This window comes from Paenibacillus sp. R-74696, assembly GCF_055814915.1.
In genome coordinates this window covers 1-115,343 of the sequence record NZ_JBPULM010000027.1, presented here as the reverse complement: position 1 = coordinate 115,343, position 115,343 = coordinate 1, and the positions used below count along the sequence as shown (strand labels likewise).

The following is a 115,343-nucleotide window of genomic DNA, read 5'->3' as shown; positions in this document are numbered from 1 at the left end:
TACTCTTGGAATCATTCTTTTTCGGAAAAGTTATAACATTTTTTGTTATAATAAATAATTATAACTAGACAATATTCTGTTTTTTTCGACAGTCATTTGCGAAGAATTTCTATTGACTCAAACATAGTAATATATAATCTGGGTATTAGGATTTAGACATTAAAAATATTGAATTAAAATTGGAAAAATGGTTGACAGTTCCTTAAATTTGTAATAATCTTATTTATGAAGTTAATGGAAAAAATACTAAAAATGTATGGAGATGACTGATATTTCATTGTTGGTATGGCTCAAGTGGAGGCTGAAAATTCGTTGGAGAAACGAATGGAGTAAAATAACAATTAAATTTGTACTCATTCTATTTTTAGAATTATTAAAAATTTGTTTCAATCTTACTATTTACCTTGCTGTGATATTTATTTTTATTCTTCATAGCGACAATTTAAAAGAAGTCGTTACTTTTTTGAACAATGAAGAAATTGAAAATCTCATTAATGGAATTAGTGCATTAACTGTTCAAGAAAAAACGAAAGTAATTTGGACAATCTTTTTCGTTCAATTTTGTATTTTTTCGATTTTCTCAGGTATTCAGGCTTCGAAATGGGAACTCAATAACGGTGATGATTATCTTTTTCAGAATGTCTTCTGGAATAATCAAGATAAGAAATTCATTTTGTTTTATGAACAGATGGTTTGGAATATTAAACGCTTATTTACAAGTCTGATCCCCTTTTTAATCGCAATAATCCTTGTGACAAGGCCTTCATTTTTACAAGGTTTAGTTACATTTTTGATCATTATAGTTACATATATTATCCAAACACAGCTAATAGCTATCATTCATAATTACTTGACTATCAGGAAAACAAGAAATGAAAGATACTTTAACTATTTAATTATACAATCCTTAATATTGAAAATAGCCATTTTGACAGTTGGTTATTTTTTTGGGAAGGTAGTATCGCCTTGGATAAATACTTTTCCTATTTTAGGAAGAGTAATAAATCAAAAAGCATATGAGGAATGGCTATTCGAAGGGAGACGGATTTTACAACAAGGATTAAATTATATTTTCGACATATTCCTTTGGAAATATTGGCCGCACAATTTCATGTCTCAAATAGCTGTTGCTAGCAGTGAATTAATCAGCTGGATATATTGGAGCGCATGGATTATAACGTCTATATTTGTTTTATTTCTATTAGCTAGGTTGGCTGAAAGGCAAATTTCTACGAGAGTAATTGAAAAACCTACTTGGCTGGAAAAAATGTTTTTGGTTCTTGCAAAGGGACTAGTTCGGTTGAATAAACAAATCATTATTGCACGAGTTAAAGTTTTTTGCCGGGATTCCTATACGCTGCAGCGTGCTTCCGGATTGTTTGGGGGAATGTTAATTTGGGGGTTAATTGGGGTATGTAGTTCCTTAATCAGATATACGGAATCGGATAAAGTCTATTATTTAGTAACAACTATGGTTTCATACATAATCATATTCCAGTTGTCTGCGCTATTGTTCGATTCGTTTCTGGGGCATTTTTCTTTGGACAGTGATGGAAAAAAACTTTCGTTGTACTTATCATCAGGCCAAACAATATGGAACTTGTTTATACAGAAACTCCAATTATTTTTAATTATTTCTTTTCCACAATTTATTTTGTGCGAGCTTGTGTTTATTATCCTTGGAGGTCATGCAGGATATTTAATGATGATTTTTGTTCATATCGTTAATTACTTATGCTTCGCGGTCGTCCATCAAATAGCAGGCTTTATCAGTCCGCATTACAATTTCATCAATAAAGAGCAGCTAGATGAGTATACGGACAGGACAACAGTGAACACGATAGTTAGAATGTGCATGCTTAGTTTTGTTATTCCTTGTCTATTGCTGCCGTTGGCATTTTATATTGCAGATTATATGGATAAAACGTCTTTTCTCATTATCCAGTTTGTCATTTCTCCAATCACGATACTAGCAGTATTGATAGGAAGCTTGTTTTATGTCAAAAGAAAGCACGACCGTCGGCTTTATATTGATGATTTTAATTTATAAAAAAACGGGTGAGTATCATGAGCTTGCAATTGTCTAATGTTAATAAAGTAATGAATGAGAAGACGATCGTGTCTGATTTGTCTTTAATCGTTCCTAAAGGGAAAATAATCGGGTTTCTTGGGCCAAATGGCGCTGGGAAGACGACAACCTTGCATATGGCAGCGGGGCTAATGAAGCCAACGTCAGGAGAAATCTTAATTAATGGAATTTCTATACATGAAAATTGGAAAAAAGCAAAGAGTCAAGTATCAATAATTGCAGATTACCCGTTATTGTATGATGAATTGAGCGGGATGGAATATATTAAATTTTCAATGGAATTATTCGAGTTGAAAATGACAGATAGTCAGTTAGCTGCGGAAATTGAGAGATTTCGGTTTGCAGAAGAAATTCCCAAGAGAATCAAACACTATTCGCTTGGCAATAGGAAGAAGCTAGCGTTACTTGTCGCATTATTGAAGCAACCTAAAATATTATTATTGGATGAGTACATATCGGGGTTAGATCCGCATAATTCAATATTGGCCCGTGAAATATTTATTGATTACGCTGCTAAAGGAGGAGCTGTTTTGCTATCAACGCATCAACTTGAGATTGCCGAGAAATTTTGTGACGAAGTAATCTTAATTAAAGAGGGGCGTTTATTAGATAAAAGCAGCTTATCCGAGGTGTTGGAACAAAGTAATTCCTTGGAACAATACTATGTCTCTCAAATCAAGACATAAAGGAGAATTCATATGAGTAAAGCTAAATCGAAAAATACAAAAATATTGATATATATCATGATCTTATTGTTGGGATTACCGCCTCTGGGGCTGCAAATTTATCAAGGCCATTGGTTATATGCATTATTTTTGATTGTTTGTATCGTAGTATTGATGGGTTTGTCCGGAAGGACATTTAAAGACAAATAAGGATCAGACAGCTAATGGCTATGAAGGGAGGTGAGAAATATGTTGGAATTATTGGTTGCTAACCTGGCTGCTTATGCAGGTATATCTACTGCATGGGCTACAGTTATCGTTACCGCGATAAATGCTGGAGCCACTGTTGTCGCACTAGTTTCGATTTTTGCTTCTGCTGGGATCAGCGCAGGCCTTATTGTTGCTATTAGAACAGCTACGATGAAAATGACGACTAAAGCTGCAGTTGCATGGTAATTAGGGTTACCATGCACGGCTAACAACCTTTTTCGAGTTGGGGTAAGATAAATGGTTTTTTAATTTATCTTACCCCATATTTTTTAGTATGTAAAGTATGGTGAAAAATCTTGAAAATAGAAAATTTGAAATTTCAATATTTTTTTTGGGGTGCTTTTTTCTTTTTTTTAATGGGAGCATTGAGCGGGATCATCGTTGTTTATTCTATGCATGATCAAGACTGGTTAGAATCCTCTGAAATTTTAGTGAACCATAAAGAAGGCTTTGAAGCTTCTCTTGGTATCTTTATGCGTAATATCGGTGTTGCTGTGATTTTGGCATCCGGTTTATTTTTATTTGGATTGCCTACTCTAATCGTTTTATTCATTAATGGGCTTTGGATAGGGACTGTTATTGCTAGCAGGCTAGAAGAAGGCGTCTCTTTAGCAACCCTTCTATTAAAGCTGCTTCCGCATGGTGTGCTTGAACTGCCAGCATTATTGCTTGCGGGTGCTATTGGTTTAAAAGGATTTATTTTTTATTATGAATCAAAGAAAGATTGGCGTTTTTACTTTAGGATGACGGGATGGATCATATTGATGTTATCAGTCGCTGCATTAATAGAGGGTTTTGTGACCTCGGCAGTTAGATAAAGGCTGAAAGAGAGAACGATCAATAAAGGCAGCTATCTGCCTGGGAATTTGTATTCTGATTGCTTTGTAATAAGAAAGCATAAATTAGGAGTGAGCGTGGTGAGCGTTAATCAAGCTTCAATTACACCGGAAAACGCAACAAAAAAACAAAGCTTATTTGATCTAATTAAAGTTGTATATTCTCCAGCTGAAGTATTAGGTACAATACAGCCTACATATCGCATGAAAGGTATTATATTTGTTTTTTTTATTTTGTATTATGCCTTCAATTATTTTGTGTCCAATAAGCTCATAATGACGGACGAAGTACAGAAAATTCTTGGCGAAAGTGGCTTGGAAATTCCAGCCTCTGTTATGCAATTGATGCAAATCATTACAACCTTTTTTTCGACCATTATTGCATTCGTGATTCTGTTGGTCACATTTGTTTTATTGCGTATTAGTACGAAACTATTTAAATTATCATTTAGTAAGAAGCAGCTTTTTTTGGTTTTATTATATGCACAGGTACCTATTTTAATTGGCAAGGGATTGAAATTGGCATTTATGAATTGGGGAGATTTAAGTCTGTCTAGTCCTGTTTCTACGGGGACGATTACCAATTTGGGATTGCTTGCGAGTCAGATCACCACTAATGAATTTCTAATCAATTTCTTATCAAGCATAGACTTGTTAGAGGTATGGAGCTATTTTTTAATTGGATTAGGAATTTCATTTATTGGTCATACGACGATGAAAAAAGGTGTGTTATCATCCTTTGCAATATGGGGATTTTTATTCGTTATTAATGTTGTTGTTGCACTGATTTAGAGGAGGGGATTCGCTACGGCATCATGAAACGAAACAGGATTCTTATAGTCGTAAGCCTTATTATAGCTGGGATTATTGCAGGGAATATCTTTATACTTAATAGAACCGGAACTTCTCATTCTGAAATGATCCATGTGGATACGATAAAGGCGGCCGCGCAACCCATATCAGAGACATTAATGGCTTCGGGTATTGTTATCGCTAATGAAAAAGCGGAAATCTACAAGGACACTACCAAGGGAGAAATTAAAAAATGGCATGTAGAGGAAGGTGCCCAGGTTGAAAAAGGGGATCCTTTATTTGAATATTCCAATGATGAATGGCTCCTAAACCTTGCGCAGCTAGAGAATCTCCAAAGCAGTCTGCGGCTCACTCTGCAAGAGAAGCAAGAAAATTTAAATGAAATCGAAAGCGAGTTTAGGCAGGAGCTAGCAGAAGGAATTGATGTGGAATTAGCTAAAAAAAATGCTGAAAAAAAGATTTCAGCGCGCAAACGTGAAATCCAATTTACAGAGCTGGAAATAGAGAGTAACACGATGAAAATGGCTGCTTTGAAAAAAAGGGAAGCTGTTTTTAAAGTTGCAAGCCCAGTGGCAGGCATGGTTAAAATAAATAATCCAAAGAATATTCTTGAATATCATTCTGAAGGACCGCTGATGAAAATTATAACTTCTCAACCGCCGGCAATAAAAGGGATATTAACTGAGTTTGATGCAACCAGTGTTAAAGTTGGCCAAGCGGTTAAAATCCATGCTAAAGCAATGCCTGAAGAAGAATGGTTGGGGGTTGTCGAAACGCTCAGTTTTACTCCAATTCAATCTATGGATGGCCGATCCAGTGCGGTAACATCTTATCCTTTTCTAGTCTTAATAAAAGACAATGACAAGGATTTGCCAGAGGGTTTTCATGTATCTTTGGAAATTGAGTTAAACACGAAACAAAATGTTGTTGCTATACCTTTTGATGCAGTGCTTGTTGAGAATGATAAGAATTATGTGTATGTTGTCGAACAGAATAGAATCCGTAAGCGAGAAGTAAAACTTGGCCTAATAGATGACAGCTGGGAAGAAGTTGTATCTGGCATTCAAGTAGGGGAAGCAGTGGTTAGAAACCCTCAGGCGGATTGGATCGAAGGAATGGAAGTGAAATGGAATGCTGTCCCTTAACAATGTCCATAAATCCTATTTGTTAAGTTCAAATGAAGTTCCTGTATTAATGGATATTAATCTTTCCATTGAGTCTGGTGAATTTGTAGCGATCATGGGAGCCTCCGGGTCTGGAAAATCAACATTAATGCACTTATGCGGGCTTTTGGATTTGAAATTGATGTCAGGGGACTATCATTTTTTTGGCCATAATGTATTTTCTCTTAGTGAAAATGAACGAGCACGGCTGCGCAATCAGTACATTGGATTTGTATTTCAACAATTCCATCTGCTTTCTAAACTAAGCGCGATTCTTAACGCTGAGCTTCCATTGGTATATTCAGGAGTGAGCAAACGTGTGCGGAAAGAAAAAGCACGGGCAGCTCTGCATAAAGTGGGTTTAGGAAATCGGGAGGATTATTATCCCAACCAGTTATCAGGTGGACAGAAACAAAGAGTAGCTATCGCAAGGGCGATTATCAATGACCCGAAAATTATTTTTGCTGATGAGCCGACAGGAGCATTGGATTCTAAAACGAGTGAGCAAATAATGGAGCTGTTTGCGATGCTGAATAAAGAGGGAAGAACGATAGTGATGGTAACCCACGATAATCATGTAGCAGCATATGCGGATAGAAAGATTGTACTGAAGGACGGGGTAATTATTGATGATAGAAGAATAAAATCATGTTAATAAAGGAAAGTATAATAATGGCTTTCTCTGCCCTATACGCACATAAGTCAAGGTCAGTGCTTACAATGCTTGGAATCATTATAGGTGTAGCTTCCGTTATAGCTATTGTGGCGATTGGTGAGGGAGGAAGTGCATCCCTTAAAACTTTTTTTGTAGGAAACGGAAATAATACATTAGAAATCGTATATCAATCTGTAGATGAAGAAGGAAATATTATTTCTGAAGAACCGGCTGAACCGGCTTTTAAAGAAAATGACGTGCTAGCTTTGGAAAAAATCCCTGAAATCGAAAGGGTTATCGCTAATAATAGGACCTCTTCTACTTTAAATTACCTTGATAAGACATTAATGGTTCAGTTGAATGGTACATCTGAATCTTATTTTAGTTTAAATCAAACGGAGTTATTATCAGGCCGTAACATTGCAGCCAGAGAGTTTGAAAAGGCCCGCAAGGTAGCGCTTATTGGCGAGGAAACGGTGAAACGCTTAGATCCGAATAACGCTATGGTTGGAAAAATTATTGAACTGGAAGGTACAGCATTTAAAGTGATTGGCACGTTTAAGGAGCAAAAAAGTATTTTTAATATTGGAGCGTATCAGATCCTGATTCCTAATGCCGTTTGGCCATCTTTATTTGGCGAAAGTAAAATAGATTCGCTGACCATTCAGGCTCAAAGTGCAGAGGTTCTGCAATTGGCAGGAGAAGCCTCAATAGAAGTGCTGAACTCTCTGAATCAGGAAAAGCATGGTCAAGGGGAATATATTGTTTTAGATATGCAGGAAATTCAAGATTCAGTTGCATCCATTACGAGAATTATGACAGCGATTATAGGTTCAGTAGCCAGCATTTCCTTGTTTGTCGGGGGCGTTGGTGTCATGAATATTATGCTCGTTTCGGTAACGGAACGGACAAGGGAAATTGGAATTCGCAAAGCGTTGGGTGCAACTAGAGGGAACATTCTGCTGCAGTTTTTAATTGAATCGGCGGTTTTGACTACCTTTGGTGGAATTATAGGGATAGGATTGGGAGTTGGCGGAGCAAAGCTAATCTCGATAGTTACGCAATTACCATTATTAGTCCCGATGTATGTTATTGTGGGTGGTGTTCTATTCTCAATGCTGATTGGCATCGTTTTTGGAATGCTTCCGGCTAATAAGGCGTCGAAGTGGGAGCCTATGGACTCTTTACTGTTTGAATCCTGAAGCAATAATTTTAATCTCTAAACGAAGACCGTACGTTTAAATGATTCCTGAAGCCCATGCGATTGCGCACGGGCTTATTTGATTTAGTGTTTTACTTTTTTTATAAAATCAACTGCTTGACGCTTTCGGGTGGTTTTTGATATAGTTCTGACAGTGAACTATTTCATTGTAGAACCTTTTAAAGAGAGAGCATAAATGGAAAGGAGGAAGCGGGATGGTAGATCAAAAGCTGTTGCTGGACATTATTGCGCGGTATGAGGCGACCTATTTTGCCGTCAATCGTCAAATAAACAGCTTGTTCCGGGAAGCGATGCCGGAGGGGCTAACGGTCGAGCAATATTCGGTGCTTCGTTATTTGCGGACGCAGGGAAAGACGAACTCGTCCGAGCTTGCGGATACATTTTGCGTAGGACGTAGCTCCATTACGGCACTAACGACACGTTTATTCGATAAACAGCTCATTGAACGGCAGCAGGACCCGAAGGACAGGCGAGTTACCTATTTGAAGCTTTTGCCGGCGGGTGAGCAGCTGACCGATCAATCTGAATTGAAAATTCAAGAAATGCTGGCCTTGCATATCCAGCATTTTGATGAGCAGGAAGCACTGCAGTTTATTACTACCTATGAGAAGCTGGCTAAAGTTATGTCAGGCACGCACGGGATAGAAGGAGGAGAAACAAAGCAATGAAGACGGTAATAAAGCTAAGATGGGTACTCATGCTTGTATGGCTGCTTGTCACAGTCGGTTTAATGGTGAGCGCGCCGAATATGGAAGGGCTCGTTCGTGAGAAGGGGCAAGTGTCTGTTCCGCAAGGGTATTCTTCTACGATTGCCGAGAAAATGATCGAGGAGATTGGCGGCAAGGATGCGGGTAATGGCTCTTCGACCGTACTTGTGTTCCATGATCCTGAGGGCTTATCCGATGCGGACTTGGCAGCCGCGAAGCAAGGTGTGGAGAAGCTGAAGGCTGGGAAGGAACAGTATCATATTACCTCGATTACGACGCATTTTGATACGGAAGAGCTTAAAAAGCAAATGCTGTCGGAGGATGGAAAGACGCTGCTTGTGCTTGTGAAGGTAGACACCTCCAGTGGTGATTTGTCTGGAATACGAGAGGGGCTGTACAGTGCCGTTTCGGATGTCCCAATGACGCACTACTACACGGGCGGTTGGATTATCGGTGACGATGTTGCGTCAAGCGCACAAGAGGGCTTAAAGAAGACAGAGTTCATAACCGTGGGCTTTATCTTAATTATATTATTTCTAGTGTTCCGTTCGGCCGTGGCGCCGATAGTACCATTGCTGACGGTGGGCTTTACTTATTTGTTGTCCCAATCCATCGTCGCGTTTCTTGTGGAATATTTTGATTTTCCACTTTCGAACTTTACGCAAATTTTCCTAGTTGCTGTTTTATTCGGAATTGGTACGGATTATTGCATTCTGCTGATCAGCCGCTTTAAGGAAGAGCTGGCGCATCGGGGCGGAGACATTCAGGAATCGATTTTGGCAACCTACAAAACAGCGGGCAAGACGGTATTGTTTTCTGGTCTTGCGGTATTTGTTGGTTTTGCCTCTATCGGCTTTTCAACCTTCGTGCTGTATCGTTCGGCGGTTGCAGTAGCGATTGGCATCGCGATTTTGCTGATTGCCTTGTTTACGATTGTGCCGTTCTTCATGTCGGTGCTAGGCGCCAAGCTGTTCTGGCCGTCGAAGGGAGCGCTTGAGCATAAGGAGAGCGGGCTGTGGGGAGCTGTTGGAAGCTTCTCGCTGCGCAAGCCCATTTGGGCGCTGGTTGTCGTTATGGTGCTGACGGTTCCTTTTCTAGTGGCGTACAAAGGCAATGTTTCCTTTAACTCGCTTGATGAAATTGGCGATAAATATGATTCGGTCAAAGCATTTAACCTCATCTCGGAAAGCTTCGGGCCTGGTGAATCGCTGCCTTCGACGGTTGTAGTGAAAACAGCGGTACCGATGGATACAACGGATGGACTGGCGACCATTGAGCAAATTACCCGCGAGCTTTCGAAGGTTGAAGGTGTGGCGCTTGTTCGCAGTGCTACCCGCCCAACAGGCGAAGAGCTTGATGATTTAATGGTATCTGATCAAGTGGGGACGCTGAAGGATGGCCTCGACAAAGGCGAGGAAGGCCTTGGGAAAATAAGCAGCGGTCTTGCTGAAGCCAGCACCAAGCTGAGTGAAAACGAGCCAAAGCTTAATGAAGCGGCGGAAGGCGCAGGCAAGCTTGCTGCGGGAACGAAGGATTTGAAAAGCGGCATTGTGCAGCTTGGAGATGGCTTGAAACGCATTCAGCAAGGGCTGAATGATGGCTCCGCTGGAGCAGGTGAGCTTGCTGAAGGCTTGAAGAAGGCGAAAGCTAGCGCTGATCAATTGGCAGCGGCCAGCAAAGAGCTATTGACGAACTATGAGAAGATGGAAGCGGGCGTCGGTCAGCTGTCGCAAGCCTACGGCGGCATTGCGGCTGGGCAGCAGCAGTTGGCAGGCGGACTTGCGGATCTTCACAAAGGCATTAGCGGCTTAGGCGAGAAGTACCCTGAGCTGGCAGGCGATGCTGATTATGCGCAGGTATTAGGCGCAGCTTCCCAAATGGAGCAGTCAGCGACCATGCTCAGCGAGCAGCTGACGCAAATTAATGGACAGCTGGGCGGCATTAATGAAGGGCTGAAGCAGGCGAATGCGGGACTTTCCCAAGCGTCAGCTGGCCAAGGCGAGCTTGCGAAAGGTTTGGAGAAGCTGGCACAAGGCATTTCCCAGCTTCAGCAGGGCATCGCGCAGGCCGCGGCTGGCCAAGGCCAAATTGTAACGAAGGTTCCTGACATAACGAAGGGGGCTGACCAACTGGCAAGCGGACAATCCGAATTGCAAGCAGGCTTTGCCGATTTGAACGGCCAGCTCAGCCAGCTGACGGACGGACTTGATCAAAGCGTGGATGGCATTACGCAGGTTAGCGACGGGCTTGGGTCAGCGAAAAACTATTTGAGCGAGCTTGGTTCCTCGCCAAACAAACAAATGACGGGCTGGTTTATTCCAGAGGAAGCAATCGTGAAGCCCGAATTCCAGCAGGCTCTGGATGTGTATATGTCCGAAGATCGGATGAGTGCTAAATTCGATGTCATTTTCAGCGGTAACCCGTATGATATGGCGATTATGGCGAAAATCGACGATTTAAATGCTGCGGTTGGCCGTGCTCTTCAAGGTACAGCCTACGCGCAGGCTGATTATGCAGTGGGCGGGGTGACCAGCTCCAACCATGATTTGAACAATATCTCGAACGAGGACTACACTCGCACAATGATGCTGATGCTGATCGGCATTACGATTATTCTGATCATCTTGTTCCGCTCTATTGTTATGCCGCTTTATTTGATGGCATCACTTTTGTTGACCTTCTATACCTCTATGGCGATAACAGAAGTGATTTTCGTCCGCTTGCTCGGCAACTCGGGCATCAGCTGGGCGGTTCCGTTCTTCGGATTCGTTATGCTGGTTGCGCTGGGCATCGACTATAGCATTTTCCTAATGGATCGTTTCCGGGAATATCGCGATCTTTCGCCGACCCAGGCGATTTTGAAGGCAATGAAGAGCATGGGCGGCGTTATTATGTCGGCAGCCATTATTCTTGGCGGTACTTTTGCAGCGATGCTGCCTTCTGGGGTTATGTCCCTGCTGCAAATCGCGACACTCGTATTGTGCGGATTGTTCATGTACGCGCTCATTATGCTGCCGCTGTTCATTCCAGTCATGGTGCGCATGTTCGGCAAAGCCAACTATTGGCCGTTTATGAATGAGAGCGAGCATGAGGTTCGTTATTCACCGACTAAGGATATTTCGCATCATTCTTAAGATTAAGATATGAACCATTCACTAAGCCTTCTTATCCATTGGATAAGGAGGTTTTTTGTGTATTGGCGGCAGAGAAATTGCTATTTTGGCAGATACAGCGGGTGGCTCCTCGTTCAGAATGCGTTCAGAGGCAATTGGTATAATTAGGGCGATAATAATTGGATTTGGATAGGGAAAAGCATAAGGATAAGGAGAGGAAAGCGTGAAGAAGAAGGGATTCATAGGTTTATTGACTGCTATCGTAGCCATCCATTTTATATTTGGTGGACTATATGGAACTGGAACGGTGCATGCAAGCTCCTTGGCCGGACCGCCGCTGGCGTCTATAGCCGGGCATGATTTTACGTATGGCGCTTATGTAGGAGCTCCTTATTATATTGGTATTCAACATAGCGGAACCAAGGAATATCACGCCTATTTGAGGTTCAACAAAACCGCAAACGTACCTGCAGGGTATAAGGCGTATTTGAAAATCAAAGTAGGCAACGACTATGGCGCAGGTCTGGAGGATCGGGCAATTCGCGGTACTCCGATTGCCAAGGTGTGGGCGTACAAGTCAGCTTCTATTCCAACCAGTAACGATCAAATGCATACGGGCTGGCCGACCATGAATCAGGTGCTAAACACGCCAAGCACCTATGAGCTGCTGGATAGCCATCTGGGATCGATTGCTGCCGGTGATCTGCTCTCCCTTGATATTACTGACTATTTCAATCAGGCTTCAAACGGCATGCTTACCTTTTTTCTTACAGGTGCGGAAAGCTTGATTGGTGATATACCGGATGAAGTTCACCGGTACCGGTTTGATACCAATCCATATATTGTCTATGAACAGGCTGTTACGAATGAAGTGCCAACGGTACCTGACTATACAGAATGGGTTAATGAGGATGAATTCGTGACTGGTAACATTGTTGGCTCCGACAATGATGGCGACATGCTGACCTATTCGGTGACGCAGCAGGCAGCGAACGGAATGGCAACGGTCGATGCGTCAACGGGGGCATGGGAGTATACTCCGAATGCGAATTATTACGGTCAGGACGTATTTAAGGTCTTGGTAAGTGACGGCAAAGGGGGCACGGCAACCAGCACGGTTACAATCACCGTCGATCCGGTGAATGATCCACCTGTCACGAGCGACGACACCACGACAACCAATAAAAATGAGAAGACGACGGGTCAAGTGACGGCAAGCGATGTGGACGGCGATACGCTGACCTATTCCATTTGGCAGCAGGGGGCTTATGGTTCGGCAGCCGTTGATCCGGTGACAGGAGCATGGGAATATACCCCGATGGATGGTTATTATGGTCATGACGTATTCAAGATCGAGGTTAGTGATGGCAACGGCGGCATAGCAACGAGCACAATAAGTGTAACGATTGTGAACATAAATGTAGCTCCGACAACGTCGGACGATACGGCAACGACCGATGAGGATACAAGTACGACTGGTCAGGTAACGGCAATGGATATGGATGGCGACATGTTGGAATATTCGGTGTCGCAGCAGGCAACGAACGGGACGGCTACGGTCGATGCGTCAACGGGTGAATGGGAATATACTCCGAATACGAATTATCACGGACAGGACGTATTCAAGATTGAGGTTAGCGATGGCAATGGAGGTACGGCAACCAGCACCATTACCGTAACTGTGACGCCGGTGAACGATCCGCCTGTCACGAGCGACGACACCGCGACAACCAATAAAAACGAGAAAACGACGGGCCAGGTGACGGCAAGCGATGTGGACGGCGGTACGCTGACCTACTCTGTTTCGCAGCTGGCAGCTCATGGTTTGGCAACGGTCGATCCGACAACCGGAGCATGGGAATATGACCCGGATGAGGGCTATCATGGTCAAGATGTTTTCAAAATTGAGGTTAGCGACGGCAATGGAGGCACAGCAACGAGTACGATAAGTGTAACGGTTGTGAATATAAATGTAGCTCCGACAACGTCGGACGATACGGCAACGACCGATGAGGATACAAGCACGACCGGCCAGGTGACGGCATCGGACGCGGATGGCGACACGCTGACGTATTCGGTATCGCAGCAGGCAGCCAGCGGAACAGCAACGGTCAATCCGTCGACCGGAGCTTGGGAGTATGCTCCTAATGCGGATTATCACGGACAGGACGTATTCAAGATTGAGGTTAGCGACGGCAATGGAGGCATGGCGACCAGTACCATTACCGTGACTGTGACGCCGGTGAATGATCCGCCAACAGCTGTGGATGATTCCGTAACGACTGATGAGGACACAGCGGTTACCGGACAAGTATCGGCAAACGATGTGGAGGGTGACACGCTGACTTATTCCCTTTTGCAGCAGGCTACCCATGGAATTGCAACTGTTAATGCGACGACCGGAGCGTGGGAATACACTCCGGACGCTAATTATTACGGTCAGGATGTATTTAAAGTTGAAGTAAGCGACGGTAACGGAGGCACAGTGGTCAGCACGATATCGGTCACCATCACTTCGGTAAACGATGCTCCTGTAATGACGGGAATTGCCGCCGCTCCATATGAGCTGTTGGATACGGAGACGGAACAGCCCTTTACTGGTGTATCCATAGAGGATGCGGACCCTGGACAGACGCTGACGGTCAGCATTTCACTCGATACTGCGGCAAAAGGCGGATTTACAGCCGTCTCCCTTCAAGCAGCCGGCTTCGGTCTGGTCGGCAGTCAATATAAGGCGAGCGGAACAGCTGATGATTTGACGACAGCCATTCGCCAATTGGTATTTACTCCGGAGGCGAACCGGGTTGCTCCGGGAACGACGGAGACTGTTGTTTTAACGGTGACGGTAGATGATGGGATAGCTGCACCAGTAGTAGACAGTCAGACGTCCCTGATTGTGACATCGGTGAATGACACCCCTACGGTAAGTACGATTTCCAATCAAAGCATAGGTAAAAATACAGCTACGCAGGCTCTAAGCTTTACCATTATTGATCCTGACGCAGAGCCGAGCGATTTTGCAGTAACTGCCGAATCGAGCAATACCGCTCTTGTTCCGCTCAGCGGAATTACACTAGCAGGCAGTGGCAAGCAGCGCACGGTTACAGTGGAGCCGGCTCAAGGAATGCAAGGCTCAGCTGCCATTACAATTCATGTATTGGACAGCAGTCTGGCGGAAGGCACATCCAGCTTTACGGTGACTGTGGGGAACAGCAAGCCCGTTGTAACGGCGATTGCTCCTCAGCAAATGGATGAGGACGATGTATTGAGCCTGACGCTGTCGGGTACGGATGAGGATCTGGATACGCTATCCTTTCTGGTCGATGCTCAGGCGGAGCACGGTCAAGCGGTTATTGCCAATGGCAATCAGCTGACATACACGCCTAATCAGGATTTTAACGGAGACGACAGCTTTGCAATAAAGGCCTTTGACGGGGTAGATGAATCCGATCCGATTACGGTCCAAGTGACGGTCACGCCGGTGAATGACCGGCCGATAGCTGAGAATGCAAGCTACGATGTAGAAAGTCTGACATCTTTGACCCAAAAGCTGCATGCAACTGACGTGGACGGAGATTCATTGACCTTCCGTATACTCACAACCGGTACGAAGTCCTCCAGCGTGACGATTATTAACGGCGATGAGTTTGTTTATGTGCCGAGCCCGGGTCAGCTAGGGACAGACAGCTTCACCTATGCAGCTTCGGATGGACAGGAGGATTCCGATCCAGCCGTTGTTACAGTAAATATTACACCTTATGGAATTAGCGTATTAGGGGCGCTTTCGACCAGCACGGGCAGCCTGTCGCCTGCTTTCAACAAGGAGACGCTGAGCTACGAGCAAAATGTAGCTTACGCAGTTGAAGCAACGACAATTACAGCTGAAGCCTTTGATCCGCTTGCCACGGTGACGATAAACGACCAATCGGCAGACAATCCGGTTACCGTGCAATTAAATGTCGGGCTAAATGAAATTCCGGTCACAGTTGCAGCGGCCGACACCTCCAAGCCGAGTCGTACTTATCTGGTGAAGGTGACCCGCGCCCAGCAAAGCTCAGGTTCAACTCCTTCAACAGGCACTTCCGTTCAAACGGGGACAGTTGCAGCGGGAACCGGAATTTCAGTATATGTAGACGGAGTGAAGCAGGAGCAGACGGCTACGGTGCAGACGTTCACCAGCAATCAGCTGCGTTATGCGACGGTGACGCTTGAGAACAACAAAATCATTAAAAAGCTGGAGTCCGAATCCAATCGCGAAGTCACGATTCCGTATACAGAAGCGGCAGACAGCGTGAACAGCTTGCTAAATGGTCAACTGCTCAAGGTAATGACAGATAAAACGGCGACGCTTGAAATACAAACGGCCTCGGCCTCCTATGCATTCCCGGCATCGCTTATCCCTGTTGATGCGATTGCCAAGGAGCTAGGAGCGCAGAACAGCTTAAAGGATATTATTTTCAGCATCACGATAGCAAAATCGGCAAAAGCGGAATCCGATAAAGTATACGCCGCGGCATCTGGCCAAGACATGGAGATTGCTGCCGCGCCGCTGGAATTCCATATTACAGCTTCGTACGGCGGAAAGAAGACGGATGTTTCCGCCTTTAGCGGCTATGTGCAAATGATGATTCCAATGCCGGAGGGCGCTGATGCGAGTCGTATTACGACAGGAGTCGTGCTGCATTCCGATGGACAGCTCTATCATGTGCCTACCAATATTAAGATGCTGAACGGGAAGTATTATGCAGTAATTAACAGTCTGACGAACAGTACGTATTCGGTCATCTGGCATCCACGGGAGATGCAGGACCTGGCGCAGCATTGGAGCCGCGATGAGGTGAACGACCTGGCTTCCCGTATGGTTGTACAAGGGACAAGCGAGACGGCCTTCTCTCCGGATGCTTCGATTACCCGCGCTGAGTTTGCGGCGATTATCGTACGTGGTTTAGGCTTGCGTCCAGTGACTGGACAAGGCCAAAGCAAGTTTGCAGATGTGCAAGCCGAGAGCTGGTATGCCGGTTATACGGAAACAGCGGCGGCTTATGGCCTTATTACCGGTTATGCTGATGGTACATTTGGCGCCTTGAAGACAATTACCCGCGAGGAAGCAATTGCGATTATCGCAAGAGCTGTAGCTTATACGAAGCTGAGTGCTTCGGGATCTATGGATAAGCTGTCCGCTTTCGCGGACCAGAATGAAATCAGCAGTTGGGCAAAAGACGCTATGGCCGCTGCGGTTGAGCTTCAAATTGTGACGGGTAATTCCGGACAGCTGCATCCGCAGGACAACATTACCCGTGCGGAGGCTGTTGCACTCATTCGCAGACTGCTGCTGCAGGCTGATTTAATCAACGGGTAGTCTGCTAAACAATCAGCATAGAACAAAAGATCCGAGGAGGAGATTAAAATGGCAGATTCATATTTAGGCGAAATCAGGCTGTTTGTCGGCAAGTATGCGCCAGTGGGCTGGGAGATGTGCAATGGGCAAGTGCTGAAGGTTCAGGATCATCAGGCGTTATTCACCCTTATCGGCGCAACCTACGGTGGGGACGGGCAAACAACGTTTGCCCTACCTGATTATCGAGGGCGCGTTCCCATTCATATGGGTACCAACTCAACAGGCAGTACATTTTCCCTAAAAGATAAAGGCGGGATGGAGACGGTCCAGCTGACGCAGGCACAGCTGCCAGCCCATACGCATATAGCGGCAGCCCAGCAGTCTGCGGGCGATGAGGCGTCGCCGATCGGCCATTTTTGGGCTGCGAGCACGGTCAAGCAATATTATGAAGGAACAGCAGCGCCGAACGCTGCAATGGAACAAGCGGCTTTGTCCTCAGAAGGTGGCAATCAGGCACATAACAATATGATGCCTTTCATGGCGCTAACTTATATTATTTGCATACAAGGCACCTACCCTATGATGGATCATTAAGCAATTCTAAGATCATCGATAATTAAGAGGAGGAAGGAATTATATGGAAGAATGGTTTCTTGGCGAAATACGTTTGTTTGCAATCGGCTACGCTCCCGCAGGCTGGGCTCAATGCAATGGACAAATGCTTAATGTGAGTGAGTACCAAGCTTTATTCTCGATTATTGGCAATAAATTCGGTGGGGATGGCAAAACCACTTTCCAACTGCCAAATCTGCAGGGAAGGGCTGCCATCAATCCAACAACAGACGAAGTATTCCCTGTATATTCGACCGGCGGAACAGAAACGCATGCCTTGACGATAAATGAAATTCCCCAACACACGCATTCGCTGTCTGCCAGCTCGGCCACCAGTACAAAAGGAGCGGCTGCCTCCAATGTATGGAGTGAAAGCAGCGCAAAGCCCTACAGCAACACGGCGGACGGTTACATGTCGCCTAAGGCAATCGGGATGACAGGCGCGGCACAGGCCCATTCCAATATGCAGCCCTACGCGGTCGCAAATTTTTGCATTGCAATTTCAGGTACTTATCCGCCGAAAAATTAATTAGAATCAGAAAGCGAGGCTTGACATGGACGCTTTTATTGGAGAAATTCGTTTATTTACAGGAAACTACGCTCCGGAGGGCTGGGCCTTTTGTCATGGACAGCAGGTTTCTCTCCCGCACAATCAAGTATTATACTCGGTATTAGGAGGTGCTTTTGGCACGGACAATAAAACGTATTTTACACTGCCTGATTTGCGGGGCCTCGTACCGATACATCAAGGCAGCGGAGCAGGTCTGACTCCGAGGCAGTGCTATGAAAAGGGCGGCAGCATGACAGAAACGATTACCACCTCTGAAATGCCAAATCATACACATCAGCTGAATGCTCATACAACGGGCAATACGATGGATGCATCCAATAATATATGGGCGACTACACCGCGCGGTACTACAGTTAGTGTGTATAATGAGGAACAACCGGATGCGAGCATGCATCCGAACGCTATAACTGCAAGCGGAGGGTCTCAAGCGCACAATAATATGCAGCCATACTTGGCGATCAATTACATTATCTGTATGACGGATGGCATTTATCCGGTTAAAAACCAGTAGTAGCGGAGAATAGAATGGAAAAAGAAGCGGCCCCACACAAACGCGCTGGCGAATGTGCGGACCGCTTCTTTTCATGATAAATGCCAGAAGGAGTCATGCTGCTTCCCTTAAGCCATTGTCTGCGAAAGCACAATGCCGCCGTAAGCGAAGGCTACGCAGATGACAATCGCTGGATGGATCTTCTTGCGCTCCATCGCCCAGTAGGCGACGGCAGCGATGGCGAGTGTCTGCCAGAGGCCAGCGGATTGCACAGCTGTGCTTGCCATTTGCCATGTGAGCAGCAGCATCATGATGGCGACAACGGGCTGAACGAGCAGCGTCATGCCTTTGACGATGGGAGACTGGCGATGCTTTTGCAGCAGCTTGAGCAGAAAAATCAGCGCCACAGCCGAAGGGATAATCGTTGCTGCAAGCGCGATTGCCATGCCCGGAATGCCGAATACATCGTATCCGACAAATGCGGCAATTTTGGTAGCAATCGGCCCGGGAAGGGCATTGCCAAGCGCAAGTATGTTTGAAAATTCAGCATCGGTTGACCACTGGTAACGATCCACAATCTCATGATACATAAGCGGAATGGAAGCAGGGCCGCCGCCATAGCCTAAAATATTTGCCAGAAAAAAACCAATAATTAAATCCAACCAATCCATAGTGTCTGCTCCTTATGCGCTCGCGCTCGTATTATTGCCTTTATCGCGCCGATTGTTTTTCCACTTCTTCACCCATGAGGCAGCTTTGAAATGCATCGCTCCATAGAGGAGGAAGGCGGCAATAACGACCGCGTCCTGAATATTCACAACCTGCAGGAGAAGAAAAGCGAGCGCACAGCTGATTAGTCCAGCTACCCAGCCCAGTCCCTTTACCGCACGGTTGCCGAACTCATAAGCCATCACGCCAAGCATGACCGCAATAACGGGTATGACCGCAGCGATCATGCCCTGCACAACAGCGGAGCCGCTTAGAATTTGTACAGCGGACAGCAAGGCGATCATCGCGATAGCCGAAGGCAAAATATGAGCAAGTACAGCGGCGAGCGCGCCCAGCCAGCCTTGCAGCCGATAGCCGAGATAAGCAGCCATTTTGGTCGCAATCGGTCCGGGCAAAGCATTGGCCAGCGCCAAAATTTCGCCAAACTCCTCATCGTTAATCCAATCATAGCGAGTCACAGCCTCATGTCGAATTAATGGAATAACGGAAGGGCCGCCGCCAAAGCCGAAAATGCCGGTTTTAAACATCGCCCAGGAAAGCTGTCCATATGCCTTGGTGCTTGTTGTCGTCTCCATTTTTACAGCCTCATTCCCATTCTACTTTTATAGCGATTGATTAAAACCTGGCAATCGACGCTCATGATGCCGGGCAGCGGATACAGTTTTTCCTTCAAAAATAATTCCATTTCCTGATTGCTGGTGAACAGGCCATGCATATGCAGCTTGCTGGGGCCTGTCATGTGATACAGACTGGTGACGACAGGCTCCTCGGATAAGCGATCTGCTACTTCATGCAGAAATTTAGGCTCCACCTCGACATTGAAAAAAGCCGATACCGTCACGCCAATCTTCTCCGGATTAATGACAGCTGTGAAGCGTTCAATGACGCCATGCTCCAGCAGGGTATTGATTCTGGCTTGCACCGCTACGCGTGATAGGCCGATATCCTTGGCTAAATCGGTGTAAGATATTCTCCCGTTAATATGCAGGGCGGCGATAATTTTACGATCAATATCGTCAATGGCGTGCTCCGCTTGGGCGGGCGGCATTTTGGATTGCATGTGAAAAGCTCCTTTTGCTCTATTGAGCTAAAATGTCAAAACGTATGTTATAAGTTTGATTAGATTACGATACGAATAAATATATAACCAAATTCGTTCCTTATCAATATAAATTTTGCTGATATTGGGCAAAAAGAATTTTCTAGTTGCCACTAGCCGAGCCGCCATGTTACTTTAATACTCAATAGAGTATGTCAGATAACTTGACTCAAAAGGATGAGATCGCATGAACAAGCCGATAACCGGCACGAAGGCCATGGTTGTAAGCCCGCATCATCTTGCTTCGGCAGCAGGGGCGCGAATACTAGAACAGGGTGGCAATGCCTTTGATGCAGCCGTTGCGGTCAGCGCTTGTCTGGCTGTTGTCTACCCGCATATGACAGGACTGGGCGGCGACTCGTTTTGGCTCACTTACGCACATAAGGAGCAGCAGGTGAGAGCCTATAATGCCAGCGGACGATCAGGCAGCCTCGCGACGCGCGAAGCTTATGCTGGCGAAGCTGCGATTCCGGTACGCGGTCCGCGCAGCGCCATTACGGTTCCGGGTATGGTTGACGGCTGGCATGCCGTGCACAGCCAATATGGGCGTCTGCCTTTTGCGCAGGTGCTCGGCATTGCCATTGGTTATGCAGAGGACGGCTTTCCGATGTCGCCGGACCAATATGAAAATACGGTGCAGCATGCGGAGATGCTGGCACAAGTTCCAGCAACTGCGGCGGTATATTTGCCGCAAGGGCGCGCAGTGCAGGCGGGGGAGCGGTTTGTGCAGCGCGACCTCGCGGCGAGTCTTCGCGCCATTGCGGAGCATGGGCGCGATGCTTTCTATAAAGGCGATATTGCGGAGCGGATCGCGTCTTATTTACAAGGCAGCGGCGGGCTGCTAACCAAGGAGGATTTTGCCGAGCATTCGGGTGAGTGGGTAACACCGCTTATGGGCTCCTATCGGGGACATGAGGTGTATCAGGTGCCGCCAAACTCACAAGGCTTTGTGGCGCTAATGGCGCTGCAAATGTTGGAAAACTATGATCTGAAAAGCTACGGGCATGGCTCATACACGTATTACCACCTCATGATTGAGGCGCTTAAGCTGGGCTTCCGCGACCGCAATTCATATTTGACGGACCCTGCTTTTGCGGAAATTCCGCTTGAGCGCCTGCTGAGCTCTACCTATGCAAAGGAGCTTGCAGCTTCTATTAAGCTGGATGAGGCCTGCTCTATCGATACGAAGCCTGTCGGCAATGATACGGCCTATGCGGCGGTAGTGGACGAAGAGGGCAACACGGTTTCCTTCATTCAGAGCTTGTATTTTGAGTTTGGCTCGGGTGTTGTAGCGGGGGATACGGGCATTTTGCTGCAAAATAGAGGGTCCTTCTTCTCGCTGGAGCCCCAGCACGTGAACCGTTTGGAGCCGCACAAGCGGACTTTCCATACGCTGATGCCGGCTATGGCATGCCTGAACGGCAAGCCAAGCCATCTGTTCGGCACACAGGGTGGCGAAGGTCAGCCCCAGACGCAGGTGGCAATACTTACGCGGATGATTGATTTTGGCATGAATCCGCAGCAGGCGGTGGATGAGCCCCGCTGGGTATGGGGCCGCACATGGGGGGCGCAAACGCAGGAACTGAAAGTAGAAAGTCGCATGGCAGGCGAGGTTATTGCACAGCTTGAGAAAGCTGGACATGATGTTCGCCGCATGAAGGCGTTCGATGGCATTATGGGCCATGCCCATGCCATTACGATTAGTCCGGATGGGGTCATTAACGGCGGAGCCGATCCACGCAGTGATGGCGCGGCTATCGGCTGGTAGGCAGGTAGTTAATGATACAGAATTAATGATACAGAAATGGGCCGTATCGCTAGAACAGCGGCAGAATCGCGGCAGAACAGGAGAGGCAGCAAGCATGCAGCATAAAATAAACGATACGTTTCACGCCTTTATAAAGCCGGAGCTCACGCTTCCAGCAACTCATAAGGGCATTCTAGACGGCCTTCGCTTTGCGGTTAAGGATGTGTTCGCGATAAAAGGGCATGCCAGCAGCGCTGGCAACCCTGACTGGCTGCGCACGCACGAAGCAGCGGATTATACCGCCTCATCGATTGAAAGACTGCTTGCTGCCGGAGCGACACTGACCGGAGCAGCCCATACCGATGAGCTGATGTACAGCATCAATGGGCAGAACGCCCATTACGGCACGCCGATTAATCCAGCTTCGCCAGACCGCATACCAGGCGGCTCGTCCAGTGGTTCCGCCGTGGCCGTAGCAGCGGGGGCGGTGGATTTTGCGCTCGGAACGGATACGGGCGGTTCGGTTCGCGTGCCCTCTGCCTACTGCGGCGTATATGGCTTTAGGCCGACGCATGGCGCAGTTGCGATGGATGGCGTCATTCCCCTGGCTCCGAGCTTTGATACGGTAGGCTGGATGGCGCAAGGCAGTGCGCTGCTGCTGAAGGTTGGCGAGCTGCTGCTCGCTGCGGACACAACGGAAACAATCGATGCAGCGGACGTATTGCCGTTCAGCCGCTTGCTGATCGGAGAAGACGCATGGAGCAAGGCGGAATCTGCCAGTGCAGTTCAGCTGAGACAGCTCGTTGCTGAACTGGAGCCAGCTATGGCAAGTGCCGAGCGGCTGACGCTAGCCCCTGAAGGACTGGAGCAGTGGCTGGAAGTATTCCGCACCATTCAAGGGCTGGAAATTTGGCAGTCGCATGGCGAGTGGATTACGCGCGAGCAGCCTGCTTTTGGCCCGGGTATAGCGCAGCGATTTCGCTGGGCGAGCACCTTGCAGAGCGAAGATAGCGAGGAAAAGGTAGAGGAGCGGAGCAGTATTCGTACCAAGCTGCATGAACTGCTCGGTACGGATAGCCTGCTCTTCATCCCAACCATTCCCGGAACGGCGCCAGACCGCGACATTAGCGGAGATGCGGCAGACAAGCAGCGTGCCTTAACGATGCAGCTTTGCTGTATAGCCGGCTTGTCGGGCTTGCCGCAGGTGACGATTCCGGTTGGCGAGGTGGATGGTGCGCCCATTGGCTTATCCATTATTGCAGGGGCAGGGCAGGATTTGAAGCTGCTCCGATGGATAGACAAGCATGCGAATTTATGGGAACGAAGCTGGAGACCTAGCAGCGGAAATGAAGGGGAGGTAGCAACATAGATGAAGCTGGTAACGATCCATTACGAGGGTATCGAGCAAGCGTGCATCAACCTTGACGATCGCTATGTGCTGCTCCATACGATTAATCAGTTGGAGCAGACAGAATGGGCCATCAATGTGTTTGATTTGCTGAAGGATGGTCAACTGGACGAGTTGACGGCATGGTATAGCGGGGTCGGTCGAGAAAAGCTCGGAGCGATGGAGTCTGTGCCCAAAGAAGCGATAATGCCTGCGCCATTATATCGCCATCCCCGCAAAATTTGGGGTATTGGCATGAATTATGTAAAAGAAACGGTTGAGCGCGAGAAATTATTCGCTGAAGCCGATCCCGTCAGTTTTATGAAGCCGGATACGTCGCTTATCGGTCCGAATATGGCGATCGAGCTGCCTGCCCAGCAGACGGAGCATGTAACGGCGGAGGCTGAGCTGGCGCTCATTATTGGACGTACTTGCAAAAACATAACCGAAGCCGAGGCGCTGGACTTCGTAGCAGGTTTTGCCGTATCCGTCGATGTAACGGCTGCGGATATTCATGCCAAGCATCAGCGTTTTCTGACGCGGGCCAAAAGCTTCGATACCTTTTTTGGCTTAGGCTCGGAGCTGATTACGCGTGATGAATTCGCGGATTTGCCTCAGCTGGCAGTGGAAACCTGGCACAATGGCGAGCTTGCCCATCGCAATGTGCTGGCTAATATGATTTACCAGCCAGCCTACCTCATAGCCTTTCATTCGCAGGTGATGACGCTGCTTCCCGGGGATGTCATTTTGACCGGGACGCCTGGCGCAGTCGTCCTTCGCGATGGCGACGTCATCGAGGCGCGAATTCCCGGCTTTGAGCCCCTGCTGCATCCGGTTAAGGCGGGCGTGCCGTTTTTTCACCCAGCCCAGCCTAGCTCGGTTCGACCCGATCTGGACTGAAGAGGCTGCCTTTTTCGACAACCTCTGAAACTTTCAGCAAACCTTCCATTTCATCTAAGATTTACTTTACCTTCGTAATTTAGCCTTAAGGTGGGAGTGGAAATCCGGTTTGAAGGAGGATGAATTGAAATGGGATGCGGCAACAGCGACGGTCAGGATTAGCAGTAAGGCATAAGTTAAGAAATAAATGAGCACATCATTCAATAGAAAACAAAGAAGCCGATACCTCTTTTTCAAAAAGAGATATCGGTTTCTTTGCTAAGTAGCTATTTTTAAACACATGGTCTGGTGTTGCGTATTAAGGAGAAGTTTATGCCATCTCATCCCGAATCGACTCAATCAAGCCTTTCAGCTTATTCGCCGACTTCTGGAACAGCGCCGTTTCTTCGTCGGACAGCGTTAGCTCCAGAACGTTGCGGATACCGGTGCGGTCAACGACACATGGAACGCCGATGTACACATCGGATACGCCGAGGTAGTTGTCGAGCAGGGTTGATACGTTCAGCACAGCGCCTTCATCCTGCAGAATAGCGGTGCAGATGCGGTCAAGCGCCAAAGCGATGGCGTAATACGTTGCGCCTTTTGCTTCGATAATTTGGTAAGCGGCATCGCGTGTGCCGGTGAAGATCCGGTCCTTCTGCTCGTCGTTCAGTCCAAGCTCCGTACCCGCAACGTTCGACAGGCTCCATACCGGCAGCTCGGAATCGCCATGCTCCCCGATAATCGGCGCGTGGACGCTGCGCGGATCAATGTTCAGCTCTTCGCCAATCAGATAGCGGAAGCGCGCACTGTCGAGCAGGGTACCCGAACCGATGACGCGGTTAACGGGCCAGCGTGATTTTCGCAGGGAGAAGTAGCTCATGACGTCTACAGGGTTCGAAGCAATCAGCAGAATGCCATCGTCATTATATTTCAAGACTTCATCAATAATTTGGTCGAAAATCGCAACATTGCGCTTCAGCAGCTGAATGCGCTCTTCGCCCGGACGCTGCGCTACACCCGCCGTAATAATAATGATGTCCGCGCCTTTGCAGTCCTCGTAAGTGCCCGCCCATACCTTCGTGCCGCCAAGGAACGGCATGCCGTGGTTCATGTCGAGCGCATCGCCGATCGCTTTTTTCTCATTGGCATCAATGAGCACCAGCTCATCCATGCGGTTGCGAAGCAGAAGCGTATAGGCGGTTGTCGAGCCTACAGCCCCAGCGCCAATGACAACAATTCTTGATTTTTTCATATCCGATCTCTCCCCGTCTAATGGTGTACTTACTCTTGCGTGTGATCCTCTTTGTCGAAATAAGGCTTGTTCACGAAATAATACATATATGCCATTAAAACGCCGCCGCCAATCAGATTGCCGAGTGTGACAGGCACAAGATTGTGAATGACGCCGCCGTAAGTAATCGTGTCTGGATGGTCGACGACTAGTGCGATGGCGAAGGTGCACATGTTGGCAATGCTATGCTCGTAGCCCGAAATAAAGAAGCAGAAGACGAACAGCATCATCGAAAACATTTTTGCCCCGTCATGCTTCATGCCCATCGGAATGAAAAAGGCGAGACAGACAAGCCAGTTACATAAAATCGCCCGGAAAAACAGCTCCATTGACGACGTATGCATTTTTGCTTCGACCACGCTGAGCAGGAACGTATTGACCTTCTCGCTGTCGAACAGTCCGGTTGTCATAATGAGCAGCGCGAACACGGCTGCGCCTAGCAGGTTGCCACCGTAGCTTGTCAGCCACATTTTGATAGCGTCGGTCCATTTGAGCTTGCGCCGGAGCGCGGTAAACGAATAATAAAACGTATTGCCGGTAAACAAGTCGCCGCCACCGTATGCGATGAGAATAATAGCAGCTCCGAACGTAAGCGCGGCCATCGGATAAGCGAGTGGAGAATGCTCGGCGTAAAAAAAGTTACCCGTCTTGAAGGCGACGATAACGCCAAAGCCGATGAACATGCTGGCGAGCATGGACCTGGAAATATAGCGAATGCGGCTTTGCTTAAAAATCATATGCTTCTTCTGTGCGAGCTGCTCGACTTTGCGTAGCGCTTCTGTTTCCATGAGCCATCACTCCTCTTGCTGCTTACTGAGGTTAGAATAACACAGAGAGGCGCAATCGATTGTGACATTCATCACAGGTTACTGCGCAAATTGTTACAGAATAAGGGATTTTGGGCCATTTGGACAACTACTGAGCTAATGATTATTCCTGTAATGGCAAAAATTAGGTAGTCTTTTGGTAGATGCAAACGGAGGTGCACATCTATTTGCATAAAAGTAGAGGCATATAAGGATGAGGCTTCACCACAACCAAATTAAATGGAATAAAGGAGAGTTTATTCGATGAAAAAATGGATCGGTGCTCTATTGTCTTTGGCCCTTATTATTGCAATTGCTGGTGTGCAGCCTGCCCCTGTAGCGGCGGCTGAAGTTGTAAACGCTACCATTATTGTACCTAAAAATACAACCTACAATGGTCAAGGCAAAGTTTTTGTAGCGAACCCGAGCACGCTCGGTGATGGCAGCCAAGCGGAAAATCAAAAGCCAGTATTTCGTCTGGAGGCAGGCGCAACGCTGAAAAATGTTATTATCGGCGCCCCAGCTGCAGACGGCGTTCACTGCTATGGCAGCTGTAATATTGAGAATGTGACTTGGCAGGATGTAGGCGAGGACGCTTTGACGCTAAAATCTTCCGGTACGGTTAATATTACAGGCGGCGGCGCATATAAAGCCTATGACAAGGTGTTTCAAATGAATGCATCCGGCACAATTAATATTAAAAATTTCAAGGCCAATGACATCGGCAAGCTCGTTCGTCAAAATGGCGGCACATCCTATGCGGTTTCCATGAATGTTTCAAATAGCGATATTTCCAAGGTAAAGGATTCAATTTTGCGCACCGACAGCAGCTCGACAACGGGCAAAATCACTAACACGCGTTATTCCAACGTACCAACGCTGTTCAAAGGCTTTGCTTCCGGCAAAACCAGCCAATCTGGAAACACGGCTTATTAGGAACTCCTTTCAGCTGGAGCGTTGTGGCAGCCCGCTTAAGGCTGCTGCAACACTCCATCAGCTCGAAAAGATGACCGCCCCCCGTAAGTAAGCCTGTTTATACATCTTTAACAGGGTCTGTGCCGAGATTAGGCGGCATGGGCTCTGTTTCCCATTTTGCAACAATTAACATATCTATATGCCGGGCGGAGCGCAGCATATCATGCACAATCGTTTGGCGGAAGAGCATCTGCCACGGCTTCCTGCGCGACTGCCCAATAATGAGCTGAGTTGCTTGCAGGGCGTTCATTTTTTGCAGCAAAATCCCGCTAATCTCTTGGCGTTTGTTCGCAACACTTACGGCTAGTTGACCTCCAAGCCGCTCGCATAGCTGCCGTAGTGTTTGGAGCCGCTTTTGCTGCGTCTCGGTTTGCTGGATCTTCCTGCTGTGCACATAGTGGACATGCCATTCTGCCTTCAAGCGGTGAGCGATGCGAAAGCCGCGGCGAATAAGCCTTTCCGCCTGATCACCCAAATCGATGCATACAAAAATCACCTCGCGCTTGCGCCAAGGTCCCCGAAGCGAAGGTCCGCGTTTCCATGACTCCAGCCGTTCATCAACATCATCTGCAATTTCGCGCAGTGCCAGCTCCCGCAAGGCAATCAAATTTCCGATTTTGAAAAAAGAGCCCAGCGCCTGCTCAACCTTTTCCAGCTTGTAAATTTTACCTTCACGCATGCGCTGCGCCAGCATTTGGGGCGTAACGTCAATGAGCTCAATTTCAGTAGCCATTTGTAAAATCGCATCCGGCACCGTTTCTCTCACCCGTACACCAGTCAGCTGCTCAACCGCATCATTCAAGCTTTCAACATGCTGCACGTTGACGGTGGAAATAACGGAAATCCCGTTTTCCAGCAGCAGCAAAATATCTTCGTACCTTTTCTTAAGCTTACTCCCCGGCACATTCGTATGGGCAAGCTCATCGACAAGCACAACCTCGGGGCGGCGAGCGATAAGAGCCGCTGTGTCCATTTCCTCAAGCCTGACTGCCCCGTAGGGAATAGCTGCTCGGGGCAAAATCGACAAGCCGCCGACCTGCTCCGCCGTTTCCTTGCGTCCATGCGTTTCCAGCCAGCCGATGACGACATCCACGCCTTTGCGCTTAAGAATGTTGCCTTCCTGGAGCATTTTGTACGTTTTCCCGACGCCGGGAGCGGCACCGATATAAATTTTGAACGTGCCCTGGCGCATGAGCTGCGCTTGTTCCTCTATTTCGCGGGTATTCAGCCGGTGAAAAAGCGCCTCCTGCCCGCCCCAGCGGGTTTTAACGGGCAAAATTCGTTCTCCCTCATGCTCCGCCTGATCCGTCATCACAAACACGTCGATGTTCCGTATTTTTCGGAGCACGCGGTTGACGATGGAGCCTTGCAAACGCTCCTGCCGTGCTTTTTTCTTGGAATGGCCCATCACAATGCGCGTTGCATGCTGCCGCGTTGCATATTCTACAAGTGCGGAGGGTAGCTTGCGCGCATGCGTTAGAGGGAGCTCCTCGAACGTGCCGCCGACTTTCGCCACCAGTTTTTGCATCGAGCGTTTGATCGTTTGCTGCTCCCTCAGCAGGCTGCGGCCCGGCAGCCGAAAGGTGACGACGGCGAGCTCGCCGTGCAGCCGCTTGGCAATTTGCTGGCCTCGGCGCACATATAGGGAGCCATTGAAGTGATATTGCGCCGAAACGACAATCCGCTCGGCAACTCCTGACGGGCCGCTTAAGCCCAGCGCTTCGCGATGTTTTTCCAGCGTTTCGTGAACACCCTCCGCCATGAGGCAGAGCGCGACTTCGCGCAGGACAGCCAGATTGCCGCGCAGCCGCATAGCCGGATGGAGAGGGCTGCCGAGCAGCCCCTCTTCCATCCGGCTCAGCATCGTCTCAGGAGATACATCAATGAGGCGAACCTCATCGGCCCATTCCAGCGTATCCGCCGGGACCGTCTCCTCCGCGCGAATGCCCGTCATTTTGAAAATAACCCCGTCCTCGCCCTCAAGCTCGTACACGTTAATCGTCGTAATGATGCTGATGCCATGCTCCAGCAAATATTGAATGTCCTCCAGTCGCGTCTGGAAGCGGGCGCACATACGGTTGCGATGGGCGAGGCCATCGACGAGCACGACCTCCGGGTTGCGGGCAAGCAGCGCCTCCAGCGGCAAATCCTGCTGCTCCTTGCCATCGCGCTGCCACTTAATGCTGGGGACCTGCTCCAGCTCGGACTCAAGCAACGTTTGATTCCTATCCGTAGGCGGATTCGGCGTTAATACGCAAAGGACGACATCAATGCCCTGCTGCTTCAGAAGCCTGCTTTCCTGCAGCAGATGATACGTTTTTCCGGAGCCCGCGACCGAGCCGATGATGATTTTCAGGCGTCCTTTATGCAGCCGGGAGATAGAAGCCAATATCTCCTCCGGCGTCTTGCGTTGATACGGTGGCATCCTGCTCCCGCCTTCTCTTTTATTTGCCGATTCGTGTGGATAAAGCCAGATTCAACTCCAACACATTGATGCGTTGGTCACCGAAGAGGCCGAGCGCGCGGCCTTTCGTATGCTTTTTAACAAGTGCTTCCAGCTTGGAAGTGGGCAGGCCTGTCAGCCTGCTGATCCTTGGCACCTGCACGAGCGCCGACTGCGGGGTAATATCCGGGTCAAGCCCAGAGCCGGAGTTGCTGATTAACGCTACGGGCAGCTGCTCCAGCGGAACGCCCGGATTATCCTGCTGCCACTGGGCGATAGATGCTTTCATGCGCTCTAGCAGCTCCGGATTGGAGGGGGCATAGTTATTAGAGCCGGAGGCCTCCGCCTTATAATCTATGCTCGATACCCGCCCCTGAAAATAGCGCTGATCGCTGAAAGGCTGACCGATCAGCGACGAACCAACGACGCTGCCTGTGCTATCCTTGAGCAGGCTGCCATTTGCCTGAGCTGGGAACAGCAGCTGCGCGGCTCCCGTGCTCACAAGCGGATACACGACACCGCAAAGAAGCAGGAACAGCAGGCTGGCGCGCAGCGATACCCCGATTACGGAGAAGGAAGAGGGCCCCGCTGATAAAGAAGAAGCAGATGACATAGATGGCAATGGACGTTTTCTTTTTAAAATAGCATGCATAGCACAATTCCCTTCTTTCTAATTAGCAGTTCGTTTCATTAAAATGCCGCAGCCCATTTGGGCACCATTAAATCCAAATATGAACCATCATGTCGATGAGCTTGATGCCGATGAACGGCGCGATCATGCCGCCGAGTCCGTAAATGAGCAGATTGCGGCTGAGTAGGCGGGCGGCGCTGAGCGGACGGTAGGTGACGCCCTTCAACGCTAGCGGAATGAGCAGCGGAATAATGATCGCATTAAAGATGAGCGCGGACAAAATCGCCGACAGCGGCGAGCCGAGCTGCATCACATTCAGCGCCTGCATTTGCGGAATCGCCAGCATAAACATCGCTGGAATGATGGCGAAATATTTGGCAACGTCATTGGCAATGCTGAAGGTCGTGAGCGCGCCGCGCGTCATAAGCAGCTGCTTGCCGATCGATACGACCTCAATAATTTTAGATGGATCGGAATCCAAATCAACCATATTGGCAGCTTCCTTGGCGGCCGTCGTGCCGCTGTTCATCGCCAGGCCGACATCGGCCTGCGCGAGTGCGGGCGCATCATTCGTTCCGTCTCCCGTCATGGCGACCAGCTTGCCTTCCGCCTGCTCGCGGCGGATGACAGCGATTTTATCCTCCGGCTTGCTTTCGGCAATAAAATCGTCAACGCCTGCTTCTCTAGCGATAGTTGCCGCTGTAAACGGATTGTCGCCCGTACACATAATGGTTTTGATGCCCATCGCTCGCAGTTGGTCGAACCGTTCCTTCATGCCCGGCTTGACCGTATCCTTCAAATAAATCAAGCCGAATATGTGCTGATCGACGGCGATGGCAAGTGGAGTGCCGCCTTCCTTGGCAATCCGTTCGGTCTCCTGAGCCAGATCAGCGGGTATTTCTCCTCCTTGGGCAAGCACCCACCCGCGAATCGCTTCAACGGCTCCTTTGCGCACGAGCCGTCCATCGGCCAAATCGATGCCGCTCATGCGCGTCTCGGCCTGAAAAGGAACGAATTGTCCGTTTTCGCCAAGCGCGGCATCATAGGTTTTGTTGTGCTTTTTCATCCATTCCAGCACCGAGCGTCCTTCTGGCGTTTCATCTTGCAGGGAAGAAATAGCGGCCCATGCCGCTGTTTCATCTGCTCCAGCGGCGCCCACCGGATTAATTTCGCTAGCCATCCGATTGCCGAAGGTGATCGTCCCGGTTTTATCCAAAATCATCGTATTGATGTCGCCAGCTGCTTCGACCGCCTTTCCGGACATCGCCAGCACATTGAACTGGGTGACGCGGTCCATGCCCGCAATGCCGATGGCGGACAGCAGGCCGCCAATCGTCGTCGGAATGAGGCAGACGAGCAGGGCGATAAGAACGGGAATTTCTAGATTGATTCCCACATAAGCGACAATTGGGCCAAGCGTGACGACGACGATGAGGAAAATAATTGTCAGGCTGATGAGCAGCGTGTTCAGGGCGATTTCATTCGGCGTTTTTTGCCGCTTTGCCCCTTCGACGAGAGCGATCATCCGATCGATAAACGTTTCGCCAGGCTCACTCGTGATTCGCATTTTGATGCGATCGCTGATCACCCGCGTCCCGCCCGTCACGGAGTCGAAATCGCCGCCGGCCTCCTTGATGACGGGTGCTGATTCGCCGGTAATAGCCGATTCATCGACGGAAGCGAGGCCTTCAATGACCTCGCCGTCTCCGGGAATCATTTCTCCTTGCGAGACGATGACGATATCCCCTTTGCGCAGCTCCGTGGAAGGGACAATTTGAATGCTGTCGCCTAGCAGCTTATTCGCCATCATTTCCTGCTTTGATTTTTTCAACGAGCCGGCCTGCGCTTTGCCGCGGCCTTCTGCTAACGCCTCGGCAAAATTGGCGAACAGCACCGTAAACAGCAAAATAATGAAGACAGTCAAATTGAAGCCGATGCGTTCCTGCGAGTCGAAGTAGCCTGGAAATACGGTCATGAGCAGAACGATCAGCGTTCCAATCTCCACAACGAACATGACCGGATTTTTTATCATATGAACCGGATTCAGCTTGAGGAGGCTCATCTTCAGCGCCTCGGTCAGAAGCGACCTTGGGAATCGTTTTTTAGCACGGTGGTCATTCATAACGCTTACCCCTCATTTCCCTTTAACGGATCGTTAAAAACTCGGCAATTGGCCCTGTGACAATAACGGGCAGAAACGTGAGCGCACCGATCAAAATAACGACGCCCATTAGCATAACCGCAAATAGCGAATTGTCCGTGCGGAACGTGCCAATCGTTTCTGGTACCCACTGCTTGCGGCTAAGTGAGCCGGCTACAGCCAGCAGCGCAATCATCGACATATATCTGCCGAAAAACATCACGAGTCCGGTCGTTATATTCCAGAAAGGCGTATTGTCGGCAAGCCCCTCAAACCCGGAGCCATTGTTGGCGGCCGAGGACGTAAATTCATACAGCACCTGCGTAATGCCATGAAATCCCGAATTGGATATAGCGCCTTGCCCCAGATCGGTTAGAAAAGCTGCCGCCGTTGGCGCGAGTATAATAAACGGATGCACGAGAATGGCGATGGCAATGAGCTTCATTTCGCGCGGCTCTATTTTTCGCCCCAGAAACTCTGGTGTCCGTCCGACCATGAGCCCGCAAATGAACACCGTCAGCATCGCATACATCAGCATATTGACGAGCCCGACACCTTTGCCGCCGAAGACGACGTTCAGCATCATTTGAGCAAGGGGAACGAGTCCGCCAAGCGGAGTGAGCGTATCGTGCATTGAATTGACCGAGCCGGTCGTGGCTGCCGTCGTCACCGTCGTGAACAGCGCGGACTGGGCAATGCCGAAGCGAACCTCCTTGCCCTCCATGCTGCCTTGCGAAGCGTCGATGCCGAGTGTGGCGATCAGCGGGTTGCCGCTTTTTTCAGCCGTATAGGAAATCGTAAGAAAGATCAGAAACAGCGCCATCATCGCCGAAAAAATAACCCAGCCCTGCTTGCTGCTTTTCGCAAACCGGCCGTACATGAAGGGCAGTGCGGCAGGCAGCGCCCACATGGACAAAATCTCAATGACATTCGTCAGTGGACTAGGATTTTCGAACGGATGGGCGGAGTTGGCTCCGAAAAAACCGCCGCCATTCGTGCCAAGATGCTTAATCGACTCCAGCGACGCAACTGGCCCGATGGCGATATGCTGAACCGCGCCCGTTAGCGTCGTAACGGTCAAGGTGGGGCTAAGCGTTTGAGGCACTTGCAGCGCCACAAGCAGCAGCGTAATGACAATTGCCAGCGGGAAGAAAATCCGCGTATGCGCTTTGACGAAATCCTCGAAAAAGTTGCCGAGCGTTCCGCCCTTGCTCGTAATGCCGCGCACGAAAGCGACGGCAACGGAAAAGCCGGTGGCGGCTGATGTAAACATCATCATCGTAATGACCGCCGTTTGCGCAAAATACGTCAGCCCTGATTCGCCGCTGTAATGCTGGAGATTCGTATTGGTCATAAAGCTGATGACCGTATTTAGGACGAGCGTAGGCTCCATGCTGCTGATCCCGTTCGGATTAAGCGGCAGGCCGCTTTGCAGTCGCAGCAGCACGTAGCTAATAGCAACGAGTATGAAATTGAGTGTAATAAAGCTGAGTGCATATTTTTTCCAGGTCATGCCTTGGCGATTTTCGAGTCCGATCACGGAATAAATGACCGCTTCGACTCGTCCAAACAGCTTGTCGGTACGGTTCGGAGCGTTTGAAAACACGGAATATAAATAATGCCCAAGCGGCTTTGCGATCAGCATGATCATACCGATGACTACCGCCATTTGCAGGACGTCCACAGCTGTTCCTCCCTTGCTATCAATGAATGATGAAACGTTATTTGCTAAAATTTCTCCGGATGAAGCAAGGCGTAGACAAGATACACCAGCAAAGCTCCTGTAACGAGCAATATGACAATCATCCCCGTTCCTCCGTTTCGCTAATGGACCGATCGCACCAGCGTATAAATCCGGCAATCAGCCCGAAAGCTGCGATTAAGGTCAAAGCCATTCCGATATCCAGCATAGCTGCAGCGCTCCTTATTTCGTTTTGTTCCTAGTTATTTTGGGAAAAAAGGCAACAAAAAAGAAGCCTTGGGCAAAGAGGACTCTTCACCCGCAGCTTCCTTCATCCGGGCATCATACGCCCCTGATTCGCCTGCGATTAGTGTAAGTGTGGCCTCTCCCGTTGACGCTTGCGAGGTTAGCTGTCGGATTCGGGCGCGAGAGACGCCCTACGCTTGGCACTTATCGTGCCCTTGCGATTCACCCCGTGACGCTTCCTGCCATCGTCCATTGGACAACGACAGAGAGCCGTCGATGGTTCCCCCGTTTCTGCGGCAGTGCAGAACTCAGCGATTGAAACAAAATATCTGCCGATGTTGCGAGTGCTATTTTCATAAAAAGACAACAAAAAACCACAGAGGCGTATGACGCTCTGTGGCCTAATTTATAAGGTCACAATCGTTCACCATTCCTCTCTACACCTGCGCTTACGAGGTTAGCTGTCGGATTCGGGCGGTGAGAGTCGCCCTACATTTGCCTGGAGTTTCATGATACTCCTGCAAACGATTCACCCCTGCGCTACCGGCCTCCGACTCTCACATCGGACACTTGCAGTGCGTTTGGTTCCCCCGCTCTTCGCCTAATGCGCGAAGACTCAGCGATCAAGCAAAAACGACTTCGTCGTCCTTCTGGGACGAGCGAAGAGCTTTGCCCTTAGAAATATAAGCCTATTTATAAGTGCAAAACTTATAAATTCTTATATTTCAAAAAAGGTTCAATCATGTTATGAATCATACTCCCCCGCCGCGAGTGCTGTAAAGGAAGCTTACGCCGCAAAAGAGAGCGAATGCAGCGGATTAGACTGATTTTAAACGCTTACAGTGAGAGTTATCTTTAGCAGGGTCGGTTTATCTCGTGATTTCTTTTAAAATATAGGAAAGCATATGATTTTTCCATCCTTTCTCTATATTTCAACGCGAAACGGTAGCTTTGCCGCCAGGAGGACGGCTTAAGCCGTTTACGCTTGTTTACTCAAAGCACCCCCTCTTTCCAGAAAACACGGAAACGAATATGATAAATAGCATGCTGACAGAATCAGGTCTTTGCGGCTGCTCGGCCGCGTATTTAAATAGCGGGGGGATAAACGATGTATAAAGTGCTGCTGGTGGATGATGAAGAAGAGACGCGCAGCGGACTGCTGCAGGAAATTACATGGGAGCGCCATGGCTTTGAAATCGTAGATACGGCGGCGAACGGCCGGGAAGCGATGGAGCTGATCGAGCGTTTGGAGCCGGATATCGTCGTTACGGATATTAGCATGCCGTATATGAATGGCTTGGAGCTGGCGGAATGGACGAGGAAGACGTATCCGCTGACGCGCATCGTTATTTTTTCCGGCTATGATGAATTTGAATATGCCAAGCAGGCGATCGGCTTGCAGGTGGATGAGTATATTTTAAAGCCTTTTTCCGCGCAGCAGCTTCTTGAGGTGATGGACAAGGTGAAGGAGCGGCTCAATGATGAGCGCGAGAAACGGGAAAATATGCAGCTGCTGCAGGAGCATTACCGTACAAGCCTGCCGGTCGTAAAAGAGCTGTTCCTGTCGTCACTGCTCTCCCGCAAGCTTCCGCTGCGGCAGATAGAGGAGAAGGCAGCGAAATATGAGCTCGATTTGGCGGGGGAGGCGTACATTGTGTCCGTGCTGCACACGCATGTATTGGAAGCGCTTCCCGGCGTTCCGCTGCGGACGGCTGAAAGCTCACTTGCGGCCTCCAGCGATCTCGACCTCAAGCTGTTTGCCCTTCGCAATGTGGCGGAAGAGGTATGGGGCAGGCTCGGGCTGGGCAAGGTTTTTCTGCATCAGGATCAGGTGGCGCTGCTTGCAGTTGGACAGGGAGGAGGCGCCCCGGAGCTAATGGAGCGGACGCTGGGCGGCCTCGCTGAAATGCTGCAAAATATCCGGAAATACTTGCGTTTTCCAGTAACGATTGGCGTCAGTTCGACGCTTCCTGATGTCGCACAGCTGAAGCAGGGCTACGGGGAGGCGCAGCAGGCGCTGGATTATCATAATTTGGTGGGCAGCAACCGGATCATTTGCATTGACGATGTGGAGACGCGCTACGTTGAAGAGCTGCAATTCGACGAGCTCAAGGAGCAGGCGCTCGTCCGGTGCCTGCGCGTAGGTACGCATGAGGAGCTGGAGCAGCTGGTGGCCGCGCTTTTTGATGAGATTGAAGGTGTTAATGCCGCTTACCGGGAGTACCAGCTGTACATGCTGGAGATGATGACGGCGATTATGAAGCTGGTGAAGGAAGCGGGGCTGAGCCTGTACGAAATAGCGGGCTACGAGCTGCAAATTTATGCGGAGCTGCAGCAGCTTAGCGGGCTTGAGGAGACGAGAAGCTGGTATATGTCGCTCTGCGAGAAAATTCGCCATCATATCGCCAGCCGCAGGCAAAGCTCCTACAAGCAGCTGGTTGAGGAAGCGGTGCATTATACAAAGGCAAACTTCCATGACAGCGAGCTGTCGATTGCCCGGCTGTGCAGTCATCTGCATATTAGCGCAGGCTACTTCAGCAGCCTGTTCAAGAAGGAAGTGAAGCTGACCTTCGGCGGTTATTTGCTTCAGCTGCGGATGGAGGCGGCGAAGGAGCTGCTGCGGGCAACAGAGCTGAAGACGTTTGAAATTGCCGAGAAGGTCGGCTTCTCGGACCCGAATTATTTTTCCCTATGCTTTAAGAAAAATGTCGGCGTCTCCGCCAAGGATTACCGCAATCAGGCGATGAATGCGGAAGCGCCATGAGAAAGCGCAGCATCCAGTTTCTCATTTCAGTGGCGCTGTCGGTTTTTTCGGCGGCAGCGATTATGATGGTCAGCGTGCTGCTGTACAACAAGTTCTCACAGACCGCGGAGACTAATGCGCTGCGCAATACCCAGCAGGTCGTCGATCAGGTCAGCTACAACTTGGAGGATTATATCCAGGGCATGTCGGAAATTTACGGCGTTATCCACGATACGATCAGCCGCAGCGGCGATGTGAACGAAGAGGAGCTGCGCAGCCAGCTGAATACGATCATCGGCATTCGGGGAGAAATTGTATCGCTGGCGGTCATTGGGCATGACGGCGAGGTCATGATGAGCATTCCGGGCGTTGCGCTCAAGGAAAATCTGAGCTTATACAATCAGCGCTGGTTCCAAAGCGCGCTGCAAACGCCGAATCATCTCAGCTACTCGCTGCCTCATGTGCAGAATATGTACAAAATGCAGTACAAATGGGTCGTCTCGCTTAGCAAGGGCATTACCGTAGCGCGGAGCGGGAAAACGGAGCATGGCGTGCTGCTGCTGGACGTCAATTTTAACAAAATCAATCAGCTGTCCTCGCGGGTCGTGCTGGGGAAGAAGGGCTACGTCTACATTGTGGATGAGAGCGCGGGCAATATGGTGTATCATCCGCAGCAGCAGCTCATCTATGCCGGTCTGAAAAGCGAAAATGTCGAGCAGGCGCTGAAATATACGTTTGGCAGCTTTCATGACGAATCTGGAGACGAGGATAAAATGATTACGGTGCAGACGATCGGCAACATCGGCTGGAAGGTGGTCGGGGTGTCCTTCACCGACGAAATTATTACGACAAAGCGCGAGCTGAACGACTATTTGCTGAATCTGCTGCTGCTTTTGCTCGTATTTGTCATTGCGATGTCGTGGCTCATTTCGCGCATTATTGCCCGTCCGATCCGGCAGCTGGAGAAGTCGATGAAAAATGTCGAGCGCGGCGACTTCCATACGATGACCGCCATTCGCGGTCCGCTGGAGGTGGAGCAGCTATCCACACGCTTTAATCTGATGGTAGCGCGAATTCGCGAGCTGATGCAGCAAATTGTCGTGGAGCAGGAGGCGAAGCGCAAATATGAGTTTGAGGCGCTGCAATCGCAAATAAATCCGCATTTTCTATACAATACGCTCAATACGGTCGTACGCATGGTCGGCATGAACCGCAATGAGGAGGTGGTGACGACGATTACATCCTTGTCCAAGCTGTTCCGCATCAGCCTTAGCAAAGGCAAGCCAATGATTCCGCTGGCGAGCGAGCTGGAGCATGCGAGGAACTACCTCATCATTCAGAATATCCGGTTCAAAAATAAATTCGATTATTTGTTTGACGTCGAAGAGGCTGCGCTGCCTAGCTTGTCGCTCAAGCTGATTTTGCAGCCGCTGCTGGAAAATGCCATTATGCACGGCATTGAGCCATCCGTCGATAAAGGGTTGATTACGGTGCGGGCATGGATCGAAGCCGGGCAAGTTTGCCTGCAGGTAAGCGACAATGGGCTCGGGATGAGTGGCGAGCAGCTGGCTGCGCTGCTCACGGGAGAGGCTGGCGGGACAACCAAGCCGAGTCCTGCATCCAGCGTGGCATCCGGCGCGGGCTCCGGCGTTGGTGTGCGCAACGTGCATGAGCGGATTCGGTTATTTTACGGCGAGCCGTATGGCCTGCAGTTTGAGAGCGAGCTGGAGGAGGGAACGACGGTGACGATCCGGTTTCCATTCAAGCCGGCGGACGTTGAGGCTGAAGGAAGGGGGGAGGAAGGATGAGTGTAAACCGCAGGTTGGGAAGGCTCTCAATGCTGTGCATTGCGGCTATAGCTGCTGCGCTGCTGCTGGGCTCTTGCACCATGCATCGGGCAGAGGACAGCGCCATTCAGCGTGAAAATATCGACATCAGCCTGCTGCTCAAGCGGCTGGACGGCGACTACTGGAACTCCGTCGTCATGGGCGCCGAAGCCGCATCGAAGGAGTTCAATGTGACGCTGCATATTTCCGCACCGGAGAAGCTGGGCAGCCCGGAGCAGCAGCTTGAGACGGCGAAGCTGGCGATGGTACATCATCCCGACGCAGTCGTGTTCGCCGCAGGCAATGATGAGGTCATTGCGGGCATTGTGCAGGCGGGGGGAGCGGCGAGACTGCCTCTGGTCGCCATTGATACGGAGACGGATACCGGCGGTATTAGCTCCATCATTACGATTGACCATCATCAGGCTGGACGCGCTGCCGCGCTCAAAATGGTTGAACTGCTTGCCGGCAAGGGCAGCGTAGCTCTGTTGACGGATGGCTCGGATGATAACAATCAGAAGAGCCGCGAGGCGGGCATTCGGGAGGCGCTGGCTGAGGAGAGCGGGATGACGGTAATCGGCAGTGAGCCATGCGTGGAGCGGAATAAAAACTGCCGGAGCGTTGTCAGCAGTTTGCTGAACAAGCAGCAGGTGGATGGTTTTTTGGCGCTTAATGTGCAGGCGGCTGTTGCTGCCGCGCTGGAAATCAAGCAGCAGGGACTTGGCGGCGGTAAAGTGAAAATTATCGCCTTCGACAGCTCGATGGAGCTGCTTGAACTGCTGCAGGAGGATCAGTTGCAGGTGGTTCTAGTGCAAAATCCATTCAGCATCGGTTATCTCGGCATCAAAAATGCCGTGTTGGCGCTCAGAGGCGAGGAAGTGCCGTCCCACGTTGCAATGGAGACCAAGCTGATCAATGGCGCCAATTTATTTTGGCCTGAAAATCAGCGGGTGCTGTTTCCCTTTATCCAGAAGTAAGGAGGATTTTAATAAAAATGATGAGGATTTTACATTCGTTTCCGGCCCCGTTTCAGCCATAATGAGGACACGAAAGAGAAACAGAGCTGCACACGCTCATCAGCATGGACCAAAAAAAATCGGGGAGGTCATGATGAAATGAAAAAGGTAACAGCTGCGCTGCTGATCGGCGCATTGACGGTAGCGGCAGGCTGCTCGGCATCAAACGGCAACGCAGGGGGAAGTGACGGCGACCAGCCGAAGGTTGGGGTGGCGATTTACAAGTTCGACGATACGTTCATGACGGGTGTCCGCAACGCGATTACGGAAGCAGCGGCAGGCAAAGTACAGGTGGATATCGTAGACAGCCAAAACTCGCAGCCGACGCAAAATGACAAGGTTGATCTATTCATAACCAAGAAGGTCAAATCGATGATCATTAACCCGGTAGACCGCACAGCAGCGGGCGTCATTATTGATAAAGGAAAAGCCGCGGACATTCCGGTCGTGTTCGTTAACCGCGAGCCGCTGGCGGATGATATGGCGAAATGGGATAAGGTGTATTTTGTTGGAGCGAAGGCAGAGGAATCGGGCACGATGTCCGGGGATCTCATCGTTGATTACTGGAAAGCGCATCCGGAAGCGGATAAGAACGGCGACGGCGTGCTGCAATACGTCATGCTCAAAGGCGAGCCGGGCCATCAGGATGCCGAGCTGCGGACGAAGTTTTCCGTGCAGGCGATTGAGGATGCAGGCATTAAGGTCGAGAAGCTGGCGGAGGATACAGCGATGTGGGACCGCGTAAAAGGCCAGGAAAAAATGGCCGCGTTCATTGCTTCCCATGGCGATAAAATCGAAGCCGTCCTGGCCAACAACGATGATATGGCGCTCGGTGCAATTGAAGCGCTGAAGGCAGCGGGCTATTTTACAGGCGATAAATATATTCCGGTTGTTGGCGTAGATGCTACCGCTCCTGCCATTCAGGCGTTGGATGAAGGTACGCTGCTCGGCACAGTGCTCAACGATGCGGTTAACCAAGGCAAGGCGACGGTGGAGCTGTCAAGCGTACTGGCTGCTGGCGAGACGCCAAGCAAGGATAACACAGGCTTCGAAATTACCGACGGGAAATACGTGTGGATTCCGTACCAGAAGGTAACGAGCGCGAACAAGGATGAAGTGCTGAAATAATCGCTAAGCCGGCTGCCTGCGGGGGTGGCGGTGGTTAGCGGATAAGGAGAGCAAGGGAAGCATTTAGGCTGGCGCTGCCCTTGCTCTTTTTCTGACTAATAACTTGATAATTTTAACTTAATTGTATGTAAAGGGGTGTTACATAAATGCCAGAGCATCCGGCTTATGTGCTAGAGATGAATAACATCTCCAAATCTTTTCCCGGCGTGAAGGCGCTCGACGATGTGACGCTGAAGCTGCGCCCCGGTACGGTACATGCCTTAATGGGTGAAAATGGTGCAGGGAAATCGACGCTGATGAAATGTCTGTTTGGCATCTACAAGCCCGATGGCGGCGAGATTATGCTCGGTGGGCAGCTCGTGCAAATCAACAGCTCGAAGGACGCATTGGCCCTCGGGGTGTCGATGATCCATCAGGAGCTGAACCCGGTGCCGCAGCGCGATGTCATGGAAAATATCTGGCTCGGGCGATTCCCGACCAGAGGTCTGGGGCCCTTGCAATTCATCGACCACCGCAAAATGCAGGAGGATACGGTGAAGCTGCTCAAAGATCTGGAGATGGATATTCATCCGAAACAAAAGGTAGGCGACCTGTCCGTATCGAAAATTCAATCGCTGGAAATCGCCAAAGCGGTATCGTTTCACTCGAAGGTCATCGTCATGGACGAACCGACCTCCTCGCTCACGGGAAATGAAGTGGAGCAGCTGTTCCGCATTATTAATGAGCTGCGGCGGCGCGGCGTATCGATCATTTATATATCCCACAAAATGGAAGAGATACTGCGTATTTCAGATGATGTAACGATTATGCGCGATGGCAAGCATGTCGGCACTTGGGAAGCGAAGGAGCTGACGATCGATAAAATCATTACCCGCATGGTGGGCAGGGATTTATCCAATCGTTATCCGGAGCGGACGAACATGCCAGGCGAGGTGCTGCTGCGGGCAGAGGGCCTAACTTCGGTGCATCCGCATTCGTTTAAGGATGTTTCGTTTGAGCTGCGCAAGGGCGAGATTTTGGGACTTGGCGGGCTTGTCGGGGCGCAGCGCACCGAGGTCATTGAGGCGCTGTTTGGCATGCGGGCGCTTAAGCAGGGCAGCATCCATCTGCATGGCAAAAAAATTAAACTGAAGGCGCCGTCTGACGCCATTCGCCAAGGCATAGCTCTGCTCACTGAGGAGCGGCGGGTTACCGGGATTTTTCCCGTGCTGACGATTGCGGAAAATACGGTCATTGCCAATTTAAGCAGGTTCAAGACGCCCTATGGGTTAATTAGCAATGGTCGGATTGGCGAAGTGTCGCAGCAAAGCGTGGAGAAGTTTCGGGTCAAAACGCCATCGACCAAGCAACTGATTCGCAACTTGTCCGGCGGCAACCAGCAGAAGGTGCTGCTCGCCAGATGGCTGCTGACCGATCCGGAGGTGCTGCTGCTGGACGAACCGACGCGCGGCATTGATATTGGAGCGAAATACGAAATTTATTCGTTCATGATCGAGCTTGCAAGGCAGGGCAAAAGCATTATTATGATATCCTCCGAAATGCCGGAGCTGATCGGCATGTCCGACCGCATCATCGTCATGCGGGAGGGACGCATATCTGGCATCGTGGACGGCAAAGCGGCGACGGAAGAAGAAATTATGCGGCTTGCCGCACAATAATGGCGGGCAGGACAACTTGGAGGAGTGAATACGATGAATGCACTGGAGGCAAAGGGAGTTAAGCATTTTTTCTCCCAAAATGCGATCTATATTATATTGGTTCTGCTTATCGTCGGCATAGCTGTAGCCGACCCTAATTTTATTGCCATTACGACGCTGCGGGATATTTTACTGCAATCGTCAACGCGGGTCATTATCGCTTTAGGCGTAGCATTCGTGCTCATTACGGGAGGAACGGATTTATCCGCTGGGCGGATTGTTGGCTTGAGCGCCGTCGTCTCTGCGTCGATGCTGCAAATGTCGGATTATCCGCGCAAGTTTTTCCCTAATCTGCCGGAGCTGCCGATTATCGTGCCGATTATACTGGCGATTGTCGTCGGTTTGATTTTTGGCTTGATTAACGGCATTATTGTTGCAAAATTTCATGTTCCGCCGTTCATTGCAACGCTCGGCTCAATGGTTATCGTATACGGCGTAAACTCATTTTACTTCGATATGAAGCCGAATCAGTCGCAGCCAATTGGAGGCTTAAGCAAGGAATTCAGCAAGCTGGGGACCGGGTATATCGGGCCGAACGGCACCTATTCGATCCCGTATATCGTCATTATAGCGATTGTCGTCTCGTTTATCGTCTGGGTTATTTTCAACAACACACGTCTGGGCAAAAATATGTATGCCATCGGCGGCAATATCCAAGCCGCTAATGTATCGGGTATTAATGTATCGCGGAATTTGATTTATATTTATGCGATTGCGGGCGCGCTTTATGGACTGGCAGGCGTGCTGGAGGCTGCCCGCACTGGGGGAGCTACGAACAACTACGGAAATATGTACGAGCTGGATGCGATTGCGGCCTGCGTCGTCGGTGGCGTATCGACGGCGGGTGGTGTCGGGCGCGTGCGAGGTATTCTCGCTGGAGTGCTCATTTTCAGCGTCATCAACTACGGTCTGACCTTTGTCGGCGTAAGCCCGTACTGGCAGCTCATTATTAAAGGGATGATTATTGTCGCTGCGGTTGCTTTCGATATTCGCAAGTATGTGGCGAAGAAATAGCGGCGCTTAGGATTAACGAGGTAGTGGCAGGGAAAGGATTTCGCTTTCTGGTAATTAGCTAAGCTGAATAGAGGCAGGTGAAGAATGTGTTCCTAGGGCCGCATTCTTTTCTGTTATATACAGGTGTAGTAGGCATCGTAGAGTAGGGCTTCTTTTAGCATTTCTTCAGATTCGTTTAACACTGCCTTCATCTTGCCTCCCTATACTTAGCTAAACTACAACGAGTAGGGTAGGTGGAGCAGGATGAGTGGAAATTCGAAATGGTTAAAATGGCAGCTTGGAGCCGCAGGCGCGGTAGGCATTTTTATATTATTCAGTACGGTGCAAAATACAGCGGCTTTTCAGGCAGCGCGGCCTCTGGAACGGAGCAGCAGGGCGATCAGCAGGATACGGTGGACCAGTGGTTGTCCACGGGGCCCGGCGAGAGCGGCAGCTCGGATTGGAATGATGGAAGCAGCGGCAGCAGCTGGTCAGACAGCTCCAGCGAAAGTGGAGCGGATAGTTCCCGCTCAGAAAGCCGCGGCAGCGTAGACAGCCGGAGCAGCAGTGGAAGCGGCAGCTCCAGCAGCTCGGGCAGCATGCGCTCGCAGTCAGGCAGGTCCTAATCATGAGCGGGCGGGGGACGATACGGTTTCGGGCGATGAACACGAATGTCGAAATTTTGCTGGATTATGCGGCAGAAGAGCGCCGTACGTCGGCATTTTATGCCGACCGCGCTCGCGACTGGTTTGAGGCGGTAGAGCAGCGGTTTAGCCGCTTCCGCCCGGATAGCGAATGGCGCAGGCTTGGCCGCTCGGCTGGCAGCTGGGTCGTTGTGTCGGACTGGCTGTTTGAGGTTATTGCGGCTGCGGAGCACTATCGCGCTCTGACGGAGGGGGTGTTCGACCTGCGAATACTGCCGGGGCTGGAGGCGTCCGGTTATTCGCAGTCCTTCGAGCACGCGGAGGCGTTTCAGGCGAATGCGGGCGGTGCGGAGCGGCGGAAGCTGAGCCCGGCTGGCGAGCTGGAGCTGGACTATGGCATGAAGGCGGTGAAGCTCGCCGAAGGAACAGGGCTCGATGCGGGCGGCATCGCGAAGAGCTGGGCGGTGCAGAAGCTCGCCGATTGGCTGAGGCGCAGCAGAAGGGTTCCGGCAGGCATCGTCAATGCTGGCGGCGATCTGTATGCGTGGAACAGCGGGAACGAAGCCGCGAAGCCAGCGATTATTGAGCTCCAGCATCCATGGGAAGCTGGAGCTGCAATCGGGGAGCTGCTGCTGGCTAACGGCGCAGTTGCGACCTCGGGCACTCTGGGCAGGTGCTGGGAGGCAGGTGGCAGAAGCGCCCATCATTTGATCGATCCGCTGACGATGCAGCCAAGCGTCAGTAACGTTGTTCAGGCAGCAGTTGCGGGCCCTGATGCCGTCGCCTGTGAAATATGGGCGAAATCGCTGTGCATCGGCGGCCTTGACAAGGGCATCCGGCTGATGGACGAGCATGCGCGAGACTTTGAAGCCGTTATTTTTATGAGCAATGGAGAGATTGTGAAGCATGGAAAAAGCCGTAAGCTTGGCTTGGAGTGGCATATCCCGCAGCAGCTGCATAGAGCAGCAACCGCGAAGGAGACAGCTGAGACCAGAAACGGCAGCGAAAGCAGGATTAAAAGCGAGCTTGAAAGCATGATCGAACGCGAAAAGGAGGAATCAGCATGACAGAATGGATTTTAAGCTGGCCGACATGGCAAATGACACGGGTGCTGGGTATTGGCTCTTATTTAATGCTGTTCGTCGGCATGTCGCTGGGCATGCTGTACAGCTATCCATTTGTGAAAGGGCCAAGCAAAGCCCGCGTCTACAATTGGCATATCCGCTTCACGAATGGAGGAACGCTGCTGGCGCTGCTGCACATGGCGGTGCTCGTCATCGATACGTATACGCCATTTACATGGAGCGAGCTGCTGATTCCTTTTACCGCACACGATCATCCGGTCGTCTATGGCATAGGCACACTTGCGCTTTACGGTATGCTGATACTCATTTTGACCTCGGATCTAAGGCCGAAGCTGAAACGCAAAGTGTGGCTGGCTATCCATATGCTAGCTTATCCGATCTATTTGCTGGCCCTGTTTCATGGCATTTTGGCTGGGACGGATACACAGCTTGGCCTCGTGCAATTCATGTATGGCGCGACGTTAATCGTAACCGTTGGCCTGCTTCTGGGTCGGGCAATCGTCAAGAAAAAGCCAGGCGCTGTGAAAAATCGGGGTGTCGCGGCGAAGGGCGGGTAATTTTTCTAGCAGCCCCGTATAGGTTTAGACAGCTTGCGGAGAAGATAGTAGAATGAATGGGAATTGGTATGAACAGGCGGCTGGTGCGAAGGATGTTCTTCAAAGCCGCTGGATATGGAGGAAACCAAGTGAGCAATCTTCTTGTTATTTTCACGGGGGGGACGATTGGCAGCAAATCTGGCGCGGGAGCGATTAGCGTGCGCGAAGCAGGCTCCTATGCAATCATAGAAGGCTATCAATCTGGCCCCCGTTACCGCAAGTCTGTAAAGCTGGAATGCGTTCAGCCGCTAAATATTCTTAGCGAAAACGTAGTGCCGGATGATTGGAATGTGTTGATTGAAACGATCCGCAGCACAGACCTATCCCGCTATGACGGCATTATCGTCACCCATGGCTCGGATACGCTTGCTTATTCGGCTGCAATGCTGAGCTATATTTTTTGTGATAGTCCCATTCCGATTGTGCTGGTGGCGAGCAACTACCCACTTGGCGATCCGCGCAGCAATGGACTGCGGAACTTTGCCTCAGCCGTTGAATTTATAGATGGCGAGAAGCTGAAGGGTGTCTACGTCGTCTATGAAAATAGCGCAGGCGAGGCTATCGTGTATTTGGGTACACGCGTAACGCAGGCGGTGTCATTCACTGACCAATTGGAATGCCCGTATGAAGTGCATTACGGCATGATGAGCGAGGGCAAGCTGATCGTAAATGAGCATCCCTACAACCCATCTCCGCAGGAGCTTCGCTCTCGCAAGCCTGCTCCGAGCCCGTTCACCGCTGGGAAGGATAAGCTGCAATCGGGACTGCTGTATGTGAAGCCGTTTTTCGGCATGACCTATGACTATTTTGATTTTGGGCAAAAGGCGCCGAAGGCCGTCGTTCACGATCTGTTCCACTCCGGCACGGCGAACACGAGTGGGAGCGAGCGCCATTCCCTGCTTGCTTTTGCCGGCTATTGCGCCAAGCATAGCGTAGACTTGTATTTGTGTCCGCTCAAGGACAGCTCGGAGACGCTTTACGCGTCGTCGGTTGCCCTGCAGCAGGCGGGAGTAGCCTTTATTGAAAATATGTCGGTGGATGCAGCGCTTATGAAGCTGACGCTTGCTTATTCCATTTATAATGATAAGCAGCAAATTCGCGAGTTTGTCATGAACACCCCGCTTTTCTACGAGTTTGTGGCATCCCGCTGATGGACATGCTATCGTTGTTTGAGTAAGCAAGGTGCAATATCCATTACAAAGGAGCTGATTGGACATGACGCAAGTGCAAATTGGACAACAGGTTGAGAATTTTACATTGCCAGCCTCGAATGGTACGGACGTATCGCTGCAGGACTATAAAGGCAAGAAGCTGGTCATATATTTTTACCCGCGGGATATGACGCCGGGCTGTACGACGGAATCCTGCGATTTTAGAGATTACAATGGACAATTCAAAACGTTCAATACCGAAGTCATTGGCATCAGCCCAGATGATCTGGCGTCGCATGATCAGTTTATTGCGGCTCATGAGCTGCCATTCTTGCTGCTCTCGGATACCGCTAATCAGGTTGCTGAGCAGTTTGGCGTATGGAAGCTGCGCAGCCGCAATGGCGAGGAATTTATGGGCATTGAGCGTTCAACCTTTCTGATCGACGAAGAGGGCAAGCTGGCGAAAGAATGGCGCAGCGTCGTCGTTGAAGGCCATGTGCAGGAAGTGCTGGAGTCAGCGAAGCAGGCCTAATAGGTGCAGCAGGCGACAGCATGATAGATGACAAGCGATTTTGTGGAAAATAAAGCGGCAGGCAGGACCCGAGCATTACGCTTGGGCCTTGCCTGCCGCTTGTTTGCGTCAGTTCTGCGGTTCGCGGTCTGGCAGCTGGCTAACGTAGCTGTCGGAGAGCTGGAGCAGTTCCAGCGCGCGGTTGTATTCATCCTCGGTTGCTTCCTTGGCGCTTTCCATGCCATCGCCTGCCAGCGGGTGATGGGTGCCATCATCGTAGCCGCTGCCGGAAAGGAACAGCTCCTTGCTGCTGACGAAGGAGCCCGTCGGCAAATAATAGCGCTGTGGCAGCAGGTTATATGAGGTGCTGTTCAACAAATCTTGGCCAAAATGAATTTGCTTATCCAGTGAAACGCCAAGCAAGTTCGAAATCGTCGGCAGCAAATCAACCTGCCCGCCTAGCTGATCAAACTCTTTAGGCGAGGTAATGCCAGGTGAAGCAATAACAAGCGGAATATTAATCATATCGGTATAGCTGTACTCATAGCCGTAAATTTCCGCCATTAACTCTTTATCATCGCGATCCAGCGAATAAATTGGCAAGCCCAGATGATCGCCGTATAGCACGATTAGGCTGTCATCCCAGAGGCCGCGCTGCTTGAGATCGTCAATAAACTCACCAAGCACGTAATCCGCATAGTTCTGGGCGCGAATATAGTCGCCGACGAACGTGCCCTCGTAGCGCTCAGGCAGCTCCATTTGATACTTCGTATCCGGTATCGTGAAGGGGTGGTGAGCGGTCATCGAAATGACTTGGGCATAAAAGGGCTGGTCCTTGCTGTCCATTTTCGCAAGCTCTGCCGCTGTTTTCTTATAAAGCACCTCATCGGAAGCGCCAAAAAATACCGTATCATCCTCACCGAAAAACGCTTTATCATAATAGCGATTGAAGCCAAGCGCCTGATAAAGCTCGCCGCGGTTCCAAAACTCCACGACATTCGTATGGAACGTCGCTGTATCATAGCCGTTTTCCGTCAAAACGCGCGGCAGGCTCGGCAGTACCTTACCAGCATAGACTTGGGTAGCGGCGCCATTTGGCGGAATATAATAGGACGTGTTTACAATGAATTCAGCATCGGACGTATTGCCTTGTCCCACGCCTTGGTAGAAATGCTTGAAATAATAGTTGTCCTTCGCCAGCTTATTCATGTTCGGCGTAATTTCCTTGCCGTCAATATGAAGGCCAATGAGGAAGTTTTGGAATGATTCCAGCTGGATAATAATCAGGTTTTTGCCCTTGGCGGCGCCTTGCAGCTGCGGCGTGGCGACCGGCTCCAGCGTCTTGAGGCTGTTGATCTTCTCCTGCGTAATCGTGGAGGAATCGACAAGCTCCGGTTCTTTTTTGCCAAAAATCGTATAGGCCTCATAATTCAGGATGCCCATTTGCTCGGCTTTCACAATCTCGTTCATGCTGGCACTATTCGGCAAAATGTTAAACAGGCACAGGCCGAGCGATACTGCGAAAACGCTTGTTAACATTCTTTTGCTCAAGCGAGTCTGGCTGGCGGTTTTCCAATACTGCGCCTTCTGCTTGCGCATGAGAAAATAAAACATAAGGATCACATCGATAAAGACGAGTAAATAATACGGGTCCATCAGTGAAAATACGCTGTTGCTGACCGCCGTTACCTGATTGACCTGCTTTAAGGCAGAGGTGGTGACGATGACACCGTAATATTTATAGTACATCAGCACAGCAAAGAGGATGGCCGTTATTAGTAAATTGGCTGTTAAATAATAAGTAAGCTTGCGTTTCGTTGCGAACCATTCAATAAGACAAAAGACGATTAAGGCAAATGGAACCTCCTTGAACAGGGTGCTCCACGACGGACTTCCAAATACAACCATCCACGTGAGATAGCTTTTGAAAAGAACAATAATGGAGAAAGCAATGATAGGTCTGGTGCTGAATAGACGTTTTGGTGCAGATAAAGTCAAAATATCTCCTACCTTTCCTCGACAAGTAAGGGCCGAGTCCCTCGTAAATTTACGATAAATTCATACTTAATTATGCCTCTTCCCATAGTAGAATGTCAAAATGCAAAAATAACCCTATGCCGCGTTTTCGCGAAACAGACTCACAAAAATTACATTGGGAATTTCGGCAACCTTTTAAGACAGATCGAAGTCTATTAGGTATAGTATAAAAAGAACAGGTCAATGGTTTATTACACCTTTTTCCTGTTAATTAAACCATTTAAGGAGTGCATCATGAAGAGAAAACGCAGAAGAGCGGTCGTTATTTTATTTTCCTTATGCTTAATTGCGATGGCTATTATAGTAGTTGTGAAGTTTGATAAAACGGCAGCTGAGGCGCCCGGTTCTGGTGATACAGCGGCTGTTTCGCCGACAGTAGAGGCTACTGCCGAGGTGGGCGCTTCGCCGTCCCTGTCGCCGATTGAGGACAGTCCCACACCGGAGGCTACGGCAACGGCAACAGCAGAAGAAACACCAACAGAAGAAGAAACGCAAGCGGCCACGCCTGCTCCTACAGCGTCGCCAACTGTGAAGCCGACCCCAGAGCCTACAGCAACACCGAAGACAACAGCAAAGCCGTCCAGCGGCAGCTCGTCCTCGGACTTGGATGAGGGCTTAGCCGTTGTCGCGGAGCCGGAGAGCGTTACGGCGCTAGTGAATAAGCAAAACAAGCTCCCGGATGACTATGAGCCTTCGGAGCTGGTATATCCGGATGTGGCATTTATTTTCAGCGAGAAAATCGATAAGCGCAAAATGCGGAAAGTAGCGGCGGATGCTTTGGAAGAGCTGTTCGCAGGAGCGAAGAAGGACAAAATTTATTTAGCGGGTGTGTCGGCCTACCGATCACAGGCGACCCAAAAGTCGCTGTTCGACCGTTATGTGAAAAGAGATGGACTGGAGAAAGCTAGAACGTACAGCGCGATCCCAGGAACGAGCGAGCATCAGACTGGGCTTGCGATTGACGTATCCGGAAGCGATGGCAAATGTGCAGCCGAAAGCTGCTTTGGCGGTACGGATGAAGCGGTATGGCTTGGCAAGCATGCCTATGAATATGGCTTTATAATCCGTTATCCCGAAGGCAAAGATAAAATTACCGGCTACAAATACGAGCCTTGGCATCTTCGTTATGTAGGCAAGGCGCTGGCGAAGGAACTGACGGATAACGACGAGACGCTGGAGGAGTATTACAACGCCATTCCAGTAAGCAACTAATAGCGGAAGCGCAGCGTTTACCAGTCTGGAAATGAACTCAGACGGGCAAACGCTGCTTTTTTATGATCATACTGCCGCTTTGCTATCTGCTTCTGAACGATAACTAGATCTTTGATTCGAACGTGCGGCAGTCTGTTTCCGTAGAAACGGACTGCCGTTTGCCGCGATTGCTTGCTACAAAAATCGAAGCGGCTCCACAGTGGTTGCCTGTGGTCCAGAACTTGCAGGAATTGACGAAAGCACAATACGTCCTTTGCCATTGACAGCTCACCTCCTCAGCTTTAGGATGGACAAATTAAGGATCATTTTATACAAGTGAAGGGAATGGATGCGGATGGGAACTAGACTTTATTACAATCATGATGCGGGAGTAGATGACCTCGTTTCTTTATTTCTTGTTTTACAAATGAAAGAGGTGGAGTTGGTCGGCGTATCGGTCATCCCGGCTGATGGCTATTTGGAGCCTGGCATGAAAGCCAGCCGCAAAATCATCGACCGTTTTGGACGTGGCGATGCCTCGGCAAGTGTCGAGGTTGCGAGATCCAATTCCCGCGGACGCAATCCGTTCCCTGCGGAATGGCGGATGCATACATTTTTCGTCGACGCGCTGCCGATTTTAAACGAGCCGGAGCAGATCAAGACGCGCGAAGCGGAGCTTCCAGCGCATCTTCACATGATTGAGGCCATTCGTGCCTCAGATGAGAAAACAACGCTGCTGTTCACGGGACCGCTGACCGATTTAGCCCGTGCATTAGATGAAGCGCCAGATATAGAAGCGAAGATCGAGAAGCTTGTCTGGATGGGCGGAACGTTCAATGAGAAAGGCAATGTTCAGGAGCCGGAGCATGATGGTACTGCCGAGTGGAATGCGTTCTGGGACCCGGAAGCGGTCGAGCGGGTATGGGCAAGCGAAATTCCTATTTTTCTCGTTGCATTGGAAAGCACCAATAAAGTGCCGCTGACGGTGCCAATCCGCAATCGCTGGGCATCGCTGCGTCGCCATGAGGGCATGGATTTTGTCGGGCAATGTTATGCAGCCTGTCCGCCGCTTGTTTATATGGAGACGAATTCGACGTATTACCTATGGGATGTTCTAACGACAGCAACGGTGGGCGATACAAGCCTCGTCTCAATGAAGACGGTGCACAGCAAGGCGATTGCTCATGGCGCCAGCCAAGGACGCACCATTGAAGCGGCTGATGGCCGTCCGGTCAGCCTCGTGTACGATGTGGAGCCGGAGCGTTTCTTCGACTATATAACGGAGCTGGCCTGCAGCGCCGAGCTTAATCCGGCGTAAGTAATTTAGCATTAGTAACTGTGGCGTTTCAAAGCCTTCCTGTGAGGGTTATTATTACACAGAGGCTTCCGATTCATTATGGAAAAAAGAAAGAGGTGAAGCTGACGCGCTCATCTCTTTTTCTGTTAAGTAACTACTTAAGTACCATACTTAAGCAGTATATATAAAATGTCTTTTCTAGAAGGACGGTGAAAAAGGCGGAGCGCAATGAAAAGGTTGGACTGTAGAAGCGTAGCGTTCGCTTAAAGCTTTCCGTAGGAAAGCAGCATCGTAAGCATATGCTTTTGCCCTTGAATGTCCACCTTTGGTGGCTTATTCAAAAATATTCAAGGGCAATGGCGATCGGAAGCCAATCTTTTCATGCAGCGCAGCCTCTTTTCACCAAAAGCACTAGAACGACGCTTGAAATTAACGCTAGTCCATTTCATAGATCGAGCCAGATTTGCTAGCGTAAAGCTCGGCATAAACCTTCTCCGCATAAGCGTCGGTCATGCCGGAAATATAGTCAGCCACGAAGCGTGGCCAAGTCCAATTCTGCTTGTGCTGCTCATAGTTGGCAATCCAGTCTGGCGGAATGATGAGCCGCCCATTCTCAGGAATGCGGAAGCTCTCCCATAGTCTGCGAATCATAATTTCGCTGCGTTTTTGCAGACGCTGGACGCGGAAATCTTTAATCAGCGTCACCCACGCCAGCTTCTTGAGAATTTCCATCGTTCGGAGCAGCTCTAGATCCTGCTGTCCATCCTTGACGAAGGTAACCTTCTTCCAGCCTGGTGTAGAGGAGTCAATAATGCCGACCTTTCCGGCAAAAACGCTGACCCAGCGCGCCTTCATCTCCCTGCGCGTGCGCGACGTTTCCTGATCGTACAGCCCATACAGCTCTTCCCATTGCTCTAAATAAGCGGCGAGCACCTTCTTCACCATCGCGGGAATATCGACCTGATGCCAGCCGACCTCCATATTGCCCTGGTCCTCGACAATTTCCTGTACCAGATGGTCGATCAGGCGCTGGTCTTCAAAAAACGTGCGATTCATCTGGATTTTGCCTGCGCGGATGCCATCCTCGATATCATGCGTGGAATAGGCGATATCGTCGCATAAATCCATGAGTTGTGCTTCTAGCGTGGAGCGGCCCTTGGGCATTTTCCACGAATCGCGCAGCTGCTCAATATCTGCCCATTCGGAGCTGTACAGCCCTTTAAGCCGACCAGGCTCATCCAGTGAATAGGGATATTTATTTGTAGCCAGCAGCACGGCTGCAGTCAGATCAAGCCCGCTGCCGCTGCCGGCGCGCTTCTCTAGAAACATGAGGATGCGGAAGTTTTGCGCATTTCCCTCATAGGTCATGCCATGCTCTTCCTGAAGCAGGTGATCGAGCACCTCTTCGCCTTTATGGCCAAATGGCGGATGGCCAAGATCATGGGCGAGCGCCGCAATTTCAACGACGGCAGGATCGAGCATCAGGCCGGGATGTTCTTTTTTAGCTAAAAAGGCATATTGCTTGCCCAGTCTCCGTGCAACCTCGCGGGCAATTTGTGAAACTTCAAGCGAGTGCGTTAGCCGCGTGCGGTAATAGTCGCCGGAACCAGCGCCGAACACCTGTGATTTTCCCTGCAGCCTGCGAAAAGCGGGGGATTGAATCAAGCGGGCATAATCCCGTTCATACTCGTCACGTTCTTCACTGAAAGTTCCCAGCGCAGGTTCGTCCAATCGTAGCTTTCGTAAGTCCATAGTTGTTCCTCCCATGCCGCTCCAGCAGTTCTTTTGAAAAATTGTAGCATACTTTCAAGTTTGAACATATACCGCCCATAGAGTATGATTTGATTAATTATAAAAAAATGTGCATGTTATAAATGGCATAACAGGGGAGCTTTAGCGATGACTATGTTTCAAGACTTTTATTTCATCTTCACTTTGCTGAATATATTGCTCGCTTTCGCCCTTGTCTTCTTGGAGAGACGCAACGTCAGCTCTACCTGGGCTTGGATCATGGTATTATCTTTCATACCTGTATTCGGTTTTATTCTATATTTGATTCTCGGCCAGCAATTACGCAAACGCAAGCTGTTCAAGCTGCTTGGAGACAGCCAGCGCATCATTGAAGATACCGTGGAGCGCCAGAAGCTTCAGCTTCAGGATCGCCACACCGTCTTTCATGATGCCGAGACGAATGAGTACCGGGATATGATTTTTATGAATTTGGTCAGCAGCTATGCGTTGTTCTCGCAAAATAACGCCATTCGCATCTATACCGAAGGCAATGAGAAATTCGATGCGTTAATTGCTGATATTGCCTCCGCAGAGCATCATATTCATCTGGTGTATTACATTGTGCGTAATGATGTGCTGGGCAACAGGCTGCTCAGAGCATTGGTAGCGAAGGCGCAGCAAGGGGTAGAGGTCAAATTTCTCTATGACCACATCGGAAGCTCGGGGCTTCCGCGGTCGTTTTTCAACAAGCTGCGGGAAGCGGGCGGCAAGGCGCAAGCCTTTTTCCCCTCGCGCATTCCTTATGTAAATTTAAAGCTGAACTATCGCAATCATCGCAAGCTGGCCATCATTGACGGCATGACCGGCTATATTGGCGGATTTAATGTGGGAGACGAATATTTGGGTTTGGACAAGCATTTCGGCGAGTGGCGGGATACGCATTTGCGGGTGAATGGACATGCCGTGCATCAAATGCAGGCGCAGTTTCTCATGGATTGGAATCTCGCGTCCTCCGGTACGGTGGAGCTGAATCGCAGCTATTTTCCGGTGGTCAAAGAAGGCGGCGGTATTGGGATGCAGGTTGTAGCCAGCGGCCCAGATTCCGAGGCTCAGCAAATTAAAGATGCTTATATTAAAATGATTTATTCGGCGAAACGATCGATTTGCCTGCAAACCCCTTATTTTGTGCCAGACGAAAGCTTAATGACCGCCCTGAAAATTGCCGTCCAATCCGGTGTAAAGGTACAGGTTATGCTTCCGAAAAAACGCGACCATTTCTTTGTTTATTGGGCGACCCGTGCCTATATTGCCGAGCTGCTGGCAGGCGGCATTGAATGCTATTTGTATGAAAAAGGCTTCCTGCACGCCAAAACGATTGTCATCGATGGCAAGATTGCTTCGGTGGGAACAGCGAATATTGATATTCGCAGCTTTAAGCTGAATTTTGAGATGAACGCTTTTATTTATGAGGAAAGTACCGCGGGACAATTAAAGCAGATTTTCGAGGCAGATATTGAAAATAGCATCAAGCTCCAGAAAGACGAGTTTGCAAAACGTCCGCTGTTTGAACGCTTCAAGGAGTCGATTAGCAGGCTGCTCTCACCGATTCTGTAGACAGCATAAAGGGATTCCGCTTATCGATGATAACCGGAATCCCTTTAACTTTCAGACTCACTTCTATTCAATTTATTAAACGCTCCATTCCAAAGTTCGCATTTCCATTTACAACTTCCATTCATTATTGCGCTTGCCACAACCGAATGAACTTTTATTGAAAACCAAACTATCAAAGTTAAGTATTGCTTGTATTACTTGTATTACTAGATTGAGTGACGGTGCAGCATTCTTGCTTGTTCCTTATGGTGAGTTCCCACATGTCCGGATGATCCTTGCAATCTCCTTTCCACTTAAATGGGAGACATGCTTCGCTTACGCTACTCCAACGGGCTATCCCCTCTCGTTTAGGATAGGTACATCATATCTTATTATTTGAAATTTGTAAATATTCAGAATATTACAATTCCTCATTTTTCGCAAAATGATTACAAAGTCCTGGGTATTTGGATTTGGCTTGCTTTTGGCAATGGGCCATTAGGGCATAGGGTTGGGGTTGACCGATTTTGACAACGGAATTATACTTAGTCTAAATCAAAAATTGAAGGAATGAAGGCCTTATGGCAAAGCTAAATTTAACGGTCCAGCGCAAGGCGATTTTGGACGTTATCCAGCAATCTCACGACCATCCGGCAGCCGCCGATATCATTGAGCGTTTGCGGGGCAAAGGCTTCAACTTTGCTTATGGGACGGTTTACAATTCGCTTCGTTATTTAACCGATGCGGGGGTTATCCGCGAGCTCAAGCTTGGTGAGGCGGTTAGCCGCTACGACGGGCGTACGGAAGAGCATCAGCATGTCATGTGCAGCAAATGTGGGCGTATTGAAGAAGTAATGATTGAGGTGCCGCAGGAGTGGACTCGCCGAGTTGCGGAGGAAACCAGATTCATTATTCACCATTCACATATTGTGTTAGAGGGGGTTTGCGAGTCATGCGCGAGCCAGTCGTAACGAATCAGGACAAACAGACAGCTTTAAATGGGAAAAAGCTCGCCCGGCCACGTCAGGACAGTTTTGAGCCGGATTTTACGGAGCAGCTTGGCGAGGGCATTCTGCCGGAAGGAGCGGTCTGCTCCATGACGAAGCGGGTTATGGTTGTCAGCCCGTTCCCGCAGCGGGTGCATAGTCTTCTGCAGCTGCTTGCGGCAGATTGCTTTGATTTATTTACGCTGCATGATTTGAATAAAGCGTTCGTGCACAGCTTGCAGCCCGAGCTGCTGATCTATGATGCGACGCCGTATGTGCAAGGACATACGGATGCGGTAGAAGCGCTGCAGGCTGCCTTGCAGCATACGGCGCATCTTAAAGGAGTGCCGATTTTGTTCCTGGCGGGCGCACCGGCAGGCGTGATCCGCCATCTGCTGCCAGATGCCGCAGCTATGATTGAATGGCCGGCTGCACCGCAGGAGGCAGTTAACCAGATCAACCGCATGATGGACCAGCAGCCGCAGTCGAGCCCCGTCGTCGTATCCGGCTACCACTACAAGGATTTGACGGTCGATCTGAAAAGAATGGCCGTATTCCGCGGTGAGCAGCGCATCGATCTGACGAAGACCGAATACGATCTGCTGCTTATGTTTATTACGTCCGACGGCTCCGTGCTCTCGCGTGAGACGATGTTCGATTCGGTCTGGGGCAGTCAGTTTCTCGGCGGCAGCAATGTCGTCGATGTGCACATTAAGTCGCTCCGCAAGAAGCTGAAGGACAGCGCAGTAGCGCCGAAATATATTGTGACGGTGCGAGGCGCAGGCTACCGGCTGGCGGATGAAGCTGTAACCTCCTAATGATAAGACCACTGATGGCTCTAGCGGCCTTCTGTGGTCTTTTTTTATGGCTTTCTTGTCAGGTTTGGATGTATGTCTGTCTTATGGTGAGGCCTGCTTTATTGCGGCGTGTTCATCCAACCTTCATCATACGTTCATCCAATATTCATGACAGGCATCGTTTGGCCTCGCTATAATAAGGGTAAATATTTAGACCAAGTCTAAATTCAACTCGGAGGTAAAAACGATGAATAATACGACCAATACGAATCCCCAATCGAATGCGAACTACATGACGACCAATCAAGGCGCACCTGTTGCTGATAACCAAAATTCGCGCACAGCCGGACAGCGCGGCCCTACGCTGCTGGAGGACTATCATCTGCTGGAGAAGCTGGCGCATTTTGACCGCGAGCGGATTCCAGAACGGGTTGTTCATGCCAGAGGCGCAGGCGCACATGGTGTATTCCGTGTAGAGAACAGCATGGCTGCTCATACGAAAGCTCATTTTCTGCAGCAGGCGGGAGTGGAGACGCCGGTATTTGTCCGTTTTTCCACCGTTATTCATGGAACGGGTTCTCCTGAGACGGCGCGTGATCCGCGCGGCTTTGCGGTGAAATTTTATACGCAAGAGGGCAATATGGACATTGTGGGCAACCATCTTCCGGTGTTCTTCATTCGTGATGCGATGAAGTTTCCCGATATGGTGCATTCCCTGAAGCCATCGCCCCAGACGAATGTGCAGGAGCCCGGCCGCTATTGGGATTTTATGACGCTGTCGCCAGAATCGACGCATATGCTGACGTGGCTGTTTTCCGATGATGGCACACCTGCGACCTACCGTGAAATGGATGGCTTTGGCGTGCATGCGTTCAAGTGGCAAAATGCCGAGGGCAAGATGACGTATGTGAAATACCACTGGAAATCGAAGCAGGGTGTGCGCAATTTCACCGCTGAGGAAGCGTCGGAGATGCAGGGGCGCGATTTTAATCATGCGACAAGGGATTTATATGATGCCATCGAAAAAGGAGACTTCCCGGAATGGGATTTGCATGTGCAATTGCTGCCTCCTGAGCATATGGAGCGTTACTCCTTTGACCCGCTCGATCCAACCAAGACGTGGCCAGAGGATATGTACCCGCTGCATAAAGTCGGTACGATGACACTGGATCGCAACCCGAAAAATTATTTTGCCGAGGTAGAGCAGTCGGCGTTCTCGCCGAGCGCCTTGGTGCCAGGCATTGAGCCGTCGGAGGATAAATTGCTGCAAGGCCGCTTATTTTCCTATCCGGATACACAGCGCTACCGTTTGGGTGCGAACTATTTGCACATTCCGGTCAACTGTCCGTATGCGCCTGCCCGTAATCACCAGCGTGACGGAGCGATGACGATGAAAGCCGATTCCTCCAGCGTCAATTATGAGCCGAACAGCTCAAGCACAAGTCCGCAGGAAGCCGAGCGGGGTCACGCTGACCATACTGTGCCTGTTCACGGCTTTGCCGGTCGCCAAAAAATCGATAAAACCGATGATTTCACGCAGTCAGGCGAGCGCTATCTTTCCCTTACGGGGCCACAGCAGGACAATTTGGTGAAAAATTTGGTTAATGATTTGGGACAGACGAATGCGGATATTCAGCTGCGTGCCATTTGCAACTTTTTCCGGGCCAACGTGGAGCTTGGGATGAGACTGTCCGAAGGGCTTGGCGTAGATATTCGCAAGCATATGCCACAGCGTTAAGCGGAGCCAAAGTACGGCGGGAAGAGATGCTTTTATAGGTTAACGAAGAATGAAACGGTAGAAAATAGGCAGCACAAACAGGCGGTGTCCTCCGGAAAGTGGGGGGCCCGCCTGTTTGCATGATATTTGGCCCTTCCGACTAACAGGAGTGGAGCTTGGCACGCTTATTTTCATAATCCTTATAAAATGGTTGTAATAATTGCGCATTATGGGTAATATTGTTTCGGAATTGACGGATAAAATAAAAACTGGATGTGAACAGCGATGAGTATTGAAAACCAATATGCCGAGCATGCAGTTCCTGCAGAAAATGCTAGCGAGACTAAAGGATCAAAGGTTTATACGTTAGTATCCTTAATTGTTTTGGGTATCGGTTTATTGATGGCATTGGTCGGCTTTGGGAAGGAAATTATATTTAGCTTGAAGGCTTATAAACCGTTTGCTGGCATGATGGACTCGGCTTGGGTGGGGCTCCAGCATTTCCAAGCTTTAATGGAATCATCTGAGTTTATGCATGTCGTAAGCAACACAATTTTCTTTAACTTGAAGTTTGCGGGCTTCGTATTTGTGCTTGCGGTTATAGCGGGATATGTGCTGCTTGCCCTACCTTCCAAGCTGCGTCAGGGAGTAGTTATGCTAGGCGCATTAATTGTTTTGTTGCCTGTCAGTGTTTATAGCCATTGGTGGATGTATGTGCTCGGCAGCGAGCCTTTTTTACAGGAAACTGTGATGAGCTTCTTGCATCCGCTGCTCAGCGCTTTGAAGTATATGGGTATACCTATCGCTATCATCTATGCTGCTAGTGAAAGTCGGAGTAGCAGGGATACTTGGCTACCTATTAAAGGGGCGGGCTTATTTGCACTCTCAGCGCTTGCTTTAATAGGTAGCGGTCTATTTTCCATGACTTATCTATTGTCGAATCCGATAACTATGCCAACGATGGATGTGCTGGATACGTATATATTAAGATCAGGATTGATGCAGGCCAACTTCAGTTCCAGCGCTGCCGTCAATGTGCTGCAAATGCTGCTGTCGGCGGTGTCCTTGCTCGTTTTGTTCTTCCCGCTGAGACTGCTGTATAAGGCGACTTTTCGCGGGGAACAAAGGCATGAGGCGGCGGGTAGTTATGTGAGTCGCGCTATTACAGCAGTAGCTGTTTTTGCTCTATTTACAGTCATGTATTTTCTGCCATATTGGGTGGAAGGCGGTTCGTTTGAGCCATTGCCTGAGCGGGGATGGCCGTCTTTTGGCACTTCCATTTTATTATATTTTCTCATTTCGCTGGCAGGAGCGATTTCGGCGGTCGTTATTGCAATGGCGATGGCTGGGGCCTTTAGATCCAAGCAAAAAATAATCGTGTGGTCAGCTTCTATTGCCCTTTCAATCATTACATTGTTAACCATTCAACCATTTAAAATATCCAGTTATATGACTATTCGAGAGATGGGGATGTTGAATACTTTGTTTGCCGTTGTAACAGTTACCAGCTTCTCGGCAGCGGCAGTTTGGGCGGTTGCCGCTGTGCTGCGGCTGGAAGTCAAGCTGTCCCTTTTCACGCTGCTGTCTGCTGCAGGCGGCATGCTGCTGCTCCAAACGGCGCTGAATTACGGCAACTTCGTGCCTTCCTATCTGTACATTACAGATACTCATCGGTCGCCTGTAATGATGTTTATGCAAATGACAAGAAGCGCTGAGATACTCAGTCAATCAGGAGAGGAGGTCATGAGGACAATTGGGGGGCTGTATGGCTATTGGATTGCCCTGCCGCCATTGCTCCTGTATGTGGCTGCGCATATGTTTCTTCCCAAACGGCAGCTGCTGCTTATTTTGTCAGGCGGATTGAAAAAGTAGAAGAAGCTGTAAACGATTTTATCAAATAGACAGATCATGCTGAAAATAAAGCAAAGGCGAGCGGAGTGATCTCCGCTCGCCTTCTTTGCCCTCGCTTGCGGCTCTAGCCGCTGCGCTGGAACTGGCTCATATACAGGTCATAGTAGAAGCCCTGCTGTTCTAGCAGCTCGTCATGCGTCCCGCGTTCTTTAATGCCGCCGTCCGCAATGACGAGAATTTGGTCCGCCTGGCGAATCGTGCTGAGACGGTGGGCGATCACAAAGCTGGTGCGCCCTTCCATCAGCTTGCGCATGGCGGCTTGAATATGCATTTCTGTCCGCGTATCAATACTGCTTGTTGCTTCATCCAGAATGAGGATGGACGGATCGGCAAGCACAGCGCGGGCGATGGTAAGCAGCTGCCGCTGCCCTTGGCTGAGGTTGCCGCCACCAGCGGTGAGCGGCGTGTCATAGCCCTGCGGCAGCTTGCTGATAAAGCTGTGGGCGTTCGCCAGCAGCGCTGCCTGCTCGATTTCAGCGTCGGTGGCGTCAAGCCGCCCGTAGCGCAGGTTCTCGCGCACTGTATCGGAGAATACATAAGCGTCCTGAAGCACGATGCCAAGCTGGCGGCGCAGGCTGTTGCGGTCCAGCTCGCGAATATTGGCATCATCGATTGTGATTTTCCCATGGTCAATATCATAAAAGCGCGTTAGCAAATTAATGATCGTTGTTTTACCAGCTCCGGTTGGACCAACGAGAGCAATCATTTGTCCAGGCCTCACTTCCAGCGAGACATGGCTTAAGATCGGATGCCCTTCACGATAGCCGAATGATACGTCGTCAAAGCGGACATGGCCGGTGCATGCTTCAAGCTGCTTGGTGCCGTCGCCTTCGTATTCCGTATCGGTATCAATCAGCTCAAACACGCGCTCGGCGCTCGCCACGGCAGATTGCAGCAAATTAAACTGATTTGCCAGCTCGTTGAGCGGACGTTGAAATTGCTTCGAGTAATTCAGGAAGCTGACGATGATGCCGACTGTCGTCCAGTCATTCAGCACCATAAAGCCGCCAACGGCGGCAATAAGCGCAAAGCTGAGATTGTTCATCACGTTCATGAATGGTCCGATGGTTCCCGAATAAATTTGCGCTTGAATGCTCGCATTCGTAAGCTCGCTGTTCATTTGATCGAATTGCTCCGCGGCCCGCTGCTCGCGGCGGTACACTTGAACGACCTTTTGCCCGGCTACCGTTTCCTCGATAAAGCCGTTCAACTCGCCTAAATGCTGCTGCTGTTTGGAGAAGAAGCGGCGGGTGAAGCCCGCCACCTTCTTGGTGAATAGCAGCACGAACGGAATCGTAACCATGCTGAGCAGAGTGAGCCACACATTGAGCGACAGCATAATGGCCAGCGAGCCGGCAAGCATGATGACGCTGGATAACAGCTGCGTGACGCTTTGGCTGAGCGTGCTGGAGACATTTTCGATATCGTTCGTGGTTCGGCTCATTAGTTCCCCGTTCGTCTTGCCGTCGAAGAAGCGAAGCGGCAGCAGCTGCAATCGTCCGAACAGGTCGCGGCGCATGTCCAGCACCGTATTCTGGGATGCGCTCACCACCAGCTTCTGCTGGAGCCAGGTCAACACGGAGCTGCCCGCATATACGGCAAGCAGCAGGAAGCATAGCGACAGCAGTCCGTCATAGCTGCGCGGAATGATGTATTGGTCGATAGCGTGGCCGATGAGATACGGCGCGGCGAGCGACAGCAGCGTTGCGCCTATCGTTGCAAACAGCACGCTCATTAGCGTTGCCCGGTAGCGGCTCAAGTAGCTCCAAATTCGGCGCAGCGTCTGAAACGTATTTTTGGGTTTGGCTTTTGCAGTTGGAATGCCCGGAGGACCACCGCGCATTCCGAGGCTTGGCAGAGCAGGCGCTGCTGCTGGCGTTGGCGGACGCTCGCTAGTGGAGCCATGCTTTAGATCAGCCATGAACGGTAGCCTCCTTGCCAGCCTGCGACTGGTAAATTTCTTGGTAAAGCCCAGAGGAGCGAAGCAGCTCATCATGGGTGCCCTGTGCGGCAATTTGCCCCTCATCCAGTACGATAATGTGATCAGCATCGATGACGGAGGAGATGCGCTGCGCGATCATAATGCTGGTTCGTCCATGCATCAGCTGCCTCAGCGCAGTCTGGATCTGCGCCTCCGTCCCCATGTCGATGGCGCTTGTGCTGTCATCGAGAATAAGCACCGACGGCTGGAGGAGCAGCGCGCGAGCGATCGAAAGCCGCTGCTTCTGCCCGCCAGACAAATTGACCCCGCGCTGGCCAAGCTGCGTGTCATAGCCTTCGGGAAGGCGGGTAATAAAATCATGGGCTGCCGCAGCTCTGGCGGCGGCAAGCATTTCGTCTTCGGTGGCCTCTGGCTTGCCGAAGCAAATATTTTCACGAATCGTACCCGTGAACAAAATCGACTCCTGCAGCACGATGCCAATATGGCTGCGCAGGCTGCTCAGCTCCATGTCGCGGACATCGATGCCGTCCAGAAACACGCGACCTTGCGTAGCTTCGTACAGCCGTGGAATCAGATTGACCAGCGTAGACTTGCCAGCTCCGGTTGCGCCAATCAGTGCAAGCTTCTGTCCCGGCTTCGCCGTAAAGCTAATGTCGCGCAGCTCATACGCCCTTTCAGACGCAGATGCACCCGCGTAAGCGAATGAAACATGCTCGAATGCGATTTCTCCCACCGCGCTGTTATGTTGGGCGGGCGATTCGGCTGAGCGAATTTCCGGTGACGTGTTCAGCACCTCCTGCACGCGCTGTGCAGATACCTTCGCCGTCGAGAAGCGGACGAGCATCATGCCGATCATCGACAGCGACATCATGACCTGTGTCACATAATTGATGAAAGCAATTAAATCGCCTACAGGCAGCGAGCCTTTTTGCACATCAAGACCGCCATACCAGAGCACAGCAGCAATCGCCGCATTCAAAATAAAAGTGAGAATCGGCATATTAATGGCAACCAATTGCATCGCCTTAATAGCCGAACCTGTATAATCGCGATTGGCACGGCCAAACCGTTCGTTTTCATAGTTGGAGCGCACAAATGCTTTGGCGACCCGAATGCCGGTGAAATTTTCTTGAAGCACCGTGTTTACCGCATCCAGCTTCGACTGCATGCTTGCAAACAGCGGAAGTGTAGAGCGAATAAGGGCAAACATGACGATGAACAGCAGCGGAACGACAATGGCGAGAATTAGCGCCAGCTTCGGGCTAATCGCAATTGTCATAATAATGCTGCCAATGGCCAGCATCGGCGACCTGACAAAAATGCGCAGCAGCATTTGCACCATCGTCTGGAGCTGGACAATATCGCTCGTAAGCCGCGTAATCAATGATCCAGTCTTTAGCTCATCTAGGTTGCGGAAGGAAAAGGTCTGTACCTTGCGGAACAAATCACCGCGCAGATCGGCTCCGAATTTCTGCGAGGCGATGCTGGAGTATACCGTGCAGCCAACCCCGCCAATCAGGCCGACCAATGCGGCTGCAAGCATATATAGGCCTGTTATTTTGATATGGCTTAAATCGCCTTTTATGATGCCCTCATCGACAATACTCGCCATCAGCTTAGGCTGGAGCAGGTCCATGCATACTTCCAAAACCATCAGCAGCGGGGCGAGCAATACAGCTATCCAGTGAGGTTTTAAATATCGTGCAAGCTTGATCATCGTCCACTTCCTCTAATTCTGATTACCCTCGGTAGGGTTCATCGCGTTTAAATTATCGCCAATACGGTGCAGCATCCCTTTCAGGATTTGTTTTTCTTCCTCGTTGAAGCCTTGCAGAGACTGCTCCTCCAGCAGGTGAAGCGTCTCCCGCAGCTTGCCAAGCATCGCTTTTCCTTTGTCGGTCATAAAAATTCGCGACACGCGCTGATCGCGTTGATCAGCTTCCCGACGGACAATTCCGTTCTTCTCCATCCGGTTCAGCATCACGGTCAGCGTTGCCGCTTTAATCTCAAGCTCCTGTGCCAGCTCGTTCTGGCTCCGTCCCGGTCCACGCTCCAAGGCGAACATAAGCGGCGGCTGTCCCGGATAAAGATCATAGTCCTGGAGCTGTGCATGCAGCTGCTTCTGATGCTGGCGGGTTAAATGGCGGAAAATCCGAGTAATATGGTCAGGCCCTCTGCGAAATGGCATAGCGGCACCCCTCTCTTTTTGAGCATGCAAGCCTAAAATTAGTTTGTCGACTAACTATATTCTAAAACGAGGCTGGAACTGCCGTCAAGCTTTATCCAGCGTGTAGTGCTGCTATTCTATGCATCTATCATACCGATAGAAAAGGTATTTTTGTATAAAATTGTATTGATTGTTAGTGAAAAGTGGATTAAAGTATAAGTTGAGATTAACATTATTTTCTTTTTTTATAACATAATTGATTTAACCTAATAAGCAGACAGGGGAGGAGTCCATTTTTTAGTGGGGAATAATCAGTTATGGTCGTATGATGCATGTTTTTTTTGGAGAAAAAAATAATAAAGATGATGGAGGTATCATCCATGACATTGAAAAGAAAATACGTAACTACGCCTTTTTTAGTGCTTCTGCTGTTCTTCGTAATGGCTCTTCCTATTTCAGCTGAAGCCGTCCCTTCTAATCATTCGGGGCTGCTGCCTACTGTTCAAGTAGAGCCTGAGGTGATTGGGGAAGTCGAAAGTATACAAACGGATTGGGAAAGCGGTCTAGCGCTTAGTCCGTCAGAGCTTTTGCAAAAGCCTAAGCCGGCCAATGCAGCAAGCCGATTGAATTATAATGTGGAAGGCGATCTTCTGTTCCATAGCAGCTCATTAACAGCAAGCAACCCGCAAAACTTTTATTTCTTCAGCTTGGCTACGGCACGCAGCATTATTTTTCGGACGGAATCTACCAATGCCAGCTATCGTGTAGATCTGTATCAAATTGATTGGAGCACGGGAACCGCTTATCCGTCGGGGATTGGCAATACAAGTGGCAATCTGTCGGCGGCAAATAACTTGCCAGCAGGTGATTTTGGACTTCTAGTTACTTCAACAGGCACAGTAGGAGCAGCCTACAATATCCAGTCCAATGCTTCCGCTCCAAGTGGTGCCATATCTTTTACTCAAAGCTCAAGTCTTTTGCAATCAGTTGTATGGAAGTATGCGAATAATGACTTATATCTCAACAATAAGCTGATCGCAAATACATCAGATGCAGCAAATAGCAATCCGCAGCTCGATTGGGAGAGAGTATATTACTTCTCTTATGGAGGCGGCTATAATTCACGCACGCATAGCATTTCGGATGCACGGGTGAATTATATTACGACGGCTGTAAACTATCAGTCTACTTATGCAAGCTCCAATAATGCTGTACTTATTGTATTGAAGGAGGATACCTTGTTCACGTATCACTATTCGACCTTCGCTTCCGGTCCTCCAACGCAATATTTCTCGTCCTTTACGGATACAAAAGGGTTAACGACACCAAGAAGATTTGGCTTTTTAGATTCAATCGGTAATCCAAATATATTGGTTTATGATTTGAATACGAACAAGGTCATCGATTTTGTTAGTAGTTTGAATTACTATTATGCAAATGGAATCGAGCCTGCGCCTACCGTTAATTACTATAACTAAATTCCTATAAATACTGCCTAGTGCTAGTATTGAATAGAAGGCAGGGTATTAAAAAAGCTATCCCCTCAGCCGTTTTCGAACGGTCTCAGGGATAGCTTTTTCTATTGTTTGTTAAAGCGCTATTTATCCCCATAATGTGTGCGAAAAGCATAAAACTAAATAATCTTCCCAAGCTAAACTTGTAAAAATAAGATTACTCATCGGCCATATGATCTAAATCGTTCATCGTTTTCGTAACCGTTTTTCCTTGATCCAATTGCTGAATGGATTGCTTCAGCCTTCTTAAATTGACCGGGTTATAGAAAGGATCTGTTTGGGTTGTAATTTCAAAAGGAATTCCACCCTGGCGTATGGACTGACGAACAAAGTCCAGTTGAATAAGTGCGCGTTGATTATAATTGTTTATTTGCAGATACTGTACGGCTGATTTGCAATCGTTCCGTAATCTTCCTGAGGGATAGGAGGATTATTCTCCTGTCATGCTACTTTTTTACGAGTCCAATTCTTATGATTGGGCTATGATCCTAATTTGATGTTTCAATTGAGTGCGGTTGACGCGCTCCCGCAACTGCTATATCTTATTTTTCACAAATTGATCAAACCTGAGGTGTTGCCCGCTTCAATTAGAAAGCGCTACAGCCCGCGGTTCTAAGCGATTAGACAATATTTGCAGCGGCCTGTCTTTTGAAGTAGGATAAAGAAAGAAAAGGTATTCTTTAAAGAGCAAGGGGGAAAAGGGCGGTGCAGCTGTCTACTGAAACGATTCAGGTAGGCTTCATTATAATGTCGGCTATCGCAGGGCTTATGCTCATCTTTTTGCGTATCCGGGCAGGCAAGCAGCCGACTACCCTTCGTAAAATCATTATCCCGCCTGTCGGCATGTCGACCGGCTTTATGATGTTCCTGGCGCCTATGACTCATATTCCATGGGGCTGGGGTTTAGCTGCCTTCGGGACAGGCCTGTTGATTTTTTCTTTTCCGCTGGTCGTATCGACCCGGCTGGAGCGGATTAATGCCGATATTTATGTCAGGCGTTCCAAAGCTTTTATTTTCATCATGCTGACCCTATTCATTATTCGATTGGCGCTGCATAGCGTGGTGGAGCAATATATGTCGATTCCGCAGACGGGGGCATTGTTCTATCTCGTGGCCTTCGGCATGATTATTCCGTGGCGTCTGGCAATGGTCAATGATTATCTCAGATTGTACAAGCTTTCTTCATAGATGAAATCGTATAAATAATAGAGCTATCTAAGGGGGAACCGGCATGGATAGAGCATTGACAGAACGTGTAAAGCTTACGCAAAAGAGGCTGCGGAAACGGACGATTACGGCCGTTCTTAATGAATTTGATCATAAAATCATGAGACTCGGCACGGAGAAGCGCGAGGAGAAATACCGCAAAATGTCGCTAAGCCCGTTTTCCTTTTTTCGCGGCAGCGCCTATTTATTTTATATGGATGTGACGAGGGAGTGGTTTCCCTATCACACGCCGGCAGAGCGTCCGACCTGGATTCAGGGCGATTTGCATTTTGAAAATTTCGGTGCCTTCCGCAATGAGCAAGGGGCGCTTGTGTATGATGTGAATGATTTTGACGAGGGCTACTTGGGCTCCTATTTATATGATTTGCTGCGCATGTCGGTCAGCATAGCACTTGTATGCCGCATGAAAGGCGAGTCGGAGGATGCTGAGCAGCATCAAATCGAGGCTTATTTGCGAGCCTATGCGAAACAAATGTGGAAGTTCGTCAAGGGCAAGGATGATCCGGCATCGTTCATAATGGATGAGGAGCGAGCAAGCGGCAAGGTGAGAAAGCTGCTTCGCAAGCTGCGCAAGCGCAAGGAACAGCATTTTTTGGAAAAGGTTACGGCGCTTGTACAGGAGCATCGCAAGTTCGCGCATACGGATGAGATCGTCGCTCCGACGGAAAAAGAGCGCGCTGCGCTTCTAGAGGCGTGGCCGCAATATATAGAAAGCCTGCATGCTGATGATGCGCAGGAGGCTGTCCATTATCAGATTAAAGATATAGCCGTAAAGCATGGCTCTGGAACAGCCTCAATCGGGCTGGACCGTTTTTATGTACTGATTGAAGCGGGCAGTGGCGAGCTAGGGCACGAGGATGATATTGTGCTGGAAGTGAAAGAGGTGCGCATTGCGGTTCCGGCTTATTTTCTGCCCTATGATGAGTCGTTCTGGACAGCGTTTGAGCATCAGGGCAAACGCGTGACGATGACCCAGCAGGCCATGCACCATGAGGCTGATCCATACCTCGGCCATCTGACGATAGGCGGCAGACAGTTTTATGTGCGAGAGCGTTCTCCCTACAAGAAGCGGCTCAAGCTTGAATCGCTGGAGACGGCGGAGGATATGCAAATCGTGACAGAGACGATGGGCAAGCTGACCGCGAAGCTGCATGCGCGAGCGGATTCTGATGTGCAAAACGGCATTTTGGACTATCATAGCGAGCATGAAATCGTCAAAGCGATGGGCAGTGACGAAGAGTCCTTTAGCCGCTTCATCGCAGAGTGGGCGATGTCCTATGCAGATCAAGTTGAGCAGGATTATGCGCTGTTTGTAGATTGGCTGGGCAATAAATCAAATACGGATTAACGAAAAAGTGTGTTCCGCAACAGCTGCCAAAGAGGAATACAGGTTGGAAGACAGATAGACGAACCTACAAATAGGAGTGTGCATTCATGTCCATTTATACTTATCAAGCGGATACGATTACAGGAAAGACAGTTAGCCTGGAGCAATATAAAGGCAAGGTCGTTATTATTGCCAATACGGCGAGCAAATGTGGCTTTACACCCCAATATGCTGATTTGCAAAAGCTTTATGAGCAGTACAAGGATCAAGGCTTGGAAATACTCGGTTTCCCAAGCAATCAATTTGGCGAGCAGGAGCCGGGCGAAAACTCGGATGTACAAAGCTTTTGCCAGTTGAACTATGGCGTAACGTTCCCATTGTTTGCGAAGACGGATGTACGGGATGAAACAGCGCACCCACTATTCAACTATTTGACGGCTGAAGCGCCTTTTAATGGATTTGATACAACTGAAGCTAGCGGCAAAATGCTTAGTGCATTTTTGACCGAAAAGCTGCCGCATTTTATGGATGGAGACTCCATCAAATGGAATTTCACCAAGTTCCTCATTGACCGGGAAGGGCAGGTTGTCAAACGTTTTGAATCGACCGACGAGCCACTCAGCATGAAGGAAGATATTGAGAAGCTGCTGTAGCTTTTAAAATAGGCCATAAGGCTGTTTCAAGCATCATTCATTTGATGTTTGGGACGGCCTTTTTGTTTTGTCTCAGCTTGCAGCCCGTGCTACTTCTCCCACCAAGTTACAGAGGCGCCATTGCCCAGTATTCCTAGCAGGGTTAGGGAGCCAAACACATTGATCGTAATGGTCTGACCTGGCGGCACGACGATTTTGCCGCCTAGCGGAATTTGGAACGGGCCGGGATACAGCGCATAAACCTGATAAATCGTTCCCCCGCTTACGGTATTGATGGATGAAGACGATGTCGTTACGCTTGCAACACTGCTGCCAAGCACGAGGTTTGCGGGTGTTTGCGATGTAGAAGTACCGATACTGCCTCCTTGAAGAATGGTTAATTGTCCGCTAAAGCCAGATAGCAGGTTTAGGGCAACGCTGATATAACAGTAAACCTGATCGAGGAAAAGCTGCTTACCGCTGCCAACGGGATTAACGACCTGAAGCGACGTATTCACGGTTCCTCCCAGAAGCCCAAGAGAGGCACTGTTGGCAGCATAGATGGAGAAGGCTCCAGCAACTGCTGCTGAAGTGGCCGCATCTGAAGGGAGATAACAGCCCAGTTTATTTATGGTGTTCGCAGCTTGCCCGATCAGCGGTTTATTGGAGGTATTAAAAATAGACTGGTTCGGCATTTAGGCTTCCCACCACACAATGTTGGTGGCTGCGGTAATGGCGCCTGTCCCGACGGAAATCGTTATAGCCCGGTTTGGCGGCACAATGATGGCTCCCGTAAACGTAAAGTTGAATACACCTGCTGCGAGCAGCATGGTCATAAATAGCGTGGGTGATCCGGTTATGGTCCCCGTAGCGACGCGGGCAGTGGCAATACTCGCTGTTGCATTGCCGAATTGGCTGTTAAATGGTGTGGGCGTTGTTCCCCCGGTGACTGTACCGGTGGAATAGAAATTAAGGGTGGCGGCAGCTGTAATACCGCCGGAGATACTGGAGATGTACAGTGATCTTCCACTTCCGGAAGGGTTCGTAATTTGAATGAGCTGGTTGTTTCCAGCGCTTATGCTGGCACTTCCGCTTGTAACGATAAACAGTCGGCCGTTTACAGCTGCATTTTCCTCTGGCGGCGCTATGATGGCTGGTGAGGTATAAGCGTTGTTGATGAGCATGCTTAAGGGGCTTTTTTCATTATTAAAAACAGCATTATTGGTCATTCTATCACCTCTTAAATCAAATCGATATATGACAGGATATGGGGATTAGCGCTTATAGGTATGGGGACATGCCGCACGTTGTGAAGAAAAGGCGGATTTTATACGGACAGCTGCCGTCTCCGAGACTTTCAAATGTACATACAGTGTGAGCACATGGACATAGAGAGGAAGCGAACGGGGAAGGACATACGGGCATTCTTCTATCTCTTTCCTGTAATACTAAATGGAAACTAGGTGATGGCATGCCAAACTTTTCGACGTTTAATCCGAATCCGGATAATTTACGTACATTAATATTTGGTAAAGACGGCACACAAACGGCTCAGCCCCTTGCAACAGACACATCAGGCAACTTGCTGAACATTATGCTGGACGGTACAATTGGCAATTTGATGGGGGCGACAATTACTACTGGTACCATCGCAGCTGTCTTGGGAACGACAATCACGGCGGGAACACTGAATGCAGTGAATGGAGCGACAATCACGGCAGGGACGTTGAGTGCGGTGAATGGGGCGACGATCACAGCAGGGACTTTAAGTGCAGTGAATGGAGCGACGATCACGGCAGGGACGTTGAGTGCGGTGAATGGGGCGACGATCACAGCAGGGACTTTAAGTGCAGTGAATGGAGCGACGATCACGGCAGGGACTTTAAGTGCAGTGAATGGAGCGACGATCACGGCAGGGACGTTGAGCGCAGTGAACGGAGCAACAATTACAGCTGGAACGTTGAGCGCGGTATTAGGAGCAACAATCACAGCTGGAACATTGAGCGCAGTGAATGGAGCAACAATCACAGCTGGAACATTGAGTGCGGTGAGTGGAGCGACGATCACAGCTGGAACGCTGACGGCAGTAGAAGGAGCGACGATCACAGCGGGAACGTTGAGTGCGGTGAACGGGGCAACGATCACAGCGGGAACATTGAGCGCAGTGAACGGAGCAACAATTACAGCGGGAACGTTGAGTGCGGTGAACGGGGCAACGATTACAGCGGGAACATTGAGCGCGGTGAATGGAGCGACGATCACAGCTGGAACGTTGACGGCAGTAGAAGGAGCAACGATCACAGCGGGAACGCTGAATGCGGTGAACGGGGCAACGATTACAGCTGGAACGTTGACAGCAGTATTAGGAGCGACGATCACAGCGGGAACATTGAGCGCAGTGAACGGAGCGACAATTACGGCTGGAACATTGAGCGCAGTGAACGGAGCAACAATTACAGCGGGAACGTTGAGTGCGGTGAACGGGGCAACGATCACAGCTGGAACGTTGAGTGCAGTGAACGGAGCAACAATTACAGCGGGAACGTTAACGGCAGTATTAGGAGCGACGATTACAGCTGGAACATTGAGTGCGGTGAACGGGGCAACGATTACAGCTGGAACATTGAGTGCAGTGAATGGAGCGACGATCACAGCGGGAACGTTGAGTGCAGTGAACGGAGCAACAATCACAGCTGGGACCTTGACGTCTGTATTGGGAGCGACGATTACGGCGGGAACTTTGACGGCGGTAAATGGAGCAACAATCACGACGGGTACACTGAGCAGCGTAACGTCAATTTCACAAAGGAGCTTCCAAGAAAGCTCTAGCTTGAATATTGTAACAGCAGACGCATATACGGCATTGACCGCTGTTACAACCAGCGTATTTGGCACTTATTCCTTCTTCGTATACAACCGGGGACCGGGGGCCGGTCGTGCAGATGCGCGTGTGGAAATTAGCGCTAACGGATCGAACTGGTATACAGATGTTGAAACGGTAACGGGCATTGCGACAGGATCGGTGGATGTGCTGGTGCCGCAGCGTTTCTTAAAATACACGCGGCTTTCGTACCGCTCCAGTCTGGCGGGCTCGTCGACGACGCTGGATGTATTTTTCAACGGTCAGGGCAGCTAAATTAGGAGGGTTTTCGTCATGCTGCTGGGAGTTCACATTATCGCTCGCAACGAAGTGGATGTGCTGGGCCGCTGTCTCAAAAGCATTAAATATATCGCAGACGAAATTATCGTTGCAGATTCAGGCTCCACAGACGGCACGATAGAGCTGGCCAGCCAATATGGAGCCAGAGTGCTGACTGTGGAGTGGCAGGACGACTTTTCCAGCGTCCGCAATGCGGCACTTGAACAGGCGCGTACGCTCTGGGTTTTGGTGCTGGATGCCGACGAATGGCTGGAAGGCGAGACGGGCCAAGCGTTAAGGCAAGAGCTGCAGCATACGAAAAATCCAGCTCTCCGTCTGCCGATGCGTCATCTATATGATGACTATTCGGCAGATCACTGTCTTTACAGCCAAGCGCTTAGGTTGTTTCGGGCTGACCGCGGCTACCGTTATGAAGGTGAAATTCATGAACAGCTTATTTCCAGCTCCATTGAGAGTGGGCGTGCATCTGAGGCGAAAAGTATAGACGGGCCGCTGCTTCAAACACCGCTCACGCTTGTTCACGACGGCTATAAGCCTTCAGTCATTGCCCGCAAAAATAAAGCGGAAAGAAATTTACGGATCATTGCCAGGCAGCTGTCCCAGCGGCCTCATGATCCTTTTTGTCTTTACAACTACGGGGTGACGATGTGTCAGCTGGGCAGAACAGCTGAGGCTGAACCTGCGCTAAGTGCTTCTTGGGCAGCAGTGCCAATAAACGCACCCTATCGCCCTTCGCTCATTCGGGACTATGCAAAAGTGCTGCTCGCACTCGCAAGGCCAGAGGAAGCGATGGCTCTGCTCCGCGAAGAAGTGCTGCGTTACCCAAACTATGCAGACCTCCATTGGCTCATGGGAGAGGCACTCTCTTCTGCTGGCATGCTTACAGAAGCAGCACAGGCCTATGAGAATGCGGCTCTTATATCAACCAAGGTATTAGGTCAGCTAGATATAAACAAGAATAAAGTCTCCACTGGCGATTATATTACCGAGCTTGGCTCAGATGGAACGTTGATTCGAACGGCATGGGGGGAGGTGCTGAAGCGTATGGGCAACCATGAGGCGGCAATTAGACAATATGAGCTGGCGCTCACTGCAGCATGGCATCAGCCAGCGGCTGTAGGCATGGCGGATACGCTTCAGCTTATTGGCTGGAGCGATACGGCTATAGCGCAGCGGTTGAGGGCTTTATGCGCCATTGGAGTGAGGCGGGATGCGGCCAATAAACGCTTAGCCTCCGTCATGCAGCAGATTGGCGCTTGGCAATGCGCCAGAGAGCTGTGGATGGAAGGCGCGAATGAGGCGGGCCTGATTGCTGCTGTGGGAGGGCAGGAAGGAATGCCTGAACGGGATTCTTTTTCAACAGAGCAGTCGGACTGGTGTGTGGAAGAAATCCGCCAATTTGGCGAATGCCTCATGGCTGGCGGTCATTACGTGGAGGCAAATGCGCTCTGGGAGTCTTGGCTGGCCCGTATGCCGATTACAGATCGAGAAGCTTTAAAGGGGCCGGATGAACAGGCTGTTCTGCATTCGCTGGCTCTCGATGGAACTTTATGCTGCTTGCAGCTTGGTGAAACGGTAAAAGAAGGAACAGGTCTTAGAGCACTGCAGCGCTTTTTGGGGCAGGAGCAGGCTAATGGACGTATTTTTTCAATGGAAAAAGAGTGGTGGAATCAGCTCGCCGAGCAGACTGCTGCCCCCTATGTAAAACAGGCCATTGAGCTGAATATGCTTCCGTTGGTCGCAAGGCTCACTGCTTGCCATCCGGGGCTGCAATTGGAAAGCGAGCAGTTGCTTTATGATAACGGATATGTCGATGTGGCAGCGGAGCTCATGCTTCGCCGGTATGCCAGAGAGGGCGGAATGAGCGCAGGGCAGCAATTTCGGCTAGGGGAGCTGCTTTATGATAAAGGGCTTTACGGCGAAGCCTTATCCCTGTTCGAAAATATGGCCGAGACAGGCGAGTATGGTGATCGTGTGCAGCTTGGCTCGGCGGCAGCTTGCCTCCAAATGGGAATTGCAGCGCTGGAGCCCGGCCAATATAGCGGCAGTCGAGGCTGGGATGGCAGCTGGGCCGAGCAGGATGAGGAGCGGCTTCGCGCAGCACTTGCACGGGTGAATGCGCTCGGCTGGCACACGAGCTGGAATGCCATGCAGAGGAGGCGGGCGAATGGCGGGGCAGCGGAAGCTGATCTCTTTATGCATGATCGTTAAAGATGAGGAGAAGCATTTGCCGAATTGTTTGACCAGCGTCAGAGGAGTAGTGGACGAAATCATTGTGGTGGATACCGGGTCAATGGACCGGACGATTGAAATTGCGCAGAGCTTTGGAGCGACGGTCATAAAGGCGGAGTGGGAGCAGCATTTTTCCAAGGCGCGGAATATTGGGCTCGATCAGGCGCGCGGGGAATGGATTTTATTTCTGGATGCCGATGAATCGCTGGATGCGGCAGGCGGAAGGCAGCTGCGGGTGTGGGCCCAAGATGAGGAGCTGATGGCGCTCTTGCTTCAGGTGCGGAACGTCATTGGCGATGAGGAATCGTCAGGCTCCACCGTTCATCCGGTGCTGCGCATGTTCCGCAATGCCGAGAAGCATCGGTTCGAAGGGCGGATACATGAGCAAATCGCGGCGGCGATTTTGCGCGGAAACCCGGAAGCGAAATTTCAAATGACGGATGTCGTCATTCATCATTATGGCTACAGGGCGCAGGATGTTTTAGAGAAAAATAAGCTGGAACGCAATATGAAGCTGCTCCAGTTCGCGCTTGCGGAGGAGCCGTCAAATACGTTTCACCACTACAATATAGGCGTGGAGTTTTTGCGGCGGGGCGAGGCGGATAAGGCGCTGGATGCTTTTCGAAGGGCGCGCGGCTCACAGGTATTTGCGCATTTAAACTATGCTCATCTCGTAATCAAATATGAAGTACGAAGCCTGCATGCCTTGGAAAAATGGGCCGAAGCCGCCGAGGTCGCAGCGGACGGTACTTCTCGCTATCCAGATTATACGGATATGTGGCATTATTGGGCGCTTAGCCTCGCGCAGCTCGGACGCTTGCGGGAAGCGGCCCAGACAGCAGAGCATGCGCTTGAGCTTGCAGGCGCGCCCGCCCACTACCACACAGAAGAGGGCATTGGGACGTATCGCACCGCCTATTTGCTAGGGCGCATCAGCGAAGCTTTGCTCGATGAACAAGGGCTGGTGTCCGCCTATGTGGCGGCGCTGCGGCAGCAGCCGAGCCTGCTGCCGCCACTGTTCAGGCTGTGCAGGTATTTTCGCGCGGCGGGCGAGGAAGAGCGGCTGTTAGCTGTGCTTGCCGCACGTATCGGCTGCCCTAACGAGGGAGCAGTACGCAAGCTTGCCGCCGTTATGCTGGCTTCCGGCTGCCCTGTTGCAGCTGCCGATTGGCTGCGATGGCAGGCGGATTTGCAGGAGCAGCCCGAGCATCGCCGTTTGCTTCGTGAGCAGGCGGAGGCTATCGAGCGGCAGGATTACAGCGGGTTTCCGCTGCCGGATGAGCTGGCACAGCAGCTCGTAAGGGATGCGGAGTGGAGCATAGGCGATGGAGTAGGGGAAAGGGAAAGGAGGAATAGAGCTGTAACCGCCCGCCAGTGGTGGCTGCGAGCCGATCAATGGCTGGCAAAGCACCAGCAGCTGCGGCAGGCGGGTCAGGATGGTCGAGCGAGCTTGAGGAAAGAGGCGGTCCAGCTTGCCCGTTTGCTGTTGCCGGGTGAGGAAGGCTGGTAGACGGAAAGCGAAGCGGCGGGGAGGGGAGGGGTTAGATGAAGGGGGAAGATGTGGAAGCAGCGTTTCGTGAAGGCGGTGCCGTTGACGAATGGTGGGAGGAAGCGAGGACAGCAGAGTCAGAAAAGCTGCCTATATCCTTGTGCATGATAGTTCGCGACGAGGAAAGGTTTTTGCAGGGCTGCTTGGAATCCGTTCTCCCCTATGTCAGTGAAATGATCGTCGTCGATACGGGTTCGGTTGACCGGACGGTGGAAATCGCGCAATCATATGGCGCACGGGTACTGCAAGCCACATGGCATAGCGATTTTTCACAGGCTCGCAACAAAGGGCTGGAGGCAGCTGTGCAGCCATGGATTTTAGTGCTGGACGCCGATGAACGGCTGGAGCCGCTGCAGCTGGAACAGTGGCGGATGCTGCTTGCTGATGAGGAGCGATTCGGCTATTATGTCCAGCTTATTAGCCGGGTAGGGTGCGAAGGGGCGGAAGATGAGCTGACGGACGCGGTATGCCGTCTGTTCCGCAACGATGAGCGGATTCGGTTTGCAGGCGCTATCCATGAGGAGACGGCGACAGCTGTTGCTGTTCTGGAACGGGGCGGCCTGCCGCTTGCTCCGGTTGTCGTGCGTCATGAGGGCTATCGGGATGAGGTTATAGCCGCACGGGGCAAAAAACAACGGAACGCCGCTATTTTGCAAAACGCCTTGCGGCGTAATCCCGCAGATCCCGTCCTGCGCTATGCAATGGGCACGGAATGCTGTACCTATGGCGATTGGGAAAAAGCGATTGGCTGGCTCGAACCGCTGGCCGCCGAGCTGCTGCCGGATTGCGGCTATGCGTCGGATGTGCTGCTTAAGCTGAGCCGCTCTTGCCTAGCAATGGGGATGGCGGAAGCAGCGGCGCATTGGGCGGAAAGGGGAGTCGAGGCATTCGGCTACGCCGACTTCCCTGATTTATATGAAGCTTGGGCGGCAGCACTGCTGGAATTGGATTTTGCTGAGGAAGCGTTAAAAAAGCTGGAGATAGCGCTTAAGCTTGGAACGGCATCTAGCTTTTATTCGTCAGCCGCGGGAGCCGGGAGCTACCGGACCATGTGCGGAGCAGGCTTTTGCCATGAGCGGATGTATGAGTGGCAAGCGGCTGCTGACCGCTACGTGTCCGCAATTCAGGCGAGGCCAGACTATGCTCCGGCTTGGGAACGGCTGCTGCTGTTAGGTGCGTGGGACGAAGGGATACGCAGCAAATGGCTGCTCGCGAGCACAATTCTTCTTCAAGCAGATAAAGGTGAAACGTCGAAGCAGGGAGGCCAGGCGGGAGAAGGGCTTAAACAGCAGATGCTGTTGAACCACCTGCTGAGCAAGCTTGCTTATATTGGCTTGGAGCTGCAGCCGGAGGTATCCGCCCAGCTTATTGGGGCGTTGGTGGAACGTGACGAACATGTATTTTGGCGTGGCTTGCTGCTTGTTCAGCAGGGCGACAAGGCTGGCGGTTCCCAGCTATGGCAAAGACTGCCCGCCGGGGAATGGCGGGAGGCTTATACGGCTGCGCTGGACTCGTCAGCGGGCGATGACTCAGTTAGTGCGGGAGGCGGAGCCGACTCCGCACTGGTGACACAGGCGCTGCATCATGTGCGCGCCTGGCAAGCGCTTGGCGCCAGCGGCGCGCCGGCGGATGCGCCGCCGCTGGCGTGGTGCAGCCTGCTGCGCATGCAGGCTGCAAGCCCGGGCCGCCGGCCAGCAGCTTCGCCGCTGGCCGAGGCCCTGCTCGCGCCCGCAGCAAAGCTGGCCGCGGGCGCCTTCGCAGCAGCGGCAGGCGCCTGGCCTGCTGCCGCTGTGCACTTCACGGCGGCGCGAGCCACTGCCGCGCCGCCCTGGCTCGCGCGCGCGGCGGCCTCCGGCGCAGCCGCCGCCTACGCGTCCCGCGCCCGGCTGCTATGCGGCGGCCGGGCGGACAGCCCCGCGGCGCGCGGCGTCATTCCCGCGCCCGCGCCGCTGCAAAGCGAAACCGAGCTGATGCAGCGCATCAGCTCGGTCTTATTCCCCTTGCGGCTGCTATAACGGCAGCCGCTTCCTTTATGAATGGCATGATGATTGTAGTTGAAAAAGTTTCACAGCGTCAAAGCTCTGGTGTTATGTCGCTGCATTCTGCCCAAGCTTCTCAAGCTGGGCCGCAATTAGGCGCTCCCACCTGCTGCTCCATCTCGCTTCATCGAAGGCGAGCGCGGTTTGACGTGCGGCAGCAGCCATTTCGCCCCGAAGAGAGGCGTCTCCAAGCAAGTCGCATATCGCTTCGTAAAGCGGCACCCAGCGAGGCGGCACGAGGCGCCCGTTCAAACCATCGATGACGATGTCATTGAGCCCGCCGATATCCGTGGAGACGACGGGTACGCCGCAGCTCATCGCTTCAAGGCACGAGAGGGAGGTTCCCTCGGAATAAAGCGTAGGAATGACGGCAATATCTGCCGCATGATAGGCATCTTGCACGGTATCAAAGCTGTAGGTCCGCACGAGGATCCGCTCCTTATGCGGCTGGGTCTCTATCCAGAGCTGAAAAGCGGCAGCGACAGGAGTATGGTCCAGCAGCTCCCCCGCGAACTCCACGGTCACATTTGCAAAACGGTCCAGCAGCTTGTCTGTTACGAGCATCATCGCTACAACACCGCGCTCATAGCTCAGCCTCCTTGGATAGAGCACGCGCAGCGGCTTAGGGGCCGTCACTTCTTTTTCATAGGTCTGACCCGCAGCTTCTTTAGATGACAGGCGATTTACCGATTTCTCGTTTTTTGGCCGAAACCGGCTAGTGTCCACCGGATTTGGCAGCAAGGCGATTTTGGAGGAATCGTCAAACTCGCAGGTGGCGCGGCAATAGGTTTGAAAATGCGAGTCGACCGACACGATCAGGTCGAGCTGGCGGATGGCGCTGCCGATTATGGCGGCGATGTTCGCTTTCGTTTTCAGCTCCATGCGGCTGTAATCCCAGTTGATGCCATGGCAGATGCCGATGCTGCCAGGACGGTAGGCAATGGGCTGCCAAATGCAGCTGGCATATATAATGAGACCCTCGGCGGCATCCGCCATACGCTCGAAGGCGGCAGCCAATGCGTCCACCTCATACGTCCAGCCGCGGACCGGACTCCCTTCATAGCTAGTGGAGAATTCTCCATAATAAGAGAGCTGGTAGACGAGCGGGCGCAGCCCCATCCTTGCAATGGTGCGGCACAGCAGCCCTACATAACGCTCGAGCCCGCCACCGAAGGGCCGGGTATACTGCTGCTGATAGGCATTCAAATAGCTATGGGTCAAAATCGTAACGTCAGCCCGTGCTTCCCCATTGCCCATCCTTCTACTCCCCCTTCGGTATCATTCGCTCCGCCCAGCGAACAAGCCGGGGGTTCGGATCAAGAATCGAGGCATAGTGGGCGAGGCTGCCCCATTGGCCCTCCGGGTCAAGCTGCATGTACCGCTCATATTTTTGAAGGCGCTGCGCCGCACTTCCCGCCCATCCGAAATGCTTAATGCGCAGCTCCGTCAGCGCACCGGGAAGCGCGCTGCATGTGAGTGGGAGACGCGGCACATGATGGGCCCATTGCGGATAGGCATAATGATAGCCGGGCAAGTAGCGAGTGAGCGTCACCGTCGGACGCTGATGCAGATTCCACCAGGCATCCTCTCGGTAATGCGTCACAGACCCCCAGAAATCATACATGCGAAAAGCTACCCAGTCATACGCTCCCTGATTGATCAAGCTTCGCATTTCAGTCTTGGCGGCATCCTCATAAAATTCGTCCGCATCAACCGCCAGCAGCCAGTCGGGTTCGGTTTCCTCGGCTGCCCGCCACAGCATTTGGCGCAGCCGCCATTCACAGCCGAACAGCCGCTCCTCATTTTCCACCAGCCTCACAACTTTGCGGCAGGCTTTGCAAATATCGACGGTTGCATCGGTGCTTGCATCGTCCACAATGACGATTTCATCGACGAAGCTGGACAGGTCGGCAAGCAGCGATTCCAAATAGCGGCCTTCCTCATTGCGTACTTGCATAATAGCGGTGAGCTTATTGCCTGTCGTTTTGCGAGGGATGCGAAATGGCTTTAAGCCACTCATGGTTGAACCTCCCTATCGCGATGGTGCGCCTGCTCCATTACGATATGATCGAGCTTGGCAAGCTCGATGATGTTGCCAAGCGCTTCGATGTTAGTCTCCGCCGCGATAAGGCAGCAATGGATGGCTTCATGGCGCTTGCCCTGGAGCAGCAGCACCGTGCCGGTCATCAGCTGAAACTGCTCGCGTTCCGCTATGCTTCCCAGCGGCTCTTTAGACAGCAGCAGGTAGGCGCTTTCCAGCCTGCCGCTTTGCAGGTAAAGCTCAGCAAGCAGCTTGCGGGCTTCCGGATCGGCTTGCAGTGGCTCAAGCCTTGCAATCGCCGATCGATAATCATCGTTGAGCTGGTACAGCAGCGCCTCTGCTAGGAGGTGCTTGCCGCCGTCCATCCACCGGAGCAGCCGCTCGCCCTGCAGCTGCTCTTCATCAGAAAGCGCTGTGTGCAGATAGGTGTGCACCGCTTCATCTATCAATCCCAGCTCCAGCTGCATGGCGGAACGAAATCGATAAATATGCTGCAGCGCCTGCTCGCGCCCATCCAGCACGGCTTGCTCAAAGGCGGCGAGCAGTTCGCCTTGCGCTCGCAGACTTTCGCCAGTCAAGTAGCGATACACCGCATGGAAAAAAAGCTGGTCCGTCAGTCTTCGCCTATAACCGGCTGGAATGCCAGCTTGATCATCTTCCTCCCTCGCCGCCGCTTGCCTACTTTGTTGCTGCATCGCAGCGTCTAGCTCACCTTCAGCTCGATTGTTCTGCTCCAGCGCCGCCGTATCTTTCTGCTCCCTTGCTTCAGCAAGCCGGCCCGCGGCCCGTGTTTTGTCGGCTTGCTCCTCATGCCAAATGGCGCGGTAGCGCTGCTGCAGCCGTATGAGCATCTGTGATTCATAGCCGTCGATATGCCATTCAATCGCTTGTCTCGCCAGCAGATCGGACGTTTCATCGGTGCCATCAAGCAGGAAAATATCGCCGCGGCAAAAGGCCTGCTCCAAATAAAAGGCTTCGGTGGCAGCAACGACGAGCGTCGCCCGCGCGCACAGCCAGCTGCGATAGGAGCGCCATCGCTCTGCTTCCTGCGGCTCTGAATCGGGAAGATAGGCGATCAGGCTGCGCGATGCCAGCGGTGCTGCAATATGTGTCCAGCAAGGATGGAGCACAAGCGCGCAGGTGCGGTCCCAATCCAGCTCAGGTAGACGAGCGAGCGATAGGGGAACGATAGACGCGGCGCTTGCCCAGTCCGGGAGCGCGTCCTCGGCGATCATATAGATTTGACGCTGCTCTCCGAGCTTAGCCAGCCAGTCGCGCTCCGCCGCCGGGAACGCTCCAAAGCGGCTGTAGGGAAAAATAACGATCGGCTTCCCAGTCATGATGTCTTCACCATCCGTTCAGGTTGCAAGGGCTACTGGCAGCACGCGCCATGCCGCGAGCAAATACGTTATTGATAGAACCTATGAAAACAAAGGTTGATCACATGCCATCTATTTTATTAACCATGCGGATGATCTTATAATTTTGCGGGATTTTGTGTATTATAGAAAGATATCTATTTTCGTGGGAAAGGTTGGTCACAATGGAAAACAACGTGGACACAAAGCTGTCATCCTCTAACTTTATAAAAAATATTGTGAGCGAAGATTTGAAGACCGGCCATGTCCAGGAAATCGTGACGCGCTTTCCGCCGGAGCCGAATGGCTATTTGCATATTGGGCATGCCAAGTCGATTTGCCTGAATTTTGAGCTGGCTGACGATTTCAAAGGCAGAACGAATCTGCGTTTTGACGATACGAACCCGGTCAAGGAAGATACCGAATACGTCGATTCGATTCAGGAGGACGTAAAGTGGCTGGGCTTTGATTGGGACGAGCTGCGTTTTGCCTCGGACTATTTCGAAGAGCTCTACAATCGAGCAGTGCTGCTCATTAATAAAGGCAAAGCATATATATGCGACCTGTCCGCTGAGCAAATTCGCGAGACCCGTGGCACGCTGACACAGCCTGGGCAAAACAGCCCTTACCGTGAGCGCAGTGCAGAAGAGAATATCGATCTGTTTGCCCGTATGCGCGCAGGAGAATTTCCTGACGGCTCGAAGGTACTGAGAGCGAAGATCGATATGGCTTCGCCGAATATCAACCTGCGTGATCCGGTGCTTTATCGTATCGCCCATGCCCATCATCACCGGACTGGCGATGCTTGGTGCATTTACCCGATGTATGACTACGCGCATCCGATCAGCGACGCGATTGAAGGCATTACGCATTCTATCTGTACGCTGGAGTTCGCCGACCATCGTCCGCTCTATGACTGGGCAATTGCCGAATGCGAGATGCCGGCAGTGCCTCGTCAATACGAGTTTGCCCGCCTGAACGTCACGAATACCGTGATGAGCAAAAGAAAGCTGAAGCAGCTTGTCGACGAGAAAGTGGTAGACGGCTGGGATGATCCGCGGATGCCGACGATCAGCGGTCTGCGCCGCAAAGGCTTTACGGCAGAAGCCATTCGTGCCTTCTGCCGCGAGATCGGGGTTGCCAAGGCTAACAGTACCGTGGATGAGCGGATGCTGGAGCATTTTATCCGTGAGGACTTGAAGCTTAAGGCGCTTCGGACGATGGCGGTATTGCGACCGCTCAAGGTCGTTATTACGAACTATCCGGAAGGCCAAACCGAGCTGCTCGATGCAGAAAATAACGCCGAGAACGAAGACATGGGCATTCGCCAAATTCCGTTCGGTCGCGAGATTTATATCGAGCAGGACGATTTTATGGAAAATCCGCCGAATAAATATTTCCGCCTGTTCCCTGGCAATGAGGTGCGTCTGAAGCATGCGTATTTCATTACTTGCCAAGAGGTTGTGAAAAATGAAGCGGGCGATGTTATAGAGCTTCGCTGCACATACGATCCAGCAACGAAAAGCGGCTCGGGCTTCAACGCCCGCAAGGTGAAGGGCACGATTCACTGGGTGGAGGCGTCACAGGCAGTTCCGGCAGACTTCCGTTTGTTCGAGCCTCTTATTACAAATGAAGCAGAAGAGGAAGGCAAGCCGTTCCTTGAATGCATCAACCCGAATAACCTTGAGGTGCTTCAAGGCTTCGTGGAGCCGAATATGAAGGATGCCGAAGGACAAGCGAAGTTCCAATTTTTCCGTCACGGCTATTTCAATGTAGATCCGAAGGATACGACGCCGGAGAAGCTGGCTTTCAACCGTATCGTTTCGCTGAAAAGCTCTTTCGATCCAGCGAAAGCATAAGTACCGCATCAGCTTAATAGCAAAAGCCGTGAACGTCTGCCTGTCAGGCAATCTTCACGGCTTTTTTTACTGGCAAGAAAAAGAAGCATAAGGCAGGGCCAGGCCTGAGCTATGCTTCTTTGCCCGCAATTCAGGCGGCTAATCCCTAAAGCAGGTTAGCAGCTTGGCTGCGGGGGTTCTGCGCTTTGCTTTCGGTGTTTTGTCAAAATAGCCGAGATGCAGCGTGCCGGCGATTCTCTCATCCGCCTTAACGCCAATAGCACGATGAAATCGGGGATCCCAGTTGTAGTCATGCGTCTTCCATACGACACCAATCTGCCGTTCCCATGCCAGCAATTGTACATTTTGAATGAGAGCGGAAGCAGCCATCAGCGCTTCCTCCCACTCTCTTTGCCGGGGATGGGCTTTGACGACGACAATTAGATGGGCTTGTATAAGAGAGCAGTATTGCGTCTCGATCCAAGTGCCCCATTTTTCAAGCATCTCCTTGGGTTGGGTTAACCTTACAGCATCCGCAAACTTGCTCCGGCCGTCTCCCGTAAATAGAATAAAACGCCAAGGCTCTTTGGAGGAATGAAACGGTGCCCACACCGCGTCCTCCAGCAATTGCTGAATCGCTGCTTCTGTCAGCGGCTCGCCGTTAAAATCGCGGATCGTTCTTCTGCCTGTAATCGTAGAGCGAACGCCGAGAGCCTTATGCTCCATCTTCATTTTCTCCATTGGTGAGGCTGCTTACAATAAACGGAAGCATCGCTTCTAGTGTCGTTGGATCATTAAATGCAGCAGACCCTTTTTCCATGTAGAAAACACGATTCGCTTGAACGGCCGGCAGCCCTTTCCATATTTCCGTTTCATACGTCGGGCTTGTGTCACTGCTCTCGCTTGTATCTGGCGTAGTGAAGATGTAGTCTCCCGCGAAGTCGGCGACCCTCTCAAGCGAAATTTCCTTGGAGCCAAGCTTGACATCGAAGTCAGCAGGTACCTTGAGCCCAAACTCGTCGTACAAAATTTCGGTTCCGCGTCCAAAGCCTTCGCCGTAAATATATACGCCTTTATTGTGAGGGCTTAGCACCGATACGGTTTTATCGCCAACTGCCTGCAGCACTCGCGGCTTAGCCTCGGCGATTTTGGCTTCCCAGCCAGCAACCCACTGCTTGGCCGCATCCTCGCGGTTCGTCAGCTTGCCGAATTCGATTAATTGCTCTTTATAATTTTTCTCTCCATAGTTTACGGTAACAACCGGAGCAATCTTCTTAATCTCATCCAGGTTTTCCGTATTAGCCAGCGCTACGATAAGATCCGGATTCAAGGAGATAATTTTTTCGATCGAGAAAGCGCCCCATGCTCCGATATCTTCCATTCCGTCAATTTTGCCTTCGTATAGCGGGTTCTCCATCGTCATGCTCGGCGCCCCGACCGGATTAATGCCAAGCACCATAAAGTAGCCGACATAAGCGTGGGTGAGGACTACAATTCGTTGGGGATTGCGGGGAACCTCGACTTCGCCGTCTGCTCCCGTGTAATTCATAGTAGTCGCTTCCGATTGCACAACATTGCCCGCAGTATTGCCAGACGTCGCTACAGCATTGTTTGCTGCACCAGTGCTGCCTGCTGCCCGATTTCCTGCTGCCGTTCCTGAGCACGCGCTCAATAGCAGCGTGAGACATACCAGTAATGTCAACGCCGCTGAGTTTCTTTTGTTCCTAACCAATTGAAAATCCCCTCTGCTCTCGTATTGATAACCATTATCACTTCGAGCTTTAATATAACGTTTGAGCTTGGCTGGAACAATGGACGATCTTAGCATCAGGAATGGATTATGTTGTTTGATGTTATTGCGCTCCGCCGACTCACGCTCACGATACTTAAGCGGCGATAAACCGGACTGTTTTTTGAATATTCTACTGAAATAATAGACATCGGAATAACCGATAGCCGTAGCGATGTCCTGCAAGCTCGCATCCGTGTGGTTGAGCAGGTGGCGAGCTTTGCCCACTCTTAAACGAATCATATATTCAATAGGACTGCAGGAAGCGCGCTGCTTGAATATGCGAGAGAGATGGCTGGGACTGCAATCCAGCATAGACGCCAGCTTGTCAAGTGTAAGGGGTTCCGCGTAATGCTCATGGATATACCGCAAAGCCTGTTCGGCTGGATCGGCCGGAATGATTTTTACCGCCTGCTCGCGAAGCTGCCGTGTAAGCTCATATATAAGCTGATAGAATAAGGTTTTGGCATGAAGCTTCTCCACATTCCCCAGCGAGTTCCAAGCATGCAAGAGAAGCTCAAGCTTGACGAACAGCGACAATGGATAGGAGGGAATACAGCCGTATTGTACCTGAAAAGGGTAGGCTGGCGAATGGATAGGGTGTTTGTGCGGGTCGCCGGGCAAAGGAACATTGGCTTTATACAGAACAAGATAGTAGTCAAACTGCTCTGCTGCGAGGCGAATATCCAGCAGCATCCCTTTGCCGCCATGCAGCGCAAACATGCCGTTTACCTCATATTCCGTATAATCAAGTGCGATGTGCGCCGCACCGCGCACGGCAAAGAGGAAGCCGTTTGCTGGAAGCTGATAGACTGGCGGCGTATCGCTTCCCCGCAACGACACGAACCTGACATCCATCAGCTTCACCGACGCCTGTGTCCATAAATGAGCATGCTCATTCCATTCCATCTTGCTCCCCCATTCATCGTCTGTTCCACATGTTTCATTCATTTTACTGATAATCATTATCATAATCAATAAGCGTCGTTTTTTAAAATCAGATTTTAGATGGTAGAAGCTTATTTAATACGAGCAGGCAGGGGGCTTTTGGGGAGCTTCTTCCGGCTGTTGGGTTGACAAATTTAGGGGATACTTTATATGATATTGTAAATTCACGACAACATCCATGCATCGGCCTGGGCTGAGCTTAGCTGTTGCTGGAATTTTTATTGTGGTTTTAATTATTTTCAGCCAAAACAAAGACAGGAGCGAAATGAATGAAGAAACTGGAGATAAAAGGAATAGGGACGATAAGTGCTTTGAAAGCGGTCACTTATATTACCATTATCCCTGCCGCACTTTTATTTTTAATAGGATTAGCGATGCTGCTGATCGGAATAGCGGTAGGCGAGCCTGGCTTATGGGGCATTGGGTTAGCCTATACTATTATGCCGGTCTTTATCATTGGAATGTACGGCGTTATCAGCATGGTTATTGCACTTCTGTATGGTGTGCTTGCCAAGAAGTTTGGTGGACTGGAGCTTATTGTGGAAGAAAAGAATGAGCTTGTATTCAATGGACCTTCAGGGAACGGTTACCAGCAAGGGGCTCCTGCTCCTATCAATCCTCCAGGCAGCCCTTATGATGCAGAGAACCAAATTCAGCTGACCAAAACGTCACCGCCGCCATTGCCCAACCAATTCCGAAATACAAATCAGGATTAGAATAATAATAAATAATAACAGCGGCAGTCTATAGTTTTAAGGTGATGCGTGGTTGTCACAGTGGATAAAATCCTTCTTCATTTCGAGAAGGATTTTATTTTGCCTATCGTGTTGTTGAGCTATGCTTCCTAATTCAGCGAGTGGATGAAAGAGGGGTTTTTATAATGGATCGAGCAGTAGTGAGAGAGTCGCAGAGAGTCGCTGTTGAGGCAGCAAGGGAAGCGGGGGAATTGCTGAAGAAGCTTTTTGACAAGCTGGATACCCGTACCTATAAGCAAAAGGACAAGCATGGGGACTTGGTGACGGAAGCCGACCACAGGGCGGAAGAGATTATTTTGGGCAAAATTAAGCAGAGCTTCCCTGACCATCACATCATATCGGAGGAAGCAGGAGACAACCACCTTTCAAGCGACTGGCTATGGCTCGTTGATCCGCTGGATGGGACGAACAATTTTGCCGTCGGAATGCCCCTATTTGCCGTTTCCATTACGCTCATGTATCAGCGGGAGGCTGTGATGGCGGTTATTTATGAGCCGATGACGGATCGCTTGTATGAGGCGGTGGCAAACGGCGGTTTTCGCTGCAATGGCAGAATCATTAGATTAGGTGAGCCGCGTGCTTTCAATAGAGCGACAGTTGGCTGGATTCAAGGGCATAAAGTGCAGCAAGAGCCGCGGGCGGCGAGGCTGCGCCAGCATCTTGATGCGAGCACCAAGCGAATGATGCGGTTGTGGGCGCCTACCTTGCAATGGACGATGCTGGCAAAGAGCGATTTGGATGCGATTATTTTGTACAACTCGGAGGGCGAGGACCTTTATTCGGGAATGCTCATGGTGCGCGAGGCGGGCGGCAGCATTACCGACTTTGAGGGCAGGCCTTTCACGGGCATGAGCAGCGAGCCCTATTTGATTGCCTGCCATCCGCAGCAGTTGCCTTTTTTTCGCGGTCTTGTACATAATGGCCTTGTTGGGAAGTAAGCGACAAAGTTTAATATTCTGCTAGAACAAGCTGGCAGCTGCAGGAGGTTTATGAAATGAATCCATCTATTCAAGCAGGATTAATAGGGCTTTGCATCGGGGATGCGTTAGGGGTTCCCGTGGAGTTTCGCAATCGGAAGGCGTTATTGAAGGAGCCGCTAATGGATATGATCGGTTACGGCTCGCATCAGCAGCCGCCGGGTACTTGGTCGGATGATGCGTCCTTGACCTTATGTCTGGTGGAGAGCCTGGCTCATTGCAAAGGCGTTGATGTGCATGATGTGGCGCGGCGTTTCGTGGAATGGAAGCGGGGCGAGCGCTGGACGCCGCATGGCGAGGTATTCGATATAGGCATAGCGACGAGCGAGGCGATTGCCCGGCTTGCGAGTGGGGTAGAGCCTGAGCTGGCAGGCGGCAGTGGCGAATACAGCAATGGCAATGGCTCATTGATGCGTATTTTGCCAATGGCCTACTGGCTGCTAGATGCTAGCATAGAGGAGCGATCAGCTGCGGTTGGCAGGGTGTCGTCGTTAACCCACAGGCATCCTTTATCGATTATGGCCTGTGTTTATTACACGGAGTATGCCGTACAACTGTTGAAGGGCCATAGCCCACAGGAGAGTTATGCTGCAACGAATCGGGCGTTTCAGCTATTTTATGCAGGGGATAGTCATCTGGAGCGTTTTGAACGCCTGCTTAATGGGCAGCTGGCAAGTCTGAACGAGGACAGCATTGCTTCGTCGGGCTATGTCATGCATACACTCGAAGCAAGCATCTGGAGCCTGCTTACGACGGGCAGCTATGCGGAAGCCGTGCTTCGCGCTATTAATCTAGGGGAAGACACGGACACGACAGGCGCGGTAACAGGCGGTCTTGCAGGCATCTATTACGGCCTATCATCTGTTCCCTCGCATTGGCTGGAAAAGCTTGTACGGGCGGACGAACTATTCCAGCTATGCGACAGCTTTAACGAAGGGCTTGCAGAGCAGAAGCGATAGAGCCATCTAGCGTTAGGGGCCGCGGCTTTGCCTATTAATGGCTGGTTGCTCTAGCAAAACGATTGCGCGGCAGCGGCAAGTTGAAATGCTCCCGCAGCGTAGCGCCTTCATAGTCGGTGCGGAAAAGGCCGCGCTGCTGCAAAATAGGAACGACCCGGTCGACAAACAGCTCGAGCCCATCCGGCAGCAGCGGAGCCATCAGCATAAAGCCATCAGCCGCCTGCTCGGCGAACCATTCCTCCAAGGTGTCGGCGATTTTCTCGGCGGTGCCGACGAGATGGTCGCCGCTGAACGAGCCTGTGAGAAAGGAATACACCTCACGCAGTGTGGGATTTTCCCGGGCGATGACCGGCTGATGCTTGAGGTAGTCCGTTTTGTGCAGCTTAATGCGGTCGAGCCCGACTTCAACAGCACGTGATTCCAGCGTGCAGCCGGAGAAGTCGATTCCCTGAAAATAATCCGCCAGAAAGCCGATGCCCTGCTCCTCTGTAATCAACGCCTCCAGCTGCTTGAGCTTCGCCCGCGCTTCCTCCTCGGTATCACCAATAATCGGCGAAATGCCTTGCAAAATATAAATATCCGCAGGTTTGCGTCCCCATTTAGCTGCTTTCCCTTTAAACGACTGGTAGAATGCCTGCGCTTCTTCCTTGCTGTGCTTGATCGAGAAAATGACTTCCGCCGTTCGCGAGGCGAAGTCCTGTCCGGCTTCAGAATTTCCGGCCTGTACAAGCACAGGATGCCCCTGCTGCGAGCGGCCAATATTTAGTGGTCCTTCCACCGAGAAAAACTCGCCCTGATGCTGGAGCCGGTGCAGCTTCTCCTTGTGGAAAAACTGCCCCGATTCCTTGTCGCGGACGAAGGCATCGTCCTCCCAAGAATCCCATAAGCCTTGCACGACTTCAAGAAATTCCTCCGCCCGCCTGTAGCGCAGACTATGCTCGAAATGCTCATCTCTGCCAAAGTTACGCGCTGTATTCCCAGACAAATCCCGTGTAGTGACCATGTTCCAGCCAACCCTGCCTTTGCTTATCTGATCGGCAGACAGGAGCAGCCGGGCCAGATTGAAAGGCTCAATATATGAGGTTGATGCGGTGGCGACTACACCGATGTGCGTCGTGGCGCACGCTAAAGCGGTAATCAGGGTAATTGGCTCAAACCGGTTTACAATATTCGGGTGGGATTGCTCATTAATTGCCAAACTGTCCGCGATAAAAGCGATATCGAATTTTCCGCGTTCAGCGGTTTGGGCGAGCTTCCGGTAATAGTCGATATCGATGCTGGCATCCGGCTGGGCACCCGGATGGCGCCAGCCCGCCACATGCATGCCTGTGCCGACCAAATAGGCGGATAATTTTATTTGCCTGTGCTTCCGCGCGGCTTGTTGGGACATGTCAAGCTCCTCCTTGATAGATGGATTTAATTTTAAAGTGAACAGGGTGGAATAGTTTGCTTTAATTTATCACCTTCATTTTCTAGCGTCAATCCCGATTATTGCCAAAAAAAGAAGTTGACACCGTCGGGCAATTGCTTTAAATTTATAAAACAAATAGGAATAGTTGGTTTTGGGTGATAAGCCCTATAACTAGTTGACCAGAACACTGGAAACTAAACTCTCCACCGAGCGGATTAAACGGTGCTGAAGTTTGGTTTTTTTTATTTAAATATAGGAAAGTATATGATTTCGCCATACTTTCTCTATATTTCTCGGACTGAAACGCGCCGCGCCGCCAAAGGATGGCTTTCGGCCGATTCACCTTGAATTCTAAGAATATATAAGTTTCATCCTTATATCCGCTTAGAATTTTCCGACAAAGCTCTTCGCTCGTCCCGGAAGGACGACGAAGTCGTTTTTGCTTATCAGGGAGGAGAGGAGTTTTTCAGCATGATCGTCATAAAGGATTTGCACAAAACCTACACAAGCGGAAGCAGCACGATTACCGCCTTGGACAACATTAACCTGACGATTGATAAGGGGGATATTTTCGGCATTATCGGCTTTAGCGGGGCAGGCAAGTCTTCGTTGATCCGCTGTCTGAACCGGCTCGAAGAGCCTGATTCGGGTTCGATCGAAATCGGTGGAAAGGTGCTGACGGATCTGTCTGGCAAGGAGCTGCGGCTGGCTAGGCGCAAGATTGGGATGATTTTTCAACAGTTTAATTTGCTGGATTCACAAAATGTGTTTCAAAATGTCGCTTTTCCCCTTCAAATAGCCGGTTATCCGAAGCCGTTCATTCGGGAGCGCGTGCGGGAGATGCTGGAGCTGGTTGGACTGTCCGACAAGGAGCATATGTATCCGTCCCAGCTCAGTGGCGGGCAGAAGCAGCGGGTGGGCATCGCCCGGGCACTTGTGAATGAGCCGGATGTGCTGCTCAGCGATGAGGCGACCTCAGCGCTTGATCCGCAGACGACCTACTCCATTCTGGAGCTGCTCCAGGATATTAACCGCAAGCTGAAGCTGACGATCGTCTTAATTACGCATGAGCTGGATGTGCTCCAGCATATTTGCCGCCATATGGCGGTCATCGAGCAGGGCTCTATTGTGGAAACAGGGACGGTTGACAAGCTGTTTATGAATCCCGTCAGCTATACTGCCCGCCGATTCGTCAGTATTATCGACTATTACCGTGACAAACGGTCGATTATGGAGGGGCTGGGAGCAGGAATATGAGAGATGATCTGTTCGAGCTGTTAGGGGAGGGACTGCTGGAGACGCTGTATATGGTCGCTTGGTCTTCGGTATTTGCTTTGATCATTGGTATTTTGCTAGGCATTACACTCGTCGTCAGCGAGAAAGGGGGTATTCTGGAGGCGCCAATCATCAATAAAATCATGGGGACGGCGATTAATGGCGTGCGCTCGCTGCCTTTTATTATTTTAATCGTGCTGCTGCTGCCGTTGTCCCGGCTCATTGTCGGCACCTCGCTTGGCCCGACAGCAGCTATCGTCGCATTATCGATCGGAGCTTCGCCCTTCCTGGGCCGTATTATTGAAAACTCCTTGAAGGAGGTAAGCGCGGGTAAAATTGAGGCGGCCAAAGCGATGGGAGCTACGCCGCTAACGATTATATTCCGCGTGCTGATTCCCGAAGCGCTTCCGGCGCTTGTTCGGGGCGTGACCATCGCTGTCATCGCCATTACGGAATTTACAGCGGTGGCAGGAGCGATTGGCGCAGGGGGACTTGGCAGCCTGGCTATCCGCTTCGGCTACCAGCGGTTTCGCGAGGATATTTTAATTGCGACCGTTATTGTCATTATTTTGCTGGTGCAAATCATTCAACTGTCAGGCGATAGCTTGGCTAAAGCGATTTTAAAAAAACGTCATCTGGGGTAGCCTTAGCTCCCCTCAAACCTAAATAGAGAAAGCAGGAGAGTAACCATGAAAACGATGAAAACAACGAAATGGACCTTTATATCCGCCCTTATTCTTATGTTCAGCCTTATCGTCTCAGGCTGCGGCACCGCAGCAAATAATGCCCCGGCAAGCTCGCCGGAAGCAAGTGCCTCCGCAAGCCCTGCCGAGTCGACCCAGTCGCCGGAAGCTTCCGCTTCAGCAGCCCCGCAGGAGGCAGTCACGCTTAAAGTAGGGGCTGCGCCAGTGCCGCATGCCGAAATTTTGGAGATTGTTAAGCCGCTGCTTAAGGAGCAGGGCGTGAATTTGGAAATCGTTGTGCTCGATGATGAAGGCCAGCTCAATCCGGCACTGTTTGAGAAGCAGATCGATGCGAACTACTTCCAGCACATTCCGTATCTGGACTCGATTAAAGGGGAGAAGGGGTATGATTTTGCAGTAACCGCGAAGGTTCACGTTGAGCCAATTGGCTTTTATTCCGAGAAGCTGAAATCGAAGGATGACATTGCGGATGGCGCCACCATTGCGATTCCAAATAACCCATCGAATGAATACAGAGCACTGGTGCTGCTTGAGCAGCAAGGGTTGATCAAGTTGAAGGAAGGCTTGGAAAATACGTACGAGGCAACGCCGAAGGACATTGTAGAAAACCCTAAAAATCTCAAGTTTGAGGAAGTGGATTCGGCTACCCTGCCAAGGGTATTGCCCGATGTAGATGGTGCTATTATTAATACGAACCTGGTTTTGGAGGCGGGCATTGATCCGAATACTGCGCTGTTCCGGGAGGATGCAGAATCGCCCTACGCCAACATTATCGTTGTTCGCAGCGGCGATGAGAGCCGCGACGAAATTAAGAAGCTGGATGCGGTGCTCGTATCGCCCGAGGTGAAAAAATTCATTCAGGACAAATACGGCGTGGCGGTTGTGCCAGCTTTTTAAAGCGGCCAATCGACAAGCCAAGCTTGGCCAAACCAAGAAAAGTATGTTCCGTACCGCTACCTGCGGGAAAGAGCATGCTTTTTTTATATTATGAAAAAGTTCACAAAGCTTTCACTTATGTGGAGCTATCCGCTCTCTATATAATTACAACGGTAAACAGAAAGGATGATGGAAATTGCCAGCTACTAAAAAAGAAGGTTTTTATTTTGGTTTGATGATGTGCTTGGGGATGGTCATATTCATGACCTTTTATAATCTCTATACAAATGGCTTGTTTGGAACAGTGACTGTAGCAGAAATACTTTTTCAATTGGTTGTATGCTTTATCGTGGCTGCCTCGCTCGAAATCGTTATTGTCGGCCCAATAGCTAAGAAGATAGCTTTCGCTCTCCCGTATGACAAATCTAAAAAGATATTTGCCGTTGTGTCACTATCTTTTTTCATGGTGATTGGAATGGTTCTCTGCATGTCGCTATATGGCTTGGGGACGGCTTACTATTTCAACAGCCTCAATGGGAGCTCCTTACTTGAGAGTTACTATTCCTTAGTGATTAAAAATTTTGTGTTTGCTCTGCCCTTACAGCTCCTGATTGTAGGACCGCTTGTGCGGTATTTATTTACTAAATTCGTAAAAGGTAAAATTTCTTCGGTAGCCTTAAGCTGAATTAAAGGCTACAGCTTAGCTTTATTTCATTTAAACCAGCCCTTCTCCTTAAAACGGGTAATCGCCTCAATCCGATTGCTCACGCCCAGCTTATCCAAAATGACGGAAATATAGTTGCGCACGGTGCCATTGGTCAAATAAAGCTGGTCGGCGATCTCCTTCGTATTTTTGCCGTCGGCGATGAGGCCGAGAACTTCCTTCTCCCGTTCGGTGAGCGGGTTTTCCTGCCCGTAGGCGTCGTCCACCAGCTCGGGCGCATAAATGCGGCGGCCGGTCATGACGCTGCGTATGGAGCTGGCCAGCTCCTCGCTTGGGCTGTCTTTGAGCAAATAGCCGCACACGCCGGCCTTGAGCGCACGGTCGAAATAGCCGCTTCTGGCGAAGGTGGTCAAAATGATAACCTTGCAGCCCAACTGGCGAATTTCTTCCGCTGCCTCCAGCCCGTTCTTGACCGGCATCTCAATGTCCATAATGCAAATGTCCGGCTTGTGTAGCTGGACGAGCGTGATCGCTTCTTCGCCATTTCCAGCTTTACCGACCACGGTCATATCATCCTCCAGCTCAAGCAGGGAAGCGAGTGCCCCCAGCAGCATCCGCTGGTCTTCGGCGATTACAATTCTTATCATAGAGAGGACTCCTTTTCCGGCTTCTGGACGACATTTGGCGCTTTAATGACGAGCATCGTGCCGTCGCTGCAAATAATGTCCAGGCTGCCATTAATAAACTCCAGTCTTTCCTTCATTCCCCTAAGGCCATTTCCTCGGTAATAGCTGCGCGACTCCTTGCCGCCCGTAGCAATGCCCGTGCCATTGTCTTGAACGCGGACAATGAGCTCCGTGTGGGTTGGTTCAATCTCGACCAGACATTTGGTAGCGGAGCTGTGCTTGACAATATTCGTCACCGCTTCCTTGAGACACATGCTGACGACATTTTCGGCAAGCAGCGAAGTGTCGGTATGCGACGGGTCGCCTTCAACTACAAGCTGGATATCAGCAGCCTTCAAAATTTGTTTTACCCGAAAAAGCTCATCCTCAAGCCGTGTTCCACGCATTTCCGTAACAAGCTCCCGTACTTCCTTGAGCGCCGTGCGCGCCGTTTGGCGCACATCATCGATTTCCTCCTGCGCCTTGGCGGGATTTTTCTGCATCAGCTTGCCCGCCAGATCGCTTTTCAGACCTATGAGCGACAGCTTCTGCCCGATCGTATCATGCAGGTCGCGGGCGATCCGCTGCCGCTCCTCCAGCTTGACGAGCTCGGAAATCCGCTTGTTGGCATGCTCAAGCTCGCCTTCCAGCTTGTCCCGCTTATTGCGGTTGTACGTATTGACCGGAAGCAAAATGACGCCGATCAAGCTAATGAGCACGAAGGGGAATTGCGCGAGAAAGACCGGATTTTGCACAGCCAGCCCATAGTTGATGCTCAGGAAGGTCGTGACGATATGAATGGAATACAGCGTAAAGAAGCCGATGCGGTTCTGGATATTGCCGATAAAATAAGCGAGAAAGATGGAGAAATACACATAGCCAAACATGAGCGTCATCGCGATGGAAATAATAATTTGGATGCTGGTCCAGAAATAAACCTGCCAGCCCTTGGACATGAAGGAAAGCATATAGCAGATGAAAAATAAAACGATCATCACAATACCGGAAGTCGCTTGGTAGGGCGATGAGTTTCGGAAAATAAAGTAGAAGGGCAGGATGTAAAAAACGACCCATACATAGGGGCTGATTCCCGTATTTTTATGAAAAATATGATGCCATTTTTGCATATGCGTCCCGCCTTTTCAAATCGCTGTTGCAGCATAAGGAGCTGCTTTGAAGCTATTTTAACATAAAAGAGGCTCGCGCATTTGGTTCCGCGCAGCCTCTTTCGTGTGTATATCTTTGTACCTGCTAGCCAACGCGTCTTGTATCCAGCTTGGTGCTTGCCGCACGCGGCTTGCGCAGACGATGCTTCATGCCTTTAAAGCTGACGAACATGTTGTTCTCTTCATCCCATAAGCGGAAACGCAGTGCCGTCAAACTAGTTTTAAGAGTAATCGTCGTTGCCTGCTGAAGCGGAACGGATGAGTTGTGCGCATCCTCTAAATAGTAGTTAGGCACTTTCGGGCTCAGGTGATGCACATGATGGAAGCCGATGTTGCCAGTAATCCATTGTAATGGACGGGGAAGCTTGTAATAAGAGCTGCCTTCAACGGCTGCTTTTACGTAGCTCCACTCATCTTCATTTTCAAAATACGTATCTTCGAACTGATGCTGAACGTAGAACAGCCAAATGCCGAACAGTCCGGATAAAAACATAACGGGCAGCTGTACCATGACGAATGCCTGCCAGCCCAGAAGCCAGCTAAGACCTGCATATAAAGCAACAATCGAAACATTGATCAAATACGTGTTGAGGCGTTCCTGGCGTCTAGCACCTTTACGGTTGAAACGGTATTGAATAAGAAACACAGCAATCGGGCCAAGGCCAAACATAACGACCGGATGGCGGTAAATACGATAGAAAAGGCGGCGCAAAGGCGTTGCTGCAATATATTCATCTACGGTCATAATCCAAATGTCGCCAATACCACGCTTGTCGAGATTGCTGCTCGTTGCATGATGGATGGAGTGGCTGTATTTCCACTGTTGGAAAGGGACGAGGGTAATAATCCCTGTTATCGTGCCGACGATAGCATTTGCCCGTTTGCTCTTGAAGAATGAACCGTGGCAGCAATCATGGCAAATAATAAAGGTCCGAATGACAAAGCCTGCAGTAATTAATGAAAAAACAATCGTGAGCAAATAAGAGATTGGCATGACGGCATACGCCGCGTACCAGAAAAACCCGAGTGGGAGTAAAGTATTGATTAATTGTCGTATGCTGGTTTTCATATTCACTTTTTCGTAAGGGGCAAGACTCTTTTTCAAGCTCGCTTGCTTGGCTTTCTGATCCATAATGAAGCTCCTCCTTCAATAACAAGACGTACATCCTCTGTTAAAGATGCCCGTAACCTGCTAGCTATATTTATATTGTAAAGAAAAATGTCATGCGCCATAAGTCATAAACGTCAGTAAAGCCATATGACATATGTCATATGGGAACGTTTCTAGATGCCCATAAATGCATGTTTTTAACAATATTTTTGCAGGTTCTGGAATATCTAGAGGGCGGTTGGATGGGGGCGAGGCGAATAGGCTATGCCGAATAGCGTTTGTATAAGAAAATTGTAGCGTATGTGCATTGAAGGCAGGGCGGGAGATAGGCTAAACTTGATCTCGTCATTTGATAATGATAATCACTGATTTAAAGGGGAGTCGAACAGGGATGATGCAATGGGGGAAAAAGAGTTTCAAGGGTAAAATGACGGTGCTCACGCTGCTGGCGTTAGCCGTTATCATAGCGCTCGCGGGTTGCGGTTCGCAAGGCGAGACAGCTGTTAATACGGAGGCTAGCGATGCAGCGGCTACTGTAAGCCCGTCTCCTGCTAGAGCGGATGAGTCGGCAGCTGCAGAGCAGGAAGCGGAAACGCGAGTGCTCCAGGACGAATTTGGCGAGGTAACGGTTCCGGCACATCCGAAGCGCGTAGCGGCACTTTATTTGGAGGACTATTTGACGGCGCTTGGTGTAACGCCAGTTGTCCAGTGGTATCACCCGAATTGGGGGACGCAGGAATATTTGAAGCTGGATTTGCCAACGTTTGATATTTCGGGCAATATTGAAGCGCTGCTTGAAATGGAACCTGACTTAATTATATTGGACGGCGGGGCAGACAAAGCCAAATACGATTTATATTCTAAAATAGCCCCTACCTACCGTTTGCCGGAAAATATTTTGCTTGATTCTCAAGCGATTTTGACGACCATTGCGGATGTCCTGAATATGAAGGAACAGGGAGATCGTGTGATTAGTGCTTACGAGCAGAAAATAGCCGATGCCAAGGAGAAGCTCAATACAGCGCTTGGCGATGAATCCGTAGCGGTCATTCGTTTGAATGTGGAAGATAGCACCTTCGCATTGTTCGGCGTGAACAACCGTTTTATTGGCTCCATATATCCCAATCTGGGTCTTACGCCTAATACATGGTCTAAGGATATGGAGGAATTTCAAAAGATTTTAACAGAAGAAAGCTTACCGGATCTGGATGCCGACCACATTATTCTTTTATTGTCCAATGGAACTTGGGATTCACCTGAAAATCAGGAAGCGCTGAAGCTTCTAGACAGCAAGATTTGGCAGGCTATCCCCGCAGTGAAGGCAGGGCATGTACACCGGGTGGAGAGATCCTATTGGCAGTCCGGTGGCATAACAGCAAATGCCATGAAAATCGATGATATTTTGAAAATGTTCGTCAAATAAATAACGCTTGAGTAGCTGCGCTATTCAAGAAATGAAGAGGAAGGTCCATCTGTGCATTGATGGGCTTTCTTTTTTCATTTATACTAGTTGTGAAAATCATTCTCATTTACTTTGGCATGTACAGGCATAACACGTGCTGTTTGCCAAGACATCCTAAGGGGGATATGAATTGAGCGACGAGGAAAATAAGCCGCAGCTGCGCCATGCGATATTCTATAGGCTGACTGCTATACAATATTGGAACGTAGAAAATGGACAGGAGCAGGTGCTGCCCACCGCTGATGACCATATCATCATGATAGTGACGGGCGGAGCTGGAACGCTTTACGTAAATGGAGAGCGGCATGCTCTGGGCCGTGGCGCCTGTTTTATTTTTGGCCCGGGTACGAGGATGGAGTTTGCAGCTGGTGGATTTGAGGGCGGAGCAGAGGGGCTGTCGTTCTACTACCTTGCCTTTGATGGAATTGGAGCGGAGCCCACGGCTGTCCCTTTTCCTTGTCTGGGCGAGGTTTCCTGCAAGCCTTTCTCCTATTGTATGAGCGAGCTGCAGGCGCTCCATGATAAGCGGGAAGTGGAGGATGAGCTGGAGGCTTTCCGTCATGACATCAGATTTCAGCAGCTTCTATTATTCATCATGCAGCAAAATCTGCCTCTGCGCACAGAAAGCGGCGAAAGGCGAGCGATGGAACAGTCCATTGCCCATATTCGGCAAAACTTCCGGGAAGAGCTGACGGTAGACAAGCTTGCCGATCATGCAGGCATGGTGCGCTGGCGCTATTCCCGTCTATTCAAGGAGCTGACGGGCGAAATTCCGCTGCATTATTTGAACGAGGTACGTGTAGAGCAGGCGAAAAAGCTGCTGGCAAGCTCGGATGATCGGCTGTTCCGCATCGCGCAAAGCGTCGGCTATAGCAATGAATATTATTTTAGCCGCCGCTTCAAGCAGTCCGTTGGCCTTACACCGGGCCAATATCGCCGCCATCAGCGGGAAAATATTCGGGTCTTTGCACCTTTTATCGAGGATTATTTGCTGGCGCTTGGCATCAGGCCCATTATGCAATTCAGCCACGATCATTGGGGGCGGCAGGAATATCTTGGCCTTGATGATGTGCCAGAATTTAATGTGGACACCGATAACGAGGCGACCTTATCTGGCTTTGCGCCGGAATTTATTTTGATGGATACGGGCATTGAACGGTGGGGCATGGACAAGCTTGCCAGCCTTGCACCGAGCATCCAGCTTTCCTATAAAGGCGAGGAATGGCGTTCAACGCTGCATAACATTGCGGATTTGCTCGGGAAGGCTGAGGAAGTAAGCCCTGTTATTGCTGATTATGAAAATAAAGCGGCTGCCGCCAAGGCAAAGCTGCTGCGGGCGGTGAAGCGGCAGACGGTCGCTTGTTTGCGTTTGTCGGCCGATAGAGTGCAGTTGTATGGCGGTCCTGACCATGGCTACACCGGCCCGGTGCTTTATCGCGATTTAGGGCTGAGCCCGCATTTACTCGTAGAAAAGCTGGCTAAAGGTCTGCGGTTCGTTGAGCTGTCAATGGAGGAACTGGCGCTGCTTGACGCCGAACATCTGTTTATTACCATTGATGCGATTGCGGGCAGGCAAATCGAGCTGCTGCAATCGCCGCTCTGGCGGTCGCTGCCCGCCGTGCGAAATGGCAGCGTATATGAAGTCGATTTTTTGTCGTGGATGAATTATGGCGTGCTTTCCCATCATAGAAAAATTGACGATGTGCTGCGCGCATTGTGTTAAGCCATCGATGGCTTGCGACTGAAGCGGCAAGGTAGGCAGACAATTTCCAGCTGCGGTGGTAAAATGTTGATAATATGACGCTAAGGAGAGCGGTTTATGGCAGGGGAAACGTATCGTATTCGCGATGCCGTGCAGGAGGATTTGTCCGGCATTGTAGCTATATATAATTCAACGGTTGCATCTCGCCAGGTTACAGCGGATTTGGAGCCGTCAACGGTGGAAGCAAAGCAGGCTTGGTTTGATGAGCATGCGCCGGATACTAGGCCGCTCTGGGTAGTGGAAGAGGATGGAGAGCTGCTGGCATGGTTCAGCTTTCAGTCATTTTATGGACGACCCGCTTATCAGGCAACAGCCGAAATCAGTATCTACATTGCCGAGCAGCACCGTGCAAGCGGTTTGGGAAGCATGCTGCTGAAGCATGCGCTGGAGGCATGTCCGGCCTTGCATATTCGGACGCTGCTCGGCTTTATTTTTGCCCACAATGCTCCTAGCCTGGGCCTGCTTGGCAAGTTCGGCTTTGAGCAATGGGCGTACATGCCGAAAGTGGCGGAACTGGATGGGGTGGAGCGCGATTTGGTTATTATGGGGCTGCGAGTTGGAGAAAGGACGAAAGGGGAAAAATGATGCAGCAAGGAAATTGGAAATATTGGTTTCGCGTATGGATTCATCCTCGTCAGACGGTTAGGCATTTTCTCAAGAATCCGGGACCATTCTGGCCGCTTGTTGTAATTGCTTTATTCAGTGGCATCTTTCAGTTTTTGGATACAGGAGCGGATAATGAGTGGGGTAATCATATTTATTTGGGCTTGCTATTGCTGCTGGCGGTTTTAGTTGGCGCACCGCTTGGAATCGGGGGATTATTTTTATCCGGCGTTTTGTATAAATGGGTGGGCTCGTGGTTCGGTGGCACTGCCACCAGACATCAGATGTACATTGCATTTGCCCGTGGCGTTTTGGCGCCTTCCGTATTAATCGGACTGCTTTGGATTCCGCAGTTTGTGCTATTAGGAAGAAGGAGCTTTACCGATACGCTTGTATATTCGGGTGGACTGGCCTCGGGGCTTGACCTTCCAGGCGGCGTGCTGATGGCTCTTAGCCTGCTGTTCGCGATTATTAAAATTGGCTTGACCATTTGGGTGTTCATTATTATGCTGCATGCGGTCGGTGAGGCCCATCAGTTTTCAGCTTGGCGTTCACTTGGCGTTTCATTAATCATTATGTTCGCCGTATTCGTGCTTGTAATGATTCTTGTATTGCCTTTTTTAGTTATTGGCATAATCGCAAATTAGTGGATGCATTCGGCATCAAAATGTTTTATGCTGAATGAGGATGAATAAAACGGACAAACGGCAGGGGCCGTTAATAGAATGAAGGGAGCTTGACTCATGAGTAAGTTCTGGAGCCCACTTGCGGCATCGTTAGTGCCTTATGTGCCGGGCGAGCAGCCAAAGGACAAGCAATATATTAAGCTCAACACAAATGAAAACCCGTATCCGCCTTCACCGAAGGTGATTGAGGCGATCCAAGCGGCGGCAAATGAGGATTTGCGCTTATACCCTGATCCTACGAGCGGAGCGCTTGTGCAGTCGCTGGCTTCTTATTTTAAGGTTTCCCCAAGCCAGGTTTTTGTGGGCAATGGCTCCGATGAGGTGCTGGCGTTCGCTTTCGCGGCGTTCTTCGATCCTGCAAAGCCGGTGCTGTTTGCCGATATTACATACAGCTTCTACAAAGTGTATGCCGAGTTTTACGGGCTGCAGGCGGATTTAATTCCACTGGATGAGCAGTTCCGTATACCTCTGGAGTCATTTAATACGCGTGAGAATGGCGGCATTGTCATTCCCAATCCGAATGCTCCGACAGCGATGCTTGTTCCGGTTGACGAGTTCCGCTCGATCCTTGAGCATAACCGCGATCAAGTGGTCATCATTGACGAGGCCTATATTGATTTCGGCGGCGAATCGGCCGTTAAGCTAGTTGCCGATTATCCGAATGTGCTCGTTATTCAGACGCTTTCAAAGTCGCGTTCGTTGGCTGGCTTGCGGGTTGGCTGGGCGATTGGCAGCGAGGAGCTTATCGATGGTCTTAACCGTGTGAAAAATTCGTTTAACTCCTATACGATCGATCGTTTAGCACTTGCGGGTGCTGTTGCGGCTATAGAAGATGAGGGATATTTCCAGGAGATTACAGTTAAGGTGAATCAGACTAGAGAACAGACGGCTGTGCGTCTGCGGGAACTCGGCTTTGTCGTGACCGATTCCACAGCCAATTTCCTGTTCATTTCCCACCCTGACCAAGCGGCGGAAACGATTTTTGGCAAGCTGCGCGAGCAGGGCGTACTCGTTCGATATTTCAAGCAGCCTCGCATAGATCAGTATTTGCGGGTAAGTATTGGTACGGATGAGGAAATGGACGTCTTTCTTAACGTAATCGCTGACATTGTAAAGCCGTAATGAGCGAGGAAAATCGTTCGCCGTTCGGTTTTGCTATGCGGAGGGTTATGCTGCTTAGCTTAATTTTCTCGTTAATCGGCAATACTTTGTATTATGCGACGGCTTACAGCGTGACGATTTTGAATGGTGTATTCACTTTGCTGGTCCTGCTTGGCGTGCTTTATACGATAGCCATCGTTCGAAGCTTTAGCGGACACTATTGGTATTTCCCGCTATTTATTCCGGTGCTTTGGGTACCCATTACGGTCATTTTATCGTATGGGCTTGGGCTGTTGCTCCCTTTATCTGATGAAGTGACATCCAGAGGTTTGCTCGTTGTTTATATTCACGGGCTGAATTTATGCACGGTAGCGGCATCGGCTTTTATGGGAATGTTTGTTAAAGGCTTGCTTTACATTTTGGGTCGAATGAACAAGGAATAAAAGGCATATAAGCCTATTTCCTTTTTATTAAATTTTCGTGCTATAATGGTGACAAGTGACTGGTTCGGATCTTTTTAGTTTGATGTATATTAATCGTCGTCAGTCTTATAAAATAGGAGGATTATTTTGAATAACAGAACAGAAAACAAACTATCCATTTTTGCCTTGGGCGGCGTAGGTGAAATTGGGAAAAATATGTACGCAGTACAATACGCTAACGATATTATTGTCATTGATTGCGGTTCCAAGTTTCCCGATGAAGAGCTGCTGGGCATCGATATTATCGTGCCGGACATTTCTTATCTAATCGAGAACAAGGACAAGGTCAGAGCGCTGCTAATTACGCACGGCCATGAAGACCACATCGGTGGATTACCTTATATTTTGAAGCAGCTTAGCCTGCCTGTCTACGCAAGTCGTCTGACAATGGGACTGATCGAAGGTAAGCTGAAGGAAGCCGGCCTGCTGGGCGCAACGGAAAGACATTTGATTCATGCAGAATCCGAGCTGAAATTCGGGACGCTAACTGCAAGCTTTTTCCGTACGAACCACAGTATTCCGGATTCCCTCGGTGTTGTACTGGATACGCCTGAAGGTGTCGTTGTACACACAGGCGACTTCAAGTTTGATCAGACGCCGGTTAATGATCACCATGCTGATCTTCACCGCATGGCTGATATTGGCCGCAAAGGCGTACTGGCGCTTCTATCGGAGAGCACAAATGCAGAGCGTCCGGGCTTCACGCCTTCGGAAAGAAACGTCGGAGCGAACTTCATAGACGCTTTCCGCAAAGCAGAGCGCCGTGTTATCGTATCGACGTTCGCATCGAACGTATACCGCTTGCAGCAAGTTATTGACGCGGGTGTCGCAACGAACCGCAAGCTGGCGATTATTGGCCGCAGTATGGTCAATATGATTACGATTGCTTCAGAGCTAGGCTATTTGAATATTCCTGACGGTATGCTTATTGAAACGAATGAAGTGAACCGTTATGCTGACAATCAGGTCGTCATTTTGTGCACGGGCAGCCAAGGCGAGCCAATGTCGGCGCTTACGCGTATGGCACGTTCCAATCACCGCCAGATTGAAATTCTGGAAGGAGATACGGTCATTATTTCCGCTACGCCGATTCCAGGCAACGAGCGGAGCATTGGCCGTACTGTAGACGAGCTGTTCCGCCTTGGCGCGAACGTTATCTACGGTCAGGGCGCTGCTACAGGCATGCACGTATCCGGCCATGCCAGCCAAGAAGAGCTGAAGCTGATGCTTCATCTGATGGCTCCAAAATATTTCATTCCGATTCACGGCGAATACCGGATGCAGCTTCATCACAAGAAGCTTGCTGAAGCAGTAGGCGTCGCGAAGGAAAATATTTTCCTTGTCGATAACGGCGAGGTGGTCGAAATTGCAAATGGCCAAGCACGCAAAGCGGGCAAAGTTTCGTCCGGCAATACGTATATCGATGGCCTGGGCATTGGCGATGTCGGCAATATTGTTTTGCGCGATCGCAAGCATTTGTCGCAGGACGGCATTCTCGTTGTCGTAGTAACAATCAGCAAGCAGGATAAAACAATCAAGTCAGGTCCGGATATTATTTCGCGCGGTTTCGTCTATGTACGTGAATCGGAAGGTCTGCTCGACGAAGCAGGCCGCATTGTATCCCGCACCATTACTAAATCAATTAGCGACAACGTCAATCAATGGACGACGCTAAAATCTAATGTAAAAGACGCGCTCGGACGATTCTTATATGAGCAAACGAAAAGAAAGCCGATGATTCTTCCGATCATCATGGAAGTTTAATCGGCGCCTAACCAGTCCACTTCACTTTGCTTAGTGAGCCGATCATTGAATAGATTTATGAACAAGAAGACCGCATAACCGACCTGTTTCGACAGGTGGCTATGCGGTCTTCTGCTTTTCAATAACCTAGTTATTTAATAACGTTCTAATACAAGCTGTGTTTTCAGCCCGTCTGCTGGCACAAGCCAGCCCAGGCTGTTCAAGCTGTTGATTAGCGCGGTGCGGTTCGTATTAGCTACGCTATATTCATCCGTTTTGAAGGATATTTCCACGATTGGCTCTACGCCTGTACCCGCAGCATTGCGAATGGGCCAAATTTCAACGTCCACCTCAAGGCCATTCCACGTTCCTGTGTGCTTAGTTGTGAGAACAGGGCCGTAAGCGCGCGAGTTTTGCAGCTGCGTCTTGCCCCAATTGCTTGTTCCCCAGTTTTTCAGCTTGCCTGGCAGCTCGTCGAGCAGCATTTGTCGAGCTGCGGATTCGGATGGAAGTCCGAGTGCGCCATTCAAGGATTTAGTCACCTTTTTATCCACTGACATGCTTAGCGTCTGCTTGCTGTAGCCCCAATCGATCTCCGCCTTGTAATTGTCATCGGTGATGTCGAAGCCTTCTGTGTTGGCGAGCGTCAGCGCTGCATCGATGTTGCCGTTTTGCACGGGATAGCGTTTTTTGTACGTGAGCTCGTAGTTGTTTTTATCCTCTTTTTTGCGAAAACGCGCATTCCAGCCTGCATCATCCAGAGCATGACTATTGGTATCGAAATATTCCACATTGGTTTGTCTCGAAGTGGTCAGATTGAACTGGGAGCTTACCGCGGAGGTTAGCGTTAAATTACTGTTCAACACTTGCGTGGAATCCAGCAGCAGCTTGACCTCGTAGGATGGGACCATATTTGCTTCCTGTTTTTTTGCCTGTACAGTCTCGGGCGCTTGGAACGCCGACAGCAGCAGCGTTGCGCTCAATACCATCGTGCCTGCTTTCGTTAACCAATGTTTCATTATCTCAGCTCCTCTTCATAATGGAAGTACAAGCTCTACTTTAGGGAGCTATTGTTCGTGAGGAATCAATAACGGAAACGACTTATGTTAATTTTTCCAATAATTAATGGATGGGGACGGAGAATTTTTAAAGCTTCTATGGAGGGTATCAATGAATTGTTCGGTCAGCCGGGAGTCATAACGGTCCTTGTTATAACAGCAATAAATCGAGCGCTGAAAGCGGGTATTAGGAATTTTGCGCATAAGCAGCTGCCCTTTCCGAACCTCCTCCTGCACGGAAAGCTCTGAAATAAAAGCAATGTGCCCGCCCTGCTGCACCGTCTGCTTGATGGCTTCGATCGAATCGAGCTCAATGGGCCCGATGAGGTCAATGCGGTGATTGTTCAGCCATCTCGTTGTCATTTCCCGTGTGCTGGACTGCTCGCCGTGCAGCACAAAATTTGCGGTTGAAATAAGCCCCGGATTAAGCGTTTCATAAGCAGCCAGATGATGAGTAGGGGCAAAAATAACGACCAGCTCATCTTCGCAAATGCTATGCGTGGACAAGGAGGGCTGCTCGAACGGCTCGGAGGAGATGAGGCCGAGATGAATGTCATGGTTCCACAGCTTTTCCTTAATAATAGGGGCGGGCTTCACCAGCACTGAAATCTCAATGCCCGGGTGATGTTTGGAAAAATCGCTCAGCACCTCCGGCAGCACATAGGTGGCCGGGACGTAGCTCGCTCCAATGGTCAGCTTCCCGCGAGCAAGGCTGCCGTATTCCATAACGACGCGCTCGGCCTCCTGCGCCAGCTTGTTGATGCGTACTGCATAATGAAGCAGCGCTTTGCCAGGCGCAGTCAGCAGCATTTTATCCGCCCGCGTCTCGAACAGCTTGACGCCCATTTCCTGCTCCAGGCTTTTCATATGATAGGTAATGGTCGGCTGCTTGAGATCTAGCTCGTGGGCAACGGGAGTAATTTTCTTATGCTTGTCGAGCAGCTCAATAATTTTCAGCTTCAATAAATTCACAGGCGGTTGCCTCCTACTATTAGCGGATATGTATAAAAGTAGCATAGAAAAATTCGATGAATGTTAAAACAAATCCACTAAAAAGTTAATCTTTCATTTACACAGCTCAAATAAACAACGAATAGTCGGGGGCTATACTGAGGTCAAGCTTAAAGCCTAGCGGACAAGGAAGCCTCGGCTGCCTGCTCCGCCAGTCATTTAATAGACAGGCAGGTTAATGCATATGGGACATATCGTAATGAATCATTTGGAAAAGTCTTTCGGCGCTGTTCAGGCGCTGCGGCCTTCCAGCTTATCGATTGCCAAAGGCAGCTTTACAACGCTGCTCGGCCCCTCAGGCTGCGGCAAAACGACGCTGCTGCGAATGCTCGCAGGACTTGAGACGCCGGATGGCGGCGAGATTCATGTGAATGGAGAGTGCTACTATTCCAAAGTGAAGCGGATCAATAAGCCAGCTCATCAAAGGCAATTCGGAATGGTGTTTCAAGATTTTGCGCTTTGGCCGCATATGACGGTGTTTGAAAATGTCGCCTTCGGCCTGCGCGCTGCCGGCATGAAGGCTGGTCTTCAGGAAGCGGTGCTAGGTGCGCTCCAGACCGTCCGTCTTGGGGGTATGGAGAAGCGTTATCCCCATCAATTGTCCGGCGGACAGCAGCAGCGCGTCGCATTTGCGAGAGCGATCGTCATGAAGCCGCAGCTCGTGCTGTTCGACGAGCCGCTCAGCGCACTGGATGCACTGCTGCGCGATGAAATGCGGGCAGAGCTGCTCCATCTGGTGAAGGAAGCGGGTGTGACGGCGCTTTACGTCACCCATGACCAGACGGAGGCGATGAGCATGTCGGATGAGGTTGTTGTGCTGCAAGGCGGCGAGATTTTGCAGCAAGGGACGCCGGAGCAAATTTACAGCGCCCCAGAGCATCCCTTCGTCGCCCGCTTTATCGGCAAGTCCAATTGGCTGATGAAGGACAAGTGGATGCTGCGGCCGGAGCATGTGCGCTTTCGCGAGGCGCATGCTGAGGATCATCGCTTCGAGGCGGAGGTGCGGCATGCCAGCTACATGGGCGACCGCTATGAGGTAGAGCTTGAGATGCAGGAGAATCTGGGCACTTGGACGGCCTACTCGCCGTCAAGGCTGCTCGTTGGCGATAAGGTGCAAGTTTACGCCTCGCCGGAGCATGTGCACGAAGTGGTGTCATAAACGAGTGGGATATATGTTTTACAAATAAAAATGAGAACAATCGGGAGGCCCTACCAATGAAATTAGCTAAAAAAGGCATGATGCTTGCTTTAACCGCATTTATGGGAGTCAGCTTGGCAGGCTGCGGAACAGCAGCAAGCAATGGACAAGCAAGCAGTGAAGCGTCTGCGTCACCTTCGGCACCAGCCGCTTCTACAGCAGCAGAGCAGCCGCAGCAAACAGAGGTTAAACTGAGCGGCAGCGTAGTCGTTTACAGCGCAGGGCCAGAAGGGCTTGCGAACAAAATAAAGGAAGGCTTTGAAGCGAAGACTGGCGTGAAGGTCGAGATGTTTCAAGGCACAACGGGCAAAATTCTTGCCCGCATGGAAGCGGAGAAATCCAATCCAGCGGTTGATGTGCTTGTGCTTGCTTCACTTCCGGCGATGCAGGTATTGAAAGAGGAAGGCATTTTGATGAGCTATCCGGATGCGGCTAATGCGGACAAGCTGATTGCCGACTGGTCGGATAAAGACGGGCAATATTTCAGCTACAGCGCCTCTGCGCTTGGCATTGTGTACAATACGAAGCTCGTACAGACGCCCCCTGCTTCATGGGCGGATCTGGCTAAGCCGGAGTGGAAGGACAAGGTCAACATTCCCGATCCATCGTTGTCTGGCTCGGCACTTGATTTTATTTCCGGCTATTTGAGCGCATCGGGCGATAGCGGCTGGTCGCTATTCGACAGCTACAAGCAAAACGGCGTAGCGATGGCAGGTGCGAATCAAGAGGCGCTTGATCCGGTTATTACAGGAGCGAAATCTGTTGTAGCCGCCGGCGTTGATTACATGGCTTACAAAGCGAAAGCGGCTGGCGAGCCGGTTGATATTGTTTATCCAAAAGAGGGCAGCGTTATTAGCCCGCGTCCGGCTGCCATTGTCGGCACGACCAAAAATGCTGACAATGCCAAAGCTTTTATCGATTATCTGCTTTCCGATGATGCTCAGAAAATGGTTACTGGCGCATATTTGCTCCCAGGCCGCTCGGATGTGGAAGCGAAGGACCGTGCAAGTGTGGACGAAATTCCTACCTTTAACGTGAACTGGCAGTGGATGAACGAAAATAGCGACAGCGTGACGACGAAGTTTACCCAATTGTTTAAATAAAGCGAACACCAGCCGCCTGATATCTGCTGCCCTAAGGCATCAGGTATCAGGCGGTGCTGGCAATAGACAGGTAATAGATAGGTGGTCTGACGATGCAATCCTCTTTGTTCAAAAACTATGTTTGGCTCGGCATGGGACTGGCGCTGGCGCTTCTCGGGATGCTGGTGCTCGCGCCGCTGCTGATCGTATTCGGCACGAGCTTATATACCGACCAGAAGCTGGATTTGCTGGCACCGCTGCAAATCATTAGGCAGAGCGAGCTAAGCGAGGTGCTGTTTAACTCGATTTGGCTGGGATTATGCGTCATCGCGGCGACGACGGTGCTTGCTTTCCCGCTGGCTTGGGTTATGGCGAAGACGCCGCTGCGCCGCCATAAGTGGCTGGATATCGTGCTGCTCATCCCCTTCATGACGCCGCCTTACATCGGGTCGATGGGTTGGATGCTGTTCATGCAGACGAATGGCTACATGGAGCAATTCATTCCGGCATCCTCGGCCATCACCCCCGCCTTCTTCAGCTTTGGCGGCATGGTGGCGATTATGAGCCTGCATTTATTTCCGTTTCTGTATTTGCTGCTGCGCAATGCGCTGCTGCAAATCGGCGGAAGCATGGAGGAAGCGGCAGCGGTACATGGCGGCGGCTTCCTGTACCGCTTGCGGCGCATCGTGCTGCCGCTGCTCTTGTCCAGCTACGTCATGGGCAGCCTGCTCATTTTTGTAAAAACGATTGCCGAGTTCGGCACGCCCGCGACCTTTGGGCGCAAAATCGGCTTTTACGTCATGACCTCGGAAATCCATAAATATATTTCCAGCTGGCCGATTGATTTTGGCAAGGCGACTTCCCTTGCTTCGGTGCTGCTCGCGGCTTGCCTTGTGATGTGGTACATCCAAAGCACGATTAGCAGCCGCTATTCCTATCGTTTAGTCGGCGGCAAGGGCGCCATCAAGCAGGCAGCGACGATGAGCCGCTGGGGCCGGATATTGTGCTGGCTGTACATTGCGGTACTGCTCATTGCCTCCATCGGCATTCCTTATTTTTCGATTATTACGGCATCCCTCTTGAAGCTGCGCGGCGTCGGCCTAGCATGGGACAATTTGACGCTTCAGCATTATGTGGAGCTGCTTACGCCGGGTTCTTCCAGTCTGGATGCGCTATTGAACAGCTTCGGCCTGTCGATTGTCGCTTCCACGATTGCCGTCGTGCTTGGTACATGGTTCGCCCTAACGGTGCAGCGTTCGCGTACGCCTGGACAGAAGCTGGTTGATCTGTTCAGCTTACTGCCGAATACAGTGCCGGGCATCGTTATCGTCGTAGGCTTGATTTTGTTATGGAATGCGAAGTGGATGCCGATTCCGCTTTACAATACATACGGCATGGTGGTGCTAACGTATGTCATCTTGTTCTTGCCTTACACTGTGCAGTATGTGAAAGCGAGCTACGGGCAAATCGACCCGATGCTGCTGCAGGCGGGCCAAGTGTTTGGAGGGCGCAAGCTATATGTGCTGCGGCGGATTCTGCTGCCGCTGCTGCTGCCCGGCATGCTGGCGGGCTGGATGATGACGTTCACAATATCCAATCGGGAGCTGGTGGCGTCGCTGCTCGTCCTGCCGCCGTCGATGAAAACGTCGGCGACCTATATTTTTGCCCAGTTTGAGCAGGGAGAGGTGTCGATGGGGATGGCAATGGCCGTCATAACGGTCGGCGTCACAACCATACTGCTGCTGGCGATGAATGTTTTTAGCTCACAACAGAAAGTGGAATAGCTGATGATGCAACTGACCATATGGGGTGGAGCGGGCGAACATGGACGCTCCAGCTATTTGCTGCAATATAAAGACGAAGCGGTGTTGCTGGACTGCGGCGGGAAAAAAGAAGGCGGCGGACAATATCCGCTCATTAGCCCGGAAGTGATTCCGCAGCTGAAAGCGGTATTCTTATCGCATGCGCATGAGGATCATTCCATGGCGCTGCCGCTGCTGTATAAGCATGGTTATGAAGGTGAAGTATGGACGAGCCGCGTGACGGCGCAGCAGCTTCCGGGTTATTTTCAGGCGTGGAATCGTTATGCCCGCTCACAGGCTGCCGAGCTCCCTTATGGGGATGAGCATATTGCGGCTATCCGCTATGCCTATTTGGAGGAGCGATCCACCGCTGATGAATGGAGCAGCGTGTTCCCTGGCCTGCGCCTAAAATGGGGGCGCAGCGGGCATTTGCCAGGCGCGGTATGGCTGGCGCTTGATTGGCATGGCAAGCTGGTGTATTTCTCAGGCGATTATACTGCCGAATCGGGCTTGCTTGCGGCAGATGAGCCGCGACTCGGAGCGATTGGCGGGGGCAGAGAAGGGGCGGATGCCGCCCACCGTCCGATTTCAGAGACAAGATGTATCGTGGATCTTGCGATCATCGACGCAGCTTACGGGGCGAATCCGGATTCGCAGGCGGTTCGGCTGGCGGAGCTGGAACGGGCGACCGAGGAGGTGCTGCGGGCACAGGGCTCAGTGCTTTATCCGGTGCCGACGAGCGGAAGAGGGCAGGAGCTATTGGTGTGGGCGAGCGAGTGCTTCCCAGAGGTGCAGCTTATCGTAGAGCGGGCGCTGATGGAGCCGCTCCAACAGCTGGCTGCACTGCCGGAATGGCTGGGCGGCGGAGCGCTGGCTCGTATGGAGGTGCTGCTGGCGAGTGGCAGGCTTGCGATTGTCGCAAGCGAAGAGGAGCGCTTAAGGGCGCTTGCCTGCAAGGGCAGTGCCCTGATTTTTACGAATGATGGCATGATGCAGTCAGAAGTTGCGCGGTGGTACTACCAGCAGCTTGCGGGTGCCGCCCACCATGCCGTATTGCTGACCGGACATCTCGCTGCAGGCTCTTATGGCGAGGTGGCACTACGGAGCAGCGAGGACAGTGGCGGCAGTGGGAGTGGCCCGTCGCGCTACCGGCTATCCGTGCAGCATATCCGCTATAAGGTGCATCAGGGCCTGCCGGATGTCCGCCAGATGCTGAAGCGGGTGCCCAGCCGCACCACTGTGCTAGCGCATGCGGTTAAGCCAAGAACCGACGGGCTGCTTGCGGTGTTGAAGGAAGAGGGCTATGAGGGCGTTTATTCGCTGAGTCCGGGGGATCGGTTGATTTTTTAAATGGTGGGTAGTTCAAGGTCTGGAATCTCTTAATTCCTAATATTGAATAGGACACAGTCACAGGGTGAAGTTCTATATTTGAGAGGTCAAAAACGACAAGGCATCCCCAAATCAGTATTGCTTGCAATACTGATTTGGGGATGCCTTGTATTTATTTATGAAATGGATCGCTTGAGATACAGTTAAGCTTCACTTACTGATGCTCTTGATGCTTAAAGTTTTGTTCGTCAGTATTGTTAGTACTTTTGAGATTAGAAGGTGTCCCATACTGAATTATTTTCCCATCCTTATTTCTATAATAATAGATAATGTCCGGTTCATCAGAAAAAATTACTTTAGCTGAAAAGACAGGAGCCTTTGCTATTGAGGTATCTATGCTAAGTATTTCACTTTCTTGATAGTTTTTTTGTTTAAGATATTTTGCGACATTTTCTTTGAGTTGGGATTCTTTTATAGAAAAAAAAGTATAGAGTGCAATTAGTGAAAAAACAAGTATAGCGACGAGAGAAATCAGCCTCTTTTTATTCATTTGATCAAACAACCTTTCTTTGATATAATTATACAAAATAAGGATATGGAGGTTATGATATGAAAAAAATTGTTCCAGCATTAATATTATTGATAGCTTCTATTCTATCACTATCAGTACCAAAAGCGGAAGCTGCTGTCTATCCTAATAGCCAAATTTTAGTTTCACCCGGGGATGTTATTTATAGCTCAAAAGGTTGGCAAACCTTCTTTGTAGGCCATGTAGCAATTGTAGGAGATGATGGTAAGATGTATCACTCCACTCCAGCTGTTGCATCAGGCGGAGTAGGAGAGTCTCTAACTGCCTATCTGTCCAGATTTGATTCGGGAACTACTTTAGATGTGTATGTATATAAAGGCAGTTCAGCTGGTCCTTATTTAGAACGAGGTAAAGCGGGTAAATGGGCAAGTGAGAATGTATCTAAAATCACAGAATATAGCTTTACATCAAATTTGAAAATGAGCAATATATCTTCAAATTATTGCACAAAGTTTATATGGCAATCCTTTTATTATGGAGCAGATACAAATATTGATAGACCTTATTTAGGCAATTATAAAACGGGAACATCAACAAGTATATGGACTCCTTTAGATTTTCAGGCTTCTTTCGTAATGAATAAGGTAGGTAGTTTCAAAGTCTCATAAATAAACTCATAACAAAGCACTACCCTAAATTAACTGATTAATATAAAAATTCAGAATAAAAACTGGCGTCTGTACTCTACAGGCGTCGTTTTTTGTTTTCGTATGTGGTCGTTTATGTTGTACAAGTTCAAGAAATGAGCATTTACAAAATGCTGAATAAGCAAGGTGGAGCTTTGAAGTAGGGACTCTTAGGACTGGGGTAGAATAAATTAGGATAGCTCTGCAATTTATTAAGGGTGTTATTCTGAGCCAGGCTGCAAGCTTTTTTTGCATTCATCCCACAATATTATTTACAAGTTAGATACAAGCTGGACGTAGTCTTGAGATATCCGCTTTATATACTGTATTCATCAGGGAGGACGCAGCAGCGGCAAACGAGGAGGGACAGCAGTAGCGTCCAGCTAGAGCGTCCAATAATTGAAATTATAAAAATAGAGATAAAACAAAAAATCGGAGCATTCAAAAGGAGATCATAAAAATGAAAAACAACATGAAAAAAGGTATCGTATCGATGGTAGTTGTTGGAATGACATTGACGGGCGCAGCAGGCGTATATGCTGGAGCTAGCCTCCAAAAAATTTCAGCCTATTTGAATGGCAATATTAGTGTCAAAGTCGACGGAGCTGCTTATACCCTTAAAGATGAGAACGGCCACAAGCTTTCGCCAATTATGTATCAGGATAAAATGTATCTGCCTGTCCGCTCGCTTGCCGGAGCGCTCCATACACCGATTCAATATGATTCGAAAAACAATCAGGTGCTGATTGGCAAAGGGCAGCAAGCATCCGAGCAGTATGTGGAGGTTAAATACAGCGATGCGCAAATAAAAGCGATCAAGAAGGAATTCGCTGCATTTGATGGCTTCGAAACGGCATATGCACCTAAGCAGATGGCAGCCGGAGATGCTTTTGTCAAATCGTTTGCTGGCGGCGACGGGGTTAGTGTGATTTTCAACCATATGAACGTCAATGTATCTCCAAGAGACTACTCGGACGGTTATGAAAGCAAGGAGGTCGTGCTGTCGAACGGGGTAAAAGCAAAATGGTATACGCCGAGCGATCTGCCAATGCTTAGCTTCCAGCTCGATGACCGTACGATCACCATCAGCTCCCCTGACCAAGTGCTGACTCAGGCGCAAATGGAGAAAATCGCAGTGAGCGTAGCAAAACTATAAGATTGACGAGGGAAACAAACGCCTCGCTATATGAATATTGGAATATAGGAATAAAGAAATCCTCCCTGCTGCTTCC

The 115,343-nt window shown here is 50.4% G+C and carries 96 protein-coding genes and 2 riboswitches; of the genes, 66 read left to right on the top strand and 30 right to left on the bottom strand.

The genetic code is table 11. From position 1 onward, the window contains the following. Window positions 1-463 precede the first annotated feature (463 nt). The 15 genes from ACSR9A_RS10870 to ACSR9A_RS10800 all read left to right on the top strand — a co-directional run bounded on the left by ACSR9A_RS10870 (window position 464) and on the right by ACSR9A_RS10800 (window position 18,565). Complete coding sequence (locus ACSR9A_RS10870; protein ID WP_473757252.1) at window positions 464-2,050, top strand: hypothetical protein; 1,587 nt, start codon at window positions 464-466, stop codon at window positions 2,048-2,050. Window positions 2,051-2,067: 17 nt separating this feature from the next. Then, complete coding sequence (locus tag ACSR9A_RS10865; protein ID WP_473757251.1) at window positions 2,068-2,775, top strand: ABC transporter ATP-binding protein; 708 nt, start codon at window positions 2,068-2,070, stop codon at window positions 2,773-2,775. Window positions 2,776-2,787: 12 nt separating this feature from the next. Further along, a complete protein-coding gene (locus ACSR9A_RS10860; RefSeq protein ID WP_341280034.1) occupies window positions 2,788-2,964 on the top strand; it encodes a hypothetical protein in 177 nt (58 codons plus the stop codon). A 39-nt stretch (window positions 2,965-3,003) separates the two neighbouring features. Beyond that, window positions 3,004-3,210 (top strand): uberolysin/carnocyclin family circular bacteriocin, encoded by a 207-nt coding sequence (locus tag ACSR9A_RS10855; protein WP_473757250.1) that lies wholly within the window; start codon window positions 3,004-3,006, stop codon window positions 3,208-3,210. Window positions 3,211-3,320: 110 nt separating this feature from the next. Continuing rightward, window positions 3,321-3,842 (top strand): stage II sporulation protein M, encoded by a 522-nt coding sequence (locus tag ACSR9A_RS10850; RefSeq protein ID WP_473757249.1) that lies wholly within the window; start codon window positions 3,321-3,323, stop codon window positions 3,840-3,842. 99 nt (window positions 3,843-3,941) lie between these two features. After that, on the top strand, window positions 3,942-4,652 hold the full coding sequence (locus tag ACSR9A_RS10845) for a hypothetical protein (protein ID WP_473757248.1): 711 nt from the start codon (window positions 3,942-3,944) through the stop codon (window positions 4,650-4,652). A 23-nt stretch (window positions 4,653-4,675) separates the two neighbouring features. After that, window positions 4,676-5,818: an efflux RND transporter periplasmic adaptor subunit gene (locus ACSR9A_RS10840; protein WP_473757247.1), complete on the top strand. Its 1,143-nt coding sequence runs from the start codon at window positions 4,676-4,678 to the stop codon at window positions 5,816-5,818. Beyond that, window positions 5,805-6,491, top strand: a complete 687-nt coding sequence (locus ACSR9A_RS10835) for an ABC transporter ATP-binding protein (protein WP_473757246.1) — start codon at window positions 5,805-5,807, stop codon at window positions 6,489-6,491. The genes ACSR9A_RS10840 and ACSR9A_RS10835 overlap by 14 nt, the downstream gene beginning before the upstream one ends. Beyond that, window positions 6,485-7,693, top strand: a complete 1,209-nt coding sequence (locus ACSR9A_RS10830) for an ABC transporter permease (protein WP_473757245.1) — start codon at window positions 6,485-6,487, stop codon at window positions 7,691-7,693. The genes ACSR9A_RS10835 and ACSR9A_RS10830 overlap by 7 nt, the downstream gene beginning before the upstream one ends. Before the next feature lie 214 nt (window positions 7,694-7,907). Beyond that, window positions 7,908-8,381 carry a MarR family winged helix-turn-helix transcriptional regulator gene (locus tag ACSR9A_RS10825; protein WP_473757244.1) on the top strand — a complete coding sequence of 158 codons (474 nt, stop codon included), beginning with the start codon at window positions 7,908-7,910 and terminating at the stop codon, window positions 8,379-8,381. Further along, entirely contained in the window at window positions 8,378-11,554 is a 3,177-nt protein-coding gene (locus ACSR9A_RS10820) for an MMPL family transporter (RefSeq protein WP_473757243.1), read from the top strand. Before ACSR9A_RS10825 ends, ACSR9A_RS10820 begins: the two co-directional genes overlap by 4 nt. Before the next feature lie 202 nt (window positions 11,555-11,756). Next, entirely contained in the window at window positions 11,757-16,892 is a 5,136-nt protein-coding gene (locus tag ACSR9A_RS10815; protein WP_473757242.1) for an S-layer homology domain-containing protein, read from the top strand. Window positions 16,893-16,940: 48 nt separating this feature from the next. Beyond that, window positions 16,941-17,465 carry a phage tail protein gene (locus ACSR9A_RS10810; protein ID WP_473757241.1) on the top strand — a complete coding sequence of 175 codons (525 nt, stop codon included), beginning with the start codon at window positions 16,941-16,943 and terminating at the stop codon, window positions 17,463-17,465. 43 nt (window positions 17,466-17,508) lie between these two features. Next, the gene (locus ACSR9A_RS10805; RefSeq protein WP_473757240.1) at window positions 17,509-18,012 is read left to right on the top strand and encodes a phage tail protein; all 504 of its coding nucleotides are present in this window, start codon (window positions 17,509-17,511) and stop codon (window positions 18,010-18,012) included. 25 nt (window positions 18,013-18,037) lie between these two features. Beyond that, a complete protein-coding gene (locus ACSR9A_RS10800; protein WP_473757239.1) occupies window positions 18,038-18,565 on the top strand; it encodes a phage tail protein in 528 nt (175 codons plus the stop codon). A gap of 107 nt (window positions 18,566-18,672) precedes the next feature. On the opposite strand, the gene chrA is transcribed toward ACSR9A_RS10800, so the two are convergent. The 3 genes from chrA to chrS are packed head-to-tail and all read right to left on the bottom strand — an operon-like array spanning window position 18,673 to window position 20,333. Next, the gene (chrA, locus tag ACSR9A_RS10795) at window positions 18,673-19,215 is read right to left on the bottom strand and encodes a chromate efflux transporter ChrA (protein WP_473757237.1); all 543 of its coding nucleotides are present in this window, start codon (window positions 19,213-19,215) and stop codon (window positions 18,673-18,675) included. 12 nt (window positions 19,216-19,227) lie between these two features. Continuing rightward, window positions 19,228-19,848 (bottom strand): chromate efflux transporter ChrB, encoded by a 621-nt coding sequence (gene chrB / locus ACSR9A_RS10790; RefSeq protein ID WP_473757235.1) that lies wholly within the window; start codon window positions 19,846-19,848, stop codon window positions 19,228-19,230. Between the two features lie 2 nt (window positions 19,849-19,850). Then, window positions 19,851-20,333 carry a chromate efflux transcriptional regulator ChrS gene (gene chrS / locus ACSR9A_RS10785; RefSeq protein WP_473757233.1) on the bottom strand — a complete coding sequence of 161 codons (483 nt, stop codon included), beginning with the start codon at window positions 20,331-20,333 and terminating at the stop codon, window positions 19,851-19,853. A gap of 226 nt (window positions 20,334-20,559) precedes the next feature. On the opposite strand from chrS, the gene ggt reads away from it, so the two are divergent. From ggt to ACSR9A_RS10770, 3 genes are read left to right on the top strand one after another with little or no spacing between them, the layout of a single operon-like run. Further along, complete coding sequence (ggt, locus tag ACSR9A_RS10780; protein ID WP_473757231.1) at window positions 20,560-22,140, top strand: gamma-glutamyltransferase; 1,581 nt, start codon at window positions 20,560-20,562, stop codon at window positions 22,138-22,140. Further along, a complete protein-coding gene (locus tag ACSR9A_RS10775) occupies window positions 22,061-23,488 on the top strand; it encodes an amidase (RefSeq protein WP_473757229.1) in 1,428 nt (475 codons plus the stop codon). The genes ggt and ACSR9A_RS10775 overlap by 80 nt, the downstream gene beginning before the upstream one ends. After that, window positions 23,489-24,406: a fumarylacetoacetate hydrolase family protein gene (locus tag ACSR9A_RS10770; RefSeq protein ID WP_473757227.1), complete on the top strand. Its 918-nt coding sequence runs from the start codon at window positions 23,489-23,491 to the stop codon at window positions 24,404-24,406. A gap of 310 nt (window positions 24,407-24,716) precedes the next feature. Here the strand turns inward: ACSR9A_RS10770 and ACSR9A_RS10765 are convergent, their stop codons facing one another. Both ACSR9A_RS10765 and ACSR9A_RS10760 read right to left on the bottom strand, forming a co-directional pair. Continuing rightward, a complete protein-coding gene (locus ACSR9A_RS10765; protein ID WP_341280015.1) occupies window positions 24,717-25,640 on the bottom strand; it encodes an L-lactate dehydrogenase in 924 nt (307 codons plus the stop codon). A 29-nt stretch (window positions 25,641-25,669) separates the two neighbouring features. Then, a complete protein-coding gene (locus ACSR9A_RS10760; protein ID WP_341280014.1) occupies window positions 25,670-26,467 on the bottom strand; it encodes a formate/nitrite transporter family protein in 798 nt (265 codons plus the stop codon). A gap of 282 nt (window positions 26,468-26,749) precedes the next feature. On the opposite strand from ACSR9A_RS10760, the gene ACSR9A_RS10755 reads away from it, so the two are divergent. Further along, on the top strand, window positions 26,750-27,421 hold the full coding sequence (locus tag ACSR9A_RS10755; RefSeq protein ID WP_473757224.1) for a pectate lyase: 672 nt from the start codon (window positions 26,750-26,752) through the stop codon (window positions 27,419-27,421). Window positions 27,422-27,518: 97 nt separating this feature from the next. Here the strand turns inward: ACSR9A_RS10755 and ACSR9A_RS10750 are convergent, their stop codons facing one another. From ACSR9A_RS10750 to kdpF, 5 genes are all read right to left on the bottom strand, one after another. Further along, window positions 27,519-29,885 (bottom strand): histidine kinase, encoded by a 2,367-nt coding sequence (locus ACSR9A_RS10750; RefSeq protein WP_473757222.1) that lies wholly within the window; start codon window positions 29,883-29,885, stop codon window positions 27,519-27,521. A gap of 19 nt (window positions 29,886-29,904) precedes the next feature. Continuing rightward, window positions 29,905-30,516 (bottom strand): potassium-transporting ATPase subunit KdpC, encoded by a 612-nt coding sequence (kdpC, locus tag ACSR9A_RS10745; protein ID WP_473757287.1) that lies wholly within the window; start codon window positions 30,514-30,516, stop codon window positions 29,905-29,907. Between the two features lie 106 nt (window positions 30,517-30,622). Beyond that, on the bottom strand, window positions 30,623-32,656 hold the full coding sequence (kdpB, locus tag ACSR9A_RS10740; RefSeq protein WP_473757220.1) for a potassium-transporting ATPase subunit KdpB: 2,034 nt from the start codon (window positions 32,654-32,656) through the stop codon (window positions 30,623-30,625). 22 nt (window positions 32,657-32,678) lie between these two features. Further along, window positions 32,679-34,358 (bottom strand): potassium-transporting ATPase subunit KdpA, encoded by a 1,680-nt coding sequence (gene kdpA, locus ACSR9A_RS10735; RefSeq protein WP_473757218.1) that lies wholly within the window; start codon window positions 34,356-34,358, stop codon window positions 32,679-32,681. Between the two features lie 44 nt (window positions 34,359-34,402). Then, the gene (kdpF, locus tag ACSR9A_RS10730) at window positions 34,403-34,480 is read right to left on the bottom strand and encodes a K(+)-transporting ATPase subunit F (RefSeq protein ID WP_081418871.1); all 78 of its coding nucleotides are present in this window, start codon (window positions 34,478-34,480) and stop codon (window positions 34,403-34,405) included. A 255-nt stretch (window positions 34,481-34,735) separates the two neighbouring features. Further along, window positions 34,736-34,925: riboswitch (cyclic di-AMP (ydaO/yuaA leader) on the bottom strand. Window positions 34,926-35,032: 107 nt separating this feature from the next. Beyond that, window positions 35,033-35,233, bottom strand: a riboswitch (cyclic di-AMP (ydaO/yuaA leader). Between the two features lie 476 nt (window positions 35,234-35,709). Here kdpF and ACSR9A_RS10725 point away from each other — a divergent pair. The 11 genes from ACSR9A_RS10725 (at window position 35,710) to bcp (ending at window position 48,012) form a co-directional block, all read left to right on the top strand. Further along, on the top strand, window positions 35,710-37,365 hold the full coding sequence (locus ACSR9A_RS10725) for a response regulator (protein WP_473757216.1): 1,656 nt from the start codon (window positions 35,710-35,712) through the stop codon (window positions 37,363-37,365). After that, window positions 37,362-39,152 carry a cache domain-containing sensor histidine kinase gene (locus tag ACSR9A_RS10720; RefSeq protein ID WP_473757214.1) on the top strand — a complete coding sequence of 597 codons (1,791 nt, stop codon included), beginning with the start codon at window positions 37,362-37,364 and terminating at the stop codon, window positions 39,150-39,152. The genes ACSR9A_RS10725 and ACSR9A_RS10720 overlap by 4 nt, the downstream gene beginning before the upstream one ends. Further along, the gene (locus tag ACSR9A_RS10715; RefSeq protein WP_473757212.1) at window positions 39,149-40,147 is read left to right on the top strand and encodes a substrate-binding domain-containing protein; all 999 of its coding nucleotides are present in this window, start codon (window positions 39,149-39,151) and stop codon (window positions 40,145-40,147) included. The genes ACSR9A_RS10720 and ACSR9A_RS10715 overlap by 4 nt, the downstream gene beginning before the upstream one ends. Before the next feature lie 138 nt (window positions 40,148-40,285). Continuing rightward, the gene (locus tag ACSR9A_RS10710) at window positions 40,286-41,314 is read left to right on the top strand and encodes a galactose ABC transporter substrate-binding protein (protein WP_473757210.1); all 1,029 of its coding nucleotides are present in this window, start codon (window positions 40,286-40,288) and stop codon (window positions 41,312-41,314) included. Between the two features lie 146 nt (window positions 41,315-41,460). Next, window positions 41,461-42,972 carry a sugar ABC transporter ATP-binding protein gene (locus ACSR9A_RS10705; RefSeq protein WP_473757208.1) on the top strand — a complete coding sequence of 504 codons (1,512 nt, stop codon included), beginning with the start codon at window positions 41,461-41,463 and terminating at the stop codon, window positions 42,970-42,972. Window positions 42,973-43,005: 33 nt separating this feature from the next. Then, window positions 43,006-44,025, top strand: a complete 1,020-nt coding sequence (mglC, locus tag ACSR9A_RS10700; protein ID WP_473757206.1) for a galactose/methyl galactoside ABC transporter permease MglC — start codon at window positions 43,006-43,008, stop codon at window positions 44,023-44,025. Between the two features lie 233 nt (window positions 44,026-44,258). Beyond that, entirely contained in the window at window positions 44,259-44,630 is a 372-nt protein-coding gene (locus tag ACSR9A_RS10695) for a hypothetical protein (RefSeq protein ID WP_473757204.1), read from the top strand. Window positions 44,631-44,632: 2 nt separating this feature from the next. Continuing rightward, a complete protein-coding gene (locus ACSR9A_RS10690; protein ID WP_473757202.1) occupies window positions 44,633-45,715 on the top strand; it encodes an FAD:protein FMN transferase in 1,083 nt (360 codons plus the stop codon). Continuing rightward, window positions 45,712-46,290: a ferric reductase-like transmembrane domain-containing protein gene (locus ACSR9A_RS10685; protein ID WP_473757200.1), complete on the top strand. Its 579-nt coding sequence runs from the start codon at window positions 45,712-45,714 to the stop codon at window positions 46,288-46,290. Before ACSR9A_RS10690 ends, ACSR9A_RS10685 begins: the two co-directional genes overlap by 4 nt. 128 nt (window positions 46,291-46,418) lie before the next feature. After that, window positions 46,419-47,480: an asparaginase gene (locus tag ACSR9A_RS10680; protein ID WP_473757198.1), complete on the top strand. Its 1,062-nt coding sequence runs from the start codon at window positions 46,419-46,421 to the stop codon at window positions 47,478-47,480. 64 nt (window positions 47,481-47,544) lie between these two features. Then, a complete protein-coding gene (bcp, locus tag ACSR9A_RS10675; protein ID WP_473757196.1) occupies window positions 47,545-48,012 on the top strand; it encodes a thioredoxin-dependent thiol peroxidase in 468 nt (155 codons plus the stop codon). Between the two features lie 108 nt (window positions 48,013-48,120). Here bcp and ACSR9A_RS10670 read toward each other — a convergent pair whose 3' ends face one another. Then, complete coding sequence (locus ACSR9A_RS10670) at window positions 48,121-49,989, bottom strand: LTA synthase family protein (protein ID WP_473757193.1); 1,869 nt, start codon at window positions 49,987-49,989, stop codon at window positions 48,121-48,123. Between the two features lie 273 nt (window positions 49,990-50,262). Here ACSR9A_RS10670 and ACSR9A_RS10665 point away from each other — a divergent pair, with 273 nt between their 5' ends. Next, window positions 50,263-51,240 carry a M15 family metallopeptidase gene (locus tag ACSR9A_RS10665; protein WP_473757191.1) on the top strand — a complete coding sequence of 326 codons (978 nt, stop codon included), beginning with the start codon at window positions 50,263-50,265 and terminating at the stop codon, window positions 51,238-51,240. 103 nt (window positions 51,241-51,343) lie between these two features. Here the strand turns inward: ACSR9A_RS10665 and ACSR9A_RS10660 are convergent, their stop codons facing one another. Beyond that, complete coding sequence (locus ACSR9A_RS10660; protein ID WP_473757189.1) at window positions 51,344-51,511, bottom strand: DUF1540 domain-containing protein; 168 nt, start codon at window positions 51,509-51,511, stop codon at window positions 51,344-51,346. A gap of 63 nt (window positions 51,512-51,574) precedes the next feature. On the opposite strand from ACSR9A_RS10660, the gene ACSR9A_RS10655 reads away from it, so the two are divergent. Continuing rightward, window positions 51,575-52,537: a nucleoside hydrolase gene (locus ACSR9A_RS10655; RefSeq protein ID WP_473757187.1), complete on the top strand. Its 963-nt coding sequence runs from the start codon at window positions 51,575-51,577 to the stop codon at window positions 52,535-52,537. Between the two features lie 414 nt (window positions 52,538-52,951). On the opposite strand, the gene ACSR9A_RS10650 is transcribed toward ACSR9A_RS10655, so the two are convergent. After that, window positions 52,952-54,268 (bottom strand): deoxyguanosinetriphosphate triphosphohydrolase family protein, encoded by a 1,317-nt coding sequence (locus ACSR9A_RS10650; protein ID WP_473757185.1) that lies wholly within the window; start codon window positions 54,266-54,268, stop codon window positions 52,952-52,954. Between the two features lie 147 nt (window positions 54,269-54,415). Here ACSR9A_RS10650 and cls point away from each other — a divergent pair, with 147 nt between their 5' ends. From cls to ACSR9A_RS10625, 5 genes are all read left to right on the top strand, one after another. After that, entirely contained in the window at window positions 54,416-55,861 is a 1,446-nt protein-coding gene (gene cls, locus ACSR9A_RS10645; RefSeq protein ID WP_473757183.1) for a cardiolipin synthase, read from the top strand. 560 nt (window positions 55,862-56,421) lie between these two features. After that, window positions 56,422-56,811 (top strand): Fur family transcriptional regulator, encoded by a 390-nt coding sequence (locus ACSR9A_RS10640; RefSeq protein WP_341279996.1) that lies wholly within the window; start codon window positions 56,422-56,424, stop codon window positions 56,809-56,811. Next, window positions 56,793-57,644, top strand: coding sequence for a winged helix-turn-helix transcriptional regulator (locus tag ACSR9A_RS10635; RefSeq protein WP_341279995.1), 852 nt, complete (start codon window positions 56,793-56,795; stop codon window positions 57,642-57,644). The genes ACSR9A_RS10640 and ACSR9A_RS10635 overlap by 19 nt, the downstream gene beginning before the upstream one ends. 226 nt (window positions 57,645-57,870) lie before the next feature. Then, window positions 57,871-59,361, top strand: a complete 1,491-nt coding sequence (locus tag ACSR9A_RS10630) for a catalase (RefSeq protein WP_473757180.1) — start codon at window positions 57,871-57,873, stop codon at window positions 59,359-59,361. Between the two features lie 264 nt (window positions 59,362-59,625). After that, on the top strand, window positions 59,626-61,212 hold the full coding sequence (locus ACSR9A_RS10625) for a hypothetical protein (protein ID WP_473757178.1): 1,587 nt from the start codon (window positions 59,626-59,628) through the stop codon (window positions 61,210-61,212). 103 nt (window positions 61,213-61,315) lie between these two features. On the opposite strand, the gene ACSR9A_RS10620 is transcribed toward ACSR9A_RS10625, so the two are convergent. From ACSR9A_RS10620 to ACSR9A_RS10610, 3 genes are read right to left on the bottom strand one after another with little or no spacing between them, the layout of a single operon-like run. Then, complete coding sequence (locus ACSR9A_RS10620; protein ID WP_473757176.1) at window positions 61,316-63,172, bottom strand: ABC transporter ATP-binding protein; 1,857 nt, start codon at window positions 63,170-63,172, stop codon at window positions 61,316-61,318. Continuing rightward, window positions 63,165-64,910 (bottom strand): ABC transporter ATP-binding protein, encoded by a 1,746-nt coding sequence (locus ACSR9A_RS10615; protein ID WP_473757174.1) that lies wholly within the window; start codon window positions 64,908-64,910, stop codon window positions 63,165-63,167. The genes ACSR9A_RS10620 and ACSR9A_RS10615 overlap by 8 nt, the downstream gene beginning before the upstream one ends. A 12-nt stretch (window positions 64,911-64,922) precedes the next feature. Next, window positions 64,923-65,381 (bottom strand): MarR family winged helix-turn-helix transcriptional regulator, encoded by a 459-nt coding sequence (locus ACSR9A_RS10610; RefSeq protein ID WP_473757172.1) that lies wholly within the window; start codon window positions 65,379-65,381, stop codon window positions 64,923-64,925. 359 nt (window positions 65,382-65,740) lie between these two features. On the opposite strand from ACSR9A_RS10610, the gene ACSR9A_RS10605 reads away from it, so the two are divergent. From ACSR9A_RS10605 to ACSR9A_RS10590, 4 genes are all read left to right on the top strand, one after another. Further along, a complete protein-coding gene (locus ACSR9A_RS10605; protein WP_473757170.1) occupies window positions 65,741-66,838 on the top strand; it encodes a hypothetical protein in 1,098 nt (365 codons plus the stop codon). 741 nt (window positions 66,839-67,579) lie between these two features. Beyond that, window positions 67,580-68,062: a CcdC family protein gene (locus ACSR9A_RS10600; RefSeq protein WP_341279986.1), complete on the top strand. Its 483-nt coding sequence runs from the start codon at window positions 67,580-67,582 to the stop codon at window positions 68,060-68,062. A 43-nt stretch (window positions 68,063-68,105) separates the two neighbouring features. After that, on the top strand, window positions 68,106-69,449 hold the full coding sequence (locus tag ACSR9A_RS10595; RefSeq protein WP_473757168.1) for a DUF2252 domain-containing protein: 1,344 nt from the start codon (window positions 68,106-68,108) through the stop codon (window positions 69,447-69,449). An 86-nt stretch (window positions 69,450-69,535) separates the two neighbouring features. Next, the gene (locus ACSR9A_RS10590; protein WP_473757166.1) at window positions 69,536-70,081 is read left to right on the top strand and encodes a glutathione peroxidase; all 546 of its coding nucleotides are present in this window, start codon (window positions 69,536-69,538) and stop codon (window positions 70,079-70,081) included. An 89-nt stretch (window positions 70,082-70,170) separates the two neighbouring features. Here ACSR9A_RS10590 and ACSR9A_RS10585 read toward each other — a convergent pair whose 3' ends face one another. Then, entirely contained in the window at window positions 70,171-70,755 is a 585-nt protein-coding gene (locus tag ACSR9A_RS10585) for a hypothetical protein (protein ID WP_473757164.1), read from the bottom strand. Then, window positions 70,756-71,289, bottom strand: coding sequence for a hypothetical protein (locus tag ACSR9A_RS10580; RefSeq protein WP_473757162.1), 534 nt, complete (start codon window positions 71,287-71,289; stop codon window positions 70,756-70,758). A 242-nt stretch (window positions 71,290-71,531) separates the two neighbouring features. Between ACSR9A_RS10580 and ACSR9A_RS10575 the strand changes: the two genes are divergently transcribed. Genes ACSR9A_RS10575 through ACSR9A_RS10560 form a run of 4 tightly spaced genes read left to right on the top strand, consistent with a single transcriptional unit; the run spans window position 71,532 to window position 79,016 of the window. Then, window positions 71,532-73,196, top strand: coding sequence for a DUF6385 domain-containing protein (locus ACSR9A_RS10575; RefSeq protein ID WP_473757161.1), 1,665 nt, complete (start codon window positions 71,532-71,534; stop codon window positions 73,194-73,196). A gap of 18 nt (window positions 73,197-73,214) precedes the next feature. Continuing rightward, complete coding sequence (locus ACSR9A_RS10570) at window positions 73,215-75,431, top strand: glycosyltransferase (protein WP_473757159.1); 2,217 nt, start codon at window positions 73,215-73,217, stop codon at window positions 75,429-75,431. After that, window positions 75,388-76,962 carry a tetratricopeptide repeat-containing glycosyltransferase family 2 protein gene (locus ACSR9A_RS10565; protein ID WP_473757157.1) on the top strand — a complete coding sequence of 525 codons (1,575 nt, stop codon included), beginning with the start codon at window positions 75,388-75,390 and terminating at the stop codon, window positions 76,960-76,962. The genes ACSR9A_RS10570 and ACSR9A_RS10565 overlap by 44 nt, the downstream gene beginning before the upstream one ends. Window positions 76,963-76,997: 35 nt before the next feature. Next, a complete protein-coding gene (locus tag ACSR9A_RS10560) occupies window positions 76,998-79,016 on the top strand; it encodes a tetratricopeptide repeat-containing glycosyltransferase family 2 protein (protein ID WP_473757154.1) in 2,019 nt (672 codons plus the stop codon). 72 nt (window positions 79,017-79,088) lie between these two features. Here ACSR9A_RS10560 and ACSR9A_RS10555 read toward each other — a convergent pair whose 3' ends face one another. From ACSR9A_RS10555 to ACSR9A_RS10545, 3 genes are read right to left on the bottom strand one after another with little or no spacing between them, the layout of a single operon-like run. Then, complete coding sequence (locus tag ACSR9A_RS10555) at window positions 79,089-80,297, bottom strand: glycosyltransferase family 4 protein (protein ID WP_473757152.1); 1,209 nt, start codon at window positions 80,295-80,297, stop codon at window positions 79,089-79,091. Window positions 80,298-80,301: 4 nt separating this feature from the next. Further along, complete coding sequence (locus ACSR9A_RS10550; protein WP_473757150.1) at window positions 80,302-81,060, bottom strand: glycosyltransferase; 759 nt, start codon at window positions 81,058-81,060, stop codon at window positions 80,302-80,304. Continuing rightward, the gene (locus ACSR9A_RS10545) at window positions 81,057-82,421 is read right to left on the bottom strand and encodes a hypothetical protein (RefSeq protein WP_473757148.1); all 1,365 of its coding nucleotides are present in this window, start codon (window positions 82,419-82,421) and stop codon (window positions 81,057-81,059) included. Before ACSR9A_RS10545 ends, ACSR9A_RS10550 begins: the two co-directional genes overlap by 4 nt. Window positions 82,422-82,624: 203 nt before the next feature. Between ACSR9A_RS10545 and ACSR9A_RS10540 the strand changes: the two genes are divergently transcribed. After that, the gene (locus ACSR9A_RS10540; RefSeq protein ID WP_473757146.1) at window positions 82,625-84,298 is read left to right on the top strand and encodes a glutamine--tRNA ligase/YqeY domain fusion protein; all 1,674 of its coding nucleotides are present in this window, start codon (window positions 82,625-82,627) and stop codon (window positions 84,296-84,298) included. Window positions 84,299-84,436: 138 nt separating this feature from the next. On the opposite strand, the gene ACSR9A_RS10535 is transcribed toward ACSR9A_RS10540, so the two are convergent. Both ACSR9A_RS10535 and ACSR9A_RS10530 read right to left on the bottom strand, forming a co-directional pair. Then, a complete protein-coding gene (locus tag ACSR9A_RS10535; protein ID WP_473757144.1) occupies window positions 84,437-85,003 on the bottom strand; it encodes a nitroreductase family protein in 567 nt (188 codons plus the stop codon). Then, on the bottom strand, window positions 84,993-86,975 hold the full coding sequence (locus ACSR9A_RS10530; RefSeq protein WP_473757142.1) for an AraC family transcriptional regulator: 1,983 nt from the start codon (window positions 86,973-86,975) through the stop codon (window positions 84,993-84,995). The genes ACSR9A_RS10535 and ACSR9A_RS10530 overlap by 11 nt, the downstream gene beginning before the upstream one ends. 308 nt (window positions 86,976-87,283) lie before the next feature. On the opposite strand from ACSR9A_RS10530, the gene ACSR9A_RS10525 reads away from it, so the two are divergent. The 3 genes from ACSR9A_RS10525 (at window position 87,284) to ACSR9A_RS10515 (ending at window position 89,705) form a co-directional block, all read left to right on the top strand. Next, a complete protein-coding gene (locus tag ACSR9A_RS10525; RefSeq protein ID WP_473757140.1) occupies window positions 87,284-87,730 on the top strand; it encodes a hypothetical protein in 447 nt (148 codons plus the stop codon). 164 nt (window positions 87,731-87,894) lie between these two features. Then, entirely contained in the window at window positions 87,895-88,707 is an 813-nt protein-coding gene (locus ACSR9A_RS10520) for an inositol monophosphatase family protein (RefSeq protein ID WP_473757138.1), read from the top strand. Window positions 88,708-88,763: 56 nt separating this feature from the next. Further along, complete coding sequence (locus tag ACSR9A_RS10515) at window positions 88,764-89,705, top strand: ADP-ribosylglycohydrolase family protein (RefSeq protein WP_473757134.1); 942 nt, start codon at window positions 88,764-88,766, stop codon at window positions 89,703-89,705. A gap of 34 nt (window positions 89,706-89,739) precedes the next feature. Here ACSR9A_RS10515 and ACSR9A_RS10510 read toward each other — a convergent pair whose 3' ends face one another. Then, window positions 89,740-91,095, bottom strand: coding sequence for an LLM class flavin-dependent oxidoreductase (locus ACSR9A_RS10510; RefSeq protein WP_473757132.1), 1,356 nt, complete (start codon window positions 91,093-91,095; stop codon window positions 89,740-89,742). Window positions 91,096-91,587: 492 nt separating this feature from the next. Here ACSR9A_RS10510 and ACSR9A_RS10505 point away from each other — a divergent pair, with 492 nt between their 5' ends. From ACSR9A_RS10505 to ACSR9A_RS10490, 4 genes are all read left to right on the top strand, one after another. Next, on the top strand, window positions 91,588-92,373 hold the full coding sequence (locus ACSR9A_RS10505) for a methionine ABC transporter ATP-binding protein (RefSeq protein ID WP_473757130.1): 786 nt from the start codon (window positions 91,588-91,590) through the stop codon (window positions 92,371-92,373). Continuing rightward, window positions 92,370-93,035 carry a methionine ABC transporter permease gene (locus ACSR9A_RS10500; RefSeq protein WP_473757129.1) on the top strand — a complete coding sequence of 222 codons (666 nt, stop codon included), beginning with the start codon at window positions 92,370-92,372 and terminating at the stop codon, window positions 93,033-93,035. The genes ACSR9A_RS10505 and ACSR9A_RS10500 overlap by 4 nt, the downstream gene beginning before the upstream one ends. Window positions 93,036-93,089: 54 nt before the next feature. Beyond that, the gene (locus ACSR9A_RS10495; protein ID WP_473757286.1) at window positions 93,090-93,992 is read left to right on the top strand and encodes a MetQ/NlpA family ABC transporter substrate-binding protein; all 903 of its coding nucleotides are present in this window, start codon (window positions 93,090-93,092) and stop codon (window positions 93,990-93,992) included. A 175-nt stretch (window positions 93,993-94,167) separates the two neighbouring features. Continuing rightward, window positions 94,168-94,656, top strand: coding sequence for a DUF2798 domain-containing protein (locus ACSR9A_RS10490; RefSeq protein ID WP_473757127.1), 489 nt, complete (start codon window positions 94,168-94,170; stop codon window positions 94,654-94,656). A 26-nt stretch (window positions 94,657-94,682) separates the two neighbouring features. Here the strand turns inward: ACSR9A_RS10490 and ACSR9A_RS10485 are convergent, their stop codons facing one another. The 3 genes from ACSR9A_RS10485 to desA form a co-directional block, all read right to left on the bottom strand. Then, on the bottom strand, window positions 94,683-95,282 hold the full coding sequence (locus ACSR9A_RS10485) for a response regulator (RefSeq protein ID WP_473757125.1): 600 nt from the start codon (window positions 95,280-95,282) through the stop codon (window positions 94,683-94,685). Further along, the gene (locus tag ACSR9A_RS10480) at window positions 95,279-96,427 is read right to left on the bottom strand and encodes a histidine kinase (RefSeq protein WP_473757123.1); all 1,149 of its coding nucleotides are present in this window, start codon (window positions 96,425-96,427) and stop codon (window positions 95,279-95,281) included. The genes ACSR9A_RS10485 and ACSR9A_RS10480 overlap by 4 nt, the downstream gene beginning before the upstream one ends. Window positions 96,428-96,551: 124 nt before the next feature. Then, the gene (desA, locus tag ACSR9A_RS10475) at window positions 96,552-97,598 is read right to left on the bottom strand and encodes a Delta(5) desaturase DesA (RefSeq protein ID WP_473757121.1); all 1,047 of its coding nucleotides are present in this window, start codon (window positions 97,596-97,598) and stop codon (window positions 96,552-96,554) included. 370 nt (window positions 97,599-97,968) lie between these two features. Between desA and ACSR9A_RS10470 the strand changes: the two genes are divergently transcribed. The 7 genes from ACSR9A_RS10470 (at window position 97,969) to ACSR9A_RS10440 (ending at window position 105,437) form a co-directional block, all read left to right on the top strand. Then, window positions 97,969-99,000 (top strand): ABC transporter substrate-binding protein, encoded by a 1,032-nt coding sequence (locus tag ACSR9A_RS10470; protein ID WP_473757119.1) that lies wholly within the window; start codon window positions 97,969-97,971, stop codon window positions 98,998-99,000. A 169-nt stretch (window positions 99,001-99,169) separates the two neighbouring features. After that, a complete protein-coding gene (locus tag ACSR9A_RS10465) occupies window positions 99,170-100,762 on the top strand; it encodes a helix-turn-helix domain-containing protein (protein ID WP_473757117.1) in 1,593 nt (530 codons plus the stop codon). Between the two features lie 96 nt (window positions 100,763-100,858). Then, window positions 100,859-101,386, top strand: a complete 528-nt coding sequence (locus ACSR9A_RS10460) for a GNAT family N-acetyltransferase (protein ID WP_473757115.1) — start codon at window positions 100,859-100,861, stop codon at window positions 101,384-101,386. After that, complete coding sequence (locus ACSR9A_RS10455) at window positions 101,383-102,051, top strand: YIP1 family protein (protein ID WP_473757113.1); 669 nt, start codon at window positions 101,383-101,385, stop codon at window positions 102,049-102,051. Before ACSR9A_RS10460 ends, ACSR9A_RS10455 begins: the two co-directional genes overlap by 4 nt. Window positions 102,052-102,147: 96 nt before the next feature. Continuing rightward, on the top strand, window positions 102,148-103,212 hold the full coding sequence (gene hisC / locus ACSR9A_RS10450) for a histidinol-phosphate transaminase (protein WP_473757111.1): 1,065 nt from the start codon (window positions 102,148-102,150) through the stop codon (window positions 103,210-103,212). 47 nt (window positions 103,213-103,259) lie between these two features. Beyond that, complete coding sequence (locus tag ACSR9A_RS10445) at window positions 103,260-103,634, top strand: hypothetical protein (protein ID WP_473757109.1); 375 nt, start codon at window positions 103,260-103,262, stop codon at window positions 103,632-103,634. Between the two features lie 126 nt (window positions 103,635-103,760). Further along, on the top strand, window positions 103,761-105,437 hold the full coding sequence (locus ACSR9A_RS10440; protein WP_341279960.1) for a ribonuclease J: 1,677 nt from the start codon (window positions 103,761-103,763) through the stop codon (window positions 105,435-105,437). A 134-nt stretch (window positions 105,438-105,571) separates the two neighbouring features. Here the strand turns inward: ACSR9A_RS10440 and ACSR9A_RS10435 are convergent, their stop codons facing one another. Further along, window positions 105,572-106,435, bottom strand: a complete 864-nt coding sequence (locus tag ACSR9A_RS10435; RefSeq protein WP_473757107.1) for a hypothetical protein — start codon at window positions 106,433-106,435, stop codon at window positions 105,572-105,574. Between the two features lie 87 nt (window positions 106,436-106,522). Continuing rightward, window positions 106,523-107,446 carry a LysR substrate-binding domain-containing protein gene (locus ACSR9A_RS10430; RefSeq protein ID WP_473757105.1) on the bottom strand — a complete coding sequence of 308 codons (924 nt, stop codon included), beginning with the start codon at window positions 107,444-107,446 and terminating at the stop codon, window positions 106,523-106,525. Between the two features lie 223 nt (window positions 107,447-107,669). On the opposite strand from ACSR9A_RS10430, the gene ACSR9A_RS10425 reads away from it, so the two are divergent. From ACSR9A_RS10425 to ACSR9A_RS10410, 4 genes are all read left to right on the top strand, one after another. Continuing rightward, window positions 107,670-108,644 carry an ABC transporter ATP-binding protein gene (locus tag ACSR9A_RS10425; RefSeq protein ID WP_473757103.1) on the top strand — a complete coding sequence of 325 codons (975 nt, stop codon included), beginning with the start codon at window positions 107,670-107,672 and terminating at the stop codon, window positions 108,642-108,644. Between the two features lie 56 nt (window positions 108,645-108,700). Continuing rightward, a complete protein-coding gene (locus ACSR9A_RS10420; RefSeq protein WP_473757101.1) occupies window positions 108,701-109,786 on the top strand; it encodes an ABC transporter substrate-binding protein in 1,086 nt (361 codons plus the stop codon). Window positions 109,787-109,878: 92 nt separating this feature from the next. After that, on the top strand, window positions 109,879-111,549 hold the full coding sequence (locus tag ACSR9A_RS10415; RefSeq protein WP_473757099.1) for an ABC transporter permease: 1,671 nt from the start codon (window positions 109,879-109,881) through the stop codon (window positions 111,547-111,549). 3 nt (window positions 111,550-111,552) lie between these two features. Continuing rightward, window positions 111,553-112,917, top strand: a complete 1,365-nt coding sequence (locus tag ACSR9A_RS10410) for an MBL fold metallo-hydrolase (RefSeq protein ID WP_473757097.1) — start codon at window positions 111,553-111,555, stop codon at window positions 112,915-112,917. A 193-nt stretch (window positions 112,918-113,110) separates the two neighbouring features. Here the strand turns inward: ACSR9A_RS10410 and ACSR9A_RS10405 are convergent, their stop codons facing one another. Beyond that, window positions 113,111-113,446 (bottom strand): DUF3139 domain-containing protein, encoded by a 336-nt coding sequence (locus tag ACSR9A_RS10405; RefSeq protein ID WP_473757095.1) that lies wholly within the window; start codon window positions 113,444-113,446, stop codon window positions 113,111-113,113. 59 nt (window positions 113,447-113,505) lie between these two features. On the opposite strand from ACSR9A_RS10405, the gene ACSR9A_RS10400 reads away from it, so the two are divergent. Together ACSR9A_RS10400 and ACSR9A_RS10395 are read left to right on the top strand one after the other, a co-directional pair. Beyond that, on the top strand, window positions 113,506-114,093 hold the full coding sequence (locus ACSR9A_RS10400; protein WP_473757093.1) for a hypothetical protein: 588 nt from the start codon (window positions 113,506-113,508) through the stop codon (window positions 114,091-114,093). A 478-nt stretch (window positions 114,094-114,571) separates the two neighbouring features. Further along, window positions 114,572-115,267 carry a stalk domain-containing protein gene (locus ACSR9A_RS10395; protein ID WP_473757091.1) on the top strand — a complete coding sequence of 232 codons (696 nt, stop codon included), beginning with the start codon at window positions 114,572-114,574 and terminating at the stop codon, window positions 115,265-115,267. Window positions 115,268-115,343: the final 76 nt, after the last annotated feature.

Coding starts and splice junctions, on each gene's coding strand:
- ACSR9A_RS10865 (WP_473757251.1), top strand. CDS start 2,068: ATGAGCTTGCAATTGTCTAATGTTAATAAAGTAATGAATGAGAAGACG.
- ACSR9A_RS10860 (WP_341280034.1), top strand. CDS start 2,788: ATGAGTAAAGCTAAATCGAAAAATACAAAAATATTGATATATATCATG.
- ACSR9A_RS10855 (WP_473757250.1), top strand. CDS start 3,004: ATGTTGGAATTATTGGTTGCTAACCTGGCTGCTTATGCAGGTATATCT.
- ACSR9A_RS10840 (WP_473757247.1), top strand. CDS start 4,676: ATGAAACGAAACAGGATTCTTATAGTCGTAAGCCTTATTATAGCTGGG.
- ACSR9A_RS10835 (WP_473757246.1), top strand. CDS start 5,805: ATGCTGTCCCTTAACAATGTCCATAAATCCTATTTGTTAAGTTCAAAT.
- ACSR9A_RS10830 (WP_473757245.1), top strand. CDS start 6,485: ATGTTAATAAAGGAAAGTATAATAATGGCTTTCTCTGCCCTATACGCA.
- ACSR9A_RS10825 (WP_473757244.1), top strand. CDS start 7,908: ATGGTAGATCAAAAGCTGTTGCTGGACATTATTGCGCGGTATGAGGCG.
- ACSR9A_RS10820 (WP_473757243.1), top strand. CDS start 8,378: ATGAAGACGGTAATAAAGCTAAGATGGGTACTCATGCTTGTATGGCTG.
- ACSR9A_RS10810 (WP_473757241.1), top strand. CDS start 16,941: ATGGCAGATTCATATTTAGGCGAAATCAGGCTGTTTGTCGGCAAGTAT.
- ACSR9A_RS10805 (WP_473757240.1), top strand. CDS start 17,509: ATGGAAGAATGGTTTCTTGGCGAAATACGTTTGTTTGCAATCGGCTAC.
- ACSR9A_RS10800 (WP_473757239.1), top strand. CDS start 18,038: ATGGACGCTTTTATTGGAGAAATTCGTTTATTTACAGGAAACTACGCT.
- chrA (WP_473757237.1), bottom strand. CDS start 19,215: ATGGATTGGTTGGATTTAATTATTGGTTTTTTTCTGGCAAATATTTTA.
- chrB (WP_473757235.1), bottom strand. CDS start 19,848: ATGGAGACGACAACAAGCACCAAGGCATATGGACAGCTTTCCTGGGCG.
- chrS (WP_473757233.1), bottom strand. CDS start 20,333: ATGCAATCCAAAATGCCGCCCGCCCAAGCGGAGCACGCCATTGACGAT.
- ggt (WP_473757231.1), top strand. CDS start 20,560: ATGAACAAGCCGATAACCGGCACGAAGGCCATGGTTGTAAGCCCGCAT.
- ACSR9A_RS10775 (WP_473757229.1), top strand. CDS start 22,061: ATGCCATTACGATTAGTCCGGATGGGGTCATTAACGGCGGAGCCGATC.
- ACSR9A_RS10770 (WP_473757227.1), top strand. CDS start 23,489: ATGAAGCTGGTAACGATCCATTACGAGGGTATCGAGCAAGCGTGCATC.
- ACSR9A_RS10765 (WP_341280015.1), bottom strand. CDS start 25,640: ATGAAAAAATCAAGAATTGTTGTCATTGGCGCTGGGGCTGTAGGCTCG.
- ACSR9A_RS10760 (WP_341280014.1), bottom strand. CDS start 26,467: ATGGAAACAGAAGCGCTACGCAAAGTCGAGCAGCTCGCACAGAAGAAG.
- ACSR9A_RS10755 (WP_473757224.1), top strand. CDS start 26,750: ATGAAAAAATGGATCGGTGCTCTATTGTCTTTGGCCCTTATTATTGCA.
- ACSR9A_RS10750 (WP_473757222.1), bottom strand. CDS start 29,885: ATGCCACCGTATCAACGCAAGACGCCGGAGGAGATATTGGCTTCTATC.
- kdpC (WP_473757287.1), bottom strand. CDS start 30,516: ATGTCATCTGCTTCTTCTTTATCAGCGGGGCCCTCTTCCTTCTCCGTA.
- kdpB (WP_473757220.1), bottom strand. CDS start 32,656: ATGAATGACCACCGTGCTAAAAAACGATTCCCAAGGTCGCTTCTGACC.
- kdpF (WP_081418871.1), bottom strand. CDS start 34,480: ATGATTGTCATATTGCTCGTTACAGGAGCTTTGCTGGTGTATCTTGTC.
- ACSR9A_RS10725 (WP_473757216.1), top strand. CDS start 35,710: ATGTATAAAGTGCTGCTGGTGGATGATGAAGAAGAGACGCGCAGCGGA.
- ACSR9A_RS10720 (WP_473757214.1), top strand. CDS start 37,362: ATGAGAAAGCGCAGCATCCAGTTTCTCATTTCAGTGGCGCTGTCGGTT.
- ACSR9A_RS10715 (WP_473757212.1), top strand. CDS start 39,149: ATGAGTGTAAACCGCAGGTTGGGAAGGCTCTCAATGCTGTGCATTGCG.
- ACSR9A_RS10710 (WP_473757210.1), top strand. CDS start 40,286: ATGAAAAAGGTAACAGCTGCGCTGCTGATCGGCGCATTGACGGTAGCG.
- ACSR9A_RS10705 (WP_473757208.1), top strand. CDS start 41,461: ATGCCAGAGCATCCGGCTTATGTGCTAGAGATGAATAACATCTCCAAA.
- mglC (WP_473757206.1), top strand. CDS start 43,006: ATGAATGCACTGGAGGCAAAGGGAGTTAAGCATTTTTTCTCCCAAAAT.
- ACSR9A_RS10690 (WP_473757202.1), top strand. CDS start 44,633: ATGAGCGGGCGGGGGACGATACGGTTTCGGGCGATGAACACGAATGTC.
- ACSR9A_RS10685 (WP_473757200.1), top strand. CDS start 45,712: ATGACAGAATGGATTTTAAGCTGGCCGACATGGCAAATGACACGGGTG.
- bcp (WP_473757196.1), top strand. CDS start 47,545: ATGACGCAAGTGCAAATTGGACAACAGGTTGAGAATTTTACATTGCCA.
- ACSR9A_RS10665 (WP_473757191.1), top strand. CDS start 50,263: ATGAAGAGAAAACGCAGAAGAGCGGTCGTTATTTTATTTTCCTTATGC.
- ACSR9A_RS10655 (WP_473757187.1), top strand. CDS start 51,575: ATGGGAACTAGACTTTATTACAATCATGATGCGGGAGTAGATGACCTC.
- ACSR9A_RS10650 (WP_473757185.1), bottom strand. CDS start 54,268: ATGGACTTACGAAAGCTACGATTGGACGAACCTGCGCTGGGAACTTTC.
- cls (WP_473757183.1), top strand. CDS start 54,416: ATGACTATGTTTCAAGACTTTTATTTCATCTTCACTTTGCTGAATATA.
- ACSR9A_RS10640 (WP_341279996.1), top strand. CDS start 56,422: ATGGCAAAGCTAAATTTAACGGTCCAGCGCAAGGCGATTTTGGACGTT.
- ACSR9A_RS10635 (WP_341279995.1), top strand. CDS start 56,793: ATGCGCGAGCCAGTCGTAACGAATCAGGACAAACAGACAGCTTTAAAT.
- ACSR9A_RS10630 (WP_473757180.1), top strand. CDS start 57,871: ATGAATAATACGACCAATACGAATCCCCAATCGAATGCGAACTACATG.
- ACSR9A_RS10625 (WP_473757178.1), top strand. CDS start 59,626: ATGAGTATTGAAAACCAATATGCCGAGCATGCAGTTCCTGCAGAAAAT.
- ACSR9A_RS10620 (WP_473757176.1), bottom strand. CDS start 63,172: ATGGCTGATCTAAAGCATGGCTCCACTAGCGAGCGTCCGCCAACGCCA.
- ACSR9A_RS10615 (WP_473757174.1), bottom strand. CDS start 64,910: ATGATCAAGCTTGCACGATATTTAAAACCTCACTGGATAGCTGTATTG.
- ACSR9A_RS10610 (WP_473757172.1), bottom strand. CDS start 65,381: ATGCCATTTCGCAGAGGGCCTGACCATATTACTCGGATTTTCCGCCAT.
- ACSR9A_RS10605 (WP_473757170.1), top strand. CDS start 65,741: ATGACATTGAAAAGAAAATACGTAACTACGCCTTTTTTAGTGCTTCTG.
- ACSR9A_RS10595 (WP_473757168.1), top strand. CDS start 68,106: ATGGATAGAGCATTGACAGAACGTGTAAAGCTTACGCAAAAGAGGCTG.
- ACSR9A_RS10590 (WP_473757166.1), top strand. CDS start 69,536: ATGTCCATTTATACTTATCAAGCGGATACGATTACAGGAAAGACAGTT.
- ACSR9A_RS10585 (WP_473757164.1), bottom strand. CDS start 70,755: ATGCCGAACCAGTCTATTTTTAATACCTCCAATAAACCGCTGATCGGG.
- ACSR9A_RS10580 (WP_473757162.1), bottom strand. CDS start 71,289: ATGACCAATAATGCTGTTTTTAATAATGAAAAAAGCCCCTTAAGCATG.
- ACSR9A_RS10575 (WP_473757161.1), top strand. CDS start 71,532: ATGCCAAACTTTTCGACGTTTAATCCGAATCCGGATAATTTACGTACA.
- ACSR9A_RS10570 (WP_473757159.1), top strand. CDS start 73,215: ATGCTGCTGGGAGTTCACATTATCGCTCGCAACGAAGTGGATGTGCTG.
- ACSR9A_RS10565 (WP_473757157.1), top strand. CDS start 75,388: ATGGCGGGGCAGCGGAAGCTGATCTCTTTATGCATGATCGTTAAAGAT.
- ACSR9A_RS10560 (WP_473757154.1), top strand. CDS start 76,998: ATGAAGGGGGAAGATGTGGAAGCAGCGTTTCGTGAAGGCGGTGCCGTT.
- ACSR9A_RS10555 (WP_473757152.1), bottom strand. CDS start 80,297: ATGGGCAATGGGGAAGCACGGGCTGACGTTACGATTTTGACCCATAGC.
- ACSR9A_RS10550 (WP_473757150.1), bottom strand. CDS start 81,060: ATGAGTGGCTTAAAGCCATTTCGCATCCCTCGCAAAACGACAGGCAAT.
- ACSR9A_RS10545 (WP_473757148.1), bottom strand. CDS start 82,421: ATGACTGGGAAGCCGATCGTTATTTTTCCCTACAGCCGCTTTGGAGCG.
- ACSR9A_RS10540 (WP_473757146.1), top strand. CDS start 82,625: ATGGAAAACAACGTGGACACAAAGCTGTCATCCTCTAACTTTATAAAA.
- ACSR9A_RS10535 (WP_473757144.1), bottom strand. CDS start 85,003: ATGGAGCATAAGGCTCTCGGCGTTCGCTCTACGATTACAGGCAGAAGA.
- ACSR9A_RS10530 (WP_473757142.1), bottom strand. CDS start 86,975: ATGGAATGGAATGAGCATGCTCATTTATGGACACAGGCGTCGGTGAAG.
- ACSR9A_RS10525 (WP_473757140.1), top strand. CDS start 87,284: ATGAAGAAACTGGAGATAAAAGGAATAGGGACGATAAGTGCTTTGAAA.
- ACSR9A_RS10520 (WP_473757138.1), top strand. CDS start 87,895: ATGGATCGAGCAGTAGTGAGAGAGTCGCAGAGAGTCGCTGTTGAGGCA.
- ACSR9A_RS10515 (WP_473757134.1), top strand. CDS start 88,764: ATGAATCCATCTATTCAAGCAGGATTAATAGGGCTTTGCATCGGGGAT.
- ACSR9A_RS10510 (WP_473757132.1), bottom strand. CDS start 91,095: ATGTCCCAACAAGCCGCGCGGAAGCACAGGCAAATAAAATTATCCGCC.
- ACSR9A_RS10505 (WP_473757130.1), top strand. CDS start 91,588: ATGATCGTCATAAAGGATTTGCACAAAACCTACACAAGCGGAAGCAGC.
- ACSR9A_RS10500 (WP_473757129.1), top strand. CDS start 92,370: ATGAGAGATGATCTGTTCGAGCTGTTAGGGGAGGGACTGCTGGAGACG.
- ACSR9A_RS10495 (WP_473757286.1), top strand. CDS start 93,090: ATGAAAACAACGAAATGGACCTTTATATCCGCCCTTATTCTTATGTTC.
- ACSR9A_RS10485 (WP_473757125.1), bottom strand. CDS start 95,282: ATGATAAGAATTGTAATCGCCGAAGACCAGCGGATGCTGCTGGGGGCA.
- ACSR9A_RS10480 (WP_473757123.1), bottom strand. CDS start 96,427: ATGCAAAAATGGCATCATATTTTTCATAAAAATACGGGAATCAGCCCC.
- desA (WP_473757121.1), bottom strand. CDS start 97,598: ATGGATCAGAAAGCCAAGCAAGCGAGCTTGAAAAAGAGTCTTGCCCCT.
- ACSR9A_RS10470 (WP_473757119.1), top strand. CDS start 97,969: ATGATGCAATGGGGGAAAAAGAGTTTCAAGGGTAAAATGACGGTGCTC.
- ACSR9A_RS10460 (WP_473757115.1), top strand. CDS start 100,859: ATGGCAGGGGAAACGTATCGTATTCGCGATGCCGTGCAGGAGGATTTG.
- ACSR9A_RS10455 (WP_473757113.1), top strand. CDS start 101,383: ATGATGCAGCAAGGAAATTGGAAATATTGGTTTCGCGTATGGATTCAT.
- hisC (WP_473757111.1), top strand. CDS start 102,148: ATGAGTAAGTTCTGGAGCCCACTTGCGGCATCGTTAGTGCCTTATGTG.
- ACSR9A_RS10445 (WP_473757109.1), top strand. CDS start 103,260: ATGCTGCTTAGCTTAATTTTCTCGTTAATCGGCAATACTTTGTATTAT.
- ACSR9A_RS10435 (WP_473757107.1), bottom strand. CDS start 106,435: ATGAAACATTGGTTAACGAAAGCAGGCACGATGGTATTGAGCGCAACG.
- ACSR9A_RS10425 (WP_473757103.1), top strand. CDS start 107,670: ATGGGACATATCGTAATGAATCATTTGGAAAAGTCTTTCGGCGCTGTT.
- ACSR9A_RS10420 (WP_473757101.1), top strand. CDS start 108,701: ATGAAATTAGCTAAAAAAGGCATGATGCTTGCTTTAACCGCATTTATG.
- ACSR9A_RS10415 (WP_473757099.1), top strand. CDS start 109,879: ATGCAATCCTCTTTGTTCAAAAACTATGTTTGGCTCGGCATGGGACTG.
- ACSR9A_RS10410 (WP_473757097.1), top strand. CDS start 111,553: ATGATGCAACTGACCATATGGGGTGGAGCGGGCGAACATGGACGCTCC.
- ACSR9A_RS10405 (WP_473757095.1), bottom strand. CDS start 113,446: ATGAATAAAAAGAGGCTGATTTCTCTCGTCGCTATACTTGTTTTTTCA.
- ACSR9A_RS10400 (WP_473757093.1), top strand. CDS start 113,506: ATGAAAAAAATTGTTCCAGCATTAATATTATTGATAGCTTCTATTCTA.
- ACSR9A_RS10395 (WP_473757091.1), top strand. CDS start 114,572: ATGAAAAACAACATGAAAAAAGGTATCGTATCGATGGTAGTTGTTGGA.